93 protein-coding genes, 1 tRNA gene and 1 pseudogene are annotated in these 95,577 nt (G+C 64.5%); 53 read left to right on the forward strand and 42 right to left on the reverse strand.

From position 1 onward, the window contains the following. A partial coding sequence (locus AC0L27_RS31900) for a hypothetical protein (protein ID WP_473321661.1) occupies positions 1–348 on the forward strand: 348 nt, incomplete at its 5' end. A gap of 155 nt (positions 349–503) precedes the next feature. Here AC0L27_RS31900 and AC0L27_RS31905 read toward each other — a convergent pair. Then, positions 504–977 (reverse strand): response regulator, encoded by a 474-nt coding sequence (locus AC0L27_RS31905; protein WP_473321663.1) that lies wholly within the window; start codon positions 975–977, stop codon positions 504–506. A gap of 574 nt (positions 978–1,551) precedes the next feature. On the opposite strand from AC0L27_RS31905, the gene AC0L27_RS31910 reads away from it, so the two are divergent. From AC0L27_RS31910 to AC0L27_RS31920, 3 genes are all read left to right on the forward strand, one after another. Beyond that, positions 1,552–2,250 carry a Crp/Fnr family transcriptional regulator gene (locus AC0L27_RS31910; protein ID WP_275174499.1) on the forward strand — a complete coding sequence of 233 codons (699 nt, stop codon included), beginning with the start codon at positions 1,552–1,554 and terminating at the stop codon, positions 2,248–2,250. A 157-nt stretch (positions 2,251–2,407) separates the two neighbouring features. Beyond that, the gene (locus tag AC0L27_RS31915) at positions 2,408–2,785 is read left to right on the forward strand and encodes an Hpt domain-containing protein (protein ID WP_354209629.1); all 378 of its coding nucleotides are present in this window, start codon (positions 2,408–2,410) and stop codon (positions 2,783–2,785) included. 161 nt (positions 2,786–2,946) lie between these two features. After that, positions 2,947–3,195, forward strand: coding sequence for a hypothetical protein (locus tag AC0L27_RS31920; protein WP_354209630.1), 249 nt, complete (start codon positions 2,947–2,949; stop codon positions 3,193–3,195). A 79-nt stretch (positions 3,196–3,274) separates the two neighbouring features. Here the strand turns inward: AC0L27_RS31920 and AC0L27_RS31925 are convergent, their stop codons facing one another. Next, positions 3,275–3,898: a LuxR C-terminal-related transcriptional regulator gene (locus AC0L27_RS31925; protein ID WP_354209631.1), complete on the reverse strand. Its 624-nt coding sequence runs from the start codon at positions 3,896–3,898 to the stop codon at positions 3,275–3,277. Between the two features lie 340 nt (positions 3,899–4,238). Here AC0L27_RS31925 and AC0L27_RS31930 point away from each other — a divergent pair, with 340 nt between their 5' ends. Together AC0L27_RS31930 and AC0L27_RS31935 are read left to right on the forward strand one after the other, a co-directional pair. Further along, entirely contained in the window at positions 4,239–5,402 is a 1,164-nt protein-coding gene (locus tag AC0L27_RS31930) for a hypothetical protein (RefSeq protein WP_354209632.1), read from the forward strand. A gap of 544 nt (positions 5,403–5,946) precedes the next feature. Next, positions 5,947–7,155: an EAL domain-containing response regulator gene (locus AC0L27_RS31935; RefSeq protein WP_354254722.1), complete on the forward strand. Its 1,209-nt coding sequence runs from the start codon at positions 5,947–5,949 to the stop codon at positions 7,153–7,155. A 20-nt stretch (positions 7,156–7,175) separates the two neighbouring features. On the opposite strand, the gene AC0L27_RS31940 is transcribed toward AC0L27_RS31935, so the two are convergent. Then, positions 7,176–8,030 carry an NAD(P)H-dependent oxidoreductase gene (locus AC0L27_RS31940; RefSeq protein ID WP_354209634.1) on the reverse strand — a complete coding sequence of 285 codons (855 nt, stop codon included), beginning with the start codon at positions 8,028–8,030 and terminating at the stop codon, positions 7,176–7,178. 93 nt (positions 8,031–8,123) lie between these two features. Here AC0L27_RS31940 and AC0L27_RS31945 point away from each other — a divergent pair, with 93 nt between their 5' ends. Then, entirely contained in the window at positions 8,124–9,059 is a 936-nt protein-coding gene (locus AC0L27_RS31945) for a LysR family transcriptional regulator (RefSeq protein ID WP_473321676.1), read from the forward strand. Positions 9,060–9,077: 18 nt separating this feature from the next. Here AC0L27_RS31945 and AC0L27_RS31950 read toward each other — a convergent pair whose 3' ends face one another. The 3 genes from AC0L27_RS31950 to AC0L27_RS31960 form a co-directional block, all read right to left on the reverse strand. Then, a complete protein-coding gene (locus AC0L27_RS31950; protein WP_354209636.1) occupies positions 9,078–9,938 on the reverse strand; it encodes a DMT family transporter in 861 nt (286 codons plus the stop codon). A gap of 254 nt (positions 9,939–10,192) precedes the next feature. Next, positions 10,193–11,173 carry a Bug family tripartite tricarboxylate transporter substrate binding protein gene (locus AC0L27_RS31955; protein WP_354209637.1) on the reverse strand — a complete coding sequence of 327 codons (981 nt, stop codon included), beginning with the start codon at positions 11,171–11,173 and terminating at the stop codon, positions 10,193–10,195. A gap of 108 nt (positions 11,174–11,281) precedes the next feature. Continuing rightward, positions 11,282–12,922 (reverse strand): FAD-dependent oxidoreductase, encoded by a 1,641-nt coding sequence (locus tag AC0L27_RS31960; RefSeq protein ID WP_354209638.1) that lies wholly within the window; start codon positions 12,920–12,922, stop codon positions 11,282–11,284. A 113-nt stretch (positions 12,923–13,035) separates the two neighbouring features. On the opposite strand from AC0L27_RS31960, the gene AC0L27_RS31965 reads away from it, so the two are divergent. Beyond that, a complete protein-coding gene (locus AC0L27_RS31965) occupies positions 13,036–13,947 on the forward strand; it encodes a LysR family transcriptional regulator (RefSeq protein ID WP_275174487.1) in 912 nt (303 codons plus the stop codon). A gap of 44 nt (positions 13,948–13,991) precedes the next feature. On the opposite strand, the gene AC0L27_RS31970 is transcribed toward AC0L27_RS31965, so the two are convergent. Together AC0L27_RS31970 and AC0L27_RS31975 are read right to left on the reverse strand one after the other, a co-directional pair. Further along, positions 13,992–14,081, reverse strand: a tRNA-Ser gene (locus AC0L27_RS31970). Positions 14,082–14,607: 526 nt separating this feature from the next. Then, positions 14,608–15,735 carry an ROK family protein gene (locus AC0L27_RS31975; protein WP_275174160.1) on the reverse strand — a complete coding sequence of 376 codons (1,128 nt, stop codon included), beginning with the start codon at positions 15,733–15,735 and terminating at the stop codon, positions 14,608–14,610. A 332-nt stretch (positions 15,736–16,067) separates the two neighbouring features. Here AC0L27_RS31975 and rplU point away from each other — a divergent pair, with 332 nt between their 5' ends. The 3 genes from rplU to AC0L27_RS31990 all read left to right on the forward strand — a co-directional run bounded on the left by rplU (position 16,068) and on the right by AC0L27_RS31990 (position 17,575). Then, positions 16,068–16,460, forward strand: coding sequence for a 50S ribosomal protein L21 (gene rplU, locus AC0L27_RS31980; protein WP_027566432.1), 393 nt, complete (start codon positions 16,068–16,070; stop codon positions 16,458–16,460). A gap of 97 nt (positions 16,461–16,557) precedes the next feature. After that, positions 16,558–16,827 carry a 50S ribosomal protein L27 gene (rpmA, locus tag AC0L27_RS31985; RefSeq protein ID WP_007598923.1) on the forward strand — a complete coding sequence of 90 codons (270 nt, stop codon included), beginning with the start codon at positions 16,558–16,560 and terminating at the stop codon, positions 16,825–16,827. Between the two features lie 154 nt (positions 16,828–16,981). After that, a complete protein-coding gene (locus tag AC0L27_RS31990; RefSeq protein WP_354209639.1) occupies positions 16,982–17,575 on the forward strand; it encodes a GNAT family N-acetyltransferase in 594 nt (197 codons plus the stop codon). A 150-nt stretch (positions 17,576–17,725) separates the two neighbouring features. Here AC0L27_RS31990 and AC0L27_RS31995 read toward each other — a convergent pair whose 3' ends face one another. Next, a complete protein-coding gene (locus tag AC0L27_RS31995; RefSeq protein WP_354209640.1) occupies positions 17,726–18,640 on the reverse strand; it encodes a DMT family transporter in 915 nt (304 codons plus the stop codon). A gap of 273 nt (positions 18,641–18,913) precedes the next feature. On the opposite strand from AC0L27_RS31995, the gene AC0L27_RS32000 reads away from it, so the two are divergent. The 3 genes from AC0L27_RS32000 (at position 18,914) to AC0L27_RS32010 (ending at position 22,404) form a co-directional block, all read left to right on the forward strand. After that, positions 18,914–19,393: a MaoC family dehydratase gene (locus AC0L27_RS32000; RefSeq protein WP_354209641.1), complete on the forward strand. Its 480-nt coding sequence runs from the start codon at positions 18,914–18,916 to the stop codon at positions 19,391–19,393. Between the two features lie 101 nt (positions 19,394–19,494). After that, entirely contained in the window at positions 19,495–20,535 is a 1,041-nt protein-coding gene (gene obgE, locus AC0L27_RS32005) for a GTPase ObgE (protein ID WP_027515026.1), read from the forward strand. Positions 20,536–20,769: 234 nt separating this feature from the next. Beyond that, positions 20,770–22,404 carry an alkaline phosphatase family protein gene (locus tag AC0L27_RS32010; RefSeq protein WP_354209642.1) on the forward strand — a complete coding sequence of 545 codons (1,635 nt, stop codon included), beginning with the start codon at positions 20,770–20,772 and terminating at the stop codon, positions 22,402–22,404. Between the two features lie 247 nt (positions 22,405–22,651). On the opposite strand, the gene AC0L27_RS32015 is transcribed toward AC0L27_RS32010, so the two are convergent. Then, a complete protein-coding gene (locus tag AC0L27_RS32015; RefSeq protein WP_354209643.1) occupies positions 22,652–23,617 on the reverse strand; it encodes a Bug family tripartite tricarboxylate transporter substrate binding protein in 966 nt (321 codons plus the stop codon). A 166-nt stretch (positions 23,618–23,783) separates the two neighbouring features. Here AC0L27_RS32015 and proB point away from each other — a divergent pair, with 166 nt between their 5' ends. The 10 genes from proB (at position 23,784) to AC0L27_RS32065 (ending at position 33,556) form a co-directional block, all read left to right on the forward strand. Further along, positions 23,784–24,905, forward strand: a complete 1,122-nt coding sequence (gene proB, locus AC0L27_RS32020) for a glutamate 5-kinase (RefSeq protein ID WP_354209644.1) — start codon at positions 23,784–23,786, stop codon at positions 24,903–24,905. 266 nt (positions 24,906–25,171) lie between these two features. Then, positions 25,172–26,467: a glutamate-5-semialdehyde dehydrogenase gene (locus AC0L27_RS32025; RefSeq protein ID WP_354254719.1), complete on the forward strand. Its 1,296-nt coding sequence runs from the start codon at positions 25,172–25,174 to the stop codon at positions 26,465–26,467. A gap of 20 nt (positions 26,468–26,487) precedes the next feature. Beyond that, a complete protein-coding gene (locus tag AC0L27_RS32030; protein ID WP_354209646.1) occupies positions 26,488–27,132 on the forward strand; it encodes a nicotinate-nucleotide adenylyltransferase in 645 nt (214 codons plus the stop codon). A gap of 238 nt (positions 27,133–27,370) precedes the next feature. Beyond that, a complete protein-coding gene (gene rsfS, locus AC0L27_RS32035; RefSeq protein WP_007604366.1) occupies positions 27,371–27,727 on the forward strand; it encodes a ribosome silencing factor in 357 nt (118 codons plus the stop codon). A 94-nt stretch (positions 27,728–27,821) separates the two neighbouring features. Further along, entirely contained in the window at positions 27,822–28,304 is a 483-nt protein-coding gene (rlmH, locus tag AC0L27_RS32040; RefSeq protein WP_473321703.1) for a 23S rRNA (pseudouridine(1915)-N(3))-methyltransferase RlmH, read from the forward strand. A 33-nt stretch (positions 28,305–28,337) separates the two neighbouring features. After that, the gene (locus AC0L27_RS32045) at positions 28,338–29,684 is read left to right on the forward strand and encodes a murein hydrolase activator EnvC family protein (protein ID WP_354209648.1); all 1,347 of its coding nucleotides are present in this window, start codon (positions 28,338–28,340) and stop codon (positions 29,682–29,684) included. After that, the gene (locus tag AC0L27_RS32050; RefSeq protein ID WP_018459850.1) at positions 29,681–31,036 is read left to right on the forward strand and encodes a S41 family peptidase; all 1,356 of its coding nucleotides are present in this window, start codon (positions 29,681–29,683) and stop codon (positions 31,034–31,036) included. The genes AC0L27_RS32045 and AC0L27_RS32050 overlap by 4 nt, the downstream gene beginning before the upstream one ends. 144 nt (positions 31,037–31,180) lie before the next feature. Continuing rightward, entirely contained in the window at positions 31,181–32,413 is a 1,233-nt protein-coding gene (locus AC0L27_RS32055; protein ID WP_354209649.1) for a divergent polysaccharide deacetylase family protein, read from the forward strand. A 75-nt stretch (positions 32,414–32,488) separates the two neighbouring features. Continuing rightward, complete coding sequence (locus AC0L27_RS32060; protein WP_007604352.1) at positions 32,489–32,992, forward strand: RNA pyrophosphohydrolase; 504 nt, start codon at positions 32,489–32,491, stop codon at positions 32,990–32,992. A gap of 63 nt (positions 32,993–33,055) precedes the next feature. Next, entirely contained in the window at positions 33,056–33,556 is a 501-nt protein-coding gene (locus AC0L27_RS32065) for an RNA pyrophosphohydrolase (protein ID WP_275174176.1), read from the forward strand. Between the two features lie 189 nt (positions 33,557–33,745). On the opposite strand, the gene AC0L27_RS32070 is transcribed toward AC0L27_RS32065, so the two are convergent. The 5 genes from AC0L27_RS32070 to AC0L27_RS32090 all read right to left on the reverse strand — a co-directional run bounded on the left by AC0L27_RS32070 (position 33,746) and on the right by AC0L27_RS32090 (position 38,852). Further along, positions 33,746–34,153, reverse strand: coding sequence for a F0F1 ATP synthase subunit epsilon (locus AC0L27_RS32070; RefSeq protein ID WP_354209650.1), 408 nt, complete (start codon positions 34,151–34,153; stop codon positions 33,746–33,748). A gap of 86 nt (positions 34,154–34,239) precedes the next feature. Then, the gene (gene atpD, locus AC0L27_RS32075; RefSeq protein ID WP_275174178.1) at positions 34,240–35,682 is read right to left on the reverse strand and encodes a F0F1 ATP synthase subunit beta; all 1,443 of its coding nucleotides are present in this window, start codon (positions 35,680–35,682) and stop codon (positions 34,240–34,242) included. Positions 35,683–35,734: 52 nt separating this feature from the next. After that, positions 35,735–36,610 carry a F0F1 ATP synthase subunit gamma gene (locus AC0L27_RS32080; protein ID WP_473321705.1) on the reverse strand — a complete coding sequence of 292 codons (876 nt, stop codon included), beginning with the start codon at positions 36,608–36,610 and terminating at the stop codon, positions 35,735–35,737. 152 nt (positions 36,611–36,762) lie between these two features. Continuing rightward, entirely contained in the window at positions 36,763–38,292 is a 1,530-nt protein-coding gene (gene atpA, locus AC0L27_RS32085; protein ID WP_106945574.1) for a F0F1 ATP synthase subunit alpha, read from the reverse strand. Continuing rightward, on the reverse strand, positions 38,292–38,852 hold the full coding sequence (locus tag AC0L27_RS32090; RefSeq protein ID WP_007604340.1) for a F0F1 ATP synthase subunit delta: 561 nt from the start codon (positions 38,850–38,852) through the stop codon (positions 38,292–38,294). Before AC0L27_RS32090 ends, atpA begins: the two co-directional genes overlap by 1 nt. 646 nt (positions 38,853–39,498) lie before the next feature. On the opposite strand from AC0L27_RS32090, the gene AC0L27_RS32095 reads away from it, so the two are divergent. Continuing rightward, positions 39,499–40,008: a septal ring lytic transglycosylase RlpA family protein gene (locus tag AC0L27_RS32095; RefSeq protein WP_275174182.1), complete on the forward strand. Its 510-nt coding sequence runs from the start codon at positions 39,499–39,501 to the stop codon at positions 40,006–40,008. 161 nt (positions 40,009–40,169) lie between these two features. On the opposite strand, the gene AC0L27_RS32100 is transcribed toward AC0L27_RS32095, so the two are convergent. After that, positions 40,170–42,380: a primosomal protein N' gene (locus tag AC0L27_RS32100; RefSeq protein WP_473321707.1), complete on the reverse strand. Its 2,211-nt coding sequence runs from the start codon at positions 42,378–42,380 to the stop codon at positions 40,170–40,172. A gap of 111 nt (positions 42,381–42,491) precedes the next feature. Between AC0L27_RS32100 and AC0L27_RS32105 the strand changes: the two genes are divergently transcribed. Together AC0L27_RS32105 and AC0L27_RS32110 are read left to right on the forward strand one after the other, a co-directional pair. After that, positions 42,492–43,457: a tyrosine recombinase XerC gene (locus tag AC0L27_RS32105; protein ID WP_354209652.1), complete on the forward strand. Its 966-nt coding sequence runs from the start codon at positions 42,492–42,494 to the stop codon at positions 43,455–43,457. 100 nt (positions 43,458–43,557) lie between these two features. Next, positions 43,558–44,148, forward strand: a complete 591-nt coding sequence (locus AC0L27_RS32110) for a DUF4337 domain-containing protein (protein ID WP_354209653.1) — start codon at positions 43,558–43,560, stop codon at positions 44,146–44,148. A 160-nt stretch (positions 44,149–44,308) separates the two neighbouring features. Here the strand turns inward: AC0L27_RS32110 and AC0L27_RS32115 are convergent, their stop codons facing one another. The 10 genes from AC0L27_RS32115 to zapE all read right to left on the reverse strand — a co-directional run bounded on the left by AC0L27_RS32115 (position 44,309) and on the right by zapE (position 56,911). Beyond that, complete coding sequence (locus tag AC0L27_RS32115) at positions 44,309–44,839, reverse strand: hypothetical protein (protein WP_275174187.1); 531 nt, start codon at positions 44,837–44,839, stop codon at positions 44,309–44,311. A gap of 33 nt (positions 44,840–44,872) precedes the next feature. Further along, entirely contained in the window at positions 44,873–46,270 is a 1,398-nt protein-coding gene (gene lpdA / locus AC0L27_RS32120; protein ID WP_354209654.1) for a dihydrolipoyl dehydrogenase, read from the reverse strand. A 56-nt stretch (positions 46,271–46,326) separates the two neighbouring features. Next, the gene (locus tag AC0L27_RS32125; protein ID WP_473321716.1) at positions 46,327–47,088 is read right to left on the reverse strand and encodes an SDR family oxidoreductase; all 762 of its coding nucleotides are present in this window, start codon (positions 47,086–47,088) and stop codon (positions 46,327–46,329) included. 52 nt (positions 47,089–47,140) lie between these two features. Beyond that, on the reverse strand, positions 47,141–48,385 hold the full coding sequence (odhB, locus tag AC0L27_RS32130; RefSeq protein WP_354209655.1) for a 2-oxoglutarate dehydrogenase complex dihydrolipoyllysine-residue succinyltransferase: 1,245 nt from the start codon (positions 48,383–48,385) through the stop codon (positions 47,141–47,143). A gap of 184 nt (positions 48,386–48,569) precedes the next feature. Further along, positions 48,570–51,539 carry a 2-oxoglutarate dehydrogenase E1 component gene (locus AC0L27_RS32135; protein WP_473321720.1) on the reverse strand — a complete coding sequence of 990 codons (2,970 nt, stop codon included), beginning with the start codon at positions 51,537–51,539 and terminating at the stop codon, positions 48,570–48,572. Between the two features lie 137 nt (positions 51,540–51,676). After that, a complete protein-coding gene (gene sucD, locus AC0L27_RS32140; RefSeq protein ID WP_275174194.1) occupies positions 51,677–52,561 on the reverse strand; it encodes a succinate--CoA ligase subunit alpha in 885 nt (294 codons plus the stop codon). A gap of 34 nt (positions 52,562–52,595) precedes the next feature. Then, positions 52,596–53,075: a DUF1579 family protein gene (locus tag AC0L27_RS32145; protein WP_275174195.1), complete on the reverse strand. Its 480-nt coding sequence runs from the start codon at positions 53,073–53,075 to the stop codon at positions 52,596–52,598. 4 nt (positions 53,076–53,079) lie between these two features. Continuing rightward, complete coding sequence (gene sucC / locus AC0L27_RS32150) at positions 53,080–54,276, reverse strand: ADP-forming succinate--CoA ligase subunit beta (RefSeq protein ID WP_027566399.1); 1,197 nt, start codon at positions 54,274–54,276, stop codon at positions 53,080–53,082. Between the two features lie 219 nt (positions 54,277–54,495). Continuing rightward, positions 54,496–55,464, reverse strand: a complete 969-nt coding sequence (gene mdh / locus AC0L27_RS32155) for a malate dehydrogenase (RefSeq protein WP_354209657.1) — start codon at positions 55,462–55,464, stop codon at positions 54,496–54,498. 262 nt (positions 55,465–55,726) lie between these two features. Continuing rightward, positions 55,727–56,911, reverse strand: coding sequence for a cell division protein ZapE (gene zapE / locus AC0L27_RS32160; protein WP_354064670.1), 1,185 nt, complete (start codon positions 56,909–56,911; stop codon positions 55,727–55,729). 139 nt (positions 56,912–57,050) lie between these two features. Between zapE and AC0L27_RS32165 the strand changes: the two genes are divergently transcribed. After that, entirely contained in the window at positions 57,051–57,305 is a 255-nt protein-coding gene (locus tag AC0L27_RS32165) for a type II toxin-antitoxin system VapB family antitoxin (RefSeq protein WP_354209658.1), read from the forward strand. 53 nt (positions 57,306–57,358) lie between these two features. Here AC0L27_RS32165 and thpR read toward each other — a convergent pair whose 3' ends face one another. Together thpR and AC0L27_RS32175 are read right to left on the reverse strand one after the other, a co-directional pair. Continuing rightward, positions 57,359–57,895, reverse strand: a complete 537-nt coding sequence (thpR, locus tag AC0L27_RS32170) for an RNA 2',3'-cyclic phosphodiesterase (RefSeq protein ID WP_007598862.1) — start codon at positions 57,893–57,895, stop codon at positions 57,359–57,361. Positions 57,896–58,068: 173 nt separating this feature from the next. Beyond that, a complete protein-coding gene (locus tag AC0L27_RS32175; protein WP_473321752.1) occupies positions 58,069–58,716 on the reverse strand; it encodes an arylesterase in 648 nt (215 codons plus the stop codon). Between the two features lie 55 nt (positions 58,717–58,771). Between AC0L27_RS32175 and AC0L27_RS32180 the strand changes: the two genes are divergently transcribed. From AC0L27_RS32180 to AC0L27_RS32195, 4 genes are all read left to right on the forward strand, one after another. Continuing rightward, positions 58,772–59,494, forward strand: coding sequence for an ABC transporter ATP-binding protein (locus AC0L27_RS32180; RefSeq protein ID WP_354064674.1), 723 nt, complete (start codon positions 58,772–58,774; stop codon positions 59,492–59,494). Next, positions 59,491–62,061 (forward strand): ABC transporter permease, encoded by a 2,571-nt coding sequence (locus tag AC0L27_RS32185; protein ID WP_354209659.1) that lies wholly within the window; start codon positions 59,491–59,493, stop codon positions 62,059–62,061. The genes AC0L27_RS32180 and AC0L27_RS32185 overlap by 4 nt, the downstream gene beginning before the upstream one ends. 270 nt (positions 62,062–62,331) lie before the next feature. After that, entirely contained in the window at positions 62,332–63,123 is a 792-nt protein-coding gene (locus AC0L27_RS32190) for a Bax inhibitor-1/YccA family protein (protein ID WP_007604312.1), read from the forward strand. 224 nt (positions 63,124–63,347) lie between these two features. Then, the gene (locus AC0L27_RS32195) at positions 63,348–63,878 is read left to right on the forward strand and encodes a GNAT family N-acetyltransferase (RefSeq protein ID WP_354209660.1); all 531 of its coding nucleotides are present in this window, start codon (positions 63,348–63,350) and stop codon (positions 63,876–63,878) included. Between the two features lie 116 nt (positions 63,879–63,994). Here the strand turns inward: AC0L27_RS32195 and AC0L27_RS32200 are convergent, their stop codons facing one another. From AC0L27_RS32200 to acnA, 3 genes are all read right to left on the reverse strand, one after another. Further along, a complete protein-coding gene (locus AC0L27_RS32200) occupies positions 63,995–64,363 on the reverse strand; it encodes a DUF2794 domain-containing protein (RefSeq protein ID WP_007598853.1) in 369 nt (122 codons plus the stop codon). 531 nt (positions 64,364–64,894) lie between these two features. Then, positions 64,895–65,671, reverse strand: a complete 777-nt coding sequence (locus AC0L27_RS32205) for a DUF1223 domain-containing protein (RefSeq protein WP_354209661.1) — start codon at positions 65,669–65,671, stop codon at positions 64,895–64,897. A 233-nt stretch (positions 65,672–65,904) separates the two neighbouring features. Continuing rightward, a complete protein-coding gene (acnA, locus tag AC0L27_RS32210; RefSeq protein ID WP_354209662.1) occupies positions 65,905–68,625 on the reverse strand; it encodes an aconitate hydratase AcnA in 2,721 nt (906 codons plus the stop codon). Positions 68,626–68,867: 242 nt separating this feature from the next. Here acnA and ccmA point away from each other — a divergent pair, with 242 nt between their 5' ends. The 5 genes from ccmA to AC0L27_RS32235 all read left to right on the forward strand — a co-directional run bounded on the left by ccmA (position 68,868) and on the right by AC0L27_RS32235 (position 72,014). Continuing rightward, on the forward strand, positions 68,868–69,470 hold the full coding sequence (gene ccmA / locus AC0L27_RS32215; protein ID WP_354209663.1) for a heme ABC exporter ATP-binding protein CcmA: 603 nt from the start codon (positions 68,868–68,870) through the stop codon (positions 69,468–69,470). A gap of 232 nt (positions 69,471–69,702) precedes the next feature. Beyond that, positions 69,703–70,371: a heme exporter protein CcmB gene (ccmB, locus tag AC0L27_RS32220; RefSeq protein WP_106945554.1), complete on the forward strand. Its 669-nt coding sequence runs from the start codon at positions 69,703–69,705 to the stop codon at positions 70,369–70,371. Between the two features lie 91 nt (positions 70,372–70,462). After that, positions 70,463–71,251 (forward strand): heme ABC transporter permease, encoded by a 789-nt coding sequence (locus tag AC0L27_RS32225; RefSeq protein ID WP_354209664.1) that lies wholly within the window; start codon positions 70,463–70,465, stop codon positions 71,249–71,251. Further along, positions 71,248–71,433, forward strand: coding sequence for a heme exporter protein CcmD (gene ccmD, locus AC0L27_RS32230; RefSeq protein ID WP_354209665.1), 186 nt, complete (start codon positions 71,248–71,250; stop codon positions 71,431–71,433). The genes AC0L27_RS32225 and ccmD overlap by 4 nt, the downstream gene beginning before the upstream one ends. Beyond that, positions 71,430–72,014, forward strand: a complete 585-nt coding sequence (locus AC0L27_RS32235) for a DsbE family thiol:disulfide interchange protein (protein WP_354209666.1) — start codon at positions 71,430–71,432, stop codon at positions 72,012–72,014. The genes ccmD and AC0L27_RS32235 overlap by 4 nt, the downstream gene beginning before the upstream one ends. 104 nt (positions 72,015–72,118) lie before the next feature. On the opposite strand, the gene AC0L27_RS32240 is transcribed toward AC0L27_RS32235, so the two are convergent. Continuing rightward, positions 72,119–72,721: a septation protein A gene (locus AC0L27_RS32240; protein ID WP_007598838.1), complete on the reverse strand. Its 603-nt coding sequence runs from the start codon at positions 72,719–72,721 to the stop codon at positions 72,119–72,121. Between the two features lie 3 nt (positions 72,722–72,724). After that, a complete protein-coding gene (gene ftsY / locus AC0L27_RS32245) occupies positions 72,725–73,672 on the reverse strand; it encodes a signal recognition particle-docking protein FtsY (RefSeq protein ID WP_247284929.1) in 948 nt (315 codons plus the stop codon). Positions 73,673–73,732: 60 nt separating this feature from the next. Here ftsY and AC0L27_RS32250 point away from each other — a divergent pair, with 60 nt between their 5' ends. Continuing rightward, positions 73,733–74,434: an RluA family pseudouridine synthase gene (locus tag AC0L27_RS32250; RefSeq protein ID WP_275174219.1), complete on the forward strand. Its 702-nt coding sequence runs from the start codon at positions 73,733–73,735 to the stop codon at positions 74,432–74,434. Positions 74,435–74,653: 219 nt separating this feature from the next. Next, entirely contained in the window at positions 74,654–75,763 is a 1,110-nt protein-coding gene (locus tag AC0L27_RS32255) for a DUF2336 domain-containing protein (RefSeq protein ID WP_354209667.1), read from the forward strand. Between the two features lie 134 nt (positions 75,764–75,897). On the opposite strand, the gene mtaB is transcribed toward AC0L27_RS32255, so the two are convergent. Then, positions 75,898–77,151, reverse strand: a complete 1,254-nt coding sequence (gene mtaB, locus AC0L27_RS32260) for a tRNA (N(6)-L-threonylcarbamoyladenosine(37)-C(2))-methylthiotransferase MtaB (RefSeq protein ID WP_473321734.1) — start codon at positions 77,149–77,151, stop codon at positions 75,898–75,900. Continuing rightward, positions 77,151–78,026, reverse strand: a complete 876-nt coding sequence (gene dapF / locus AC0L27_RS32265) for a diaminopimelate epimerase (RefSeq protein ID WP_354209669.1) — start codon at positions 78,024–78,026, stop codon at positions 77,151–77,153. Before dapF ends, mtaB begins: the two co-directional genes overlap by 1 nt. Positions 78,027–78,247: 221 nt before the next feature. Between dapF and AC0L27_RS32270 the strand changes: the two genes are divergently transcribed. Together AC0L27_RS32270 and AC0L27_RS32275 are read left to right on the forward strand one after the other, a co-directional pair. Further along, a complete protein-coding gene (locus AC0L27_RS32270) occupies positions 78,248–79,039 on the forward strand; it encodes a GyrI-like domain-containing protein (RefSeq protein WP_354209670.1) in 792 nt (263 codons plus the stop codon). Between the two features lie 5 nt (positions 79,040–79,044). Beyond that, a complete protein-coding gene (locus AC0L27_RS32275) occupies positions 79,045–79,761 on the forward strand; it encodes an SIMPL domain-containing protein (protein ID WP_354209671.1) in 717 nt (238 codons plus the stop codon). A 193-nt stretch (positions 79,762–79,954) separates the two neighbouring features. On the opposite strand, the gene AC0L27_RS32280 is transcribed toward AC0L27_RS32275, so the two are convergent. Further along, positions 79,955–81,019 carry an MBL fold metallo-hydrolase gene (locus AC0L27_RS32280; RefSeq protein WP_354209672.1) on the reverse strand — a complete coding sequence of 355 codons (1,065 nt, stop codon included), beginning with the start codon at positions 81,017–81,019 and terminating at the stop codon, positions 79,955–79,957. 444 nt (positions 81,020–81,463) lie between these two features. Here AC0L27_RS32280 and ffh point away from each other — a divergent pair, with 444 nt between their 5' ends. From ffh to AC0L27_RS32315, 7 genes are all read left to right on the forward strand, one after another. After that, complete coding sequence (ffh, locus tag AC0L27_RS32285) at positions 81,464–83,011, forward strand: signal recognition particle protein (RefSeq protein WP_027514978.1); 1,548 nt, start codon at positions 81,464–81,466, stop codon at positions 83,009–83,011. A gap of 86 nt (positions 83,012–83,097) precedes the next feature. Further along, positions 83,098–83,430 (forward strand): 30S ribosomal protein S16, encoded by a 333-nt coding sequence (gene rpsP / locus AC0L27_RS32290; protein WP_007598827.1) that lies wholly within the window; start codon positions 83,098–83,100, stop codon positions 83,428–83,430. 9 nt (positions 83,431–83,439) lie between these two features. Continuing rightward, positions 83,440–84,018 (forward strand): ribosome maturation factor RimM, encoded by a 579-nt coding sequence (gene rimM / locus AC0L27_RS32295; protein WP_354209673.1) that lies wholly within the window; start codon positions 83,440–83,442, stop codon positions 84,016–84,018. Between the two features lie 117 nt (positions 84,019–84,135). Then, positions 84,136–84,891: a tRNA (guanosine(37)-N1)-methyltransferase TrmD gene (gene trmD, locus AC0L27_RS32300; RefSeq protein WP_354209674.1), complete on the forward strand. Its 756-nt coding sequence runs from the start codon at positions 84,136–84,138 to the stop codon at positions 84,889–84,891. Positions 84,892–85,001: 110 nt separating this feature from the next. After that, a complete protein-coding gene (rplS, locus tag AC0L27_RS32305; RefSeq protein WP_354209675.1) occupies positions 85,002–85,388 on the forward strand; it encodes a 50S ribosomal protein L19 in 387 nt (128 codons plus the stop codon). Positions 85,389–85,713: 325 nt separating this feature from the next. Further along, the gene (gene leuC / locus AC0L27_RS32310; RefSeq protein WP_275174624.1) at positions 85,714–87,120 is read left to right on the forward strand and encodes a 3-isopropylmalate dehydratase large subunit; all 1,407 of its coding nucleotides are present in this window, start codon (positions 85,714–85,716) and stop codon (positions 87,118–87,120) included. 95 nt (positions 87,121–87,215) lie between these two features. Continuing rightward, positions 87,216–87,425, forward strand: coding sequence for a hypothetical protein (locus AC0L27_RS32315; protein ID WP_275174623.1), 210 nt, complete (start codon positions 87,216–87,218; stop codon positions 87,423–87,425). 123 nt (positions 87,426–87,548) lie between these two features. Here AC0L27_RS32315 and AC0L27_RS32320 read toward each other — a convergent pair whose 3' ends face one another. From AC0L27_RS32320 to AC0L27_RS32330, 3 genes are all read right to left on the reverse strand, one after another. Then, positions 87,549–88,100 (reverse strand): hypothetical protein, encoded by a 552-nt coding sequence (locus AC0L27_RS32320; RefSeq protein ID WP_354209676.1) that lies wholly within the window; start codon positions 88,098–88,100, stop codon positions 87,549–87,551. A gap of 152 nt (positions 88,101–88,252) precedes the next feature. After that, positions 88,253–88,513, reverse strand: coding sequence for a hypothetical protein (locus AC0L27_RS32325; protein ID WP_354209677.1), 261 nt, complete (start codon positions 88,511–88,513; stop codon positions 88,253–88,255). Positions 88,514–88,555: 42 nt separating this feature from the next. Then, positions 88,556–88,837 carry a hypothetical protein gene (locus tag AC0L27_RS32330; RefSeq protein ID WP_354065026.1) on the reverse strand — a complete coding sequence of 94 codons (282 nt, stop codon included), beginning with the start codon at positions 88,835–88,837 and terminating at the stop codon, positions 88,556–88,558. Positions 88,838–88,992: 155 nt separating this feature from the next. On the opposite strand from AC0L27_RS32330, the gene AC0L27_RS32335 reads away from it, so the two are divergent. The 4 genes from AC0L27_RS32335 to AC0L27_RS32350 all read left to right on the forward strand — a co-directional run bounded on the left by AC0L27_RS32335 (position 88,993) and on the right by AC0L27_RS32350 (position 91,668). Beyond that, the gene (locus tag AC0L27_RS32335) at positions 88,993–89,394 is read left to right on the forward strand and encodes a metallopeptidase family protein (protein ID WP_275174620.1); all 402 of its coding nucleotides are present in this window, start codon (positions 88,993–88,995) and stop codon (positions 89,392–89,394) included. An 89-nt stretch (positions 89,395–89,483) separates the two neighbouring features. Next, positions 89,484–90,089: a 3-isopropylmalate dehydratase small subunit gene (gene leuD, locus AC0L27_RS32340; RefSeq protein WP_018459795.1), complete on the forward strand. Its 606-nt coding sequence runs from the start codon at positions 89,484–89,486 to the stop codon at positions 90,087–90,089. Positions 90,090–90,169: 80 nt separating this feature from the next. Continuing rightward, positions 90,170–90,955 (forward strand): glycosyltransferase family 32 protein, encoded by a 786-nt coding sequence (locus AC0L27_RS32345; RefSeq protein WP_354209678.1) that lies wholly within the window; start codon positions 90,170–90,172, stop codon positions 90,953–90,955. Between the two features lie 293 nt (positions 90,956–91,248). Continuing rightward, complete coding sequence (locus AC0L27_RS32350) at positions 91,249–91,668, forward strand: hypothetical protein (RefSeq protein ID WP_354209679.1); 420 nt, start codon at positions 91,249–91,251, stop codon at positions 91,666–91,668. A 7-nt stretch (positions 91,669–91,675) separates the two neighbouring features. On the opposite strand, the gene AC0L27_RS32355 is transcribed toward AC0L27_RS32350, so the two are convergent. Both AC0L27_RS32355 and AC0L27_RS32360 read right to left on the reverse strand, forming a co-directional pair. Further along, a complete protein-coding gene (locus tag AC0L27_RS32355) occupies positions 91,676–92,449 on the reverse strand; it encodes an N-acyl homoserine lactonase family protein (protein WP_354209680.1) in 774 nt (257 codons plus the stop codon). A gap of 11 nt (positions 92,450–92,460) precedes the next feature. Continuing rightward, the gene (locus tag AC0L27_RS32360; protein WP_354209681.1) at positions 92,461–93,354 is read right to left on the reverse strand and encodes an AraC family transcriptional regulator; all 894 of its coding nucleotides are present in this window, start codon (positions 93,352–93,354) and stop codon (positions 92,461–92,463) included. 191 nt (positions 93,355–93,545) lie between these two features. Between AC0L27_RS32360 and AC0L27_RS32365 the strand changes: the two are divergent. Further along, positions 93,546–94,302: pseudogene (locus AC0L27_RS32365) on the forward strand (SDR family NAD(P)-dependent oxidoreductase). A gap of 180 nt (positions 94,303–94,482) precedes the next feature. Here AC0L27_RS32365 and AC0L27_RS32370 read toward each other — a convergent pair. Then, positions 94,483–95,577 (reverse strand): methyl-accepting chemotaxis protein (locus AC0L27_RS32370; RefSeq protein WP_473321750.1); only part of this gene is annotated, 1,095 nt, incomplete at its 5' end.

Genomic DNA, 95,577 nt, shown 5'->3' on the forward strand with positions numbered 1-95,577 from the left:
CTTCACCAGCTGATTGTCCACGGTGTCCAGGCTCTCGCTGGTTTCCGTCAAAAACTCCCGCAACAGATCATCCATGAGCTACGCCTTACTGACCTGGATCTGAACCTCGACGCCCGAGCCGCGCTTGGCATGAACGGAAGTCCCCGCCTTGGATCGTTAGACATCCCCTTTCACGGTCCCGTTAATTTCATCCTCCGTGCTAATACGGATATTGAAGACAAGTTTGCCGTTCGACCGCATGCGACAGCGTTTTTCGGCAAAACCAGCACCACGCCGCAACGGCGAGACGCGTTAGGTGAACGTGCCGATAACAGCGAGACCAGGCGCGCGGGAAAGCCCTGCTTGTAAAGGACGATATGCGCGGTCTTCGCGGAATTGTATGGAGCCGCCTGCAATCCTGAGCGGTCTCGCCACTTTCGCTTGATGCTTTGCCGAGAGATACGCAAGACCCGCATTCGCGGTAAACGAACGGTTACCCGCGTCCACTGCGGCCGGTGCCGGCGCTAACCCAGGCGCGCGGCCGAGGCAAGGTCGCGGTGGGAACTGTGCTCCGCGAGGCAATCGTTGATCGCGGCGAGCAGCGCGTGCGGCGTGAACGGCTTGCGCAGACAGCGCGCCGCACCGAGCCCCAGCGCCATCCGGAGGAAATCGGGGGCTGGCGAATTCAGATTTGCGAACGCGTAGCCGGACATCGCGATCAGCGGAACGGCCGGGGCCCGCTCGTGAAAGATCCGGACCGATTCGAACCCGCGCATGTGCGGCATGAAGATATCGATGATCATCAGGTCGAACTGTTGATGTTCGAGCGCGCGAAGTCCGGCTTCCCCTCCTTCGGCGATCGTCACCCGAAAATTGTTGCGCTGGAGATAGATCTCGATGGCCATGCAGACCATCGGGTCGTCGTCGACGACGAGAATATGGCGCAGAACTTGTGTCCCAGCTTGAGCTTCCCGAATCGGCGATTCACCGTGGCGCACGCCATGCTCCTTTGCTCGAGAAATGGACTATTGAGAACGTCCTTGGCGGAGCGGGGAAGGCGACGGACGCGGCGCGGATGCGGTGCTTCCGGTCATGAAGGCCCCCTTGCCATTTTTACCTGCACAAGCTCGCAGGGCTGGCGCGCCGGCTCATGAGCGAATCAGCGTGCCATTCTCATTTCCGCCGCAAATGGCCGAGCTTGTCTGCTCCCCAACGGGTATACGCAGAGCGACACAACCGTTATAATTAGGTTTGTTGCCGCACAACCGGATGACGAAGCGGACGCGGCGCGGATCGCTTCGAAACCCATCGGATCAACCATGGCCGCGACCGCCCTCCGAGCCGATGCCAGTCGACCGATCTGGATCTGCTGGGACAACAGCTCGGTACCCTGGAAATGGTCAGTGAATCTGTCTTGGCGAGGCGACGTGCAACGGCGCTAACGGCGATCGGACAACTTGTCTCAATTGCCAATATATCCCGAGGGGAACATGATGGAACTTACCCGGACGGCAAGCAGTTTCGGGTGCTGCGGCCCGCTAGTCCGGGAGACGGGAGGCGACTTTGGAAACGATGGTGCGTTCCTCCAACGGTTTCCTGTCCGCGCTGTCGGCAGACGATTATGAGTTGATCCGGCCGCACCTGCGTACGTGCGATCTGCCGCATGACGCGGTGCTGGTCGAGACCGGCGAAACGCTCAAGCGCGCCTACTTTCCCCATCGCGGCGTCATCTCGCTGGTGGTGGAGCTCGCCAGGGGCGAGCACGTGCAAGTCGCCATGATCGGCCGCGACAGCCTGCTCGGAACGCTCTCGACCATGGGTGATGCCTGCGCGCTGAACACGGCCATCGTGCTGGTTCCCGGCTCCGCCTCGATGATGGACCTTGACCGACTGCGCATCGCGGCCGACCAGAGCGGCACCCTGCGGACGCTGCTCACGCGTCACGGACTGGCGGTCTACGCGCAGGTGCAGCAGACCGCGGGCTGCAACGCCGCTCATCCGGTGGAGTCGCGGCTGTCGCGCTGCCTGCTGCACACCCATGACCTCTCCGGCGACTACCGGCTGTTGCTGACCCAGGAGGCTATGGCGCAGATGATCGGCGCTCGGCGGAACAGCGTGTCGCTGGTCGCCAATACCTTGCAGCAGGCGAATTTCATCAACTACAGCCGCGGACACATCCAGATCCTCAACCTGGACGGCCTGCGCCAGACGGCGTGCGAATGCTATGCCACCGTGAAGGCCCAGTATGACCGGCTGCTCGGCCCGCGCTGACTGGTGCTGCGGCGTGGTAAACCGGCCGCTAATTCCGGCCCGCAAACACGGAATGTCCTGCTACCGGAACTGAAATCCAGATGCCGTAGACACGGACGTGCCGCCCGCGCCTGTATGGGCCGGCGGCAAACGATCCGTGATCAAGGCAGGCCAAACCATGTTCGAAGTCACCGTCGCGCCTGCGCAGACAGCGCTTGATGCCGAGCCCGCGCGCGAGCCGGGCGCGTACCAGGCGCTGGTGCGGGAGATCGGCGAGGACGGTGCTTGCGAAGTGCGCGACGTGTTCTGGAGCGAGACCTGCGCACGCCTGCAATCGTTCCGCACGCTCTCGCTCGCGCAGCACCGCGGCAGGATCGCGCGCGAAGCGCATTCGCTGAAGAGCGCGGCCGGGACGTTCGGCTATGTCCGGCTCGCGGTGCTGGCGCTGCGGCTGGAGATGACCGCGGCGAGACTCGGCGACGCCGGCTTTCGCGACCTCCTGGACTTGATGGACGCGGCCTATGCCGCCGCGCGCGCACAGGAACCGGCGGTCTAGATTCCTATTTGACGCGTTTTCTTCACGCGAACCGGTATCCACTTCAGGCGAAAATGCTCTAGCCACTCACGCGTGCATCCCCGCCGTACTTCTACGGCTTGGGATTTTCACAGATGGCTAATCATAGGCAGCGATAGTCGCCGGAAACCAGGAGGGTTTCCATGTTCACCTACGAGACCGCGGACCAGAAAGAAGTTCGCCGCTTCCGCATCGCACAGTTCAACGGCCGGATGGCGACGGTGGCCGCTGGCGAGGAGACGGTGACGGGCTTCGTGCGTTCGGTGCTGGAGCAGGAATCGAGCATGCCGCCCCGCTGGACCATCACGATCATTCCCAACGCGCCGAAGGAAGAGCTCAAGCCGCTGCGGCCCGCGTCGCGCGCGCGTCCCTTCGCCGAAGATTATTTCTGAGCGCGATCGGAGCCCGGGTCTTTCTCGAGAGATCTCTCACGCTTGGCCCTCGCCGCCGGCGGGCGGCCCGACACAGCCCTCAGTCGATCGAATGCAGCAGCGCCGCACGGACGAGGTCCGCAGTGTTGCGCGCACCGAGCTTCCGCATTGCCTCGGCGCGATGGCTCTCGAAGGTGCGCGGGCTGATCTGCATCCGAAGCGCCCCCTGCTTGTTCGAATAACCCTCGCTGATCAGCCTCAGCACCTCGCGCTCGCGCTTGGTCAGCCGCTTCTGGCCTGACAGGCCGAGCACTTCGGCGCTCGGCACGCGCTGCGGCTGTGGCGCACGCGCGAGCTTCAATTCGGCGTCCTCGACCCTGGACGCGATCGGCAGGCCACCCGTGTGAGAACCGGCAAGCTGTTTGACGAGGCCACAAACCCGCTCGGTCTGCACCAGCGCATTCTCCACGACCCGCTGCAAATAGGCACGGTCGCCCGTCACCGGCGCGAGCTGATCGCTGTGATGCTTGATCTCGCCCATGTAGAGCAGGAGCGCCGTGAGGGGACCGTTGAGCTCGCGGGCGATGGCGGCGGCCATTTCGTCGGCCGCCCTGGCGCGGGCGGCGTTCAAGCGGACGACATCGAGCTCTTCAATTGGAGCGGCGTTGCTTTCGTACCATTCCGACGGCCGCGAATCAGTGGCCGTATCATTCTGTGACCCCATGTCACTCGTTTAGCGGAACCCAACGGGGTCTGTGGTTAACTTTTTGCTCCGTAAGACTACGGTGAATTTGGCAGCTTTGTGCTGAAACTCCGGCACAGGCACACTTTGTGCTAGAGGGCCAACCTCCCTCAGCATTCTTAGGTTGCTGAACCTGCTCAAATGGTAGGCGGGTCAGCCGAAGCCTTCTTAACGACCCGATCCGCGCCGATGACCCGCCGCCCCGGATTTTACCGATATATTAACGGCGGCTTGCTTCTCTATGTCGCAATTGAGAGCGCGCAAATGCCTCCATGCATGCGGCCGGTAGGCCTGCTGGAATCGTTGCGGAAGATTGCGTGCCATGAACGAGATCGACCAGCTATCGGACTTCTTGCAGAAGCTGACGCCGCTGTCGCGCAGCTGCCTGCTCAGCGAGCTCGAACGGCTGGAGCTGTGCGGCATCGACATGCCGGGCTCATCCGAGCTCCAATCGCGGCTGCGGGCCGAATTTCGCAAGGACGGATCGAGCCAGGCGCGCGCCACCAGTCCCTCCCGCAATTTCTTTGCGCCGCTCGAGCTGCTTCTGATCGACGGCGCGCCCGAGCATGCCAATATGGGGCGGATCTCGCGCAACACCCTCACCCCGATCTGGGAGTGGATCTGCCGCGACCTGCTGCCGACCATGGCGCGGGACTACATCAAGGCGATCAACGACCAGGTCGCCGCCAACAACCAGAAGGAAGTGCTGAAGATCGCATCGAGCTTCCAGACCAAGGTCGTCAAGGTTCTCGAGAGCACCCTCGCATCAGCGGAGAGCACCGAGTTCGCGCGCGGCAAGCTCGCGCAATACACGGCATCGCGCACCGCCTTCGACGACGTGAAGAAGATGCAACATGTGCTGCGCGCCGGCGCCGCGCTGCCGAAGTTCAATGAAAAGCTGCCCGAGAAGATCGCGAAATTCGACGACGGCCAGGTTGATCAGATCACCGCACGATTGGACGCCTTCAAGAAGGCTCATCCCGAGGCGCTGCCGTTTGCCCTGACGCTGGTGGCGAGGCGGCTGAAGACGTTCTGGCAATTGGTGCGCCTTGCCACCAAGGCCGCCGCGAGCAAGAGCGCCGCCGATGTCGCCGCCACGCCCTATGCCTGCGTCGTTCACATGGTGCTCGACCAGCTCGACGACAGGCGCCTCGCCTTGCGCATCGCGCTCCGGCACAACCGGGTGCTGATTGCGCGCGACCTGCTCACCGAGATCTACGACACCGAATATGCGCTCAAGGTGCGGATCGACGGCATCGAGCAGTGTGAGTGGGGCATTCGGCTGCAGCAATTGATGGACGCGATCGCGGCGCTGGTGTCCGCCGAGGTGAGCCGCTTCCCCTCCAATGTCGGCCACATTCTCGGCTCGCGCCGGCTGCGCAGCCACGATACGCTCGGCGGAAAGCTGTCCTATCTGGCCTGGAAGGGACGCGATGTGATCGAGGACGGCGCCGCCGCGTTGCGCAAGCTGATCGGCCAAACCTGATCCCGCGCTAATGCGCGCGCGGCAGGCACAGGAAGCGATCGAGAAATCGCCCTGACAGCACGAACCTGAACCACCAATACATTATTCGCCGCGACGTCATTGCTGCGATCCTCGACAGCCCACCACCGGCTGCCCGAAGCAATAGCGCAAGTGCAGCAATTCGCTTGTGATGTGCTTCACACGGGCGCCAGCGCCTGCCGACGCATTGTCGCAGAACCGTCACGAGCGAGCCGGGAAAATGCGCGCACCGCGCGCAATTGAGGCGCTCCATTATTCAATTGGGCAAGGTGCGCGCAGCTTGGTCCAATAGCAGGACAGTGCGCGTGCTTGCAGCCGCACTGCACGTTACGAAATCTCCAGTGATTGCCGCAACCCTGCGCCCGATGCGCGAACAGACGTAAAAACATCTCGAACGAGATCGGGACAATTTTAGACATGATGGGTGCTTTAACGTTACCCAGATAATTCGACAATCGACTGAAGCCTTCCATATTTGAAACTGCTCACGTCGCTAACACACCGGCACGGAACGGGAGTGCTTGCGATGAACGACGAAATTGTAGAACTCGCCGAACGAAGGCCGAAGACCTTCGGACGGCGAAAGGTGAAGCCGCGCGCATGCGTCGCCGACGGCAAGCGCCATCTGCGCGCGTTTCTCGCGGAGGTGCTGGAGGATCTCGGCTTCGTCACCACCGAATGCGCCAGCGCCGAGGAGCTGCAGAGCGTGCTGACGAGCGAATTGCCCGACCTGATCCTGCTCGGCATCGCCGCCGACGGCATCGAGCCCGGCAAATTTCTCGAGACGCTGGTGCGCGAGGCTTTCGACGGCAGGGTTCTGACTGTCGGCGCCCGCGAGTCGATTATCGTCAGGGCCGTGCAGCAGGTCGGCGAGGAATACGGCCTCAAGATGCTGCCGCCGCTGACCACGCCCTTTGCCGCGGAGACGTTGCGCGAGCGCGTCGCGATGCTGTTGCCCGAGGAGCCGGCGCCGAGCCCGGCCGTGCATGTCGGCGAGGCCCTGCACGCCGGCTGGCTCGAGCTGTGGTATCAGCCCAAGATCGATGCGCGCACGCTGATCCGCAATAGCGCCGAGGCGCTGGTGCGGATGCGGCATCCGACCTGGGGCCTGGTGCCGCCGGCCTATTTCATCCCCGAAGAGGACGACCCGAATCTGCGCGACCTCTCCGAATTCGTGATCGAGCGCGCCATGCAGGACTGGCACTATCTGCTGGAGCAGCAGAGCCCGGTCGATCTCGCGATCAATTTGCCGTCGTCCTATCTGAAGGAGCCTCAGGCCGTGCGCGATCTCTGCCGCCGCATGCCGACGCATCCGGCATTCGGCGGGCTGACGATCGAGATCGACAGCGAGGAGGCGATCCGCGACCTCGATCTCCTCGTCGAGGTCGCCCGCGAACTGCGTCTGCACAATGTCGGCCTGTCGATCGACAATCTCGGCGCCAACTGGCCGTCGCTGATGGACCTCGGAAAAATTCCCTTCATCAAGCTGAAGGCCGACCGGCACTTCGTCACCGGCAGCGGCACCGATCGCCTCAAGCGCACCGTGTGCCGCCACATCGTCGAGCTTTCGCATGGCTATGGCGTGCGCGCCGTCGCCGAGGGCGTCGAGAGCCGCGCCGACCTGGTCGCTGCCAACGAGCTCGGCTTCGACCTCGTGCAGGGTTTTCTGTTCGGCAAGCCGATGCCGCTGAAAAAGTTTGCGCGGAGCACGCTGACGCGAACGGTGATGGGGTGATGTCATGCGCGGGCGGCGGATTACGCCGTTGCCGCGCAATCCTCCGTCGCCGAGCGCATGGAGCTCACCTCGCCATTGGGGCTGCGTGCCTCGGCCTGCTCGACGTGAAGCGCGAAGCCGGTCGCGCCGGAATGCTCGAGTCCCGCGCGGAGCTGCATGCTCGGAATCAGGTAATCGCCGCCATTCTGGCGCCGATAAGGAATCGGCGATGTCGTCGCAAGCGTTCGCATCCTCTCGCGCAAACGTTCGGCCGTCGCCTGGAAACCGGCTTCGTCCAGCTTGTCGGCCTTGTAGACAACGAACGGCGGAAGCACGTCGTATCCCGGATAATAGAGGATGCCGTGATTGATCGGGAACAGCAGGTCGTCGATCGGCCCGTTGATCCCGCGCGCCGAATAATGCTCCTGCCAGCCGCCGGCGCTCACGATCAGCATCGCGCGTTTGCCCGCTAGCCTGCCTTCGCCGTAACGGTCGCCCCACCGCTTGTCGCTGTGCTCGCCGACGCCATAGGCGAAACCGTAGGCGAACACGCGGTCGACCCAGCCCTTGAGAATGGCGGGCATGCTGAACCACCACAGCGGAAATTGCAGGATCAGGACGTCCGCCCACAGCAGCTTCTCGATCTCGGCCTTGACGTCCGCGGTGAGTGTGCCCGATTCGAACGCCTGCTTGGAGGCGGCGGCCGGCGCCAGCCGCGCGTCCCGCGGCAGCAGCGGAAAGTCGGCGCGACCGATTTCGGATGTCCAGCCCTGGGCGTAAAGGTCTGACACCCGCACCTCGTGTCCCTCAGCCTCGAGTTCTCTGACGGCGACATCGCGGAGCGAGCCATTGAGGGAGCGCGGCTCGGGATGAGCGAAGACGATCAACACTTTCATGATCAGCTCCTTGGTTGATGATTTCGAGCCACCAGGTAGCGTGCACCGCTGCAATTCGGTAGTTGTCGCCAATGGATAGGATCATGCCGAAATATGGATAGATCGGACGTTACGCTCGAACGCATGCGCAGCTTCGTGCGGGTCGCCGAGCGCGGCAGCCTGTCCGCGGTCGCGCGCGAGCTTGTTCTCGGCCAGTCGACAGTGACGCGGCATCTTCGGGAACTGGAGCAGGCCGTCGGCGTGCCGCTGCTCACGCGGACCACGCGCAGCGTGACGATGACGGAGGAGGGACGCCGCTACTATGCCGACTGCGTGCAGATCCTGCGCCTGGTCGAACTGGCGGTCGACGAGGCGCGCAGCACGCGCGGCGCGCCGGCCGGAACGGTGCGCGTCTCCTGCACCGCGGCCTTCGGTGTGCTCCATGTCAGTCGTTTCGTGTTCGCGTTCCAGGACCGCTATCCTGACGTGACGGTTGATCTCAGCCTGACCGACGAACGGATCGACCTTGTGCGGGAAGGTGTCGATATCGCCCTGCGTCTGGGGCCGCTCCCCGACAGTTCGATGAAGCTCAGGCTGCTTGGTCAGTCGCGGCGGGTGCTCGTGGCCGCACCCGACTATCTGGCTTCGCACGGAAGGCCCACGCGCCCGCAGGATCTCGCCAGCCACGAGGGTGTCAGGATGTCGAACATCGCCGGCAGCGACGTGCTCGTGCTGCACGGGCGGCGCGGCGGCCGCCATGTGGTCCCGTTCGCAGGGCGGCTGCGGGTGGATCACGGGCTTGCCGCACGCGAGGCGCTCGCGGCCGGTCGTGGCATTGCGCCGGCCCATCTTTGGCTCGTCGACGACCTGCTTGCCTCAGGCCAACTTGAGCACGTGCTTCAAGACTACGCGCCGCCTTCCGTTCCGCTCAACATGCTGATTGTCCCGGAGCGGTCCGGCATCGCGCGGGTACGGCTGCTGATCGATTTTCTCGCCGAGAGGATCGCGCGGCTGCCGGGGATCGAAAAGCCGCAACCGGGCAAGAACTAAGGTCACATCAATTCGGCCTCAGGCAAACCGCCGCGCGAAGAAGACGCAGGCGACCACCAGCGCGGTCGCGACGATCATGCTCCAGGCGACGGGTTCGTGCAGAAGCAGGCCGGCAAGGGCGAGGCCGAAGAACGGCTGGAGCTGCTGCAACTGGCCGACGCGGGCGATGCCGCCGATCGCAAGCCCGCGGTACCAGAAGATGAAGCCGACGAACATGCTGAAGACCGAGACGTAGGCGAGCCCGATCCAGGCGGGCACACTGATGCCGCTCCATGTCGAGGGCCAGGTGAGAATCGCGACCGGCAGCATCAGCGGCAGCGACAGCAGCAGCGCCCAGGAGATGACCTGCCAGCCGCCGAGCCGGCGCGACAGCGCGGCGCCTTCGGCATAGCCGAGCCCGCACAGCACGATCGCCGCGACCATCAGGAGATCGCCGGTGAGCGATGCGGTGCCGTCGTTGGACAGCGCAAAGCCCGCGACGGTGGCGCTGCCCAAAATCGCGAACAGCCAGAACATCGGCTGCGGCCGCTCGCCGCCGCGCAGCACGCCGAAGATCGCGGTCGACAGCGGCAGCAGCCCGATGAAGACGATCGAATGCGCCGAGGTGATGTGCTGGAGCGCGAGCGCCGTCAGCAAGGGAAAACCGACCACGACGCCGATGGCGACGATGGCGAGCGAGACGAGATCTCCGCGCGCCGGCCGCGCCTGACGGAGCAGGCCGAGCACGGCCACGCCGATCAGCGCCGCAATGACCGCGCGCACCGAGGTCAGGAACAGCGCGGAGAACCCGCCGACCGCCACGCGCGTCGCCGGCAGCGAGCCGCTGAAGATGATGACGCCAAGAAGCCCGTTGCCCCAGCCGCTGCCGGAAGATTGCATGGTGGTCTCGCCCTTGTCGGTGGTGATCCCAACTGGAGCGGCCAGCCGGGGTGGCGTGACGATTACCTGTAAGCTTTCCAACGCCCAACAACAAAAAGCGCGAAAACAACCCCATGCACAGTAGCCGGGGGCTGCAAGATCAATGACTTACGTGGGGGCGAAATCGCCTGACTAGACCGCGATCGTGATGCGGCGGGCGCTGAGGGCGAGCCGGGGATGACCGTCGACGAGCAACGGGGCTACGCAGACGATACTTAATTCGCCTTGATGCCCGCTTCACTGATCAGCTTGCCCCATTTCGAGCTTTCGCTTTGGATGAAGTGGCTGAACTGCTCGGGCGAGGTCGGTGCAGGCTCTGCGCCAAGCGTCCGGATCTTCTCGACCACCGACGGGTCCTTCAGGGCTTTTCCGAAGGCTTCGTTCAACCGGCCGACGATATCGGCTGGCGTGCCGGCCGGAGCAACCAGCCCGAACCAGCCAACGGATTCGAAACCCGCAATCCCGCTCTCGGCTAGTGTCGGCACATCGGGCAAGGACGACAGACGCTGCGCAGACGACACACCGATGGCGTTGAGCTTGCCTTCGAGGATCAGTTGCCTCGATGCGGGGATATCCAGTACCGCGAAGGGGACATGGCCTGCGAGAACGTCGACCGTCGCCGGCGCGGTCCCGCGATAGGGGACCAGCTCCATGGCGATCGCGGTCTTCTGCGTGAACAGTGCTGCGGTCAAGTGCATGGCTGTCGAATTGCCGCCATGTCCGATCGACAACGCGCCCGGCTTGGCCTTGGCGAGCGCGATCGTTTCCGCGACCGTATGCGCCGGCACGTTCGCTGACGCAACCAGCACGAAGGGAATTTCCGCGAGCAGGGTGATCGGCGCAAGATCCTTCGGATCGAACGGCATCGACGAATTGAGATGCGGATTCACCGTCAGGCTGCCTGCCGGCGCGACGCCGAGCGTATAGCCATCAGGCTTGGCCTGCGCGACCGCGGCCATGCCGATGTTGCCTCCAGCACCCGCGCGGTTCTCGATCACGAGACCCTGTTTGAGCTCGGCAATGACCAGCGGTTCGAGCGCGCGGATGACGGTATCGGCGCTGCCGCCGGGCGGAAAGGTCACGATGATCTTGATCAATTGCTCGGGATAGGCCGCTCGGCCCGCCTCCAGCGGCAACACGGCGAAACTCGCGGCCGTCAGCACGGCCATAATGCGGCGGCTTACAACGTGAAACACGTTTCCCTCCCCGGTGCGTTCTTGTTTGTGAACCACGCCTTTGTGAACTACGACTTTGTAAACCACGTCCTGACGGACTCGCCGCGAGACCGTCCGCTTCAAATCGCGTTACGCCGAAGCGCCAGTAATGCGCGTCAGCAAGCCTTGTGGGTCCGCCGGCGCGGCCTGCCCGCGCCAGGCGATGTGCTGATCGGGCCGCGCCAGCACCAGCTTCTCGGCATACGCGCCGTTCGCTTCGTCCGGCGCGATGTCGAGCAGCGCGAGCGGAATGCCGCGCTGCTCTGCGGCAGACTTCAATGGCGCCACATCGATCGCCGGATCGAACCGCAGCAAAGTGTAGCCGGCGCCGAAGGCATCGTAGAGCGATCGCCCGTCCCGCAGAAACAGGTGCGGCGCGCGAGCGCCCGGCACGGTGGAGGGCGTGAAGCTGCCCATCGCGTAGGCCGGCGGCGTCTCGCCGTCATAGGCGATGATCGGCGAGGCATCGTAATAGTAGCCGAAGTTCAATCCGGCACAGCAATATTGCTGAACGTTGAGATCGTAGGCCGCCCTGGCCAGCGCTGCGCGCGCCGCGTGGCCGCGCGGCGTGTCGTGCTCGATCTCCGCGGAGACTCCGCCACGCTGCGCCATCATCTTCATCGCATGGTCCATGGCAAAGCGCGACACCTGTTCGGTGATGGGCTGACGCTCCGCCTCGTAGGCATCGAGGATCGAAGCCGGCGCCCACCCGTTCAGATGCGCCGCCACCTGCCAGCACAGGTCGATGGCGTCCGCAATGCCCGCATTCATGCCGTAGCCCGCATACGGCATCCACAGATGCGCGGCGTCGCCGCAGATGAAGACCCTGCGGTCGCGGAAGCGATCGGCGACAAGCCGGCGGCCGACCCAGTCCTCCCTGCTGAGGACGCGGTATTCGAAACGCTCGTCGACGCCGAGAATGGCGCGGATCGCCCAGTCCCGATCGACCGAATCAAATTCGGGCTCATCTGGCTTCAGGTGATTGTGGATCAGCCAGCGGTCACGACCGTCGATCGCCACCGTCGTGCCTGAGCGTCGCGGGTTGAGCGAGAGCACCATCCAGGCCGGCTTGTGCGCGCCCATCAGCTCCTTGAGCTGCGGCGCTTCGATGAAGGTCGATTGCACGCGCTGGATCACCGGCGTGCCGGACAGGTTGGCACCGATCGATTTGCGAACCAGGGAACGGCTGCCATCACAACCGATCACAAAGGAAGCCTCGATGCGGAGCGAGCTTCCGCTGTCGAGGTCGCGCGCCAGTGCAACCACATGGTCGTCATTCTGCTCGATGTCCGTGATTTCCGTGCGCGCCAGAATGGTGATGCGCGATTGAGCGGCGGCATGGCTGAACAGGATCGGCTCGAGATAGACTTGGTTGATCCGGTGGGGCGGCTCCGGCGTCGGCCACCAGGTATCGGGGCCACCAGTGGCGCTGTAGCGGCGTGCGCGCGAGGGAATGTCGATGCGGCACAGCTCGATGCCGGTCGCCGTGGTCCGGTAGGAGCAGTCGTTCGGGAAATCTGCGGGCAGGCCTGCGTCGCGCAGCTTTGCGGCGACGCCGAGCCGGCGGAAGATCTCCATCGAACGCGCCGAGACGTGATTGCATTTGACGCTGGGCGGATCGCCGGCATGGCGGATCTCCGCGACCACGACGTCGATCCCACGGGAAGCCAGATCCATCGCCGCGGTCAATCCGACGGGCCCGGCGCCCACCACCAGCACCTGTGTCCTCATGTTCGTTTCCGATCCCTTGGCGATCGTGGCTTCACCGTCCACGACATGCATTTTATTGCATGCTCGCTTATGTGATAAGCCGGAAAGAACTCATCAATTCATGAGCTTTACCTATGAACGTCACCTTGCGGCAATTGCAGGCCTTCACCGGCGTGTACCGCACGCGCAGCATCACGCGGGCCGCGCGCGAGCTGGGGATCACGCAATCGGCGGCGAGCCTGTTGATCCAGCAGCTCGAAGCGCAGCTTGGCGTCAAACTGTTCGATCGCTCCACTCGTTCGGTGCAGCCGACGCTGGCCGCTGACGAGGCAGTTCATGCCGCCGAACGCATGCTGGGCGATGCGCTGGGCCTGTCGCGGCGCATGCGCGACCTGGCGCAGGCGCGCGCCGGCCGGGTCGCGTTTCTCGCCTCAGCCGGTACCGCATCGGCGCTGCTGCCCTCGGTGCTCGCAAAATTCCGGGCAGGCTATCCCGATATCGAAATCGACATGCGCGATGTCGCCGCCGACGATCTCGTTCCGCGTCTGATCGCGACGGATGCGGAGTTCGCGATCGGCAGCGTCGAGGGAGAATTCGCGGAGCTGACGGTCGAGACGCTGACCCGCGGCCGCCTGAGCGCCATCGGCCGGCGCACCGCCGACTTCGCGGCACGCCGCTCGCTGACATGGGACGAGTTGGCTCAGATGCCCACGATCGCGATGCGGGGCGAGACGCGGATTCGCATGCAGATCGATCAGGCGCTGGGCACCCAGGGCAAGCACCTCAACCCAACCTATGAAGTGACGCTGATCAACACCGCACTCGCCATGACGGCGCAGGGTCTCGGCCTCGCGATCCTTCCTGCGACGATGCTGCCGGCGGATCAATTTCCGACTCTGATCGCAAAGCCGCTGATACGTCCTGCCATCACCCGCCCGGTGTCGCTGCTGCAGCGCCAGGGGCGGACGTTGTCGCCAGCCGCGCAGGCGTTTGTGGCGACGGCGCGGACGGCGCTGGCGGAGCGAGAGCCGGCAAGATCAGACTGATCTGCCGAGCTTTCTGGAAGCCGTTTTATTGTGGCGGATGATATTGGCGGAGAGGGAGGGATTCGAACCCCCGATAGGCTTGCACCTATGCCGCATTTCGAGTGCGGTGCATTCGACCACTCTGCCACCTCTCCTGAAGGCGCCAAGTAAGGAGCAGGGCCCCTGTGGTTCGGGCGTTAATAGGCGAGGATGGCGGGCCAGACAAGGCTGGGAGGACGAAAATCGGGCCGGTTTTGCGGCTGGGCCCCATGATGTCGCGGTGGTGATGGGGACGACCGCGGATTTCGGCGGCGGTTTGCGCGGAATTTGGTCTGGACCGTTCGCTAATGACCCGGCGCGAGGTCGAGCCGGTAGCATCGAGGCTCGAATCACTGGTGCCTGAAAAGGCGGGGTGGGACCGCCAGACGCGGTAAACACTGGCGGTCCCGTGCCGCTCATTGAAATACTGGCTGGGAAGGGCGGCTTCGCCGGCCAGGTGAGGCGACGGTTCCGACCGTAGCGTGCGGCCCGTGCACCGCAACGCAATCCGGTCCTTAACCTAACCAGTCAAGGTTACTCTGGAGCCGTTTACGTTCCGATGGGATCGGAACGGGGCTCCAGATTCCTGTTTTTGACGCGTTTTCTTCACGCGAACCGGTGTCCACTTCGCTCGAAAACGCTTCAGTCGGACTTGGCTTTTTTCTTCCCGTTGCCCGTGGAATCGCCGTCTTTGTCCTTGCCGTTGTCCTTGCGGCGGTTGGTGAAGCGGGCATTGCCCAGCCCGGTGCCGATGGTGAGCACGCCCCAGCGATCGACGTCCTGCATGAACGGCACCTCTGAGAGGCCCTGAACCACGCCGTCATTGTGCATCAGGATCGCGGTGTCGTGCTCGCCGATCTGCGGAATGCCCTCGAGCAGGCTCGCCGGCAGGTTGAACTTGCTGCTCTCCCAATTGCCCGGCAGGTTCTGCGCGCCTTTCTCGATGGAGCCGTCCGCGTTGATCACGCCGGGACAGGCGATGCCGATGAACGGCGCCAGCTTGAAGCCTTCCTTCTCGGCCTCGGTGATCAGCCCCTTCAGCATCTTGGTGAGCCGCTTCACCGCGCCTTCGCGCGTCGGCTCGTCGTCGGCATGACGCCACAGCTCGGACTTCACGACCTTGGCTTTCGACAGGTCTTTTGCCTTCTTCCAGCTGGTCTCCACCAGGCCGCAGCGGATGTTGGTGCCGCCGATATCGACGGCGAGGATGCTGTCATGGGCTTCGAAGATCCATGACGGCGCCAGATGCAGCGCGCCGATCAGGCCGGCCTCATCGGGGTGATGGCGGATCGGCACCATGTCCATCTTGAAACCCTCGGCCATGAGGATGATCTCGGTGCGCGCGATCGCGAGCTCGCCGAGCCGGGAATCGCGAAAGCCGCCGCCGACCACGATGCGCTCGGTCTTGGCCCAGGCCTTGGACTTGAGGAAACGCCGCGTGACATAAGCGAGCTCCTGGGCGAAGTCCTCGATGGCGCTATGCACCACCGCCCAGGCCTCGGTGTCGTCGCCGACCAGGATGGCATCCAGCGTCTTCTTGCTGATCTCATCCGACGGCTCCTTGCCGAACGGGTCCTCGCCGGACTTGCGCAGCGGCTTGCGCCAGCGCTCGAGAATCTCCCGGAACGCGCCCTTGCTGGCGCGGTCGCCGATGAAGCCGTCCTCGTCCTTCATCTCGATGTTGAAGCTGTCGATATCCACCGACGGCAACCGCTCCGCGCCGTGATGGGCGATGCCCGTCGTCGTCTTGACCAGCTCGTCTGTTGCCATGGTAAGCCCCTTGCCCGTGTGACCTAATTCGCGGGGACAACGGCGGCGGAACCCGTTGGTTGCGGTGCCGTCGGAAATTCGCTGCGGGGCCGGATCGGGCCCAAATGCTTCAAATCGGGCCGTTTTCGCCGGCTTTTCCTTGACTCTGCGCGGTCAGCGGCTATAAATCCCGCAACCGGCGCGGGGCGTTTCTCGCGCCGCTTGTTTTTGCGTGGGTTTTCAAAGGGATAACTCCCGCCCGCACAAAGCTCGCATAAACCCATAACGACTGACAAAAAGCCGGCCCCGACACCATGTCGCGAGGCCGGGAATGAACACGAAGGAAAACAACGATGTTCGCAGTCATCAAAACCGGCGGCCGGCAGTACCGCGTCGTTCCGGATGATGTCCTGGAAGTAGGCAAGATCGAAGGCGAAGTCGGCTCGATCGTGCAGCTCAATGAAGTTCTCCTGGTCGGCGGCGACACGCCGATCCTGGGTCTGCCCACGGTCGCAGGCGCGTCCGTTGCGGTCGAGGTGCTCGACCACAAGCGCGGTCCCAAGGTCATCGCTTTCAAGAAGCGCCGCCGCAAGAACTCGCGCCGCAAGCGCGGCTATCGCGACGAGATCACCGTGCTGCGCATCTCGGAGATCCTGACGGACGGCGCCAAACCCACCAAGGGGCCGCGTCCGAAGCGGGAGAAGGTCGTCAAGCCAGAGACCACGACCGAAGAGGCCGCCGCATAATTTGATCACGCATCATCACGAATTGATGCGTGAGAAATTGTGAAATGATTCCGTCAAGGAATTGATCTAGAAATACTCAGGATTTCGGAGACGAGCCATGGCTCACAAAAAAGCAGGCGGTTCATCGCGTAACGGTCGCGATTCCAAGGGCAAGCGCCTCGGGATCAAGGCGTTCGGCGGGGAAGTTGTGATTCCCGGCAACATCATTGCGCGTCAGCGCGGCACCACCTGGCATCCCGGCCTTAATGTCGGCATGGGCACGGACCACACCTTGTTCGCCAAGGTCGAAGGCCGCGTAACGTTCCAGGCCAAAGCCAACGGCCGCACCTTCATCTCGGTGCTCCCGCTCGCAGAGGCGGCTGAATAGACGGTGGATCAAATTTGGAGTCCGCCGGGTCCCAGACCGAACCGGCGGAGTCCTTGAGATCATAGAGATCGAAGGCTCCAGGGGAGGCGGGAAACCGGCCTCCCCTTTCGTTTGCGTGCTCACTTTTCACTTAGTGACTTCGACGGAGCCGGACATGTTGCAGGATTTCTCGAGCGTGACCTTGCGGGAGGCGAGACCCAGCGTCGTCGCCACCGAGCGGCTGACCTTGCGGCGGCCGACCCTCGCCGACGTCAGGACCATCGCCCTCCTCGCCAACGACCGCCGCGTCGCCGAAAACACAAGGCGCCTCCCGCATCCCTATTCGCAGGACGACGCCGTCGCCTTCATCCGCGCCACCGCCGCGCCCGGCAGCGAGACGGTGTTCCTGATCGAGCATGACAGCGGGCCCGTCGGCATGGTCGGCATCGACTGCTCCACGCCCGACAATGCCGAGCTCGGCTATTGGCTCGGCGTCGAGCATTGGGGCCGGGGCTTTGCCACCGAGGCCGCGCGCGGCGCGATCGACTTCTTCTTCGAGGAGTTCGAGGACGATCATCTCTATGCAGGTGCGCGCGTCACCAACCCGGCGTCGCGCAACGTGCTGGAGAAGTGCGGCTTCCAGTGGAGCGGCGTCCAGCTGCATCGCTTCATGGCGCTGGGCTCGTCCACGCCCGTCGACTGCTTCCGCCTGTCACGCGGCGTGTGGGCATCGCTGAAGAGCTGGAGCAGTGCGCGAAGGGTGAGGTAGCCAGCCTAGCCATACGATGTCGTCCCGGCGAAGGCCGGGACCCATGACCACGACCGTTGGTAGCGCGAAGGCTCCCACTCCGAGTCTTCGCCAAACTGCACCCTGTGGGTATGGGTCCCGGCCTCCGCCGGGACGACACCGTAGTTGTGGTTACGCCGGCGGATTCACATCCACGTCCCCACGCCCGAGATCGCGTTCACGCAAGTAAATATAGAACCCGGCGCCGATGATGATGGCGGCGCCGACTATGGTGGCGATTTCGGGCACGTCGCCGAACACGACGAAGCCGAAGATCACCGCCCAGACGATCATCGAATATTGATAGGGCACGACGACGCTGGCCGGCGCGAGCTTGAGCGAGCGGTTGACGCAGAACAGCGCCGTGACCGAGACGCATCCCGCCAGCGCGAAGATCACGAGGCTACCTGATGTCGGCGGCACCCAGTTGAACGCCGACAGCACCGCACCCAGCAGGAACGTGCCGACGAATTGCGACGACGCCATCACGATATCGGGCGTCTTGCGCAGGCTGCGCGTGATCAGCATCAGCGTTGCGAAGGACAGGCTGCCGCCAAGCGCGATCAGCGCCGGCAGGCTCACCGTCTGTGCCGACGGCCGCAGCGCGATCAGCACGCCGCAGAAGCCGATCAGGATCGCCGTCCAGCGCCGCCAGCCGACCTTCTCGCCGAGAAAGATCGCCGACATCGCGGTGACGAAAATGGGCCCGGCGAGATAGTAGGTGATGACGTCGGCGAGCGGCAAATAGACCGTCGCAAGGAAGAAGGCCGCCACTTCCAGCGTCGACAGCACCACCCGAAACAGCTGGAGGCCCGGCCGCTCCAGATGCAGGAACTGGTGACGCTGCCGCCAGACCAGCGGCGACAGCAGCAGCAGCGCCGCGCAGGCGCGCAGGAACAGCAGCTGCCCCACCGAATAAGTCCCGACCAGGAACTTGCCCATGGCATCGCCGAACGAGAACATGAAGATCGACAGCACCATGAGCCCAATGCCGGCAAGGCGCGCCGAGCGTTCGTCATAGGCCGAGAGATTCTTGAAGAGGGGCATTGCTGTCGTTCGTGGAAACGCGTCATTGCGAGGAGCTCTTGCGACGAAGCAATCCAGACTGTTTCCACGGAGACAGTCTGGATCGCTTCGCTTCGCTCGCAATGACGAGCGGAGAGAGCGTCGGGATGGCGACCGGAGTCGCTTGCGGTCGTTTTAATGACGTGAGCGCCCGCGACAAGCCCACGCCAGCCGAATTGAACGGATTGCCGCACTCTTCGCGTCGCGGTAGCGATAGGCGTCACCCGAACCAAAGAGCCAGGAAAGAGCCTCGCCATGACCGACTTCGACCCGGCCCGGCATCGCATGATCCCCGCGCAACGCTGGTTTGAGGATTTCGCGGTCGGCGAGCGTTTCGTGCTGCCGAGCCGCACGCAGACGACGGCCGTGTTCGCGGCGTTCCAGACCGCGAGCGGCGATACCCATCCGGTGCATTACGATGTGGAGTATTGCCGCAGCCGCGGCATGCCGCATCTGCTCGCCCACGGTTTCCAGACGCTGATCCACACCGCGCCCGGCGCGGGCCTGTTTCCCTTCATGGTCGAGGACTCGCTGGTCGGCTTCCTCGAGCAATCCAGCCGGTTCCTCAAGCCGGTGTTCGCCGACGATACAATCTATCCCGCGCTCGAGGTCACCGAGCTGGTGCCGGGACGCTCGACCGGCGCGGTGACGCTCAAAAGCACCGTGTTCAACCAGCGCAAGGAGCTGGTGCTGGAGGGCACGCAGAAATTCCTGATCCGGCGCCGGCCCAACTAACGTTGTGCCGGGGTTAAGCACGCCCCAAAATCGCGGAAATTCAGCCGATTTGCGGGTCTATCCGGGTTGCCGCGCGGGACCGGCTGGCCTACCTATGGCCCATGAAATTCCTTGACGAAGCAAAGGTCTATATCCGCTCCGGCGACGGCGGAAACGGCTGCGTGGCGTTCCGCCGCGAAAAATTCATTGAATTCGGCGGCCCCTCCGGCGGCAATGGCGGCCGCGGCGGCAATGTCATCATCGAGGTCGCAGACGGCCTGAACACGCTGATCGACTATCGCTACCAGCAGCACTTCAAGGCCCAGAAGGGCGAGAACGGCTCGGGCTCGGACCGCCACGGCGCCAATGGCAAGTCGATCGTGCTGAAGGTCCCCCTGGGCACGCAGATCTTCGATGAAGATCGCGAGACCATGATCCACGACTTCACCACGGTCGGCGAAAAGTTCGTGCTGGCCGAAGGTGGCAATGGCGGCTTCGGCAACGCCCATTTCAAGACCTCGACCAACCGCGCCCCGCGCAATGCCAATCCCGGCCAGCCCGGCGAGGAGCGCTGGATCTGGCTGCGGCTGAAGCTGATCGCGGATGCCGGCCTCGTCGGCCTGCCCAATGCCGGCAAGTCGACCTTTCTCGCCAAGGTCAGCGCGGCCAAGCCGAAGATCGCCGACTATCCCTTCACCACGCTGCATCCGCAGCTCGGCGTCGTGAATGCCGACGGCCGCGAATTCGTGCTGGCCGACATCCCCGGCCTGATCGAAGGCGCGCATGAAGGCGTCGGTCTCGGCGACCGCTTCCTTGCCCATGTCGAGCGCTGCCGCGTGCTGCTGCATCTCATCGATGCGACCTGCGAGCACGCCGGCAAGGCCTACAAGACGGTGCGAACCGAGCTGGACGCCTATGCCGGACAGCTCACCGACAAGATCGAGATCGTCGCGCTGAACAAGATCGACGCGGTCGAGCCGGACGAGTTGAAGAAGCAGAAGGAGCGGCTGAAGCGCGCCGCCAAGAAGACGCCGCTGCTGCTCTCCGCCGCCACCGGCGACGGCGTGCAGGAAGCGTTGCGCGCATTGGCGGATGTGATCGGCGAGAGCCCGGTCTCCGCCAAGGCAAAGAGCGCGGCGGAAGCGGAGCCTTGGTCGGTTTGATCTCTCGCCGTCGTCCCGGCGAATGCCGGGACCCATAGCCACAGGCAGAGTTTTGGCGAAGACTCGTGGCTCGGTACTCCCGCCGACCACGATTGATAAATCACGCGGTATGGGTCCCGGCCTTCGCCGGGACGACGTTGGAATGTGAAGTTGCGAGAAGGCGCATCACCCCCTTCTTGTCTTCGCGCCTTCGATAGCGCAGCATCGGCAATCAAGATACGGCAGGGATGATTCATGGCGCGCGCGAAGAACGTTCTCTGGATCATGTGCGACCAGCTTCGCTATGACTATCTCGGCTGCACCGGCCATCCCACGCTGAAGACGCCGAACATCGACGCCATGGCGAAGCGCGGCGTGCTGTTCAGCAAGGCCTATGTGCAGTCGCCGATCTGCGGCCCGTCGCGGATGTCGTTCTACACCGGGCGCTACATGCGCTCGCACGGCTCGCACTGGAACGGCTGGCCGTTGCGGGTCGGCGAGCCCACCCTCGGCGATCACCTCAAGAACCTCGGCGTGCGCAACGTGCTGGTCGGCAAGACCCACATGGCGCCCGATCTCGAAGGCATGAAGGCGCTCGGCATCCCGCCGGAATCGATGATCGGCGTGCACGTCGCCGAATGCGGGTTTGAGCCCTATGAGCGCGACGACGGCCTGCATCCCACGGGGCGACCGCGTCCGAAATACGACGAATATCTGCGCCAGCAGGGTTTTGATGCGCCCAATCCCTGGGAGCATTGGGCCAATTCCGGCGCGGCCGAGGACGGCTCGCTCCAGAACGGCTGGCTGCTCGTGCACGCCGACAAGGCCGCGCGCGTGCCGGATGAGCATTCCGAGACGCCCTACATGACGCGCCGCGCGATGGACTTCATCGGCGAGGCCGAGACCGACGGCAGGCCATGGTGCCTGCATCTGTCCTACATCAAGCCGCACTGGCCCTATATCGCGCCCGAACCTTACGCCAGCATGTATTCGGCATCGGACATGATCCCGGTGATCCGCTCCGAGCGCGAGCGCCAGAATCCGCATCCGGTGTTCGGCGCCTATATGGACATGCGCTACTCCCGCAACATGGCGCGCGACGATGCCCGCGAGAAGGTGATCCCGACCTATATGAGTCTGATCACCCAGATCGACGACCAGATGGGCGTGCTGATGAAATTTCTCGAGGAGCGCGATCTGCTGGACACCACCATGATCGTGTTCACCTCCGATCACGGCGATTATCTCGGCGATCACTGGATGGGCGAGAAGGACCTGTTCCACGAGCAGTCGGCGAAGATTCCGTTGATTGTCATTGATCCCTCGAAGGAGGCGGATGCGACGCGCGGCACGTGCAACGATGCGCTGGTCGAAGCCATCGATCTCGCGCCGACCTTCGTCGACTATTTCGGCGGCAAGGTGCCGGGCCACATCCTCGAAGGGCGCTCGTTGCTGCCGCTGCTGCGCGGCGAGAGCCCGCCGGATTGGCGCAAGGTGGCGTTCTCCGAATACGACTATGTCATGCAGGACGTGCGGCTGAAGCTGAACCAGCCGATCGAGCGCTGCCGCCTGTTCATGGTGTTCGACGGCCGCTGGAAATACATCCACGCCTCCGGCTTCCGTCCGATGCTGTATGACCTCGAAACCGATCCGGAAGAGTTTCTGGATCGCGGCGACGATCCTGAGTGCGCCGGCATCATCGCGCGATTGCAGGCGGAATTGTTCGACTGGGCGCTGCATCCCAACGACCACATCACGACACCGCGCGAGAAGATCGCCGCCTACGCCGACAACCAGCTCCAGGTGAAGGGCGGCATCCTGATCGGCATCTGGGATGAAGCAGAGCTGGCGTCGATCAAGGACGGCATCGCGCAGCGCGCGAAGCTGTGAGGTGCGGGCAGCGTCTCAGTTTCGAGCTTGTGGCAACAACTCACAGATCTGAGCCAACAAGGCGCGAAGATCACTCCGCTCGAACGCTAATCGGGTTTGAAATGCGTTTTCATGAATGTGAACGCCGTTACAGACCTCATTCAGCGCATTGTTCAGCATGTACAATTCATCACGAGTCACTCGGAGATCAGCTTCTTCTTCATTGATTCTCAAACAGATCATCGTCCCAAGACCTCCCTTGCGAAGCTCAATTCTCGATCTTGTATCCCGTCGCCTTCACGATCGGCTGCCAGAACGCGGCGTTGGCGGCGAGCTCCTTCGTCAAGCCATCCGCACTGCTGCCCACCGGAATGAGCCCGATCGCGGTGAGTTTTTCCTTCACCTCGGGCTTGGCGAGCGCGGCGCTTGCGGCCGCGCCGAGCTTGCTCGCGAATTCCGGCGAGCTGCCGGCGGGAAGCCACATGCCGTACCAGGCGTCCGCGACGAGATCGATGCCGCTCTCCTTCAGCGTCGAGACTTCCGGAGCGAACGGCGAACGTTCGGCGCTCGCGACCGCGATGATCTTCACGCCCTTGGCGCGATGCTGCGGCAGCGCATCGGCCAACGTGACGATGCCGAACGAGATGTGACCGCCGATGATGTCGTTGAGGATGGGCGCGCTGCCCCGATAGGGCACGCGCGTCATGGGAATGCCGAGGTCTTTCTCGAGCTTGGAGCCCATGAAATGCGGGATGGTGCCGTTGCTCGGCACACCGAACGACGCCTTGTCCGGATGCGCTTTCAGCCAGGCAACAAATCCCTTGAAATCCGCGGCGTCGATCGCCGGACTGATGACGACGGCGAACTCAAACCGCGCCAGCAGCGACACCGGCACGAAATCCTTTGCGGTATCGAAGCTCGGGGTCGTCTCCACCATCGGCAGCAGGTACATCGTCGGCCCGGTCGTCACCAGCACCATGCTGCCGTCGGGGCTGCCCCCCTTCACCGCCTTGATGCCGATCAGACCGTCACCACCGGTGCGGTTCTCGACCACGATGGTCCGCTGCAGCGCCGGCGCCATCTCCTGCGCGATCAGCCGGCACAACGTGTCGCCGCCCGCTCCGGCCGCGAACGGGAAGATCATTTTTGTCAGCCCGACCTGAGCTTGCGCCGCGCCCGCTTGCGCCAACAACGGCAACCCGAGGCATCCGGCGATGAAGTTGCGGCGATCCATTGGTTTCCTCGTTGAGTCTATTATGGTTGGCGACAGTTAGAGCCAGACGAGCGTTCCGGACAAGCGCCGTTTACCGGGCCTGCCGCCTTGCGCCGGCCATCGTCCTGCTGCAAAAGCAGGCCTTACCGGCGCCGCTCTCCAGCACATACACACACCACATACACAGATGGCCAGCCCCGAACTCAGTCAATTCCGCCGCATCGTCGTCAAGGTCGGCTCCGCGCTGCTGGTCGATTCCGACAAGGGCGAGGTGCGCGCGTCCTGGCTTGCCGCGCTCGCCGACGACATGGCTAAGCTGCATCGCGAGGGGCGGGACGTTCTCGTCGTCTCTTCCGGCTCGATCGCGCTCGGCCGCAGCCGCCTGAAATTGCCGCGCGGCCCGCTGAAGCTGGAGGAGAGCCAGGCGGCCGCCGCCGTCGGTCAGATCGCGCTGGCGCGGATCTGGTCGGAGGTCCTTGGCGCCCACGGCATCGGCGCCGGCCAGATCCTGGTGACGCTGCAGGACACCGAGGAGCGCCGCCGCTATCTCAACGCGCGCTCCACCATCGGCAAGCTGCTGGAGTGGCGCGCGATCCCCGTGATCAACGAGAACGACACGGTCGCGACCAACGAGATCCGCTACGGCGACAATGACCGCCTCGCCGCGCGCGTCGCCACCATGGCGAGCGCCGACCTGCTGGTGCTGCTGTCCGACATCGACGGGCTTTACGATGCCCCGCCGAAGAACAACCCGAACGCCAAGCTCATTCTGGTCGTCGACAGCATCTCCTCGGAGATCGAGGCCGTCGCAGGCGACGCCGAGTCCGAGCTGTCGCGCGGCGGCATGCGCACCAAGGTCGAAGCCGCAAAAATCGCGACCACCGGCGGCACGCATATGCTGATCGCCTCCGGCAAGATCGAGCATCCCCTTCAGGCGATCGCCGATGGCGGCCGCTGCACCTGGTTCCTGACGCCCGCCAATCCCATTACGTCGCGAAAGCGCTGGATCGCGGGCTCGCTGGAGCCGAAAGGCACCCTGACGATCGACGCCGGCGCCGTCGCGGCGCTGCGCGCCGGCGCCAGCCTGTTGCCGGCCGGCGTGACCAAGGTCGAGGGCCAGTTCGCCCGCGGCGATGCCGTGATCGTGCGCGGCCCCGACAGCAGCGAGGTCGGCCGCGGCCTGATCGCCTACGACGCCGACGATGCCGAGCGGATCAAGGGCCACTCCTCCCCGGACGTCATGGCCATCCTCGGCATCAGCGGGCGGGCGGAGATGATCCACCGGGATGATCTGGTGGTGGGCGGGTAGCGCTCGGCAGGCGCCCAAACCGTCATGCCCGGGCTTGTCCCGCCTGCGCGGCCGAAGCCGCTTCGGCGAGGCGAAGGCCCGGGCATCCACGTTGTTTGGACCGCGTGGCAATCCGTGGATGGCCGGGACAAGCCCGGCCATGACGCCGTAGATGGGTCATTGGTCCAGCCGAACCAGCAAGTGAACCCCTGCCATACCCTCCCGACCCTTCGCAAAAGCGGGATTTCCGTGCTAGGACACCGCCTTAGCAGAAGGTTGAAACTCCCATGGCCGCCCCCCTCAAAGCCGTCGACGGCAATGCCGATCTTCAGGCGCTGATGACCGATCTCGGTACCCGTGCCCGCGCTGCCGCGCGCGTGCTGGCGCTGGCGCCGCCGGAGCAGAAGAACCGGGCGCTCGAGGCCATGGAGCGGGCGATCCGCAACAATGCAGCCGCGATCCTTGCCGCCAATGCCGAGGACGTCGCCGAGGCCCGCGCCTCCGGCAATGCCACCTCCTCCTTCATCGATCGCCTGACGCTGACGCCGGCGCGGGTCGAGGGCATGGCCGAGGGCATCGGCATCGTGCGCGGCATTGCCGATCCGGTCGGCATCGTCACCGAGAGTTGGCAACGGCCGAACGGCATGACCATCGAGCGCGTGCGCGTGCCGCTCGGCGTCGTCGGCGTGATCTTCGAGAGCCGGCCGAATGTTGCGGCGGACGCCGGCGTGCTGTGCCTGAAGTCGGGCAATGCCGTGATCCTGCGCGGCGGCTCCGACAGTTTCCGCTCCTGCCGCGCGATCCATGACTGCCTGGTGCAGGGCCTGCGCGAAGCGGGTCTCCCCGAGGCCGCGATCACGCTGGTGCCGACGCGCGACCGCGCGGCGGTGGGCATGATGCTGTCGGGATTGAACGGCGCCGTCGACGTGATCGTGCCGCGCGGAGGCAAGAGCCTCGTTGCGCGCGTCGAGCAGGAAGCGCGCGTGCCGGTGTTCGCGCATCTCGAAGGCGTCAACCACGTCTACGTCGACGGCAGCGCCGACCTCGCCATGGCAAAGTCGATCGTGCTCAACGCCAAGATGCGCCGCACCGGCGTCTGCGGCGCCGCCGAGACGCTGCTGGTCGATCGGGCCGCTGCCGGTAAAAACCTGAAGCCGCTGATCGAGATGCTGATCGAGGCCGGCTGCGAAGTGCGCGGCGACGACGCCGTGCAAAAGACCGATCCGCGCGTCAGACCTGCCAGCGCGGACGATTGGGACACCGAATATCTCGATGCGGTCATCGCGGCGAAGGTGGTGGACGGCGTCGACGGCGCGATCGCGCATATCCAGAATCACGGCTCGCACCATACCGATGCGATCGTGAGCGCCGATGAGAGCGCTGCGAAGAAATTCCTGAGCGAGGTCGATTCCGCGATCGTGCTGCACAACGCCTCGACGCAGTTCGCCGACGGCGGCGAGTTCGGCTTCGGCGCCGAGATCGGTATCGCCACCGGCAGATTCCATGCCCGCGGCCCGGTTGGCGCCGAGCAGCTGACGAGCTTCAAATATCGCGTTCACGGCACCGGGCAGACGCGGCCGTAGACGACGCAGGGCGCGGGGCATTGAGCAACAATTTCGTCGCGCCACGTTTCTTCGCGCAGGCCATACCGACCCATACCTCGGGCATGCGCATCGGCCTGCTCGGTGGCTCGTTCAATCCGCCGCACCAGGCCCATCGCGCGATCAGCCAGTTCGCGCTGAAACGCCTCCAGCTCGATCGGGTGTGGTGGTTGGTGACGCCAGGCAATCCGCTGAAGGAGAACGGCGCGCTGCACGAACTCGGCGAGCGCATGCAGGCGGCGCGCAACGTGGCCGACGATCCCAGGATCGAGGTGAGCTGTCTCGAATCCGTCATTCGCACGCGCTATACCATCGATACGATCAACACCTTGCGCCGCCGCCTCTCGGGCTTGCGCTTTGTCTGGATCATGGGCGCCGACAATCTCGCTCAATTCCATCGTTGGCAGCACTGGCGGCGCATCGCCGGTCAGGTGCCGATCGCGGTCATCGACCGCCCGCCACAGAGTTTTCGTGCCCTCGCCTCTCCCGCCGCCCAGGCGCTCAGACGCTACCGCTTGCCGGAGAATGAGGCGCCATTGCTTGCGGATCGGGCCGCGCCGGCCTGGGTGTTCCTGACCGGTATGAAGCTGAATCTCTCGTCGACCGGCTTACGGAACCCGGACGGAAGCTGGAAAGGTACGAAGTGAGTCAGATTGTGCGAACGCCATGCGGCCTTCGGGCTCTCTGGCATATTGAAACCCTTAACCCCACATGATGTAGTGTAACCAGTGGGCGCCGGATTCGGCGTTCGCGATACAGTGAAAGGAATGGTCCCTGACCACATCTGTATTGTCCAAGACAGCCTCACCCAAGACGGCTTCACCGAAGTCGGTTTTACCCAAGGTTGCCAAGCCTACGCGTAAAACATCGACCAAAGCTGCGGCCTTGAAGGCGCAACCCGACGCCGACAAGACGCTGAGCCTGATCCTCTCCCGCCTCGATGACATGAAGGCGGAAGAGACGGTCACCATCGACCTTCGCGGCAAATCGGCCTACTCCGACTACATGATCGTCACCACCGGCCGGGCCAACCGGCACGTTGGCGCGATCGCGGAGAACGTCGCCAAAGGCCTCAAGGAAAACGGCATCAAGAACATCCACGTCGAGGGCTTGCCCAATTGCGACTGGGTGCTGATTGATTCCGGCGATGTGATCGTGCACGTGTTCAGACCCGAGGTCCGCGAGTTCTACAGTCTCGAGAGATTGTACACGCAAGGCCCAGGGGCGGCGAAGGCGATCTGAGAGGCTGCTGGCCGATTTCGATCGGCTGACGCGCATGCTAGCGTCGTGCGCGCGCAGATCGCGCGCGGTCCAGAAAACGCGACCTGAACATATCATGCGCATAGCCGTCATTGCGGTGGGCCGGCTGAAGCAGGGCCCCGAACGGGAGCTTGCCGAGCGCTATTCCGAGCGGTTCGACGAGGCCGGCCGCAAGCTCGGATTCCGCGAGCTCGTCGTCCACGAATTGCCCGAAAGCCGCGCGCGCGATACGGCGACGCGGATGGCCGAAGAGGCCGCGGCGATCTCCGCGCATATCCCCGAAAAATCGGTGCTGGTGGCGCTGGACGAACGCGGCCAGAATCTGGATTCGACCGTATTCGCACGGCATCTCGGCCGCTGGCGCGACGAGGGTGCCGGTCATACTATCTTCATGATCGGAGGGGCGGACGGACTTTCGCCCGAATTGCGCCGTAAGGCCAAGCTCGCGATCGCGTTCGGCTCTGCGACCTGGCCGCATCAAATGGTCCGCGTCATGCTTCTGGAACAGCTTTATCGGGCCGCCACCATTCTGGCCGGCCACCCCTATCACCGCGCGTGATCCGCGCCACAACGAGCACCTTTGCCTAAAGCGATGCGAGCGCCAATTCTCAACCTGCTGCTGATCGCCGGCGTTTTGGGCTCAAGTATTTTGGGCGCAAGCCTCGCGCAAGCTCAGACGCCTGCACCGCAGACTGCGGCCGTCGCGCCCGATGCGATCAAGCAGCGCGAGCAGGAGCTCGAAGCCGCGCGCGCCAGCAAGAAGAGCGCGGAGGAGGCGCAGGCCAAGCTCAAGGCCGAGATCACCTCGCTCGGCCAGGACCGCACCCAGCTCAATCAACAGCTGATCGACACCGCTGCCAATGTGCGCAGCGTCGAGACCAAGATCGACGAGGCCGAAGCGCGGCTGCGATCGCTGAACGGCCGCGAGCAGGCGATGCGCAGCTCGCTCGATTTACGCCGCGCCGACATCGTCGAGGTGCTGGCGGCCTTGCAGCGCGCCGGAAGGCGGACGCCGCCGGCGCTTCTGGTACGGCCCGAGGATGCCCTGCAATCGCTGCGCACGGCGATGCTGCTCGGTGCCGTGGTGCCGGAATTGCGCGGCCGCGCCGAGAAGATCGCGGGCGAGCTCGGCGAGCTCGTGGCCTTGCGCAAGACCATCGCGACCGAGCGCGACCAGCTCGCCTCCGACCGCGACAAGGTGCGCAACGACCAGACTCGGCTCGCGGCTCTGGTCGACGAGCGGCAGCGCCAGCAGGCGTCGCGTGAAAAGGATCTCGACGCCGAGAACGCGCGCGCCGTCGCGCTCTCGCGACAGGTCGGCGATCTCCAGGGGCTGATCGCCAAGATGGAGCAGGATCTGCAAAGCGCCGCCAAGGCGGCCGAGAAGGCGGCTGAGGCCGCCAGGCAGGCCGAGGCCAAGGCGGCTGCAAACGCGGCCGCCAGCGCCAAGACCGGCCCCGGCGCTTTCAAGGATCGTTCCCGGACCACCCCTGCGATGGCCTTCGCCGCGGCCAAGGGCCTCCTGCCTCTTCCAGTTAACGGTAACAAGATCAGGGATTTCGGCGGTTCCGACGGGCTCGGCGGGGTCCAGAAGGGCATTTCGCTGGCGACCAGGCCCGGCTCCCAGGTCACGACGCCGTGTGATGGCTGGGTTGTCTATGCCGGCCCCTTCCGCAGCTATGGACAACTCTTGATCCTCAATGCCGGGGGCGGGTATCATGTGCTGATCGCCGGGATGGAGCGCATTTCGGTCAACATCGGTCAGTTTGTGCTCACGGGGGAGCCTGTCGCGACCATGGGGTCGACTTCTCAAGTCGCCTCCATTCTCGCCACGAACGCGAGTCAACCTGTGCTCTATGTCGAGTTCCGCAAAGACGGCACTCCAATCGATCCAGGCCCATGGTGGGCCGCAAATGAAGGCGAGAAGGTTCGCGGATGATGCGCAAGACTTCAGTTATCCTCCTCAGCGCGGCCACCGGTGCGGCGCTGACGCTGTTCGTGACGCAACCGCGCGCAGTCTTCATGGGCTCCAGCGCGCGAGCCGCCACCGCCGACACCTATCGCCAGCTCAATCTGTTCGGCGACGTCTTCGAGCGCGTGCGCTCGGACTATGTCGAGAAGCCCGACGACACCAAGCTGATCGAATCCGCGATCAGCGGCATGCTCACCGGTCTCGATCCGCATTCGAGCTACATGGACGCCAAGAGCTTCCGCGACATGCAGGTGCAGACCCGCGGTGAGTTCGGCGGCCTCGGCATCGAAGTCACGATGGAAGACGGCCTGATCAAGGTGGTCTCGCCGATCGATGACACCCCGGCCTCGCGCGCCGGCGTCATGGCGAACGACATCATCACCAATCTCGACGACGAAGCTGTGCAGGGCCTGACCCTGAACCAGGCGGTCGAGAAGATGCGCGGTCCCGTCAACACCAAGATCAAGCTCAAGATCATCCGCAAGGGCCAGGACAATCCGATCGACGTCACGCTGGTGCGCGACAACATCCGCGTCCGCTCGGTGCGCGCTCGCGTCGAGGCAGACGACATCGCCTATATCCGCATCACGACCTTCAACGAGCAGACCACCGAAGGCCTGAAGCGCGAGGTCGCCAACCTCTCGAATCAGATCGGCGACAAGCTGAAGGGCTACGTCATCGACCTCCGCAACAACCCAGGCGGCCTGCTCGAGGAAGCGGTCACCGTCTCCGACTCTTTCCTGGAGAAGGGCGAGATCGTCTCGACCCGCGGCCGCAATGCCGAGGAGACCCAGCGCCGTACCGCACATACGGGCGACCTCACCAAGGGCAAGCCGGTCATCGTGCTGGTCAACGGCGGCTCGGCTTCGGCGTCGGAGATCGTCGCCGGCGCGCTGCAGGACCACAAGCGCGCGACCATCGTCGGCACGCGCTCGTTCGGCAAGGGCTCGGTGCAGACCATCATTCCGCTCGGCTCCGGCAACGGCGCGCTGCGTCTGACCACGGCGCGCTACTACACGCCGTCGGGCAAGTCGATCCAGGCCAAGGGCATCGTGCCCGACATCGAAGTGCTGCAGGACGTGCCCGACGAGCTGAAGTCGCGCACCGACACCAAGGGCGAAGCTTCGCTGCGCGGCCATCTCAAGAACGACGGCGACGAGAAGACCGGCTCGCAGTCCTACGTTCCGCCGGACGCCAAGGACGACAAGGCGCTCAAGCTCGCCGACGATCTGCTCCACGGCATCAAGAACAGCGCCTCCGCGGCGCCCACCCCGGGCGGTGACAAGGCCACGACCGACAAGCCCAAGGCGGCGAACTAACTCGGCGCATCGCGATCTGTCGAAAAGGGCGGCTCCTCGGGGCCGCCTTTTTTGCTTGGAACTCCTGATATCCCCGGCCTATCCCGGCCTGCCGCCGCTTGACCCCGGCGTGGTATCGTCCTCCCGAGTGATTCGGGATCGCGCATGACTGAAACGGCCGATGATCTGAGCGCCCCGCTCGGACGGGACAAGCCGCGCCGGAAACGCCGGCTGCGGCTGCCGTTCACGGCCATGCAGCTGCTGGCAGTCATGCTCGGCCTGTTCCTGGTCACCTTTGCCGGCTTCGCCATCTTCAACAAGGATCCGCTCGGCGGCGAGCCGATGACGCGGCTCGCGATCCGTGAGCCCAATCCCGCAGACAAGGCCGGCGACGACAAGCCGGCCGCGGTCGGCCACGGCCAGGACAGCAAACAGGAAAGCAAGCACGAGACCAGGGACGCACCGAAGCAGGCGGGCGAGCAGAAGACCGTCACCATGATCGACGGCTCCACCGGCACGCGCCACGACGTGGTGATCGGCGGCGATGCCGCCGGCAAGAGCGAGGCGGCCTCGGCCTCCGCACCGCCGCCCGTCATGGCCGGAATCGACCCAAAACTTCTTGAGAAATCGCGCTATGGCATGATCCCCGCGGTTTCCGGGGATCTGAAGCCGTTCAACGTCTATGCGGCGGATGCCGACCGCGCCAAAGCCGCCAAGATGCCGGTGGTCGCGATCCTGATCGGTGGCCTCGGCGTCGGCGCTGCCAAGACCACCGATGCCATCATGCGACTGCCGCCGGCGGTGACGCTGGCCTTTACGCCTTATGGCTCCGATCCAGGAAAACTCGCTGAGCGCGCCCGCGCTCAGCGCCACGAGATCTTTCTCCAGATCCCGATGGAGCCCTATGACTTCCCCGACAACGATCCGGGACCGCAGACGCTGCTGACCTCGCTAACTGCCGACCAGAACATGGACCGGCTGTACTGGCATCTGAGCCGGATGCAGGGCTATGCCGGCCTCACCAATTTCATGGGCGCCCGCTTCATCGCAACGGAGCCCGCGATGCAGCCGATCATCCGCGAGGCGGCCAAGCGCGGCCTCGGCTTCTTCGACGACGGCTCCTCGCCCCGCAGCATCGCGCCCCAGGCCGCCGGCAGCCAGGCGATGCCATTCGGCAAGGGCGATATCGCGATCGACGCGGTGCCGACCCCGGCCGAGATCGACCGCGCCCTGACCAAGCTCGAAGCGGCGGCGCGCGAGCGCGGCGTGGCCGTTGGCACCGCCTCGGCCCTCCCGGTCTCGATCGAGCGCATCGGCGCCTGGACCAAGACATTAGGCGACAGAGGTATCCTTTTGGTGCCATTGACAACCGCGATGCTGAAATCAAAATCCAGCTAAATCAACGGATTGGTACGGCACAGGCCCGCGGGGCCTGCTTCAGCCTTACCGACGGCATGCGAGAGGTCTGGCGGAATGGCGCGTTACGAGGATCTGCCCTACCGGACCTGCGTCGGCGTGATGTTGCTCAACAAGGACGGACTGGTGTTTATCGGCCGGCGTGCCGGCGGCATCGAGCATGTCGACGACACCCATGTCTGGCAGATGCCGCAGGGCGGCGTCGATCCCGGTGAGGACAATTGGGAGGCCGCCAAGCGCGAGCTCTATGAGGAGACCAGCGTGCGTTCCGTCGAGCGGCTCGGCGAGGTTCCGGACTGGCTCACTTACGACATTCCGCGCACGGTCGCCGGGCGCGCCTGGAAGGGCCGCTACCGCGGCCAGCGCCAGAAATGGTTCGCGGTCCGCTTCACCGGCAAGGACAGCGAGATCAATGTCGAAAAGCCCGGCGGCGGCCACAAGGCCGAGTTCGTGAGCTGGCGCTGGGAGCCGATGAAGAACCTGACCGGGCTGATCATCCCGTTCAAGCGCCCGGTCTACGAGCGCGTGGTGAAGGAATTTTCCGCGCTGGCGCAGGATTAGTTCAAGGCGCCATTCCAGGTTGATGCTAGAGCACAGCCTGGAATGACGACGAGAGATCGACGCGTGAGCACTGAAAAACCCTACCGTCCCAATGTCGGAATCGCGCTGTTCAATGCCGATGGCCGCGTGCTGATCGGGCACCGCTTCAAGGGCGACGGTCCCGAGATCATCCTGCCGGGCCTTGATTGGCAGATGCCGCAGGGCGGCGTCGATGAGGGCGAGGATTTGCGCGATGCCGCGCTGCGCGAGCTCTGGGAAGAGACCAGCGTCAAGAGCGCAATTTATCTCGGCGAGACCGACTGGCTGACTTACGAATTCCCGCCCTATGACGGGCCGCAGACGCATCGGCTGGCGAAATTCCGCGGCCAGCGCCAGAAGTGGTTCGCCCTACGCTTCACCGGCAAGGACGACGAGATCGATCCGCTGACGCCACGCAACGGGCAGCCCGCCGAGTTCGACGCCTGGCGCTGGGAGCGGCTCGATCGTGTCCCCGATGTCGTGGTGCCGTTCCGCCGCCACGTCTACAGCGCGGTGGCACAGCAGTTTGCGCCGTTCGCAAACTGAACGCAGAGGCCTTTCACCGCTTGGGACGGGCATGGGTGACCGCACAACCAGCCGCGGGCTCGCTCAGCCTCTCCCGCTTGCGGGAGAGATCTGCGTGGTGCAACAAAGTTTCAGCGCCCGCCACTTCCGTGACGAGCGCTGAACTTATTCAGGAATTTTCAGTCGAGCCCCGGCGCGGTGCACCGGGGCTTAGTGCATAGCCGTGCTGTTGAGCTCGTGCTGGATGCTCTTGAAGTGGTCGAGCCGCGCGATGGCTTGATCGAGCTCGCTGCCTTCGTGCTCCTTCAATCCCTCTTCCATCTCCGAGACGGTCGCGGCGAACTGGGCGCGGTCGAGCTCGGCCAGCGAGGTCGCGACGTCGGCGAGCACGGTCAGGCCCTTGTCGGAGACTTCGGCGATACCGCCGAGCACGATGATCTTCTCGTGCTTGCCGCCGCTGGTCACGGTGAGAATGCCGGGCCGGATCGCGGCCACGACCGGAGCGTGTCCCGCCAGCACGCCGAAGTCACCTTCGACGCCGGGGATATCGACCTGGTCGACCTCGCCCGAGAAGGCGAGCTTTTCTGGCGAGACGAGATCGAAGTGGAAGGTGGCCATGGGAAACCTGCGAATGGTGAGTAGCGAATTGCGAATGGAGCGGGAGCAGCGCGACTATTCGCTACTCCCCGCTCGCCCTTCGCAGCTTAGGCCGCCTCGGCCGCCAGCTTCTTGCCCTTCTCGATCGCCTCTTCGATGGTGCCGACCATGTAGAAGGCGGCTTCCGGCAGGTGGTCATACTTGCCTTCGCAGAGGCCGCGGAAGCCCTTGATGGTGTCCGCGAGGTCGACGAACTTGCCGGGCGAGCCGGTGAAGATTTCGGCGACGTGGAACGGCTGCGACAGGAAGCGCTCGATCTTGCGGGCGCGGGCCACCGTCAGCTTGTCCTCTTCCGAAAGCTCGTCCATGCCGAGAATGGCGATGATGTCCTGCAGCGACTTGTAGCGCTGCAGCACCTGCTGGACCTGACGCGCGGTGTCGTAATGCTCCTGGCCGACGACGAGCGGCGAGAGCATGCGCGAGGTCGAGTCGAGCGGGTCCACCGCCGGATAGATGCCCTTTTCCGAGATCGCGCGGTTCAACACCGTGGTGGCGTCCAAATGCGCGAACGAGGTCGCGGGCGCCGGGTCGGTCAAGTCGTCGGCCGGAACGTAAATGGCCTGCACCGAGGTGATCGAGCCCTTCTGCGTGGTGGTGATGCGCTCCTGCAGCGCGCCCATGTCGGTGGCGAGCGTCGGCTGGTAACCCACGGCGCTCGGGATACGACCGAGCAGCGCCGACACTTCAGAACCAGCCTGGGTGAAGCGGAAGATGTTGTCGACGAAGAACAGCACGTCCTGGCCCTGGTCACGGAAGTGCTCGGCGACGGTCAGACCGGTGAGGCCGACGCGGGCGCGGGCGCCGGGCGGCTCGTTCATCTGGCCGAACACCAGCGCGCACTTCGACTTGACGCTCGGATCGGGATTGTGCGGATCGGCGTTGACCTTGGACTCGATGAACTCGTGATAGAGGTCGTTGCCCTCGCGGGTACGCTCGCCGACGCCGGCGAACACGGAGTAACCACCGTGCGCCTTCGCGACGTTGTTGATCAGCTCCTGAATCAGCACGGTCTTGCCGACGCCGGCGCCGCCGAACAGGCCGATCTTGCCGCCCTTGGCGTAGGGCGCGAGCAAGTCGACGACCTTGATGCCGGTGACGAGAATTTCAGCTTCGGTCGACTGGTCGGTGTAGGTCGGCGCTTCCTGGTGGATGGCGCGCATGCCCTCCGACTGAATCGGGCCGGCTTCATCGATCGGCTCACCGATCACGTTCATGATGCGCCCGAGCGTGCCCGCGCCCACCGGCACCGAGATCGGCTGACCGGTGTCGGTCACTTCCTGGCCGCGGACCAGACCTTCGGTCACGTCCATCGCGATCGTGCGCACGGTGGACTCACCCAGATGCTGCGCAACTTCCAGCACGAGGCGGATGTTGCCGTTCTTGGTTTCCAACGAATTCAGAATGGCCGGCAGATGGCCTTCGAACTGAACGTCGACGACGGCGCCCATGACCTGGGTGACACGACCGACCTGGGTAGCTGCTGTAGCCATGAAGCTCTCCTTCGAAATTCTTTACTTGAACGACCGTCGTTTTGTTCGTGCGTCAGACCGCCTCGGCGCCGGAGATGATCTCGATCAGCTCCTTGGTGATCTGGGCTTGACGGGTTCGGTTGTAGATCTGGGTTTGCTTGCGGATCATTTCGCCCGCGTTGCGGGTGGCGTTGTCCATCGAGCTCATCTGCGCGCCATAGAACGAGGCGTTGTTTTCCAGCAGCGCGCGGAAGATCTGCACCGCGATGTTCCGCGGCAACAGGCCCGAGAGGAGTTCGTCTTCCTCCGGCTCGTAGTCGTAAGACGTCGACGGCGCGTTCGCCGCCTTTTCTTCCACGGTCAGCGGAATGATCCGCTGCGCGGTCGGGACTTGGGCAATCACCGACTTGAATTGCGCGTAGAACAGCGTGCAGACGTCGAATTCGCCGTTGTCGAAGCGGGCCAGAACCTTCTTGGCGATGTCCTCGGCGTTGAGAAAGCCGAGCTGACGAACGCCGCGCAGGTCGAGGTGCTCGACGATCTGCTTGTCGTACAGGCGGCGGAGCTGCTCGTAGCCCTTGCGGCCGACGCAGAAGAATTTGACTTCCTTGCCCTGCGCCATCAGCGCCTGGGCGCGCTCGCGCGCGAGGCGCACGATCGAGGAGTTGAACGCACCGGACAGGCCGCGCTCGCCGGTGCAGACCAGCAGCAGGTGAACCTGATCCTTGCCGGTGCCGCCCAGCAGCACCGGCGCGCCGGGCGAACCGGCGGCAGCGCTGGCGATGTTGGAGATCACCGCGCTCATCTTGTCGGCATAGGGCCGCGCCGCCTCGGCCGCTTGCTGGGCGCGGCGCAATCGGGACGCCGCGACCATCTGCATGGCCTTGGTGATCTTCTGCGTCGCCTTGGTGGAGGCGATGCGGACGCGCATGTCTTTAAGTGACGCCATTCTTCGTTCACCCCGGCGGTTCGACCCCTTGGATCAAGCCGCTAGCCTATCCCAGTCGTCATGCCCGGGCGTGTCCCGGGCATCCACGTTTTCGTTTCCATGCAGTGAGGCACGGAAGGCCGGGAGAAGAAGCCCGGCCTTTGCGCGTTCTCTTATGCGAAGCTCTTGGCGAAACCTTCGACCACCGACTTCAGCTTGGCGGCGCTGTCGTCGGAGAGATCGCGGCTGTCGCGGATCGCGTTGAGGATCTCGACATTCTTGCCGCGCAGCAGCGACAACAGACCGTCCTCGAACGCGCGCACCTTGTTGACCGGCAGCGGGTCGAGATAGCCGTTGGTGCCGGCCCAGATCACGCAGACCTGCTCTTCCATCTTCAGCGGCGCGAATTGCGGCTGCTTCAGGAGCTCGGTGAGACGCGAGCCGCGGTTGAGCAGGCGCTGGGTCGAGGCGTCGAGGTCGGAGCCGAACTGCGCGAACGCCGCCATTTCGCGGTACTGCGCGAGCTCGCCCTTGATCTTGCCGGCGACCTTCTTGGTGGCCTTGGTCTGCGCCGAGGAGCCGACGCGCGACACCGACAGACCGACGTTCACCGCGGGACGGATGCCCTGGAAGAACAGGTCGGTTTCGAGGAAGATCTGGCCGTCGGTGATCGAGATGACGTTGGTCGGAATGTAGGCCGACACGTCGTTGGCCTGGGTTTCGATGACCGGCAGCGCCGTCAGCGAGCCCGAGCCCTGGTCCTTGTTCAGCTTCGCCGCGCGCTCAAGCAGGCGGGAATGCAGATAGAACACGTCGCCCGGATAGGCTTCGCGGCCCGGCGGGCGGCGCAGCAGGAGCGACATCTGGCGGTAGGCGACGGCCTGCTTGGACAAATCGTCATAGATGATGACGGCGTGCATGCCGTTGTCGCGGAAGTACTCGCCCATGGTGCAGCCGGTGAACGGCGCGATGTACTGCATCGGCGCCGGATCGGACGCGGTGGCGGCGACGATGATCGAATATTCGAGCGCGCCCTGCTCTTCCAGCACCTTCACGAACTGGGCAACGGTCGAACGCTTCTGGCCGATCGCGACGTAGACGCAATACAGCTTGATATTCTCGTCCGGCTGCGCGTTGAGCGGCTTCTGGTTGAGGATGGTGTCGAGCGCGATCGCGGTCTTGCCGGTCTGACGGTCACCGATGATCAGCTCGCGCTGGCCGCGGCCGATCGGGATCAGGGCGTCGATCGCCTTGAGACCGGTCGCCATCGGCTCGTTCACCGATTTGCGCGGAATGATGCCGGGCGCCTTGACGTCGACGCGCATGCGCTTGTCGGCCTGGATCGGGCCCTTGCCGTCGATGGGATTGCCGAGCGCGTCGACGACGCGACCGAGCAGGCCCTTGCCGACCGGCGCGTCCACGATGGCGCGGGTGCGCTTGACGGTCTGACCTTCCTTGATCTCGCGGTCGGCGCCGAAAATCACGATACCGACGTTGTCGGTTTCGAGGTTCAGCGCCATGCCGCGGGTGCCGTTCTCGAACTCGACCATTTCACCGGCCTGGACGTTATCCAGACCGTAAACGCGGGCGATACCGTCGCCGACGGACAGCACCTGTCCGACTTCGGAGACTTCAGCTTCCTGGCCGAAATTCTTGATCTGGTCCTTGAGGATCGCGGAAATTTCCGCGGCGCGGATGTCCATCAGCCTGCCTCTTTCATCGCGTGCTTGATCGAATTGAGTTTGGTGCGAAGCGAACTATCGATCATCCGGCTGCCAAGCTTGACCACGAGGCCACCGATGATCGAGGGATCGACCTTCACGTTGAGCGCGACGTCCTTGCCGGTCACCGACTTCAGGGCAACCTTGAGGGCGTCGAGATTCTTGTCCGATAGCGCTTCCGCCACGGTGACGTCGGCCGTGGCCTCGCCCTTGAACCTGGCGACCAGGGCGCGATAGGCGCGAATGACGTCAGCCACCGCGAACAGGCGACGATTGGCGGTCAGCACTTTCAGGAAATTGGCCGAGATGCCGGCGATGCCCGCCTTGTCCAGCACGGCCGAGAGGGCCCTGGACTGGGCATCGGCCGCGAACACGGGGCTGCGGACGAGGCGCTTCAGATCGGCGCTTTCGTTCAGCATGCCCTCGAATTTCTCGAGATCGGCTTTGACCTCGTCGACCACTTTCTGGTCACGGGCCAGTTCAAACAAGGCCGTTGCATAACGGCCCGACACACCGGAAACGGACGTATCTTCTGCAGCCACAGACGCGCTCTTTTTGCTGTCAAACTCGCAAGGGAAAAACCGTCGCCACGAAGCGGCGCCTAGCGATCCAAGCCCTTGGAATTCAAGCGGGACTTCGATTTTCGACCCCGCACGGAAGTGCCGGGCTCGTTAAAATCGCGGCTTTGCTAACATAGCAGGCGCGCACGTGCAACATGACGCCAAATTAAAGGCAGGGCGTTCTGTCGCCAGTTCGTCGCACTGCACGGCGACGCGACGACGACCTGCCACGCCGCGGAATTGCCACAGCGCTTAAGCCAGCCCTTGAGCCGACGTCGGCCATTAGTTCCTGCCGTCAGCGCATAGCGGCCATGAACACGGATCGCTGAGGCGTGATTCCCGGCGCGCCGGTTTCACTCGCCGAATACTTACTCAATTCTAAACGCAGGAACGGATGACTTCGTTTTACAGTATTTGCAAGTAATCCAGAGGTTAATGAATCGTTAAAATGCAAGATTACGGAATATCGGCCGAACATCCCCGCCGGTAACAAGATATTACATGAAGACACAGAACGGATTTACTGCCCAATTCACGCCTCATTAGGAATCGAAACGCGGTCCCGCTCGCAAACTTACGGGGGCTCCACTTGCCACATATGTGGCAATACTAGCTTAGGGACCAATAGATGCTTTGTTTGAAGACGCTGGGCAGTGTGACCCGGCCGCGTACGGCGATCGCTTTTGTTGCCGCAACTTTCCTTATCGGTGGAACTGCCACCGAAGCTTCCGCCAAATCCCGGCATCACCATCGGTATTCCCACCATCATCACCGCCACCTGGCCCAGAACGATGCCAACACGACCTCTGATTGGCGTAACGCCAATGCGTCGATGACGCCGTCGCAGGGCACCGGACGTTCCTTCTCCGGCATGGCTTCCTTTTACGGAAACGAGTCCGGCAGCAGGACTGCCTCGGGCCAGCGCTTCAACCAGAACGCCATGACCGCGGCGCACCGTTCGCTGCCGTTCGGGACCAAGCTGCGCGTTACCCACGGTGGCTCGAGCGTCATCGTCACCATCAACGACCGTGGCCCGTTCATTCGCGGCCGTGTCCTCGACCTCTCCACGGGCGCTGCCCGGGCCATCGGCCTCACCGGCGCCGGCGTCGGCCGCGTCACCGCGGAAGTCGTCTCCTAAGACGCGCGACGCGCGAAACAAGCCCGCCGTCTTGGGGGACGGCGGGCTTTTTGTTTGCATTTTCGTAGCCCGGATGGAGCGCAGCGTAATCCGGGGGTCTTTGCGCGGATCGACATGTCCCGGATTGCGCTTCGCTTCATCCGGGCTACAGGCACAGGGCCTTATAAAAAGCTCTGCGGATCGACGTCGACTTCGAGCTTTTGATTGCCCTTCGGCTTCGGGCATACGGCAAGCCAGTTGCGCAGATAATCCGACAGGTCGAACCCGCGCGCCGATTTCACCAGGATGCGGAATCGGTAGCGGCCCTTGATGACCGCGAGCGGGGCTTCCGCCGGACCCAGCACCACCACGCGCTCGTCGCGCGGCGCGAGCGCGACGAGGTGGCGGCCAAAGCCTTCGGCGCTCGGCCGGTCGCCGGCGGAAATGATCAGGCTCGCGAGCCGCCCGAACGGCGGATAGAGCGTGCGTTCGCGCAAATCGATCTCGCTGTCGTAGAAGGCTTCGCGGTCGCAGGCGATCAGCGCCTTCATCACGGGATGATCGGGCTGGTGGGTCTGGAGATAGCCGACGCCACGGCCCTGCTCGCGCCCGGCGCGGCCGATCACCTGGTTGAGCAATTGCCAGGTGCGCTCGGAGGCGCGCGGATCGCCATTGGAGAGGCCGAGATCCGCATCGACCACGCCGACCAGATTAAGCCGCGGGAAATTGTGGCCCTTGGCGACGAGTTGAGTGCCGATGATGACGTCGACGCGGCCCTCCGCAATGTCATTCAGCTCGGAGCGCATCGTCTCGATCGAGGTGATGAGATCGCTCGACAGCACCATGGTGCGCGCTTCCGGGAACAGCGCCGCCGCTTCCTCCTGCAGCCGCTCGACACCGGGCCCGACCGCGACCAGCGATTCCTCCGCCGCGCAATGCGGACAGGTTTGCGGGCGCGGCATCGAGAAGCCGCAATGGTGACAGACGAGGCGCTGGCGGAAGCGGTGATCGACCAGCCAGGCATCGCAGATGGTGCAGGCGAAGCGATGGCCGCAGGCGCGGCACAGCGTCAACGGCGCATAGCCGCGGCGATTGAGGAACAATAGCGCCTGCTCGCGCCGCTCGATCGCGGTCCTGATCTCGGAGGCCAGCCGCGGCGAGATGAAGCGGCCGCGCGCCGGCGGCTCGCGGCGCATGTCGATGGCCTCGATATGCGGCATGTGCTGGCCGCCGAAGCGCGACGGCAGCGCGATGCGCTGATAGCGGTTCTTGCGCGCATTGACCTCGGATTCGACCGAGGGCGTCGCCGACGCCAGCACGATCGGGACCTTTGCGATATGGGCGCGCACCACCGCCATGTCGCGGGCGTGATAATGCACGCCCTCGTCCTGCTTGTAGGCCTGGTCGTGCTCTTCATCGACAACGATGAGGCCGAGATTGGCGTAGGGCAGAAACAGCGCCGAGCGCGCGCCGACCACGACCGGCGCGCTGCCTTCGGAGATCGCCGCCCAATTGCGCGCGCGGGTACGCGGCGTCAGCTCGGAATGCCATTCCAGAGGACGCACGCCGAACCGCTGCGCGAAGCGATCGAGAAACTGGCCGGTGAGCGCGATCTCCGGCATCAGGATCAGCGACTGTTTTCCGCGGCGGATCGCCTCGGCCACGGCTTCGAAGTAAACCTCGGTCTTGCCCGAGCCGGTGACACCGTCGAGCAGCGCGACGTGAAAGCTGCCGTTGGCGGCGAGCGCGCGCATCGCATCGACCCCGGCGCGCTGGAGCGGCGAAAAATCGGGCCGGCTGAAATCCGGATCGGGGGCCGGCGGCGGCGGAGGCGGCGGCATCGGCTCGACCGTGAGCGTGCCTTCGTCGACGAGACCGTCGATCACGCCGGCCGAGACGCCGGCCTCCTTGGCCGCCTCGGATTTGCCGTGCAGCAGCCGGTCCGACAGCAGCTCGATCAGGCGCTGCCGCGCCGGCGTCAGCCGCCGCGGGGGATCGCCGACCAGGCGCACGCCGGCGCGCACCCGCTCGGGGCCGAGGTTCTCACCCATCCGCAGGCACATGCGCAGCACCATGCCGCGCGGGCTCAGCGTGTAATTGGCGATCCAGTCCACGACCGCACGCAGCTCGGGCTTCAACGGCGGGATGTCGAGCTTTTCGCTGACCTCCTTGAGGCGGTTGTGCAGGCGCGGATCCGGATTGGCGTTTTCGGCCCAGACCACGGCGAGCACCTCGCGCGGGCCGAGCGGCACGCCGATAATATCGCCCGCCTTCAGCTCCATCCCGCGCGGCACCTTGTAGGAATAGGTCTGGTCGAGCGCGACCGGCACCAGCACGTCGACCATGCGGGTCGCGTTGGCGGAGACGGCGTTGCTGCGCGACGTGTGATCCATGGAGGGGGAATCGGAACCTGGGGCTTCAAGGCTAGCGCCCGGAGGCGGCCTTAGCGAACGATAAACGAGTGTGATGCGATATACTGAGTGGAATCACCACGTCCAGAGCGCATGAGCAAAGCGGCCGCCCCACAAATCGAGCTCGCCAGCGCCGATCCTGATATCGCGCAGGAGATGACGCGCTGGCTGTCGCATCTCGGCGCGGAGCGGCGGTTGTCGCCGAAGACGCTGGAAGCCTATGCCCGCGATTTGCGGCAGTGCCTGGATTTTCTCTGCGGACATTGGGGCGAGCGGGTGACGCTCAAGCGTTTCGCCGCGCTGGAGGCCACCGATGTCAGGGCCTTCATGGCGATGCGCCGCGCCGACGATATTGCCGGCCGCTCGCTGATGCGCGCGCTCGCGGGCCTGCGTTCGTTCGGCCGCTTCCTCGAGCGCGAAGGCAAGGGCAAGGTCGGCGCGCTCTCGGCGATCCGCGCGCCGAAAGTCGCAAAGAGCCTGCCAAAGCCGCTGCCGATGGCTTCCGCCAAACGTCTTGCGGACGCCGACGAGCGCGCCGGCGAGGACCGCGAGACCTGGATTTTGGCGCGTGACGCCGCGGTGATGGCTCTCCTCTACGGCTCGGGCCTGCGCATCTCCGAAGCGCTGGGGCTGACGCGCCGCGAGGTGCCGCGTCCCGGAGAAGGCGACGTGCTGATCGTCACAGGCAAAGGCAACAAGACCCGCATGGTGCCGGTGCTGCAGAACGTACTCGCGCTCGTGCAGGAGTACGTCGCGATGTGCCCGTATCCGCTGCCAGCCGAGGGCCCGATCTTCGTCGGCGCGCGCGGCGGGCCGTTGAGCCCGCGTATCATCCAGCTCGCGATGGAGCGGCTGCGCGGCGCGCTCGGCCTGCCCGACAGCGCCACGCCGCACGCGCTCCGGCATTCCTTCGCCACGCATCTGTTGTCACGCGGCGGCGATTTGCGCGCGATCCAGGAATTGCTCGGCCATGCCTCGCTCTCGACCACGCAGATCTATACCGGCATTGATGCCGAGCGTCTGCTGGAAGTCTATGCCAGCGCGCATCCGCGGCGGTGATGCTGACATGAAGCTGTCATAGCAAGCCTCCAGGCGCGCATGCCTCTTGCGCGGCGCCCGCGGTTCGGTCAATCGTGGCGAACCGAGCCAGGAGGGACTTATGAGCGCACATGAAAGCATGGAGCATGCCGAGCACGCCGAACACGCGTCCGGCTCGAACAAGAAGATCGCGCTCCTGATCGCTGTCCTGGCGCTTTTCCTGGCGATCTCCGAGACGCTCGGCAAGGGCGCCCAGACCGAATCGATCAGCAAGAACGTCGAGGCTTCCAACCTCTGGGCCTTCTTCCAGGCCAAGAGCATCCGCCGCACCATGGTGCAGAGCATGGCGGACCAGGGCAAGCTCATCCTCGGCGCGGCGAGCGACGAGGGCAACAAGGTGGCGGTGCAGAAGCAGATCGAGGACTGGCAGAAGACCGCGCAGCGCTACCGCTCCGAGCCGGAGACCGGCGAAGGCACCGAGCAGCTGGCCGAAAAGGCCAAGCACGCCGAGCATGAGCGCGACGAGGCCACTGCGAAATATCATCACTTCGAACTGGCGTCCGCCGCCTTCCAGATCGGCATCGTTCTGGCCTCAGCCACCATCATCACCGGCATGATCGCGCTCGCCTATGTCGCTGGCCTGCTGACGATCGGCGGGCTCGTCATGACCGGGCTCGGCCTGTGGTTGCCGCATCTGCTGCATTTGCATTAGCGAAAACGAGACGCGTGGTTTGACGCCGCACAAGCAGTGTCATGCCCCGGCTTGACCGGGGGCATCCAGTACGCCGCGGCTTCTCCGTATCCATTGCCGTCTCTGGAATACTGGATCGCCCGGTCAAGCCGGGCGATGACAGCGAGTGTGCGGTGAGGCTTCAGCGCGCTTCGTGCACGCTCTTGCGAAAACGCTGGATCAGGCGGAGTGTGCGGGAGGACCAGCCTTCGCCGTTGCCGGCGATCAGCTCGCGGATGCGCCGCTTGATTGGATCGACCAACTCGGCGGCCTTAGCACGCAGCTTCAGCACCAGAGCATAAAGCCGCTCGAACCAGGCCATCTCCATCAGCTTGTCGCGCGTCACGTCGAAGACGAAGGCGGTGACGCCGACGCCGAGCAGCTTTGCGAACACGATGGTGAAGACCGCGCTGGTCCAGTATTCGTGCGTGAGCAGCCACAGGCCGACCAGCTTGAGCGGAAACAGCGGAACGATCGGCACCGCGAACACGATCAGGGTCATCGCCGGCGACAGCGCATCGACGCGGTCCGACAGCCATTGCTTGAACCGGGCGAGCGGGACGATTGCGACAACCCGCGCGACGATCGGTTCGAGATGGTCCCACAGCCAGGCTTCGATCAGGAAGATGATCGCAAGCAGGACCCAGAGCGGTTGAAGCAGGCGGCGTAGCATGTGTTTCCCGCCCGATTCGGCGCTGGGCGCGACCTACATATGGATGGCCCGCTTGCCGACTGCAAGCGCGGCTTCCTTGATGGCCTCCGAGCGCGTCGGGTGGGCGTGGCAGGTGCGCGCGAGATCCTCCGCACTGCCGCCGAATTCCATGAGAACGCACGCCTCATGGATCATTTCGCCGGCTTCACGACCGATAATGTGCACGCCGAGCACGCGATCGGTCTTCGCATCTGCGAGAATCTTCACAAAGCCGTCAGTGGTCTGATTGACCTTGGAGCGGCCGTTGGCGGTAAAGGGAAACTTTCCGACCGTATAAGCCACACCGGCCTGCTTCAGCTCTTCCTCGGTCTTGCCGACGGAGGATACTTCCGGCGTGGTATACACGACGCCTGGGATAACATCGTAGTTCACGTGGCCGGCCTGCCCTGCGATGATCTCGGCAACCGCGACGCCCTCGTCCTCGGCCTTGTGCGCGAGCATCGGGCCCGCGACGACGTCGCCGATGGCATAGACGCCCTTCACGCTGGTGGCGAAGTGCGGATCGATCTGCACGCGGCCGCGATTGTCGAGCGCAACGCCGGCTTCCTTCAGGCCCAGCCCATCCGTGTACGGCACACGGCCGATACAGACGAGAACGACGTCGGCTTCCAGCGTCTCGGCAGCGCCGCCGGCGGCGGGCTCGACCGTCGCCTTCAGCGTCTTGCCGGAGGTGTCCACGCCCGTGACCTTGGCACCCAGCTTGAAGGCAAAGCCCTGCTTCTCCAGGATGCGCTGGAATTGCTTGGCAATCTCGCCGTCCATGCCGGGCAGGATGCGGTCGAGGAATTCGACGACGACCACTTCGGCACCGAGACGGTGCCAGACCGAGCCGAGCTCGAGGCCGATCACGCCGGCGCCGACGATCAGCAGCTTGCCGGGCACCTTGTCCAGCGACAACGCGCCGGTCGACGACACGATGCGGGTCTCGTCGATCTCGATGCCCTTGAGCCGCGCGATGTCCGAGCCGGTGGCGATCACGATGCTCTTCGTTTCGATGACTTGCGACTTGCCGTCGGCGGAGACTTCGACCTTGCCGGTGCCGAGAATCTTGCCGGCGCCCTTGAGCACGTCGATCTTGTTCTTCTTCATCAGGAATTCGACGCCCTTGACGTTGCCGTCGATGCCCTGCTGCTTGAAATTCATCATCGCAGGCAGATCGAGCTTCGGCGCGGAGACGCTGACGCCCATCTTGGCGAAGGAATGCCCGGCTTCCTCGAACATTTCGGAAGCGTGCAGCAACGCCTTCGACGGCATGCAGCCGACATTGAGGCAGGTGCCGCCGAGCGTGGCGTTCTTTTCGACCACGGCGACTTTCATGCCGAGCTGCGCTGCACGCACCGCGCAGACATAACCGCCCGGTCCGGTGCCGATGACGACGAGATCGTATGCCATGAGAGAAAGTCCCGTAAGTTTAGCGTTGAGTGATGTGTCAGCGTCCGCGCGGCGCGTCAGCGTCCGCCGGACACATCGAGAATGGCTGAGGTAACGTAGGAGGCATCGTCCGACATCAGCCAGACGATGGCATTGGCGACTTCATCGGCAGTACCGACGCGCTTCATCGGCACCATATGGGCCAGACGGTGGTGCCGATCGGGCTCGCCGCCGGAGGCGTGGATTTCGGTATCGATCAGGCCGGGGCGGATGCCCGCGACGCGAATGCCTTCGCCGGCAACCTCATAGCCGAGGCCGATGGTGAACGAATCGATCGCGCCCTTGGACGCGGCATAGTCGACATAGGTGTTCGGCGCCCCGAGCTTGGCGGCAACCGACGACAGATTGACGATGACGCCGCCCTGGCCGCCGTGCCTGGTCGACATCCGCTTCACCGCTTCGCGCGCGCAGAGGATGGAGCCGGTGACGTTGACCGCCATCACGCGCTGGATGCGCTCGGCCGACATCTCATCGACGCGCACGCCGCTGGTCCCGACAATACCGCCATTGTTGACGAGTGCGCCGAGCGTGCCGAACGCGTCCGCGGCCTTGAACAGCGCCAGGATGTCGCTTTCCTCGGCGACGTCGCATTTCACCGCGATGGCCTTGCCGTTGCTGGCCGCGATCTCGGCGACCACCTCGTCGGCGGCCTTGTTGTTGCTGGCATAGCCGACCACGACACGGAAGCCGCGCGCGGCCGCAGCAATCGCAGTCGCGCGGCCAATGCCGCGGCTGCCGCCGGTGATGACAACGACTTTATCCGTCACGCGCGCCTCCATGGTTCGACACGCGCCGTCGCGCAAGGCGACGGCGCTCGCAGAGCATCAGCGATCAGAGATCGAGCACCAGGCGCGCCGGATCTTCCAGGCTCTCCTTGACGCGAACAAGGAAGGTCACGGCTTCCTTGCCGTCGATGACGCGGTGATCGTAGGACAGCGCCAGATACATCATCGGGCGGACCTCGATCTTGCCGCCGACGACCATCGGCCGCTCCTGGATCTTGTGCATGCCGAGGATGCCGGACTGCGGCGCGTTCAGGATCGGGGTCGACATCAGCGAGCCGTAGATGCCGCCATTGGTGATGGTGAAGGTGCCGCCCTGCATCTCGTCGATCTTGAGCTGGCCGTCACGGGCGCGGCGGCCGAAATCGGCGATGCCCTTCTCGATGTCCGCGATCGACTTGTTGTCGCAGTCGCGCACCACGGGCACGACGAGGCCCTTGTCGGTGCCGACGGCGACGCCGATGTGATAGTAGTTCTTGTAGATCAGGTCGGTGCCGTCGATCTCCGCGTTGACGGCCGGGATGTCCTTCAGCCCCTGCACGACGGCCTTGGTGAAGAAGCCCATGAAGCCGAGCTTGCTGCCGTGCTTCTTCTCGAACGCATCCTTGTAGTGGGCGCGCAACGCCATGACGTTGGTCATGTCGACCTCGTTGAAGGTCGTGAGCATCGCGGCGGTGTTCTGCACGTCCTTGAGGCGGCGCGCGATGGTCTGGCGCAGCCGGGTCATCTTGACGCGCTCTTCGCGGGCAGCGTCATCGGCCGGCGACGGCGCGCGGACCTGGACCGCTGCGGCCGGCTGGTTGACCGGGGTCGGCGCCGAAGCCGCACGTTCGATCGCAGCGAGCATGTCGCCCTTGGTGACGCGGCCGTCCTTGCCGGAGCCGGGAACCGTCGAGGCGTCAATGCCGGTCTCGGCCGAGAGCTTGCGCACGGAGGGAGCGAGCGGCGCATCGGCCGGCGGCGCCTTCGCCGCGGCGGGAGCAGCCGCAGCGGCGGCAGCAGGAGCGGCAGCCGCGGGCTTTGCGGGCGCAGCGGGCGCCGGCTTGGCAGCGCCGGCGGCACCTTCAGTAATCTGGCCAAGCAGCGCGCCGACCGCGACGGTGGCACCATCGGCGGCGATGATCTCGCTCAGCGTGCCGGCGGAGGGCGCCGGGACTTCGATGGTGACCTTGTCGGTCTCAAGCTCCACCAAGGGCTCGTCGACGGCGACGGGATCGCCGGCCTTCTTGAACCAGCGGCCGATGGTGGCCTCGGTGACGGATTCGCCGAGGGTCGGCACACGAATTTCAGTCATGGTCTTTTCCTTAAGGAGATCGCCAATGCGGTCATGAATTTCACAGGTGTCATGCCCCGCGAAGGCGGGGCATCCAGTACTCCGCGGCGTTCGTGGTCATCACGGCCGTCACGGCGTACTGGATCGCCCGCCCCAGTGCGCAATTGCGCACAAGGCGGGCGATGACAGCGTCCTAAAAAACGTCTCAGCTCAATGCTTCGTCCAGGAACGCCTTCAACTGCGCCTGATGCTTCGACATCAGACCCGTGGCGGTCGCGGCGGAGGCGGCGCGACCGACATAACGCGGACGCCGGCTCACACCGTTCACCTGGTTCAGCACCCATTCCAGATAGGGCTCGATGAAGTGCCAGGCACCCATGTTGCGCGGCTCTTCCTGGCACCACACCACTTCGGCCTTCTTGAAGCGCGACAGCTCGGCCACCAGCGCCTTGAGCGGCACCGGATAGAGCTGCTCGACGCGCATCAGGTAGATGTCGTCCATCCCGCGCTTCTCGCGCTCCTCGTAGAGGTCGTAATAGACCTTGCCCGAGCAGAGCACGATGCGGCGGATCTTCTCGTCGGGAACGAGCTTGATCGCTTCGCTCGGCAGCATCTGGGCGTCATCATAGAGGATGCGGTGGAAGGTGGTTCCCTTCGCGAGCTCCTCGAGACGCGACACCGCCCGCTTGTGACGCAGCAGCGACTTCGGCGTCATCACGATCAGCGGCTTGCGGATCTCGCGATGGAGCTGGCGGCGCAACACGTGGAAATAGTTCGCCGGCGTGGTCGGATAGACCACCTGCATGTTGTCTTCCGCGCACATCTGGAGATAACGCTCCAGACGCGCCGAGGAATGTTCCGGTCCCTGGCCTTCATAGCCGTGCGGCAGAAGGCAGACGAGGCCGGACATGCGCAGCCATTTGCGCTCACCCGAGGAGATGAACTGGTCAAACACGACCTGCGCGCCGTTGGCGAAGTCGCCGAACTGCGCTTCCCACAGGGTCAACGTGTTCGGCTCGGCGAGCGAATAGCCGTATTCGAAGCCGAGCACGGCTTCTTCAGACAGCAGCGAGTTGATGACCTCGTAATGGCCCTGCTCGTGACCGAGATGGTTGAACGGCGTGTAGCGGCTCTCGTCTTCCTGGTCGATCAGGACCGAGTGGCGCTGCGAGAAGGTGCCGCGCTCCGAATCCTGTCCGGACAGGCGGACATGGTGGTTCTCGTTGAGCAGCGTGCAGAACGCCAGCGCCTCGCCGGTCGCCCAGTCGATGCCCGTGCCGCCGTCGATCGCCTTGGCGCGGTTTTCGAGGAAGCGCTGGATGGTGCGGTGGACGCGGAAACCATCCGGCACCTTGGTGATCTTGCGGCCGATGTCCTTCAGGGCGGCGATGTCGACGCCGGTAACGCCACGCCGCGCATCTTCTTCCTGATCGGCGATCTTGAAGCCGGCCCATTTGCCGTCGAGCCAGTCGGCCTTGTTGGGCTTGTAGCCGGAGCCGGCCTCGAGCTCGGCATCGAGCCGCGCGCGCCAGTCCGCCTTGGCCTTCTCGACCTCGCCCTCGGTCAGCACGCCTTCGCTGATGAGGCGGCGGGCGTAGAGCTCGAGCGTCGATGGATGGGCCGCGATCTTCTTGTACATCACCGGCTGGGTGAAAGCCGGCTCGTCGCCCTCGTTATGGCCATGCCTGCGGTAGCAGAACATGTCGATGACGACGGGCTTGTGGAATTTCTGCCGGAACTCGGTCGCGACCTTGGCCGCGAACACGACGGCTTCCGGATCGTCGCCGTTGACGTGGAAGATCGGCGCGTCGATCATCTTCGCCACGTCGGACGGGTAAGGCGACGAACGGGAATAACGCGGATAGGTGGTGAAGCCGATCTGGTTGTTGACGATGAAGTGGACGGAGCCGCCGGTGCGGTAGCCCTTCAGGTCCGACAGGCCGAAACATTCGGCCACCACGCCCTGGCCGGCAAATGCTGCGTCGCCATGCATCAGCAGCGGCATCACCGAGATGCGCATATCCGGCGGATCGCCGTGCTGGTCCTGCTTGGCGCGGACTTTTCCGAGCACCACGGGATCGACGATCTCGAGATGCGAGGGGTTGGCGGTCAGCGACAGATGGATGCGGTTGCCGTCGAACTCGCGATCCGAGGACGCGCCGAGGTGATATTTGACGTCGCCCGAGCCTTCGACCGCATCAGGATTGGCCGAACCGCCCTTGAACTCGTGGAACAGCGCGCGATGCGGCTTGCCCATCACCTGGGTCAGTACGTTGAGGCGGCCGCGATGCGGCATGCCCAGCACGACCTCCTTCACGCCGAGATTGCCGCCGCGCTTGATGATCTGCTCGAGCGCGGGGATCAGCGATTCAGCACCGTCCAGGCCGAAGCGCTTGGTGCCGGTGAACTTGGTGTCGCAGAATTTCTCGAAGCCTTCGGCTTCGACCAGCTTCATCAGGATGGCGCGGCGGCCTTCGCGGGTGAACGAGATTTCCTTGTCAGGCCCCTCGATGCGCTCCTGGATCCACGCCTTCTGGGCCGCGTTGGTGATGTGCATGAACTCGACGCCGAGCGTCTGGCAGTAGGTACGCTCGCAGATCGCGGTGATTTCGCGCAAGCTGGCGTATTCGAGACCGAGCACATGGTCGAGGAAGATCTTGCGGTCGAAATCGGCTTCACTGAAGCCGTAGGTCCGCGGGTCGAGCTCTTCGCGATTGCGCTGGGCTTCGATGCCGAGCGGATCGAGTTTGGCGTGGAAGTGCCCGCGCATGCGGTAGGACCGGATCAGCATCAGCGCGCGGACCGAGTCGCGGGTGGCCTGGAGCAGGTCTGCGGAGGAGAGGCCGCCGGCCTTGTCCCCGCCCTTGGCCTGCGCCATGGCGGCAATCTTGGCTCCGACCGTCTTCTCGACTTCGGCCCAATTGCCGTCGAGCGCGGAGGTCAGATCGTCCTGCGGGGTCAGCGGCCAGTTGGCGCGCTCCCAGGACGGGCCCTGGGCGTTCTTGCTGATGTCCCCCGGCTGGTCGTTGAGGCTCTTGAAGAAGTCCTGCCACTCGGCATCAATCGAGGACGGGTCCTTCTCGTAGCGGGCGTAGATTTCGTCGATGTAGGTGGCGTTGGTGCCCTGCAAAAAGGAGGAGAGGGCAAAGGCTGCGTTCGCGTCTTGGCGAGACATACTTGAGTTCCTGGCGATTTCGGTTCGCGCATAACAAACGGCGCTGGCGCTGGGCTCCCCGGCAGAGGACCAGCGCGACAGGCACCATTTACCCTATTTGCTGCGAAACTTCGCCCGGAAAATTACGAAGGTGTGAATCAGGCCTTCAATTTTTCGGCAAGCGTGTGGCCAAGGCGAGCGGGAGACGGAGATACTGTAATTCCTGCCGATTTCATCGCGTCGGTCTTGGAACCGGCGTCACCCTTGCCGCCCGAAATGATCGCACCGGCATGGCCCATGCGGCGGCCGGGAGGGGCCGTGACACCGGCGATGAACCCGACCATCGGCTTCTTGCGGCCGCGCTTGGCTTCGTCCTTGAGGAACTGGGCGGCGTCCTCCTCGGCGGAACCGCCGATCTCGCCGATCATGATGATCGACTCGGTCTGGGGGTCGCCGAGCAGCATTTCCAGCACGTCGATGAACTCGGTTCCCTTGACCGGATCGCCGCCGATGCCGACCGCGGTGGTCTGGCCGAGGCCTTCCTGGGTGGTCTGGAACACGGCTTCGTAGGTCAGGGTGCCGGAGCGGGAAACGATGCCGACGCTGCCGGTCTTGAAGATGTTGGCCGGCATGATGCCGATCTTGCACTCGCCCGCAGTCATGACACCCGGGCAGTTCGGCCCGATCAGGCGCGACTTGGAGCCGGCCAGCGAGCGCTTCACCCGGACCATGTCGATGACCGGGATACCTTCGGTGATGCAGACGATCAGCGGGATCTCGGCGTCGATGGCTTCGCAGATCGCATCGGCCGCGCCCGGCGGCGGCACGTAGATCACCGACGCATCCGCGCCGGTCTTCTCACGCGCCTCGCGCACGGTGTCGAACACCGGCAGGCCCAGATGCGTCGCGCCGCCTTTGCCGGGCGAAGTGCCGCCGACCATCTTGGTGCCATAGGCAATCGCGGCCTCCGAATGGAAGGTGCCGTTCTTGCCGGTAAAGCCCTGGCAGATGACCTTGGTGTTCTTGTCGATCAGGATGGACATGAGGTCTGCTTTCGCGAAACTAACGAGTGAGAGGTCAGTGGATGCGGCGGTAGACGCCGGTGAGCACGTCGGCCCAGCCTTCCGCGTCCGGCGAGAACTGGATCTTCAACGAATAGGAATCGTCGTCGATGATTTCATAGACGTGGCGCGCATTGCCGCGGAGCGAGCCGCGCACCAGCGTCAGGGTCTTGCCGACCCACCCGCCGGAGGCGGGCGAGGGCGGCGTGTAGCCGAGCGAGTCGTACCAGAACAATTTGTAGGTCCGGTCTTCGCGGTCGAAGGTGAAGATGCCGTGGGTGGCGAAGCTCTGCTTGCCGTCGCGGGTCTGGACCGAGTCCTGGATCAGATAGAAGCCATTGAGATCCATGTGGGCCACGACGCGAGAAGTCGCCGTTCCCCCGTCCGTCCAGCGCGACGGAAAGACCACCTCTTCGCCATTCCATTCACCGGCGAACGCGGCAAGACGCGCGTGCTCCGGCAGCGGAGATGATGCAGCGAGATGGTCCTGGGTCATGGCCTCAGCCTCCCTTGACGGCCTTCACAATCTTCTGCGCGGCGTCGTCGAGATTGTCGGCCGGCACCACGTTCAGGCCGGATTCACGGATGATCTTCTTGCCCAGCTCGACATTGGTGCCTTCGAGGCGAACCACCAGCGGCACGCTGAGGCCGACTTCACGAACCGCAGCCGTCACGCCCTCGGCGATCACGTCGCACTTCATGATGCCGCCGAAGATGTTGACCAGGATGCCCTTCACGTTGGGATCCGCGGTGATGATCTTGAAGGCGGCCGCCACCTTTTCCTTGCTGGCGCTGCCGCCGACGTCGAGGAAGTTCGCCGGCGCCATGCCGTAGAGCTTGATGATGTCCATCGTCGCCATCGCGAGGCCGGCGCCGTTGACCATGCAGCCGATATTGCCGTCGAGGGTGACGTAGTTGAGGTCGTATTTCGAGGCCTCGATTTCCTTGGCGTCTTCCTCGGTCTCGTCGCGCAGCGCGAGCACCTCGGGGTGACGGAACAGGGCGTTGTCGTCGAACGACACCTTGGCGTCGAGGACGCGGAGCTGGCCCTGCTTGGTCACGACCAGCGGGTTGATCTCCAGCATCGACATGTCCTTGGCGACGAACGCCGCATAGAGCTGCGCGGTGAGCTTCTCGGCCTGCTTGGCGAGATCGCCGGAGAGTTTCAGCGCGTTGGCGACGGTGCGGCCGTGATGGCCCATGATGCCGGTTGCGGGATCGATCGAGAAGGTCACGATCTTCTCAGGCGTGTTGTGCGCGACGTCCTCGATGTTGACGCCGCCCTCGGTCGACACCACGAAGGAGACGCGGGAGGTCTCGCGGTCGACCAGGATCGAGAGGTAGAATTCCTTGTCGATGTCGGAGCCGTCCTCGATGTAAAGGCGGTTGACCTGCTTGCCGGCGGGTCCGGTCTGGATGGTGACGAGCGTTGCGCCGAGCATCTGCTTGGCGAATTCGGAAACTTCCGCGGCCGACTTGGCGATGCGGACGCCGCCCTTGTCGCCGGCGGATGCTTCCTTGAACTTGCCCTTGCCGCGGCCGCCGGCGTGGATCTGGCTCTTCACGACCCAGACCGGGCCCGGGAGAGCCTTTGCCGCCGCGTCCGCATCGGCCGCCTTCAGGACCGGAACGCCCTTCGAGATCGCGACACCGAACTCGTTCAGCAGCGCTTTGGCCTGATATTCATGGATATTCATTTAGTCGCTCCCTGAACCCGCGGGCGGTGACCTCGTAGGCCCACCTCAGTCTTGTGGCTGGCATACCATATACCACAGGAACTGCAACCCGGATTCTCTGACATCGATCTCTGGACTGCCGATCCGGAACCCGCCAGCCCTCAACAAGAGTTGCAGCGGGGGCCCGGAAGTGAAACCGCCGAAGACCGGGTTTTCGATCTTCGGCGGGGATTGTTGGGTTTAGCGGCCCAGAAGGTCGGGTGCGATCTTCTTGCAGGCGTCAACCAGACCCTGCACCGCGCCGACTGACTTGTCGAAGGCTTCGCGGTCCTTGCCGACGAGCTCGATCTCGACGACGCGCTCGACGCCCTTGGAGCCGATCACGACGGGCACGCCGACATACATGTCCTTCACGCCGTATTCGCCGTTCAGGTAGGCGGCCGAGGCCAGCACGCGCTTCTTGTCACGCAGATAGCTCTCGGCCATCGCGATCGCGGAAGCCGCCGGCGCGTAGAAGGCCGAGCCGGTCTTGAGCAGATTGACGATCTCGGCGCCGCCGTTGCGGGTGCGGTCGACGATCTCGTCGAGGCGCGCCTGCGAGGTCCAGCCCATCTTGACGAGATCGGGCAGCGGAATGCCGGCGACGGTGGAGTATTTTACCAGCGGCACCATCGTGTCGCCATGGCCGCCCAGCACGAAGGCGGTGACGTCTTCGACCGAAACGTTGAACTCGTCGGCCAGGAAGTAGCGGAAGCGCGACGAATCCAGCACGCCGGCCATGCCGACGACCTTCTTGTGCGGCAGGCCGCTAGCCTTCTGCAGCGCCCAGACCATCGCGTCGAGCGGGTTGGTGATGCAGATGACGAAAGCGTCGGGGGCGTACTTCTTGATGCCGGCGCCGACCTGCTCCATGACCTTGAGGTTGATGGAGAGGAGGTCGTCGCGGCTCATGCCGGGCTTGCGGGGCACGCCGGCGGTGACGATGCAGACCTTTGCATTGTCCAGCGCCTCGTAGGAGTTCGCGCCGATATAGTGCGCGTCAAAGCCATCGACCGGCGAGGACTGTGCGATGTCGAGCGCCTTGCCCTGCGGCACGCCCTCGGCGATGTCGAACATCACCACGTCGCCCAGCTCTTTCAGGCCGATGAGATGAGCCAGCGTTCCGCCGATCTGACCGGAGCCAATCAAAGCAATCTTGTCGCGCGCCATGTGAACCTGTCCTTTAGACACGTAAGGAGGGGAAAACTGAGACGGGTGGTTATCCCTTTCGCCTCCCCCGTTCAAGTCGGTGGATGCCCAATTGTCGGGCTCGCCGCGAAAGCAGCCAGAATACCCCCCGAACCGTCAGCCTATCCCAACGGTCATTCCGGGGCGCGACGAAGTCGCGAGCCCGGAATCCATAACGACGATCGGGAGTATGGATTCCGGGCTCGTCGCTTGGCGACGCCCCGGAATGACGGCCGCATAGGACTTAAGTCTCCACCAGCCCCTTGGTCGAGCCGCTGGCGGTGGAATCCTTGCGGCCGTGGGGCAGCGCCAGATAGGATTCCGAGCTCATTTCGATCAGGCGCGACGCGGTGCGCTTGAACTCGTTGGCCTCGTTGCCCTCGTTGGCAAGATAGAGCGAGATCGGGTTGGCATCGGCCGAGGCCATCAGCTTCACGGCATTGTCATAGAGCGTGTCGATCAGCGTGATGAAACGCTTGGCGGCGTTGCGCTGAGAGATGTCCATCACTGGAATGTGGTCGACCAGGATGGTGTGATAATCGTGCGCCAGCCTGAGATAGTCGGATGCCCCGAGCGGCTTCTCGCAGAGATCGGCGAACGCGAAGCGCGCCACGCCGTGGGCCGAGCACGGCACGTGCAGGATGCGGCCCTTGATCGAAATATCGCGCGACTTGCATTTGGCGCTGCCTGACATCTTCGACCAGGCGCGGTCGAGCGCGGTGTCCGCCTCGGTGTCTGCCGGTGTCAGCCACATCGGCACGCCCTGAAGCTTTTCCAGCCGGAAGTCGGTGCGCGCGTCGAGCCGCAGCACGTCCATGTGGTCGGTGATCTGCCTGATGAAGGGCAGGAACAGCGAACGATTCAGACCGCCCTTGTAGAGGTCGTCAGGCGCGACGTTGGAGGTCGCCACCACCACGGTGCCGAGCTCCAGCAGCTTTGCGAACAGGCGGCCGAGGATCATCGCGTCCGCGATGTCGGTGACGTGGAATTCGTCGAAACAGAGCAGCCAACTCTCCTCGAAGATCGCATGCGCGGTCAGCGCGATGACGTCGCCGTCGGCGATCTCGCCGCGCGCGATGCCCTGGCGATAATCGTAGATGCGCTCGTGCACATCGGCCATGAATTCGTGGAAATGCGCGCGCCGCTTGTGCTCGACGGTCGAGTGCTGGAAGAACAGATCCATCAGCATGGTCTTGCCGCGGCCGACCTCGCCATGGACGTAGAGCCCGTGCGGCGCCTCGTCCTTGTCGCTGCTGAACAGGCGGCTGAGCAGGCCCTGCTTGCGCGCCGGCTTGTAATCGGCGAGCCGCTGGTCGAGCGCCGCATAGGCGTCGGCGATTTCAGCCTGGGCAGCGTCGGGCTCGATCGCGCCGGACGCGATCTGGGCCTGATAGGCCTCGCGGAATGAGGAACTGGGGGTCGAGAGCATGCTCTTTACCGCCAGAGATGAGCGGAAATTGCAACTCCGTATTGGCGCAAGGGGCGTATGCGCTTACCCTCATACATGTGGGTGTGGGCGGATGATTGAGATATCAGTAAAGTAAAGCGGCTACTTTGTGGCTCCTGACATGGCTCTTAATATCGAAGACCCCGAGACCGAGCATCTCGCATGCAGGCTGGCGCAACTCACCGGCGAGACCGTTGTGGTCGCGACGAAGCGAGCTAGCGAGGAGCGGCTTAGCCGTATCGACAATCAGCACCGCAAGACTGCTCTATTGGACGATATGGCTGCGATCCGCCAACGCTGGAGCGTACTGCCGGTGATAGCCGACCAGACGGCAGACGAAATCGTTGCCTATGACAAACACGGATTGCCACTCTGAGCGCGATAGACGCTACCGGTCGACGCGCCAGGGCCTCGGCTTGTTAGCCAAGCTCACTCACACAGCTCGTACGCGTCCTCGACCACATACGGTCCGCCGCCGGTGGAGGCGCGGGACGAGAACAGCACGAAACGTTCGGCCGTGAACGCCTTGCTGGGAAAATAGCCGCGCAGCGAGAGATAATCGGCGACGTCACGGTCGGTGGCGTCGTGGAGCCGGGCCAGCGTGACATGCGGGATGAACTTGCGACCCTCAGGATCGAGGCCGATCCGCTGCATCAGGCGCTCGAGCTCGGCTTGCAATTCCATCAGCGGCTTGCTCGGCACGATGGTGGCGACCACCGCGCGCGGCTTGCGTCCGCCGAAACTCTGCAAGCCCTGCACCTTCACCTCGAACGGCTTGCGGTCAACGCGAAACAGCATCGAGGCGATTTCGTTGGCGGACATGCCGTCGATATTGCCGATGAAGCGCAGTGTGACGTGGTAATTTTCGGGATCGATCCAGCGGGCGCCGGGAAGGCCGCCCCGCAAATTGGAAAGCGACTGGCCAATCTCGGCCGGAATTTCCAGACCAGTGAACAAACGCGGCATCGTTTCGCACTCCCGATGCTTGGGCATGATCCAGGGAAAGATCATATCCAAATTTTAGAGCCGGCGACGAATCACCGGTACCTCAATTCCTATCGCAGTTGTGTGACTCTGCGAAGCATCGCGCGCCTTACTCCGGTAAAACCCTGGGAATTACGGTTAGCGTTGCCTGCTTTTCAACGCCGTTGCTCAGCTATGGTGCCAAGGAATGCCTCAACCGTGGGCAAGATATTCCTGACGATGATGTCGACGCCGGGCGCGGTCGGATGAATGCCGTCGGCCTGGTTGAGCTTGGCATCGGCCGCGACACCGTCGAGAAAAAACGGATAGAGCGGCACGCCGTATTTTTTCGCCAAATCCGGATAAATCGAATTGAAGCGCGCGGCATAGTCCGCGCCGTAGTTCGGCGGCGCCAGCATGCCGCACAGCATCACCGCGATCTTGCGCGCCTTGAGACGCTGGACGATCTCGGTGAGCGCAGCGCGCGTCAAATCGGGATCGATGCCGCGCAGCGCATCGTTGGCGCCGAGCTCGATGATCACACCGTCGGTTCCGTCAGGGACCGACCAGTCGAGCCGGTCACGGCCCCCCGAGGAGGTGTCGCCGGACACCCCGGCATTGCTCATGCCGACCTCTATCCCTTTGTCTTGTAAAGATTTTTGAAGTTTTGCGGGGAACGCCTCCTGGGCCGGGAGGCCGAGGCCGGCACTCAGGGAATCGCCGAGAACCACCAGCCTGATCGGCTTCGCCGCTTCGGCCCATGCCGGAGCCCACGCCGGATTTGCCACCGTCATCAAACCGAGCATCAACACGGCTATGTGCATGAACAATCCGTAACGCCTCTCGACCGCGCGTGCGGAGTTGCCATATGACCGGACCATGGACACTCGCATCTCTTCCTCTTCGCTCGCCGACAGTTCGGCGGACACCATCGCCATCTCCAACGTCAATCTGTCATTGGGTACGGGCGCGGCACGCGTTCACATTCTCAAGGATATCAGCTTGCGCGTCGGCCGGAGCGAAACGATCGGCCTGATCGGCCCGTCAGGCTCGGGCAAATCCACGCTGCTGATGGTGATGGCGGGGCTGGAGCGTCCTGATAGCGGAGAGGTGGTGGTCAGCGGCACGCCTTTCAATGCCCTCGACGAGGACGCGCTGGCCCGCTTCCGCGGCCGCCAGGTCGGCATCGTCTTCCAGTCCTTCCATTTGATCCCGACCATGACCGCGCTGGAGAACGTCGCGGTGCCGCTCGAGCTTGCAGGCAATCCCGACGCCGCCAGGCGCGCGGCGGAGGAGCTGCAATCGGTCGGCCTTGGCGACCGTCTGCACCATTATCCGACGCAGCTCTCCGGCGGCGAGCAGCAGCGCGTCGCGCTGGCCCGCGCGCTGGCACCCGATCCCGCGATCCTCGTTGCCGACGAGCCGACCGGCAATCTCGACGAAGCCACCGGACAACAGATCGTCGACCTGCTGTTCAGCAAGCATGCCGAGCGCGGCATGACGCTGGTGCTGGTCACGCACGATTCCTCGCTCGCGCATCGCTGCGATCGCGTGATCCGCCTGCGCTCCGGGCGCATCGACACGCAGTCGGCGCCGGCATGAGCATTGCTGCCGAACCGTTCGCGAAGCCCAACGGCGTCGCGCTGTCGCTGCGCTACGCGCTGCGCGAATTGCGCGGCGGCCTGCGCGGCTTCTACGTCTTCATTGCCTGCATCGCGCTCGGCGTGATGGCCATCGCCGGTGTCGGCTCGGTGTCGGCGAGCCTGAGCGACGGCCTCGCCCGCGAGGGCCGTACGCTGCTCGGCGGCGACGTATCGTTCGTCTTGTTTCAGCGCGAGGCGAAGCCGGAGGAAGTCGCCTTCCTGCGTTCGCGCGGCACCGTCTCGAGCGCCGCCACTCTGCGCGGAATGGCGCGCTCGGCCGAGGGCAAGCTGGCGCTGGTCGAGATGAAGGCGGTCGACGGCACCTATCCGATGCTGGGCCAGTTGACGCTGGCGCCACCGCTGCCGATGTCCGACCTGCTCGCGGAGCGCGACGGCGCGTTCGGCGCAGCCGCCGATCCGACGCTGCTGACGCGGCTATCGCTCAAGACCGGCGATCGCGTCACCGTCGGGGCTGCGACGTTCCAGATCCGCAGCGCCGTCGAAGCCGAGCCCGACAAGCTCGCCGGCGGCATCGGCTTCGGCCCGCGCTTCCTGATCAGCGAAGCGGGCCTGCGCGCCACCGGGCTGGTCCAGCCCGGCAGCCTGGTGCGCTGGGTCTACCGGGTGAAGCTGCCGGAGATCGCCAATAGCGAGCGCGCCACCGACGCCTTCATTGCGGATTCGCGCAACGCCGCGCCGCAGGCCGGCTGGGAGGTCCGCAGCCGCTCCAATGCCTCGCCGCAGCTCGAGCGCAACATCAACCGCTTCACGCAGTTCCTGACGCTGGTCGGCCTCGCCGCGCTGCTGGTCGGCGGTGTCGGCGTCGCCAATGCCGTCAAGGCCCATATCGACCACAAGCTCGAGGTGATCGCGGCCTTCAAGGCGGTCGGCGCCACCGGGCGCGACGTGTTCGGCATCTATCTCGCCCAGGTTCTCCTGCTCGCCGCGATTGGGTCGCTGATCGGGCTCGCGCTCGGCGCCGCCATGCCCTTCGCGATCGTCGGCCTGTTCGGCAAGCTGCTGCCGCTGCCGGTGGTGCCGGCGGTGCATGCCGACGAGCTTGCGCTGTCGTTCGTCTACGGGCTGCTCACCGCGCTTGCCTTCGGCCTGTGGCCGCTCGGGCGGGTACACGACGTGCCGGTGGCCGCGCTGTTCCGCGACACCATCAGCTCCGAATGGCACCGGCCACGCTGGAGCTATCTCGTCTTCATGGCCGTCGTGATCGCGCTGCTCATCGCGGTCGTGATCGGGCTCTCCTTCGACAAGCGCATCGCCGCGGTGTTCGTGGCCTCCTCCGTGGTCGTGTTCGCGCTGCTGCGCGGCATTGCCGCCCTGCTGATGACGATCGCACGGCGACTGCCGCGCACGCGGTGGCCGATGCTGCGACTTGCGATTGCCAACATTCACCGGCCGGGCGCGCTGACGCCCTCGGTCGTGCTCTCGCTCGGGCTCGGACTCGCCGTGCTCGTCACCATCACCCAGATCGACGGCAATCTGCGCCGGCAGTTCCTGGCGGCGCTGCCCGAGCACGCGCCATCGTTCTTCTTCATCGACATTCCGAGCACGCAGGCCGAGCAGTTCGACTCCTATCTGCGCCAGCTCGCCCCTGGCGCGAAGGTCGATGACGTGCCGATGCTGCGCGGGCGGATCGTCGGAGCCCGTGGCGTCCGCGCCGAGGAGCTCAAGCCCAGCACCGATTCCGAGTGGGTGCTGCAGAGCGACCGTGGCCTGACCTATACCGCCGATCTGCCGAAGGGCTCCAAGGTGGTCGAGGGCGCGTGGTGGAGCGCCGATTATTCCGGCCCGCCGCTGGTTTCGATGGAGAAGAAGATCGCGGACGGACTCGGCCTCAAGCTCGGCGACGAGGTCGTGGTCAATATCCTCGGCCGCGACATCCCCGCCAAGATCAGCAATCTGCGCACCATCGACTGGCAGGGCCTCGGCATCAATTTCGTCCTGGTGTTCTCGCCGAACGCCTTCAAGGGCGCCCCGCACACCCACATCGCGACGCTGACGGAAGCCGGAGGCGATGCGGCCGGCGACGGCAAGATCATCAAGGAGGTCGCTGACGCCTATCCGATGGTGACGAGCGTGCGCGTGCGCGAGGTGATGGAGACGGTCGGCTCGGTCGTGACCAACCTTGCGCTGGCGATCCGCGGCGCCAGCGCGGTGACCCTGATCTCGGCGATCCTGGTGTTGGGCGGCGCGCTCGCCGCCGGCCATCGGCACAGGGTCTACGATGCGGTGATCCTCAAGACCCTGGGCGCGACCCGACTGCGGCTGCTCGGCGCCTATGCGCTCGAATACCTCCTGATCGGGCTCGCCACCGCGGTGTTCGGCGTTTTCGCCGGCAGCGTCGCGGCCTGGATGATCGTGACCCGGCTGATGACCCTCACTTTCGTCTGGCAGGGCGGCAGCGCAGCCGGCGTGGTCGCGGCTGCTTTGGTCGTCACGGTCGGGCTCGGGCTCGCCGGCACGCTCCTGGCGTTGAACAAAAAGCCCGCCACGGTGTTGCGGAATTTGTGACAAATGGTAGCGGGCGGCTGCGCGGGAGCGAAATCGCACGATTCCAGCGATTAACCACGTCTGCTCGCCAGGATTGCGGGCGAGGGCGACATTCAGCCGCGCGTGGAAGGTTGCAGCGGATGTGTTAGTTTCCCACATATCGAGTGGGTTCGGAGTCCCGATTGTTAGCCAAAATTTAGTCGGCAGACGTCGGTATCCGAGATAGAATTTGACGAACCGGCGGCATGGCGACCCTCATGCCGGACCGGACCAACCAACGGGAATTCGACCATGTCGGACCTAGACCGCAATTACGCTTCTCCTTTCGGCAGGGCCGCCGGGCGTGTTGACGCCGCGACGGTCGATGCCGGCCTGCGCGCTTACATGCTGCGCATCTACAACTACATGAGCATCGGCCTGGCCATCACCGGCCTTGCCGCGCTCGGCGTCTACATGGCCGCCGTGACTGACGTTCCGACCCCGGAAGCCGTCCGCGTCGGCAAGCTGTTCCTGACGCCGTTCGGCTACGCGATGTTCGTCAGCCCCCTGAAGTGGCTGTTCATGCTCGCGCCGCTCGCCATGGTGTTCGTGATCTCGGCAGGCATCAATCGGCTCGCTCCCTCGACCGCCCAGATCCTGTTCTGGGTGTTCGCGGCGCTGATGGGCATCTCGCTGTCCTCGATCTTCCTGGTGTTCACACACACCTCGATCGTGCGGGTGTTCTTCATCACCGCGGCGACCTTCGGCGCGCTCAGCCTCTACGGCTACACCACCAAGCGTGACATGAGCGGAATGGGTTCGTTCCTGTTCATGGGCCTGATCGGCATCGTCATCGCCAGCCTGGTGAACCTGTTCCTGGCGAGCTCGGTGCTGCAGTTCGTGGTGTCGGTGGTCGGCGTGCTGGTGTTCGCGGGCCTCACCGCCTGGGATACCCAGCGGCTGAAGAACGACTACATCTACGGCTACGCCTCGGCCGGCGGTGACATCGCAGAGCGTGCGGCCATCACCGGCGCGCTGTCGCTGTACCTGAACTTCATCAACCTGTTCACGCTGCTCCTGCAGCTCCTCGGCCAGCGCGACTAAGCGCCAGCCCAGAGCGAACGACACCAGCCCCGGCCGAGAGGCCGGGGTTTTTGTTTGGCCGTGATGTTCCCTCAACCACCGTCATTGCGAGGAGCTCTTGCGACGAAGCAATCCAGCGTCCCTCCACGGACGCATTTCTGGATTGCTTCGCTTCGCTCGCAATGACGACGTGGGAAGGCCGTTCGCCTCTTCCAGCCGTCCCGGGAAGGCTCTAATCTTGGCCCATGTCCGCACCCGATATCAGGCCTACTCTTGAGGCCGACCTTCCCGCCATCACCGCCATCTACCAGCAGGCTGTCCGCGAGGGCACCGCGACGTTCGAGCTGGAGCCGCCCGACCTCGCCGAGATGACGCGCCGCTACCGCACGCTGATCGACGGCGGCTATCCCTATTTCGTCGCCATCCTCGACGGGCGCGTCGCCGGATACGCCTATGCCGGCGCCTACCGGCCGCGGCCGGCCTACCGCTTCACGGTCGAGAACTCGATCTATCTCGATCCAGCATTCCACCGCCGCGGCATCGGGGCGCTCCTGCTGGAGCGGCTGATCGTCGAATGCGAGGCGCGCGGCTTCCGCCAGATGATCGCCGTGATCGGCGATTCCGCCAATGCGGGTTCGGTCGGCGTGCACACCAGGGCCGGCTTCAAGATGATCGGCACGCATCCCAGCGTCGGGCTGAAATTCGGCCGCTGGCTCGACACGGTGATGATGCAGCGGGATCTTGGTGAGGGCGCCAAGAGCGTGCCGGAGAAGTAATCGTCGCCGTCATTCCGGGGCGATGCGCAGCATCGAACCCGGAATCCAGAAGTTGTCAGCGGCTCGAGATTCCGGGTTCGCGACTTCGTCGCGCCCCGGAATGACGACCAAGGTCGTCACACCACCGCCAGCTTGCGATCGATCACCAGGAGCACGCGCTCGAGCTCGTGGCCACGGCGCAGGATCAGACCCGTCGCCGAGATCACGCTGTACATGCCCTGCTTGCGCGCGAGGCGCGGATCCTTCTCGATACGATAGATCGGCACTTCCGAGGCGCGGCGAAAGACCGAGAACACGGCGCGATCCCTGAGGAAGTCGATGGCGTAGTCGCGCCACTCGCCGTCCGCGACCATCCGGCCGTAGAGATTGAGAATACGGTGCAGCTCGAGCCGGTTGAACGTCACGCGGCTCAGCTGCGCATTTGAAGCGGCGGGGCGCGCCGCCGCGCGCTGTTCGCTCGGATCGGCATCCTCCGACAGACTCATAGGCCGCCTCCTGTCGCATCAGCATGACCGCGTCCGCGAAGACCGTCCCCGGAACCGCGGATCATGGCAGTTGCATGATCGCGCCAACTGTTCCCCACTGCAAGGCCCCTCGAATCAGAAGCAATCCGCCCACACGCAGCGGTGGAACTCTCTCGCGGCAAACCGTCACGGGATCGTTAGCAGGAATCATAGTGTCGCCGCTTTTCCGCCAAGCGACTGCCGCCCTGCATTGCGAAAAGAAGGATGTGCGTTGACCCGGTCCTTTCGGTTCCGGATTCCTCAGCCCCCAGCCCCCCGGGGCCGTCAGGATCGGGTCTGTTCGCATACAAGGAGGGCCAACGCGAGTTGGTCCTTTTTTGTTGGGTCGGGATGTTTCTCACTCGCTGTCATTCCGGGGCGCGCCTCTTGGCGCGAGCCCGGAATCCATTTCTCAGCTCGGATGGTGGATCGATGGATTCCGGGTTCGCGCTTCGCGCGCCCCGGAATGACGAGAGACAAGTTGTCTTGAGATGATCTTGAGCGCGCTGCGAATCAGTGCAGCGACGTGTACGCCGCGCCCAGCATCGGCCCCGGCTTTTCCCGGCTGCCGTCCTGGACATAGACCACGGCACCGTCGACGCCGTCGCGCGTGAGGTTCTCGATCGGGACCGTCCAGCTTTCCGGACGGCCGGTCCAGTCGCCGACCTTGAGCAGGTTGCGCACCACGTTGTGATAGATGACCTGCTGTCCGCGATTTTCGCCGCGGCTGATCGCGATCGGCACAGACTTCGCAATCGAGCAGATCCAGACCTCGCCGTGGGACGCCGTGGGCTCCTTGCTCGCGGCCACCGAGACGTTGATCTGCTTGCCCGCGAGCGACATCGTCACCGGCACGCTCATCACGCCCGTGCCCTTGTCGTTCCTGCCGATGGCGCTTTCGATGCCGGTGCGGTCGCTTCCGACGACATGCGTGGAGCCGTTGACCACGACCTGCGGCGTGTAGACTTCGCGGTCGCCGCGCATGCGCGAATAGGCACGCTGCCGTGCAGAGAAGCGCGAATCGGCCAATGTGTCCTTCCAGCCGAGATAGTCCCAATAATCGATCGGCATGCTCAGCGCGATGATCGAGGGATCGCGGGAGAGATCGCCGATGATCTTGTCGGCCGGCGGGCAGGAGGAGCAGCCCTGCGAGGTAAACAATTCGACAACGGCGCGGGGATCAGCCTCGGCAGGACGAATGACGGCGACGATCGCACAGAGACCAAGAGCTCCCGACCAGAGGGCGCCGGACCAGCGTGAAACCAGATGAGAAGCCGTCATTGTTGTCATGTCGAACGCCGCACACCATTGCTCGTGAGAGGGAAATCTTACCGCCGGATGGTCACCGTAGTCTTACGGGCCTCGCACATTCGTCCGCCAAAACACCGTCCAAAGCGTGAGCTTCTCCGCAGGGCGGGGCCCATCTGAAGCCTACCGCGAACGCACGAAGGCGGCCTGTGATAGGCCGCCTTCGTGTAACCTACTACTCACTTCGCAGTGAGCCACCGTTCACAAATCCGCGCTTACGCCGCGAGCTTGCGCAGCACGTAGTGCAGGATGCCGCCGTTGCGGTAATATTCGAGCTCGTCCAGCGTATCGATGCGGCAGAGCAGCGAAACCCGCTGCAGCGAACCGTCGCCGGAGACGATCTCCGCGGTCAGCTTCTGGCGCGGCTTGAGGTCGCCGACGAGGCCGCGCAGCGTGACCTTCTCGTCGCCCTTCAAACCGAGCGACGACCAGGAGGTGCCGTCCTCGAAGGTCAGCGGCAGCACGCCCATGCCAACCAGGTTGGAGCGGTGGATGCGCTCGAAGCTCTGGCAGATCACGGCGCGCACGCCGAGCAGACGCGTGCCCTTCGCGGCCCAGTCGCGCGAGGAGCCGTTGCCGTATTCGGCGCCGGCGAACACCACCAGCGGCACCTGCTCCTGCTGGTACTTCATCGCGGCGTCGTAGATCGACATCTGCTCGCCGTCGGGCCAGTGCTTGGTGAGGCCGCCTTCCGGAATATTGCCGTCGGCGCCCTTCAACATGAAGTTCTTGATGCGGATATTGGCGAAGGTGCCGCGCATCATGACTTCATGGTTGCCGCGCCGCGTGCCGTACTGGTTGAAGTCGGCCGGACGCACCTGGTGCTCGCTGAGATATTTGCCCGCGGGCGAGGTGAGCTTGATCGAACCGGCCGGCGAGATGTGGTCGGTCGTGATCTTGTCGCCGAACATGGCGAGAATACGTGCCTCGACGATGTCGGTGACCGGCTCCGGCTCCTTCTTCATGCCTTCGAAATAGGGCGGGTTCTGCACATAGGTCGAGCTCATGTTCCAGCGATAGGTCTCGCTCTCGACCGTCTTGATCTTGCGCCAGTTGGTGTCGCCCTTGAACACGTCGGCATATTTCTTCTTGAAGATCGCCGCGGTCACGAACTTCTTCATGAAGGCGTTGATCTCCTTGGTCGTCGGCCAGATGTCCTTCAGATAGACCGGCTTGCCGTCCTTGCCTTCACCGAGCGGTTCGACCGCGAGATTCTTGGTGACGCTGCCTGCGAGCGCGTGGGCGACCACGAGCGGCGGCGAGGCCAGATAGTTCGCCTGCACGTCCGGCGAGACGCGGCCTTCGAAGTTGCGGTTACCGGAGAGCACGGCAGCCGCGACGATGCCGTTGTCGTTGATCGACTTCGAGATCTCCTCGGGCAGCGGACCGGAATTACCGATGCAGGTGGTGCAGCCGAAGCCGACCAGGTTGAAGCCGACCTTGTCGAGATCGGCCTGCAGGCCGGAATCGGCGAGATAGGCCGCCACCACCTGGCTGCCCGGAGCGAGCGAGGTCTTCACCCACGGCTTTGCCTTGAGGCCCTTCGCCGCGGCGTTGCGCGCCAGCAGACCGGCACCGATCAGCACGCTCGGGTTCGAGGTGTTGGTGCAGGAGGTGATCGCGGCGATGACGACGTCGCCATGGCCGATGTCGAAGTTCTTGCCGTCCACGGCAAAGCGCTTCGCCGGCTCCTCGGCCTTCTTGTATTCGGTGGCGAGGGCGAGCGAGAAGCCTTCGGCCACGGACGGCAGCGCAATGCGGCCTTCGGGGCGCTTCGGGCCGGCCATCGACGGCACGACGTCACCGAGGTCGAGCGTCAGCGTCTCCGTGAACACCGGATCGGGCGACTTGGCGGTACGGAACAGCCCTTGCGCCTTCGCATAGGCCTGCACCAGCGCGACGCGCGCCGAGGCGCGGCCGGAGGTCTTGAGATAATCGAGCGCGGCGGCGTCGACCGGGAAGAAGCCGCAGGTCGCGCCGTATTCGGGCGCCATGTTGGCGATGGTCGCCTTGTCGGCGACCGAGAGATGGTCGAGCCCGGGGCCGAAGAACTCGACGAACTTGCCGACCACGCCGAGCTTGCGCAGCATCTGCGTCACCGTCAGCACGAGGTCGGTCGCGGTGACGCCTTCCTTCATCGCGCCCTTCAGCTTGAAGCCGACGACGTTGGGCAGCAGCATCGACAGCGGCTGGCCGAGCATGCAGGCTTCCGCCTCGATGCCGCCGACGCCCCAGCCGAGCACGGCGAGACCGTTGACCATGGTGGTGTGGGAATCGGTGCCGACCAGCGAGTCGGGATAGGCGACCTCGAAGGTGCCGGTCTTCTTGCCGACCGTCATCTTCTCCTTCTTGGTCCAGACCGTCTGGGAGAGATATTCGAGATTGACCTGGTGGCAGATGCCGGTGCCCGGCGGCACGACGGAGAAGTTCGAGAACGCCTTCTGGCCCCATTTCAGGAACTCGTAGCGCTCCTGGTTCTGCTTGTATTCCTCGGTGACGTTCTTGCCGAAGGCCTTGTTGTCACCGAAGAAGTTCACGATCACGGAGTGGTCGATGACGAGATCGACCGGCACCAGCGGATTGATCTTCTCGGCATCGCCGCCGAGCTTCTGCATCGCATTGCGCATCGCGGCGAGATCGACCACGGCGGGCACGCCGGTGAAGTCCTGCATCAGCACGCGCGCCGGGCGGAAGGCGATCTCATGCTCCAGCGACTTCTTGCGCAGCCACTTCGACACCGCGACGATGTCTTGCTTCTTGACCGAGCGGCCGTCCTCGTTGCGGAGCAGGTTCTCGAGCAAAACCTTCATCGAATAGGGGAGTTTCGAAATTCCCTTCAGACCATTCTTCTCGGCCGTGGGCAGGCTGTAATAGACATAGGTCTTGGCGCCGACCTTGAGGGTCTTTTTGCATTTGAAGCTGTCGAGCGAGGTCATGTAGGAAATCCCAATTGTCAGTTATACCCGGCAGGGTATTTTAACACCGTCAGCGTAGGCAGGCTGAGTCGCTTGCGGGGGCAGGTTGAGTTGCTGCATCAAGTAGTTCCGGGCTTATAGAAGCTTTCTAACCGCGCCGCCACAGCCACAATCGCGCCGCGGCAATCCGCGAGCCAAAAATTCCCATGCGCTACCCCAAGATTTCCTGAGGCCTGGCTTTGAGCGGATCGATACGAGGCAAGATGCAGCTTTCCGGACGCGGGGTCATTTGCGTGCGGGGCGGGCGCGAGGTGTTTTCCGGGCTCGATTTCGAGGCCGGCTCCGGCGAAGCCGTGGCAGTCGTCGGCCGCAACGGATCGGGCAAGACGTCGCTGCTGCGGCTGATCGCGGGCCTGCTCATTCCGGCGGGCGGCACGATCGCGCTGGACGGAGGCGACGCCGAGCTGACTTTGCCAGAGCAATGCCACTATCTCGGCCATCGCGACGCCCTGAAGCCGGCCCTGAGCGTGGCGGAGAATCTGACATTCTGGGCCGATTTTCTCGGCGGCGAGCGTTTTGAGGCCGGCGAGAGCCTCGCCACCGTCGGGCTCGACCATGCCGCCGATTTGCCAGCGGCCTTCCTGTCCGCCGGCCAGCGCCGCCGGCTCTCGCTGGCCCGGCTATTGACCGTGCGCCGCCCGGTCTGGCTGTTGGACGAGCCGACCAACGCGCTGGATGTCGCCGGACAGGACATGTTTTCCGGATTGATGCGCGAGCACTTGGCGCGCGGCGGCCTGATCGTCGCTGCCACCCACGCCCCGCTCGGGATCGATTCGCGGGAGCTGCGGATCGGGGGGATGGCGTGATTCCGATGGACCATCAGTTTTCCAAGCGGCCGGGTGCCGCTCTCGCACCCGGGACGCAGTCGTCGCCGCGGGCTCCCTCGCCTCTCCCGCTTGCGGGAGAGGTCGGCGCGCAGCGCCGGGTGAGGGTTCTCTCCTCTGGGGGAATCTTCGTTATCGAGACACCCTCTCCCCAACCCTCCCCCGCAAGCGGGGGAGGGAGCGCACCGTGCCTGAGGCACAATGGGAGCCCCCCATGACCGCCCTGTCCGCCCTCATTCGCCGGGACATCCGGATCGCGCTCCGCGTCGGCGGCGGGGCGTTGATTGGCGTGCTGTTCTTCCTGACCGTGGTGGTGCTGATGCCGTTTGCGGTGGGGCCGGATCTGGCGCTGCTGTCGCGGCTCGGGCCGGCGATCCTGTGGCTGGGGGCGCTGCTGGCGAGCCTGCTGACCCTGGACCGGCTGTTCATGGCCGACCACGAGGACGGCTCGCTCGACCTGATCACAATGAGCCGGACCCCGCTGGAACTCGCCTGCGCGGCGAAAGCGCTGGCGCATTGGCTGGCGGCGGGCCTGCCGCTGATCGTCGCAACCCCAGTGCTCGGCCTCCTGCTCAACCTCGACATGGTCGCAACCGGCGCCGTGGCGCTGACGCTGCTCGCCGGCACCCCGGCGCTGACGTTTACCGGGATGATCGGTGCGGCGCTGGCGGTGACGCTGCATCGTGGCGGCCTGTTGATGGCGGTCCTGGTGCTGCCGCTGTCGATCCCGGTGCTGATTTTCGGCGTCGCGGCCTCGCAGGCGGCGATCGTCGGACCCATGACCTTCGGCGCGCCGTTCTCGATCCTCTGCGCGCTGTCGCTGGTCAGCCTCGTGATCGGCCCCTTCGCGGCTGCGGCGAGCCTGAAGCATGGACTGGACTGAGATGGACTGGATTGACCTTGACCCCGATCAATTTTCGCTGCGGACTTTCGTGCTGATTGCGTGAGCGCTTACCTGTGATTATCAGGATACCATGACGCTGATCGACCTCGCCAATCCCACACGGTTCCTCGCGCTGACGGCGCGGCTGTTGCCATGGCTTGCGGCCGCGACAATCATCCTGCTCGCGATCGGGCTCTATCAGTCCGCCACCGCGCCCGACGACTATCAGCAGGGCGCGACGGTGAAGATCATGTTCATCCACGTACCCAATGCATGGCTGTCGATGTTCGTGTGGGGCGTGATGAGCATCGCCTCGCTGGGCACGCTGGTGTGGCGGCATCCGCTCGCCGACGTCGCCGCCAAAGCCGCAGCGCCGATCGGCGCCGCGTTCACCTTCCTTGCGCTGCTGACGGGCTCGCTGTGGGGCCGGCCGATGTGGGGCACCTATTGGGAATGGGACGCACGGCTGACCTCGGTGCTGATCCTGTTCCTGATGTATCTCGGCCTGATGGCGCTGTGGCGCGCGGTCGACGAGCCCTCGCGCGCGGCGCGCGCCGCCGCCGTGCTGACCCTGGTCGGCGCGATCAACCTGCCCATCATCAAGTTCTCGGTCGATTGGTGGAACACGCTGCACCAGCCGGCCTCGGTGATGCGGATGGGCGGCTCGTCGCTCGACAGATCGTTCCTGATTCCGCTGCTGGTGATGGCGGTCGGATTCACCCTGCTGTTCGTCACGCTGCATATCGCGGCGATGCGCAACGAAATTTTGCGCCGGCGCGTGCGATCTCTGCAGATGATGCAGGCGAGCCGTGTGGCGTTTTCAGAAGCCGGTATCAGTTCGCGTGAAGACAGCACGTCAAAAGAAGTTGGGGCTGCATGATCATGTCGCTCGGCCCCTACGCGTCTTTCATCGTGACATCCTATGCCGCGGCCGCGCTCGTGGTCGTGATCCTGATCGGCTGGATCGTGCTCGATTATCGCAGCCAGACACAGCGCCTGCGCGAGCTCGAGCGCAGCGGCGTGACCCGCCGCTCCGGCCGTAGCGCGACGGACACACCATGAGCGATCAATCGACCTCAGCTCCGCCGCAGCGCCGCACCTTCCTGATGGTGCTGCCGCTGATCGCCTTCATCGGCCTGGCGCTGCTGTTCTGGTTCCGGCTCGGCAGCGGCGATCCCTCGCGAATTCCTTCCGCGCTGATCGGACGCCCCGCGCCGCAAACCATGCTGCCGCCGCTCGAGGGATTGCAGGCCGACAACGCGCAGATCCCCGGCCTCGATCCCGCTGCGTTCAAGGGCAAGGTCAGCCTCGTCAATGTCTGGGCGTCCTGGTGCGTGCCATGCCACGACGAGGCGCCGCTCCTGACCGAATTGGCAAAAGACAAGCGCTTCCAGCTCGTCGGCATCAACTACAAGGATGCCGCCGACAATGCGCGGCGCTTCCTGGGGCGCTACGGCAACCCGTTCGGCCGCGTCGGCGTCGATGCCAACGGCCGCGCCTCGATCGAATGGGGCGTCTATGGCGTGCCGGAGACTTTCGTCGTTGGCCGCGAAGGCACCATCGTCTACAAGCTGGTGGGACCGATCACGCCGGACAATTTGCGGACGGTGTTGTTGCCGCAGATGGAGAAGGCGTTGAAATAGCCACCGTCATTGCGAGGAGCCCTTGCGACGAAGCAATCCAGCATCCCTCCGCGGAGACATTCTGGATTGCTTCGCTTCGCTCGCAATGACGAGTTGAGAGAGCGTTACCCCTTCCGCACGTCGCCCGCCTCGGCCTCGCTCGCTTCCAGCGACGCCGGCTCGAGGTGATAACGCTTGGTCAGCGGCATCTGGGCGATGGCGAAGATCATGGTGATCGGCGTGACGCCGAACACCTTGAAGTTGACCCAGAAGTCCGTGCTCTGGGTGCGCCAGACGATCTCGTTCAACACCGCCATGCCGGCGAAGAACAGCGCCCAGCGCAGCGTCAGGATGCGCCAGCCCTGCGGCGTCAGATTGAACATCTGGTCGAACATGACCGCGATGAAGGAGCGGCCGAACAACAGGCCGCCGCCGAGGATCGCGGCGAACAAAGCGTAGATGATGGTCGGCTTGAGCTTGATGAAGGTCTCGTCGTGCAGCACCAAGGTCAGCGTGCCGAACACCAGCACGATGACGCCTGTCACGATCGCCATGATCGGAATGTGGCGCGTCACCACATAGGAGGCGATCATCGCCGCGACGATCGCGACCATGAAGGCGCCGGTCGCGGCGAACAGGTTGAACTTGGCATTGACGAAGAAGAACACGAGCAGCGGCCCGAGCTCGGTCGCAAGCTTGAACAGCGGGTGCGGCTGGGTCTTGTCCATTCTTCAGCTTTCGATTCCGGCGATGGCGCGGGCGAAATCACGCGCAGTGAACGGCGCGAGATCGTCGACGCCTTCGCCGACGCCGATGAAATGCACCGGCAATTTGAATTTTTCGGCAAGCGCCACCAGGATGCCGCCGCGTGCAGTGCCGTCGAGCTTCGTCATCACGAGACCGGTGACCCCGGCGGTGCGATGGAACGCCTCGACCTGCGACAGCGCGTTCTGGCCGACGGTGGCGTCCAGCACGAGCAGCACCGCATGCGGCGCTGTCGCGTCCACCTTGCGGATCACGCGCACGACCTTTTCGAGCTCGTTCATCAGCTCGGCCTTGTTCTGAAGCCGCCCGGCGGTGTCGATCAGGAGCACGTCGATGGCCTGCTCCTTCGCCGCCGTCAGCGCGTTGAAGGCGAGGCTCGCTGAATCCGAGCCCTGCGCGCCTGATATGACGGGGGTCCTGGTGCGCTCGCCCCAGACCTTGAGCTGCTCGATCGCTGCGGCGCGAAACGTGTCGCCGGCCGCCAGCATCACCTTGCGGCCTTCGGACGCGAATTTTTGCGAGAGTTTCCCGATGGTGGTGGTCTTGCCGGAGCCGTTGACGCCGACCACGAGGATGACGAACGGCTTCTTGCCGGCGTCGATCTCGAGCGGCTTCGCCACCGCCGCCAGCACCTTCTCGACCTCGGTCGCGACGACGTCCTTGACCTCGTCCGCCGAGATCGCCTTGTCGTAGCGCCCGGTGCCGACGGCGTCCGCGATCCGCACCGCGACCGAGGTGCCGAGGTCGGCGCGCAGCAGCACGTCCTCGATGTCGTCGAGCATGGCGCGGTCGAGCTTGCGCTTGGTGACGAGGTCGGCAACCGCGGTCCCGAGCGAGGACGAGGTGCGCTTCAGCCCGTCGGACAGGCGGCGCCACCAGCTCAGCTTGGGGGTCTCGGGGGTGGTATCGTTCATGATGGCGGTGTGTTAGCCGTTCCGGCTCCCAAACGAAAGTCTTGACCGAAAGTCCTGCAATTGCTCGATGTTCCCGAATTGACCGCCGACGAAATCCTGGCGCGCGTGCTCCATCGCGACGGATTGATGCTGGTCATCGACAAGCCGGCCGGGCTGCCGGTGCATCGCGGACCCAAGGGCGGCGCCAATCTGGAAACCTCCTTCGACGCGCTCCGTTTCGGCCTGCCGCGGCCGCCGGTGCTGGCCCACCGGCTGGACAAGGACACCTCCGGTTGCCTCGTGCTCGGCCGCCATCGCAAGGCGACGGCCTCGCTCGGCCTGCTGTTCAAGCATGGCAAGATCGGCAAGACCTACTGGACCATCGTCGAGGGCGGCCCCACCGAGGACGAAGGCACCATCGACATGCCGCTCGGGCGGCTGAACGCCGAGCGCGGCTGGTGGCAGAAGCCCGATCCCGAGGGCCAGAAGGCCATCACCAACTGGAAGGTGATGGGCCGGGGCCATGGCCTGACCTGGCTCGCCATGGAACCGGTGACCGGGCGGACCCATCAATTGCGGGTGCATTCGTCCGCGACCGGCTGGCCGATCTTTGGCGATAACATTTACGGCAACGGCCCGCGCTTCGGCGAGCCGAAGCTGCACCTGCATTCCCGCGAGATCGTGGTGCCGATCTCCCGCAACAAGGAGCCGGTCCGCGTGGTGGCGCCGGCGCCGCCCCACATGCACGAGCGGCTCCGCGCCTGCGGGTGGAATGGAGAATAATCCTGTCAGTCCCTCATGGTGAGGAGGCCGCGTAGCGGCCGTCTCGAACCATGCAGGGCCGCATCTCGCTTGCGGCCATTCTTCGAGACGCCCGCTTTGCGGGCTCCTCAGGATGAGGGTCATCGCTCGATGGTTTACGAAACGTTCAGTGCTCGTCGCTAATGATAATTGTTGCTTAGAACAAGCTTCCGTCAATCTGCTCAGGACGAGCTGCGCGTCATGTCCACGGCCGAATTATCGATCATCGACGAGGTCGAGTCCGCGCTTCGGACAGGCTCCGCGGAAAAGGGCCTGGCAACCGCCCGCCGCGTCACCGACCTGTTCCTGTCCTCCGCCGGCAGTTTCGACGACGAGCAGATCGCACTGTTCGACGACGTGCTCGATCGCCTGATCGGCACCATCGAGCTCCGGGCCATCGCCGACCTGGGGGCGCGCGTAGCGCTCGCCGAGATCAGCGCGCAGCTCGCGCCGATCGCGCAGGCGCCGCCCTCGGTCATCCGCCGCCTCGCCAACAATGACGAGATCCGCATCGCCGGTCCCGTGCTGCAGGAATCCGCGCGCCTCGACGACGGCGCGCTGGTGCAGATCGCCTCGAGCAAGGGCGAGCCGCATCTGCTCGCGGTCGCAGGACGCTGGTGGCTGAAGGAGATCGTCACCGATGCATTGCTGGCGCGACGTTATCCCAGCGTCAGCCGGCGGCTCGCCGCCAATCCCGGCGCGCGCGTGTCCGGAAACGGATTTGCCGTCATCGTGGGACAGGCCGAGGCCGACCCCGAGCTCGCGGTCAGCGTCGGCGTCCGCGTCGATCTGCCGTCAGACCTGCGCCGTCAATTGCTGCGCTCGGCGAGCGATGCCGTGCGGACCCGCCTGTTGTCGCGCGCGCCGCCGCATCTGTTCGAGGAGATCCAGACCGCGATCGCCGCCGTCACCGTCGGTGTGGAGCGCGAGATGTCGGGCGTCCGCGATTTCGAAGGTGCCAAGCGCGCCGTCGCAGGCCTCAAGGCGACCGGCCAGCTCAGCGAGGCGACGTTGCTCGGCTTCGCCACGCAGCGGCGCTATGAAGAAGCGGTTGCCGCATTGGCCGCCTTGTCGGGATCGACCGTCGAAGTGATCCGCCCGCTGATGCAAAGCCTGCGCGAGGACGGCCTGCTGGTGCCGTGCAAGGCGGCGCAGCTCAGCTGGGAGACCACCGCCGCCGTGCTTCAGAGCCGCTTTGCGACCGGCGCGATGAAGCCGGCCGATATCGCAAGGGCTCAAAGCCATTACGCGCGCATGACCCCGGAGAATGCGCGGCGGACGCTGCGGTTCTGGCAGGTGCGGGCGTTGTAGGCGCTTGCTGCGCACCACACGCACCGGCGTCATCACCCGCGAAAGCGGGTGATCCAGTATTCCAGAGACGTTAGTGGGACACGGAGAAGCCGCGGCGTACTGGGTCGCCCGGTCAAGCCGGGCGACGACACTGGTTATGTGGTGAGACGCTCGCCATCATTGCCGACGATCCTGACCGGCACCACACTCCCCATACGCTCGCCCGCAATCGCCACCGGCAGATAATGCTCCGTCCGCCCCTGCTCCTCGCTCTCGATCAGCACCTCACGCGTGGCGCCGATGTCGGCTTGCAGCCGCCGCAGAAGCGCAGCCTCACCGGCCGCACGTAGCCGTTTCGCCCGCTCCTTGATCGCAACGCCCGCGACCTGCGGCATCCGCGCGGCCGGCGTGCCGGGGCGTGGCGAATAGGGGAAGACGTGGAGGAACGTCAGGCCGCATTCCCCGATCAGATCGAGCGAACGCGAGAACATCTCCTCGGTCTCGGTCGGAAAGCCCGCAATGATGTCGGCCCCCAGCGCGATATCCGGGCGCAGGCGACGGACCTGGTCGCAGAACGCGATTGCGTCGCCACGCGTATGCCGCCGCTTCATGCGCTTCAAGATCATGTCGTCGCCGGACTGCAGCGACAGGTGCAGATGCGGCATCAACCGCGAATCCTCGGCGATGGCATCCAAGAGATCGCTGTCTGCCTCGATCGAATCGATCGATGAGATGCGCAGGCGCTTCAACTCCGGCACATGCCGCAAGATCTGCTTCGTCAGCATGCCAAGCTTGGGCGCGCCCGGCAGGTCCGAGCCGTAACTGGTGAGGTCGACGCCGGTCAGCACGATCTCGGCATGGCCGCGCTCGACCAATTCCCGCACCTGATCGACCACCGCGCCCATCGGTACCGAGCGCGAATTGCCGCGCCCGAACGGAATGATGCAAAAGGTGCAGCGATGGTCGCAGCCGTTCTGCACCTGCACGAACACCCGCGGCAGGCCGCTCGCAAAGCCGGCGATGAGATGCGGCGCCATCTCCTTCACCGCCATGATGTCGCTGACGGCGATTTTTTCGCTGGCACCGAGATCGAACGCCGCACGCGCCTCGCGCCATGCGGACGACCGCATCTTGTCGTCATTGCCGACGACGCGATCGACTTCGGCCATGTCGCCAAACATGCCGCTTTGCGTCTGCGCCGCGCAACCGGTGACGACGATGCGCGCTCCCGGCCGCTCGCGCTTCAATTTGCGGATCGACTGGCGCGCCTGCGCCACCGCTTCGTTGGTGACGGCGCAGCTGTTGATGACGATGGTATCTGAAAGGCCCGCGCCCTCGGCCTCGCGGCGGATCACCTCGGCCTCGAAGGCATTGAGGCGGCAGCCGAAGGTGACGACGTCGACGGTCATTAGCCGACCGGCGCGAACAGCGCCGGATCGAAACTGCCTTCATATTCGAAGGTTGCCGTGCCCGTCATCAGCACGTGATCGTCGCGCTCGCGCCATTCGATCCCGAGCTTGCCGCCAGGCAGCGTGATCTCGACATTGCGCTCGGCGCGCTTCAGCCGCGCGGCCGCAACCGCCGTGGCACATGCGGCCGAGCCGCAGGCCCTGGTCAGGCCGGCGCCGCGCTCCCAAGTGCGGATCGTGATGTGCTGGGGATCGACGATATGGGCGAGCGTGATGTTGGCGCGCTCCGGGAAGATCGGGTGATTTTCCAGCAGCGGACCGAAACGCTCGAGGTCGTAGGCATTGACGTCGTCGACCCAGAAGATCGCATGCGGATTGCCCATGCTGACCACCGAGGGCGAATGCAGGATCGGATTGTCGATCGGGCCGATCTGCAATTCGATGTAGCGGGTGTCGCGGAATTCCTGGTCGAGCGGAATGTCTTGCCAGGCGAATTTTGGCGCGCCCATGTCCACCGTATAAAGATCCGGCGCCGGACCCTGCCAGGCATTGAGCAGGCCCGCGGCCGTCTCGAACGTCGCATTGGTCTGGCCGGTCTTCTCGAAGATGCGGCGCACGACGCAGCGCATGCCGTTGCCGCAGGCGCCTGCCTCGGAGCCGTCACTGTTGTAGATGCTGATGAACGCTTCGGTGCCGTCGAAGCGCGGCTTCTGCAGCACCATGAGCTGGTCGTAGGGCACGCCGCCTCGCGCCGATGCCACCGCACGGGCATCGTCCGGGGTGACCTTTGAGGTGGAATCGCGCATGTCGACAACGACGATTTCGTTGCCGATGCCGTTCATCTTGGCAAATGCGTGGTTGGCCAGCGCGCTCATGAAAATTCCCGAATTTCGCCTGCCTTATATGGCGATCCTTGGCCCTCTTGGCCAGTGATTTGCCGACAAGAGCCAGGACGCTGCCATGACGCATCTGTCATGGGACGAATTCGGCGCTCGCGTGTTAGAACGGCGAAATTCGCGCGATCCGGGACATGCGGCCGGGGTTGAGGCTTCGGGGACGTAAGGCCTTGGCGGATAAGCTATTGGGGAGAATAAAAATGTTCAGGTTTCGTCGTCTCGCTTTGGCCGCGCTGATCCCGGCAGCGGCCTTGTCGTTTACTCTGTCCGCCACGCTGGCCCAAACGCCGAGCCCGGCGCCGGCCGCATCGGCGAGCCCCTCGCCGGCCCCGTCTGCTTCGCCCGCCCCCGCGGCAAGTGCCTCACCCGCACCCGTGGCTACGCCCTCGCCGGCGGCAAGCGCCTCACCAAGCCCCGCAACGTCCCCTGCCACGTCCCCTGCAACCTCGCCATCGCCCGCTGCCAGTGCCTCACCCAGCCCCGCCGCCCCGCCGCCCGCTGCGGCCGCGACGCCGGCTCCCGTGCAGAGCGCCGATCCCTTCGGCCAGGAGACCACGCTCGAGCCCAAGAAGGTCGTGATGGTCAAGGGCACTGCCAATTGGGACTCGGCCTTCGACACGCTGATCGACGCCTTCAAGGCGCTGAACACGCTTCTGGACAAGCAGGGCATCAAGCCCGCCGGCAATGCGATGATCGTCTACACCTCGACCGACGATACCGGCTTCACCTTCCTTGCCGAGATCCCGGTCGAGCAGGACCCGAAGAACCTGCCCAAGGACATGAGCGTCGGTAAATCGCCCGAGGGCAAGGCGCTGAAATTCGTCCATCGCGGCTCCTACGACAACATGGACAACACCTACGAGGCGATCACCAATCACCTCGACGACAAGAAGCTGGAAGCCAAGGACACCTTCATCGAGGAATACCTCACCGATCCTCTGAAGACGGCCGAGGACAAGCTCGTGATCAATGTTTTCGTGCCGCTGAAGTGAGACCCATGAACAAGCCTGCCATCCTTTTGACCTCCCTCGTTACGTCCTTTGCCGCCGCGCTGCTGGCAACGCCTGCGCTCGCCGACGATTTTCCGTCGGCGATTTCGGTGAGCGGCGAAGCCACGGTCTCCGCCGCGCCTGATCTCGCGCAGATCGACGCCGGCGTCGCCAACGACGCCAAGTCTGCGAAGGAAGCTTCCGACGCCAACAACGCCGCCATGGGCAAGGTGCTGCTGGCGCTGAAGGGCGCAGGCATTGACGAGAAGGATTACCAGACCTCGCGGCTGTCGCTGCAGCCGCAATACGGCCAGAACAAATCCACCGGCGCCTCGCCGGTGGTCGGCTTCCGCGCCTCTAACCGCGTCACCGTAAAGATCCGCGACGTGACCAAGGTCGCTGCCATCATCGACACGCTGGTCGGCGCCGGCGCCAACGACATCGGCAACATCTCCTTCGAGGTGACGCAGGCCTCGAAACTGCTCGACGATGCCCGCGAGAAGGCTGTCGCAGACGCCCGCCGCAAAGCGGAGATCTACGCCAAGGCCACCGGCGTCACGCTCGGCGCGCCGCTCAGCGTGTCCGAAGGCGGCGCCCCGATGCCGCTGTTCAAGGGACGCATGGCCGCAGCTCCCATGGCCGCACCGCAGGCCGCGGTCGCGCCGGGCGAAGAGACGCTGGCAGTGACGGTGAATCTGAGCTGGGCGATCAAGGCGGGGCCCTAGGCCGTACGAGGCACACTGCCGGCCACCACAACGGTGTCGTCCCGGCGCAGGCCGGGACCCATAACCACAGGGAGTGGTTGTGACGCGACACAGGTAACTCAGAATCTTCGCCAAACTTCTCCCTGCGGCTATGGGTCCCGGATCTGCGCTCCGCTTGTCCGGGACGACAGCGGAGATAAATCGCACGGAGGCGTCAGATCTCCACCACCTGCCCCGGCTTCATTGCCACGAACCGCTCCTGCGGAACCTTCGCGGCATCGAGCGCCTCGACCAGCGCCTTCGCCGGCGCATCGATCGCTTCATCGGTCAGCTGAAACGTGCCGTGGTGATGCCCGAGCGCTTCCTGCGCGCCGCAATCCGCCAGCGCCTTCACCGCATCTTCCGGGTTCATGTGCTGATCGCGCATGAACCAGCGCGGCTCGTAGGCGCCGATCGGGAGGATCGCCAGACGCAACGGCCCATGCTTCTCGGCGACGCGGCGGAAATGCCCGCCATCGCCATAGCCGGAATCGCAGACGACGTAGATTTTCCCCGCAGGCGTCTCCAGCACGAAACTCGCCCATAGCGCCTTGTTGCGATCGAACATCCCGCGCGCCGACCAGTGCCGGGTCGGCACCAGCGTCACGGCGATGCCGCCGCCGAGCTCGACGCGATCGTGCCAGTCGAACGCGTCCACCTTGATCGTCGCATCGGTACTGCGCATCGTGACGTCATTGCCGAGCGGGGTCACCACACGCGGGGCAAAATTCTTGGCGAGCCGCGACAACGTCGCCGTGTCGAGATGATCGTAATGGCCGTGCGAGACCAGCACGATATCGATCTTCGGCAAATGATCGAAGGCAATGCCGGGATCGTTGTGCCGCTTCGGCCCGGCAAAGCTGACGGGTGAGACCCGCGTCGACCAGACGGGATCGACGAGGATGTTGAGGCCGCCGGTCTGGATCAGCCAGCTGGCGTGGCCGACGAAGGACAGCCGCACCTTGTCGCCATCAACGCGGTCCGGCGGGGTGTCGGCATGAGGGCTCGGCGCCCAGTCCGGCCAGGTCGCGCGCTGCCGCTTGCCGCCGAATTGCCAGCGCAGGACCTCACGAAGCGATTTCGGCGGCGCGCCGTCCGGATCGAAGAAGTTCAGGCCGTCGAAATGGTCGGAGACCGGGCCGTCATAGGTTTTCATGCGGGACATCCAAAGGGAGGGTACGCCGACCAATGCGCTGGCACCGACGAGCAGTCCGAAAAGGCGGCGGCGGGTGATCGGCACGGATCTGGCTTCAGGGATGGTCGAAGGGGCAGGACATCAGCGCTATATGGGCGGGGCCTGCGGAAAAGGAACCCGCCGCCGGAAAGTTCATCTTTTCAAGGCTTTGCCTTCCAAAGCGGCCCCGGCCACCCTAACTTTCCTTGACTTTCGGGCGGGAGCGGCGTTTAACCCGGCCACTTTCTCGGAAAGGCTTTCTTTTCGACCCGCCCACTGGCCCCGGAGGCCAGAGGCCAACGCCCGACAGCGCTGTGCGCCCTCGGGCGTAAAGGTGTTTGGAAGATCGCTTCGCGAAGGTGTCATCCCGCGAAGGCGGGGGATCCAGTATTCCAGAGGCAGCTCGGCTTGAGCCGACGCGCCGCGGCGTACTGGATGCCCCCGGTCAAGCCGGCGCATGACGACGGTGAATACGGCAACCCTGCGTAGGCAGGACAAGGGACAACGGCATTGTTCGACAATCTGTCGGAACGGCTTGGCGGCATTCTCGATCGTCTGACGGGGCGCGGTGCGCTGACCGAAAAGGACGTCGACGCCGCGATGCGCGAGGTGCGCCGCGCGCTGCTGGAAGCCGACGTCGCGCTCGAAGTAGTGCGCAGCTTCACCGAGCGGGTCCGCGAGCAGGCGATCGGCGCTACCGTCGTCAAGTCGGTGACGCCAGGCCAGATGGTGGTCAAGATCGTCCATGACGAGCTGATCAACACGCTCGGCGCCGAAAGCCAGACCATCGATATCAATTCCGTGCCGCCGGTGCCGATCATGATGGTCGGCCTGCAAGGCTCCGGCAAAACCACCACCACCGCCAAGCTCGCCCGTCGCATGGTCCAGCGCGACAAGCGCAAGGTGCTGATGGCCTCGCTGGACATCTACCGTCCCGCGGCGATGGAGCAGCTGGCCGTCCTGGGCCGCGATCTCGACATTCCGACGCTGCCGATCGTCGCAGGCCAGCAGCCGGCGCAGATCGCGAAGCGCGCGCTGGAGGCCGGCAAGCTCGGCGGCTACGACGTCGTGCTGCTCGACACCGCCGGCCGCACCACGCTCGACGAAGAGATGATGGCCGAAGCAGCGGCGATCAAAGCCGCCGCCAATCCGCATGAAGTGCTGCTGGTGGCAGACAGCCTCACCGGCCAGGACGCCGTCAATCTCGCCCGCGCCTTCGACGAGCGCGTCGGCCTCACCGGCATCGTGCTGACCCGCGTCGACGGCGACGGCCGCGGCGGCGCCGCGCTGTCGATGCGTGCAGTGACAGGCAAGCCGATCAAGCTGCTCGGCACCGGTGAAAAGACCGATGCGCTGGAGGATTTCCATCCCGACCGTATCGCCGGCCGCATCCTCGGCATGGGCGATGTGGTGTCGCTGGTCGAACGCGCTGCCGCCAACATCGATGCCGAAAAGGCCGCACGCACCGCCGAGCGGATGCGCAAGGGTCAGTTCGACCTCAACGACATGCGCGAGCAGCTGTCGCAGATGGCCAATATGGGCGGCATCAGCGGCCTGATGGGCATGATGCCCGGCATCGCCAAGATGAAGAACCAGATCGCGGCCGCCGGCATCGATGACAAGATCTTGAAGCGCCAGGTCGCGGTGATCGATTCCATGACGCGCGACGAGCGCCGTCATCCCGATCTGCTCAAGGCCAGCCGCAAGAAGCGCATCGCCGCAGGTTCCGGCCAGAGCGTCGAGCAGGTCAACAAGCTGCTGAAGATGCACCGGAACATGGCCGATATGATGAAGGCCATGGGCTCCGGCAAGCGCGGTCCGCTCGCCGGCATTGCGCAGGCGATGGGCTTTGGCGGCGGCATGAAGCCGCCTTCGCCGGAAGAGATGAAGGCGCTGCAGGAGAAGATGCAGGGCGGCGGCGGACAAGGTCTGCCCAGCCTGCCGAAGGATTTGCCGCCCGGGCTGCGCCAGGGTCTGCCGAATGTTCCGGGCCTGACCGGGCTGAGCGGCAAGCCGATGCTGCCGGGTCTCGGCGGTTTTCCGGGCAAGAAGAAATGAGGAATTCGTCGCGGGAGATCGCAACGGTCTCGCGCAACGCGGAATACCAATCAACCGAACAAAACGTACTTTGAAGGAGAACTTAGATGTCCGTCGTTATCCGTCTCGCCCGTGCAGGCACCAAGAAGCGCCCCGTCTATCACGTCGTCGTCGCCGATTCGCGCTTTCCCCGCGATGGCCGCTTCATCGAGCGTCTCGGTTATTTCAACCCGCTGCTGCCGAAGGATAACGAGACCCGTCTGAAGCTCGACATGGACAAGGTGAAGGCCTGGCTCGCCAAGGGCGCGCAGCCGTCCGACCGCGTGTCCCGCTTCCTCGACGCAGCCGGCGTCAAGAAGCGCGAAGTGCGCAACAATCCGGAGAAGGCCGTGCCGCGCAAGGAGCGCAAGGCGCAGGCCGAAGCCGCCGCGAAGGGTTAAGGCCAGATCATGCCGGCGCTGGTCTGCGTCGCGCGGATCGGCGCCGCGCATGGCGTGCGCGGCGCGGTCAAGCTGTGGACCTTCACGGAAGATCCATTTGCCGTGCGGACTTACGGTCTGCTCTCGTCCAAGGACGGCAAGCGCCAGTTCGAGGTCGCAACGGCGCGCGCGGCCAAGGATCATCTGGTTGCGACGTTCAAGGGCGTCACGACCCGCGATGAGGCCGAGCGCCTCAACGGCATCGAGCTCTACGTCGCGCGCGAAAAGCTGCCCGCGACGGACGAGGGCGAATATTACCACACCGATCTGATCGGGCTCGCCGCCGTCACCACGGCGGGCGATGCGCTCGGCCGCGTGCTCGCGATCCACAATTTCGGCGCCGGCGACATCATCGAGATCGCGCCGCCCAAGGGCACCACGATGCTGCTGCCGTTCACGGACGCGGTGGTGCCGGAGGTCGACATCGCCGGCGGCCGCGTCGTGATCGCGCTGCCGCAGGAGATCGAGGCAGAAGACACGGAGGAGGATTCCTCCCCGAGTCGTCCCGGCCTAGTGCGCAACTTGCGCACGGAGGGCCGGGACCCATAACCACAGGCCAGAATTTTTAGCTAAGCTGATCGCTCCAGCCGTCGCAAAACGAAATGCGGTGGTTATGGGTCCCGGATCTGCGCTCCGCTTGTCTGGGACGACAATAACTGAGATCCGATGACCAATCCCTCACCCTGGCGCGCGACCGTGCTGACGCTGTTTCCGGAGATGTTTCCGGGGCCGCTGGGCGTGAGCCTGGCCGGCCGGGCGCTGGCTGGCCGGCTCTGGGAGCTGGAGGCGCGGGACATCCGGGCCTCGGCCAAGGACCGCCACCGCAGCGTCGATGACACCCCGGCCGGCGGCGGCCCGGGCATGGTGCTTCGGGCCGATGTTCTGGCGGCCGCCATCGATGCCGCCGAAAGCGAGCAGAACCGGCCAAAATTGCTGATGAGCCCGAGGGGGCGGCCATTGACCCAGGCCCGCGTCCTGGAACTGGCCAAGGGCCCGGGTCCCCTGATCGTCTGCGGACGGTTCGAGGGGGTGGACCAGCGCGTGATCGACGGGCGGGGCCTGGAGGAGGTCTCGATCGGGGATTACGTGCTCTCCGGCGGGGAAATCGCGGCCCTGGCCCTGATCGACGCCTGTGTTCGGCTGCTGCCGGGCGTGATGGGCAAGGAGGCCTCGGGAACCGAAGAGAGCTTCTCCGACGGCCTGCTCGAATACCCCCAATACACCCGGCCGCAGCTGTTCGAGGGGGTTCCGATCCCGGAGATTCTGACCTCCGGTGACCATGCCAAGGTCGCCAGCTGGCGGCGGGCGGAATCCGAGGCCCTGACGGCGGCCCGGCGACCGGATATGTGGGCCCAAATTCCGAGCAAAGTCCCGAATCGGGCCGGACGCCAAAAAACGCCAAAAAACAAGACAGACGGGTGACAAACGCTCCGGCTTGCCTTATAGCAGCGGCCACATCCGCAATGGCTGGATAAACGAATTTCGCGCAGCCCCCGTTTTCCAAGGCTGGGCGCGCCGATGGAGATTTACCCATGAACCTGATCCAACAGCTCGAAAAAGAGCAATTCGACAAGCTCTCCGCCACCAAGGAGATTCCGGAGTTCGGTCCCGGCGACACCGTGATCGTCAACGTGAAGGTCGTCGAAGGCGACCGCACCCGCGTGCAGGCCTATGAAGGCGTTTGCATCGGCCGTTCCGGCGGCGGTCTCAACGAGAGCTTCACGGTACGCAAGATTTCGTACGGCGAAGGCGTGGAGCGCGTGTTCCCGGTGATGTCGCCGATGATCGACTCGATCAAGGTGGTGCGCCGCGGCAAGGTGCGTCGCGCCAAGCTCTATTATCTCCGCAACCTTCGCGGCAAGTCGGCCCGCATCGTCGAGAAGAAGCAGGACCGCCCGGCTGCTGCCGTCAACGAGTAAGCTCCGCTTACAGGCGAGTTACCGAGAGCGCGGGGCCAAACCCCGCGCTTTTTTGTTGCGCCAGCCGTGCGCGTCAAAGCCCTCGCGATTCCAATTCGGCCTGCTATATATTCTTGGAATGTTTCCAGATTTGACCAGCCCCTCGCCCGTCAAGCGCGTCGTCATCGACGATCGCTCGCGGCTGCCCGGCCGGTTCTTCGGACGCTTCGCGACCTCGGCAACGTCAGAGCTTACGCGCGCAGCCTAAAAGCTGCGCTGACGATTTTGTTGCCCCGCGCGCCAGCCGCGCAACCCGCTCTACACAACATTCCTGGAGCTGATGCTCATGTCCAAGCCGACCACATTGTACGACAAGATCTGGAACGACCATCTGGTGCACGAAGCCGAGGACGGCACCTGCCTGCTCTATATCGATCGCCATCTGGTGCATGAGGTCACTTCACCGCAGGCGTTCGAAGGCCTGCGCGCCACCGGGCGCAAGGTCCACGCTCCGGAGAAGACGCTGGCCGTCGTCGATCACAACGTGCCGACCACGGACCGCACCAAGCCGAACCCCGACCCTGAAAGCATCGAGCAGATCAAGGCACTGGCCGACAACGCCAAGGAATTCGGCATCGAATATTATGACGAGTTCGACAAGCGTCAGGGCGTCGTCCACGTCATCGGACCCGAGCAGGGATTTACGCTGCCCGGCACCACCATTGTCTGCGGTGACAGCCACACCTCGACGCATGGTGCGTTCGGCGCGCTCGCGCACGGCATCGGCACCTCGGAGGTCGAGCACGTGCTGGCGACGCAGACGCTGATCCAGAAGAAGGCAAAGAACATGCGCGTCACCGTCGACGGCAAATTGCCGGACGGCGTGACGGGCAAGGACATCATCCTCGCGATCATCGGCGAGATCGGCACCGCGGGCGGCACCGGCTACGTGCTCGAATACGCCGGCGACGCGATCCGCGCGCTCAGCATGGAAGGCCGCATGACGGTCTGCAACATGTCGATCGAAGGCGGCGCGCGCGCCGGCCTGGTCGCGCCGGATCAGAAGGCGTTCGACTTTCTGCGCGATCGTCCGAAGGCGCCGAAGGGCGCGGATTGGGACGCGGCGATGCGTTACTGGGAGAAGTTGCGCTCCGACGAAGGCGCGCATTTCGACCACGAGCTGCGGCTCGATGCAGCGAAGCTGCCGCCGATCGTGACCTGGGGCACTTCGCCTGAGGACGTCATCTCGGTCACCGGCAGCGTGCCGGATCCCGACAAGATCGCGGACGAGGCCAAGCGCCTGTCGAAGCACCGCGCGCTGAAATATATGGGCCTGACCGCGGGGACGAAGATCACCGACATCAAGCTCGACCGCATCTTCATCGGCTCCTGCACCAACGGCCGTATCGAGGACTTACGCGCCGCCGCCAAGATCGCGGAAGGCAAGCAGGTCGCAGGCGGCGTCAACGCCATGGTCGTGCCGGGCTCCGGCCTCGTGAAGGAGCAGGCCGAGGCTGAAGGTCTGGACAAGATTTTCATCAAGGCCGGCTTCGAATGGCGCGAGCCCGGTTGCTCGATGTGCCTCGCGATGAACCCGGACAAGCTGGCTCCGGAGGAGCGCTGCGCCTCGACCTCGAACCGCAATTTCGAGGGCCGCCAGGGCTTCAAGGGGCGGACCCATCTGGTGTCGCCGGCGATGGCCGCAGCCGCGGCGATCGCGGGTCACTTCGTCGATATCAGGGAGTGGCGGTAAGCTGCTCGCTGCAATTTGAGCGATCGCGGCAAACCGCCGTTAATCGGCAGCGCCGACACTGCGTCCTCGCGAGGGTTTCGCGAGGACACGAGCTCATGGCCGGCAAACCTGAATATGTCGATCTGATCAGCGCGGCGACGCCCCAGCATCGGCGGCGCGCGGCACCGCTGCGGATGATCGCCAGGCCCGAGGTCGAGGAGGCCTCGAAGCTCAGCCGCTGGCCGCCGGCGATGTTCAAGCAGTGGAAGCTGGAGAACCTCACGCGCTGGACGTCGGCGACGTGGAAACTGAAGGATTGGCTCTAGCCACATCCTCCGTCATGGCCGGGCTTGTCCCGGGCATCCACGAACTTTCTGCACAAGCCCGGAGAACGTGGATGGCCGGGACAAGCCCGGCCATGACGCGTGCGGAGCTAGCAGCAACTCACATTACCAATAGCGATACGGATGGTGCCAGCGATGCCAGCGGCAGACGCGGCGCGGGCCGTAATAGGTCCAGATGACCCGGCAGCGGCGCGGATGGCTGTAATAGGGATAGTAGCCGCCATAGTAGCGCCGGTGGAAATGGCGATGGCCGTAATAGGCGGGGCGATAGATGCCGTAGCGATGGAATCCGCCTCCGCCATAGTGGCGAACTCCGCCGTAGCGATAGCCGCCGCCATGAAAGGCGGGCGCGGCGCGGAAGCCACCCGCGTGGAAACCACCGCTGCGGAAGCCACCGATATGCCCTCCGCCGCCGTGGAAGCCGCCTCCACCATGGAAGCCGCCGCCATGACCGCCGCCGCCGTGTCCGCCGCCGCCACCGTGGCGAACCGGGATCATGTCGTCGCTTGCGGCCTTTGCCGCCGGCAACGCCGTCGGATTGATCGGGGTCATCGCTTCAGCAGGACGCGTGGTCCCGGCCGACAGCATCAGCGTCGCGGCGGCCGCAATCCCGAGCAAGCGCATCGGGCTTGCCCTGAGACCCAATATTCTCAGCATGGACTTCTCCCTGAATCTGGACAGCGGAGTTGCGACGCTCGTTTCCGGCGCGCGTCATCCCTGTTCATTGGCGGTCGCTCCCAAGATTAAATTAGGGACAGCGACGTGAATGCCTCATGAATGAACGACGGGTCCGGTGTCGTGTCGCGATGTCACCACCACGGCCCGAAGCCCAGCACGAACGGTGCGGGCACGCCGTAAGCATAAGGGCGGTAGTAGACAGGCCGCGCGTAGTAATGCGGATCAGGACGCGGAGCGTATCGCACGACGTCGGACCGCACATGTCGGCGCCCGTCGAACACCGCGCGCCCGGCCGACGCATCGGGCAGCTTCGTCACCCTGTGCGCTGCGGACGCGTGAGGCAGGCCTGCGGCAAGCCCGACGGCAACCGCCAACGCGAACCATCTCGTCATGACGACCTCCGCCTCAGGCGCGCGACGGGCACGGCGTTCGTATCAGCCCCGGCGCCAGTAGCAGCTCATATGCGGCACGATCACCGTGCCGCTGGGGCGATATTCCTGCACATAGGTGGCGTTGCACTCGCGGACCGCATCGGGACCCGGGTTGTAGCGCGGATAGACGCCATCCGGAGTGTAATAGGGCGTGACGCGCAGGCGCGCCGGGGGCCGCTTGCGCGGCGCCGGGAGATCGTCTCGCGAGGCTGCCTGGGCCAGCCTGATCCCGGGAGCCGCGGTCTGGGCCTCCGCGCCAACGCAAAACTGCGAAAACAACCCCATGCACAGTAGCGTCAGCGCTGTTTTCGCTCGCATTTTTCCGCCCATTTGAACGTCCACTTCGAGGCCCTACGCTCCCCGTTTTGACGGCGCCCGTCAACCTCGCCGCGCTTATAAAGCCGGATGCATCGCCGCGAAACCCACGCTATGAGAAGCCCATGTGGACGGAATTGAAAGCGCCCTCGCTGGCCGAGATGGAAGCGATGGCGCACGAAGTGTTCGAACGCCTGCCGGCGGGGTTTCGTAGGCTGTGCGAGGGCGTGATCATCCGCGTCGACGACTTCCCCACCGAGGAGGTCCTGGACGAGATGGCATGCGAGAGCGAGTTCGACCTGCTCGGCCTGTTCCAGGGCGTCGGCCTGCCGCAGCAGAGTTTCGGCGACGTGGCGCGGCTGCCCAACATGGTCTGGCTCTACCGCCGGCCGATCCTGGATTACTGGGCCGAGCACGACGAAAGCCTCGGCCATATCGTCCGCCACGTCCTGATCCACGAGATCGGCCATCATTTCGGCCTGTCGGACGACGATATGGCCGCGATCGAGGCTCAAGAGCCCGGTTAGACAGACGAGATCTGCCGAATTCGGCCTAGGATTCGGGCCCCGATCGCGATAAATACCGGTTCCCTAGACCACCCCGGGAAAGCGCAACCATGGACAAGTTCACCACGCTGGAAGGCGTCGCGGCGCCGCTGAAGATCATCAATGTCGACACCGACATGATCATTCCGAAGCAGTACCTCAAGACCATCAAGCGCACCGGCCTTGGCAAGGGGCTCTTCTCCGAGCAGCGCTACAAAGACGACGGCAGCGAGAATCCCGATTTCGTCCTCAACCAACCCGCCTATCGCAATGCGAAGGTGCTGGTTGCCGGCGACAATTTCGGCTGCGGCTCGAGCCGCGAGCACGCGCCCTGGGCACTGCTCGACTTCGGCATCCGCTGCGTGATCTCGACCTCGTTCGGCGATATCTTCTACAACAACTGCTTCAAGAACGGCATTCTGCCGATCCGCGTGGCCCAGGAAGACCTCGACAAGCTGTTCGACGACGCCGAGCGCGGCGCCAACGCGACGCTGACGATCGACCTGCCGAACCAGGAGATCCGCGGCCCCGACGGCGGCAAGGTCAAGTTCGAGATCGACCCGTTCCGCAAGCACTGCCTGATCAACGGCCTCGACGACATCGGCCTGACGATGGAGAAGAAGGCCTCGATCGACACCTATGAGGACAAGCTCAAGCGCGAACGCGCCTGGGCCTGATCTCAAGTTTTGTTCGAGCCCCGGTGCTGACAGCGCCGGGGCTTTTTCTTTGCCAGCGTTGTCCTCTATAGCTTGCGCCCATGTTGCCCGACATCGTCACCTTCTGGCACGGCCCAATGGACGCCCTGCGCCAGACCTGTCTGCGCTCGCAGCTGGCTGCCGGCCATAAGGTCACGGTCTACAGCTTCGACACCATTCCCGGCCTGCCCGCAGGCATCGCGAATGCGGATGCCGAGGCGATCCTGCCGCATGCGTTCTCCGAACGATTGCGACCGCCGCAGCCGGACGGCAGCTGGCGCGACTGGACCACGCTTCAGTTCAGCGACTTCTTCCGCATGAAGCTGATGGCGAAGGGCCTCGGCCTCTGGCTCGACGCCGACGTGCTGCTGCTCAGGCCGGTCGAGATCGATCCGGCAAAGCCCTACTTCGCGTGGGAGCGGCCACGCCAGCTCGGCAACTCCGTGATTTACCTTCCGCCCGAACACGGCATCGTTGCCGCCTTCGAAGAGCTGATGGAGCAGGAGGAGCTGACGCCGAATTGGCTGTCGTTGCGCCATCGCGTCACGTTTGCGATGCGCCGCCTGCGCGGCGGCTCGAACCGCCTCTCCGACATCCGCGTCGCGATCTTCGGGCCGGCAGCACTCACCGCGCTCGCGCGTCGGACCGGCGAGCTGCAAAACGCACTGCCGAAGCAATCGTTCTACGCCGTGCATGCCGAGCCAAAGCTGTTCTTCGATCCCTCGAGCTATCTCGGCCTCGTCACCGACCGCGACATCATCGGCCTGCACATCTCGCCCAAGGGCCGCGGCGGCGAGAAGCCGATCCCGGGCAGCCTGTATGCGTGGGCGGCGGAGCGGTTTGGGTAACTCTCCCCTGTGCCCTGGGGAAACCGCGTAGAAACTTCGTAAAAGGTCGTCATGCCCGGGCTTGTCCCGGGCATCCACGTTCTTCGCGCTACCCGGTAAGGCGTGGATGGCCGGGTCAAGCCCGGCCATGACGATGTGGAAGGATTTGCGCCTGACAGGCGATCACGTTGCACCCGTCGCCGACACGCTGCAGCGCGTCCGGGACACTGGATTTCAATTTGATCCAGCGCAACGCGCACCTGCACCATTGTGCCTAGTCTTGCTCCAATTCCGCCGTTCGAATGGAGCTTCGCATGAGCACCGCAACCAGGCCTTATCCCATTGTCCAGGACCTCATCGAGTCCTTTGCAAGCTGGCTGAAGCATCGCCGCGAGCTGAACGAGATCCGGCAGCTCGACCGGGCCGATTTCGACCGGATCGCGCAAGACTTGCGGATCGCGCCTGACGATCTGGAGGAGCTGGTCCGTCACGGCAAGCACTCCGCCGACGAGCTGCCGAAGATGCTCGAGCAGCTCGGCATCAGCGCCGAAGGGCTCGGCCGCGCGCATCCGCTGCTGCTGCGCGACATGGAGCGGGTGTGCGCACTTTGCAGCCACAAGGCCCAGTGCGATCGCGAGCTGGCCGACGGCACCGCCGTGGAGAACTACCACGGCTTCTGCGCCAATGCCTCGACGCTGGAATCGCTCGATCGTGCCGCGATCGTGCCGCGGTGACGCGCGCTTACACGATCCAGTCTGGCGCGTGAGGCAGCTCGTCGCTCTCAGCCGTATCGTGATTGATCCAGATCTCGGCATTCTCGGAGCGAAGCAGCTCGACCACTTTGGCCACGGACGCGACCGTTGCCTGCGGGTCGGCATTGAAGGACGGCACGCGCATGTGCCGGAGGTTCTCGCGATTGTGCGCGACGTCGCCGCTCAGCAGCACAGCGCCGCGCCGCGGTAGCCTCACCATCAGCGAGCAATGCCCGAGGGTATGGCCCGGCGTGAAGATCATGCGCACAGCGCCGTCGCCGAATACGTCGTGGTCACCATCGACGATCTCGTAAGGCCGCTGCTTCAACGCTTTGTAATGCTGTAGCGAATAGCCGAATTCTTCAGGGTCCGGTCCGAACATGGCCTCGAATTCAGCCCGCTGGGCGATCCATCTTGCATTCTCGAACAGATCGACATTTCCGATATGATCGAAATGCGCGTGGGAAAGCAGGATCGTGCTGATATCGCGGGGCCTCACCCCGATTTCGTCCAATTGATCCGCGATGGGACGACGCACGATGCCGCGTATGCCATGGGCGATGATGCGTCCTTCCGGATGCTTCGATAGCTCATCCTCGATTCCCGTATCCCAGATCAGCCATTCGCCACGATGACTGACGAGATAGGCATTGCAGCTCAACGTCATGGGGACGCCGACATTGACGCCCGGAGAATAGATCGAACCGTCCGAGACCTGCGCAATGCCGCCGTCGAGGATGTAGAGTCTGTCAACCGTCGCCATTGGGGAACTCATCAAGCCGCCGATTCAATCCGCCGCTTCGCCTCGCGCATGTCGCGCCCAGGCGGCATGCCGAACAGCCGGGAATATTCTCGCGTGAACTGCGTGATGCTTTCGTAGCCGACCTGATGAGCCGCGGTCGCTATCTGCGCACCGTCAGCCAGCATCGCGCGGCGGGCTTCGATCAGGCGAAGCTGTTTCTGAAACTGTAGCGGAGTCAGCGAAGTGACGCTCCGGAAGTGCGCGTGAAATGCCGATGGGCTCATCGCCGCGGCCTTGGCCAATCGATCGACGCGCAACGGCTTGGCATAGCCGGCACGAATGAGCGCAACCGCGCGGCCGATCCGCTGTGCATGGCTATCGGCAATTCCGAGCGCCCTGATGGCTCCACCGTGGCGGCCGGCCAACAGCCAATAATGAAGCTCTCGCATCAGCTGGCCGCGCAAGATCGGCAAAGCCGAGGGACGGTCGATCAGGCGCAACAGCCGGAGCGCTGCGTCCGCGAGTTCCTGCTCTGTCGGCTCGACCCGCAGCGGCCGGGACGGAATGAACGGGAGCGAACCCATCTCGACCACCAGCCCCTCGATGATTGTGGGGTCGAGCTCGACGACGAGCGAAAGATAAGGCGCGGTCGCCGTCGCGCGCGTGATCTGGCTGACCGTCGGCACATCACTCGCAATCAACAAGGAATCGCCTGCACCGAAGTCGAAGGACGTCCGGCCGGTCGCCACACGTTTGGCGCCTTGCAAGACCAGTGCGACCAGAGGCCTGGAGATTGCGTACAGGAGCGCACTCGGCGCGGTCTCGCGGATGATCGAGACGCCGGCGAAGGGCCTGGAGGCGATGCCCTTGTCGTCGGCGTGAGCCGCGGAATAACGACTGGCGATCTGGAGCAGCGTTTCGGTCACGCGCCAATTTTAGGCCGAGCCCGGCGCCCAAGCAATCGGCACCGGCCGTTCAGGCAGAAAATCAGGAGTTTTGGGCAAGTCCGCCGTCGCCGGATCCCGGAGTGTTGGGCAAGACACTCCGAGGATCCGGCAACACCGGAGGGTCGATCGCAGGCAAACGGAGATCACCGCAACGCTTCGAGGAATTTCCGATGCCCACCATTTCTCTCGTCACCGGCGCCAGCCGCGGCCTTGGCCGCAACACCGCCATCGCCGTCGCACGTCACGGCGGCGATGTGATCGTGACCTATCGCAGCGGGGCCGCCGCAGCACGCGACGTCGTCGCAGAAATCGAAGCGCTCGGCCGCAAGGGCCGTCGCGCTGGAGCTTGACGTCACTGCCGTGTCGAGCTTTCCCGCGTTCGTCACAAAAGTTCGATCCGCGTTGGCGGAGCATTGGCGCGCCGAGAGATTCGATCACCTCGTCAACAATGCTGGCCAGGGCGAGATGGCTGCAATCGCAGAGACGACGGAGCAACAATTCGACGCCCTGTTCGCCACGCACGTCAAAGGACCATTCTTCCTGACGCAGGCCTTGCTACCCTTGCTCGCCGACCAGGGCCGGATCATCAACTTCTCCAGCGGGCTGACGCGCGTCTCGTTTCCGGGATTTTCCGCCTACGCGGCTGCGAAGGGCGCCATCGAGGTTCTGACCGTCTACATGGCCAAGGAATTTGGTGGACGCGGCATCACGGCCAACGTCGTTGCGCCGGGCGCGATCGAAACCGATTTTCTCGGCGGCGCGGTTCGGGACATGCCGGATTTGAACAACCAATTTGCGCAGATGACCGCACTGGGCCGCGTCGGTTTGCCCGACGATATCGGACCGATGGTCGCGAGCCTGCTCGGTCCCGACAATCGTTGGGTCACGGCGCAGCGGATCGAGGTGTCCGGCGGCCAGACGATCTGAGCGAGGCGCGATTGGGCTAAGAAGCGGGCGCGTCCCCGGCGCCGCTGCCGCCCGCAACATCGCCTTTTGATTCCCGCACGGCTACTGCGCCAATGCGTCGACATTGGACTCGCTCGATCGTGCCGACCATGCCGGCCTTGCAAATCCCGTAGCAGACCGTCAACGCGGTCTGCGCGAAGATCATGCACCAGCGGCCATCGCGGCGGCTTCCGCTGCGGCGCGCTGCATGCTGGTCGACATCTCGTTGGTCACCGTGCTTTGCTCTTCGATTGCCGCGGCCGTCGACGTCACATATTCGCTGACGTTGTTGATAGCCGTTTTGATCGAAGCCAAGGCGGTGACGACGTCGCCGGAGATGCCGTTGAGGCTGCCGATCTCGGCACCGATCTTGTCGGTCGCCTGCTTGGCCTGGTTAGCGAGGCTCTTGACCTCCGAGGCGACCACCGCGAAGCCGCGACCGGCTTCGCCGGCGCGGGCAGATTCGATGGTGGCGTTAAGTGCCAGGAGGTTGATCTGCCCGGTGATGTTGTTGATGAGCTCGACGATCCCGCTCATCGCCAGCGCCGCTTCAGTGAGGCGCTGGGCCTGGGCGTCGGCGGCGGCGACCTGATCGACCGCGCTCATCGCCGTCTCGCGCGATTTGGTCATGGCCTCGGAGATCTCCCGCACCGAGGCGTTCAGCTCCTCGGAACCCGCGGCGACCGATTCCATCATGCCGCGAACGCGCTCGTTGCCCATGCGGACCAGCACCTGCTTCGTGACATCGGTCGCATATTTCACGACCTTGAACGGCTTGCCGTTGAGATTCATGATCGGGTTGTAGGAAGCCTGGATGTAGACCTCTTTGCCGCCCTTGCCGATGCGCTTGTATTCGGCCGCCTGGTACTGACCGCGGTTGAGCGCCGCCCAGAACTCGCGATAGCCATTGCCATCGCGCTCCGACGACTCGACAAACATGCCGTGATGCTTGCCCTTGATCTCGGCCAACGAGTACCCGAGCGCGCTCAGGAAGTTGGCATTCGCGGTGATGACCGAGCCGTCCATGTTAAACTCGATCACCGCCTGCGCCTTCTCGATCGCCGCGATCTGACCGGCGAGATCGGCGGTCTTCAGCTTCTCGGCCGTGACTTCGGTGGCGAATTTGGCGACGCCGAAGGGTTTGCCGTTCTCATCGAGGAGCGGATTGTAGGAGGCGAGGATCCAGACCTCACGACCGCCCTTGCCGATGCGCTTGAACTCGCCGGCCTGGTATTCGCCACGGTTGAGCGCGGCCCA

The organism is Bradyrhizobium sp. Ken51 (genome assembly GCF_055807435.1).

Bases quoted from the DNA above. Each gene is read 5' to 3' on its own strand.
- AC0L27_RS31910 (WP_275174499.1), top strand. From the start codon at position 1,552: ATGGTGCGTTCCTCCAACGGTTTCCTGTCCGCGCTGTCGGCAGACGAT.
- AC0L27_RS31915 (WP_354209629.1), top strand. From the start codon at position 2,408: ATGTTCGAAGTCACCGTCGCGCCTGCGCAGACAGCGCTTGATGCCGAG.
- AC0L27_RS31920 (WP_354209630.1), top strand. From the start codon at position 2,947: ATGTTCACCTACGAGACCGCGGACCAGAAAGAAGTTCGCCGCTTCCGC.
- AC0L27_RS31925 (WP_354209631.1), bottom strand. From the start codon at position 3,898: ATGGGGTCACAGAATGATACGGCCACTGATTCGCGGCCGTCGGAATGG.
- AC0L27_RS31930 (WP_354209632.1), top strand. From the start codon at position 4,239: ATGAACGAGATCGACCAGCTATCGGACTTCTTGCAGAAGCTGACGCCG.
- AC0L27_RS31935 (WP_354254722.1), top strand. From the start codon at position 5,947: ATGAACGACGAAATTGTAGAACTCGCCGAACGAAGGCCGAAGACCTTC.
- AC0L27_RS31940 (WP_354209634.1), bottom strand. From the start codon at position 8,030: ATGAAAGTGTTGATCGTCTTCGCTCATCCCGAGCCGCGCTCCCTCAAT.
- AC0L27_RS31945 (WP_473321676.1), top strand. From the start codon at position 8,124: ATGGATAGATCGGACGTTACGCTCGAACGCATGCGCAGCTTCGTGCGG.
- AC0L27_RS31950 (WP_354209636.1), bottom strand. From the start codon at position 9,938: ATGCAATCTTCCGGCAGCGGCTGGGGCAACGGGCTTCTTGGCGTCATC.
- AC0L27_RS31960 (WP_354209638.1), bottom strand. From the start codon at position 12,922: ATGAGGACACAGGTGCTGGTGGTGGGCGCCGGGCCCGTCGGATTGACC.
- AC0L27_RS31965 (WP_275174487.1), top strand. From the start codon at position 13,036: ATGAACGTCACCTTGCGGCAATTGCAGGCCTTCACCGGCGTGTACCGC.
- AC0L27_RS31975 (WP_275174160.1), bottom strand. From the start codon at position 15,735: ATGGCAACAGACGAGCTGGTCAAGACGACGACGGGCATCGCCCATCAC.
- rplU (WP_027566432.1), top strand. From the start codon at position 16,068: ATGTTCGCAGTCATCAAAACCGGCGGCCGGCAGTACCGCGTCGTTCCG.
- rpmA (WP_007598923.1), top strand. From the start codon at position 16,558: ATGGCTCACAAAAAAGCAGGCGGTTCATCGCGTAACGGTCGCGATTCC.
- AC0L27_RS31990 (WP_354209639.1), top strand. From the start codon at position 16,982: ATGTTGCAGGATTTCTCGAGCGTGACCTTGCGGGAGGCGAGACCCAGC.
- AC0L27_RS31995 (WP_354209640.1), bottom strand. From the start codon at position 18,640: ATGCCCCTCTTCAAGAATCTCTCGGCCTATGACGAACGCTCGGCGCGC.
- AC0L27_RS32000 (WP_354209641.1), top strand. From the start codon at position 18,914: ATGACCGACTTCGACCCGGCCCGGCATCGCATGATCCCCGCGCAACGC.
- obgE (WP_027515026.1), top strand. From the start codon at position 19,495: ATGAAATTCCTTGACGAAGCAAAGGTCTATATCCGCTCCGGCGACGGC.
- AC0L27_RS32010 (WP_354209642.1), top strand. From the start codon at position 20,770: ATGGCGCGCGCGAAGAACGTTCTCTGGATCATGTGCGACCAGCTTCGC.
- AC0L27_RS32015 (WP_354209643.1), bottom strand. From the start codon at position 23,617: ATGGATCGCCGCAACTTCATCGCCGGATGCCTCGGGTTGCCGTTGTTG.
- proB (WP_354209644.1), top strand. From the start codon at position 23,784: ATGGCCAGCCCCGAACTCAGTCAATTCCGCCGCATCGTCGTCAAGGTC.
- AC0L27_RS32025 (WP_354254719.1), top strand. From the start codon at position 25,172: ATGGCCGCCCCCCTCAAAGCCGTCGACGGCAATGCCGATCTTCAGGCG.
- rlmH (WP_473321703.1), top strand. From the start codon at position 27,822: ATGCGCATAGCCGTCATTGCGGTGGGCCGGCTGAAGCAGGGCCCCGAA.
- AC0L27_RS32045 (WP_354209648.1), top strand. From the start codon at position 28,338: ATGCGAGCGCCAATTCTCAACCTGCTGCTGATCGCCGGCGTTTTGGGC.
- AC0L27_RS32050 (WP_018459850.1), top strand. From the start codon at position 29,681: ATGATGCGCAAGACTTCAGTTATCCTCCTCAGCGCGGCCACCGGTGCG.
- AC0L27_RS32055 (WP_354209649.1), top strand. From the start codon at position 31,181: ATGACTGAAACGGCCGATGATCTGAGCGCCCCGCTCGGACGGGACAAG.
- AC0L27_RS32060 (WP_007604352.1), top strand. From the start codon at position 32,489: ATGGCGCGTTACGAGGATCTGCCCTACCGGACCTGCGTCGGCGTGATG.
- AC0L27_RS32070 (WP_354209650.1), bottom strand. From the start codon at position 34,153: ATGGCCACCTTCCACTTCGATCTCGTCTCGCCAGAAAAGCTCGCCTTC.
- atpD (WP_275174178.1), bottom strand. From the start codon at position 35,682: ATGGCTACAGCAGCTACCCAGGTCGGTCGTGTCACCCAGGTCATGGGC.
- AC0L27_RS32080 (WP_473321705.1), bottom strand. From the start codon at position 36,610: ATGGCGTCACTTAAAGACATGCGCGTCCGCATCGCCTCCACCAAGGCG.
- atpA (WP_106945574.1), bottom strand. From the start codon at position 38,292: ATGGACATCCGCGCCGCGGAAATTTCCGCGATCCTCAAGGACCAGATC.
- AC0L27_RS32095 (WP_275174182.1), top strand. From the start codon at position 39,499: ATGCTTTGTTTGAAGACGCTGGGCAGTGTGACCCGGCCGCGTACGGCG.
- AC0L27_RS32100 (WP_473321707.1), bottom strand. From the start codon at position 42,380: ATGGATCACACGTCGCGCAGCAACGCCGTCTCCGCCAACGCGACCCGC.
- AC0L27_RS32105 (WP_354209652.1), top strand. From the start codon at position 42,492: ATGAGCAAAGCGGCCGCCCCACAAATCGAGCTCGCCAGCGCCGATCCT.
- AC0L27_RS32110 (WP_354209653.1), top strand. From the start codon at position 43,558: ATGAGCGCACATGAAAGCATGGAGCATGCCGAGCACGCCGAACACGCG.
- AC0L27_RS32115 (WP_275174187.1), bottom strand. From the start codon at position 44,839: ATGCTACGCCGCCTGCTTCAACCGCTCTGGGTCCTGCTTGCGATCATC.
- lpdA (WP_354209654.1), bottom strand. From the start codon at position 46,270: ATGGCATACGATCTCGTCGTCATCGGCACCGGACCGGGCGGTTATGTC.
- AC0L27_RS32125 (WP_473321716.1), bottom strand. From the start codon at position 47,088: ATGGAGGCGCGCGTGACGGATAAAGTCGTTGTCATCACCGGCGGCAGC.
- odhB (WP_354209655.1), bottom strand. From the start codon at position 48,385: ATGACTGAAATTCGTGTGCCGACCCTCGGCGAATCCGTCACCGAGGCC.
- AC0L27_RS32135 (WP_473321720.1), bottom strand. From the start codon at position 51,539: ATGTCTCGCCAAGACGCGAACGCAGCCTTTGCCCTCTCCTCCTTTTTG.
- sucD (WP_275174194.1), bottom strand. From the start codon at position 52,561: ATGTCCATCCTGATCGACAAGAACACCAAGGTCATCTGCCAGGGCTTT.
- AC0L27_RS32145 (WP_275174195.1), bottom strand. From the start codon at position 53,075: ATGACCCAGGACCATCTCGCTGCATCATCTCCGCTGCCGGAGCACGCG.
- sucC (WP_027566399.1), bottom strand. From the start codon at position 54,276: ATGAATATCCATGAATATCAGGCCAAAGCGCTGCTGAACGAGTTCGGT.
- mdh (WP_354209657.1), bottom strand. From the start codon at position 55,464: ATGGCGCGCGACAAGATTGCTTTGATTGGCTCCGGTCAGATCGGCGGA.
- zapE (WP_354064670.1), bottom strand. From the start codon at position 56,911: ATGCTCTCGACCCCCAGTTCCTCATTCCGCGAGGCCTATCAGGCCCAG.
- AC0L27_RS32165 (WP_354209658.1), top strand. From the start codon at position 57,051: ATGGCTCTTAATATCGAAGACCCCGAGACCGAGCATCTCGCATGCAGG.
- thpR (WP_007598862.1), bottom strand. From the start codon at position 57,895: ATGCCGCGTTTGTTCACTGGTCTGGAAATTCCGGCCGAGATTGGCCAG.
- AC0L27_RS32175 (WP_473321752.1), bottom strand. From the start codon at position 58,716: ATGCACATAGCCGTGTTGATGCTCGGTTTGATGACGGTGGCAAATCCG.
- AC0L27_RS32180 (WP_354064674.1), top strand. From the start codon at position 58,772: ATGGACACTCGCATCTCTTCCTCTTCGCTCGCCGACAGTTCGGCGGAC.
- AC0L27_RS32185 (WP_354209659.1), top strand. From the start codon at position 59,491: ATGAGCATTGCTGCCGAACCGTTCGCGAAGCCCAACGGCGTCGCGCTG.
- AC0L27_RS32190 (WP_007604312.1), top strand. From the start codon at position 62,332: ATGTCGGACCTAGACCGCAATTACGCTTCTCCTTTCGGCAGGGCCGCC.
- AC0L27_RS32195 (WP_354209660.1), top strand. From the start codon at position 63,348: ATGTCCGCACCCGATATCAGGCCTACTCTTGAGGCCGACCTTCCCGCC.
- AC0L27_RS32200 (WP_007598853.1), bottom strand. From the start codon at position 64,363: ATGAGTCTGTCGGAGGATGCCGATCCGAGCGAACAGCGCGCGGCGGCG.
- AC0L27_RS32205 (WP_354209661.1), bottom strand. From the start codon at position 65,671: ATGACAACAATGACGGCTTCTCATCTGGTTTCACGCTGGTCCGGCGCC.
- acnA (WP_354209662.1), bottom strand. From the start codon at position 68,625: ATGACCTCGCTCGACAGCTTCAAATGCAAAAAGACCCTCAAGGTCGGC.
- ccmA (WP_354209663.1), top strand. From the start codon at position 68,868: ATGCAGCTTTCCGGACGCGGGGTCATTTGCGTGCGGGGCGGGCGCGAG.
- ccmB (WP_106945554.1), top strand. From the start codon at position 69,703: ATGACCGCCCTGTCCGCCCTCATTCGCCGGGACATCCGGATCGCGCTC.
- AC0L27_RS32225 (WP_354209664.1), top strand. From the start codon at position 70,463: ATGACGCTGATCGACCTCGCCAATCCCACACGGTTCCTCGCGCTGACG.
- ccmD (WP_354209665.1), top strand. From the start codon at position 71,248: ATGATCATGTCGCTCGGCCCCTACGCGTCTTTCATCGTGACATCCTAT.
- AC0L27_RS32235 (WP_354209666.1), top strand. From the start codon at position 71,430: ATGAGCGATCAATCGACCTCAGCTCCGCCGCAGCGCCGCACCTTCCTG.
- AC0L27_RS32240 (WP_007598838.1), bottom strand. From the start codon at position 72,721: ATGGACAAGACCCAGCCGCACCCGCTGTTCAAGCTTGCGACCGAGCTC.
- ftsY (WP_247284929.1), bottom strand. From the start codon at position 73,672: ATGAACGATACCACCCCCGAGACCCCCAAGCTGAGCTGGTGGCGCCGC.
- AC0L27_RS32255 (WP_354209667.1), top strand. From the start codon at position 74,654: ATGTCCACGGCCGAATTATCGATCATCGACGAGGTCGAGTCCGCGCTT.
- mtaB (WP_473321734.1), bottom strand. From the start codon at position 77,151: ATGACCGTCGACGTCGTCACCTTCGGCTGCCGCCTCAATGCCTTCGAG.
- dapF (WP_354209669.1), bottom strand. From the start codon at position 78,026: ATGAGCGCGCTGGCCAACCACGCATTTGCCAAGATGAACGGCATCGGC.
- AC0L27_RS32270 (WP_354209670.1), top strand. From the start codon at position 78,248: ATGTTCAGGTTTCGTCGTCTCGCTTTGGCCGCGCTGATCCCGGCAGCG.
- AC0L27_RS32275 (WP_354209671.1), top strand. From the start codon at position 79,045: ATGAACAAGCCTGCCATCCTTTTGACCTCCCTCGTTACGTCCTTTGCC.
- rpsP (WP_007598827.1), top strand. From the start codon at position 83,098: ATGTCCGTCGTTATCCGTCTCGCCCGTGCAGGCACCAAGAAGCGCCCC.
- rimM (WP_354209673.1), top strand. From the start codon at position 83,440: ATGCCGGCGCTGGTCTGCGTCGCGCGGATCGGCGCCGCGCATGGCGTG.
- trmD (WP_354209674.1), top strand. From the start codon at position 84,136: ATGACCAATCCCTCACCCTGGCGCGCGACCGTGCTGACGCTGTTTCCG.
- rplS (WP_354209675.1), top strand. From the start codon at position 85,002: ATGAACCTGATCCAACAGCTCGAAAAAGAGCAATTCGACAAGCTCTCC.
- leuC (WP_275174624.1), top strand. From the start codon at position 85,714: ATGTCCAAGCCGACCACATTGTACGACAAGATCTGGAACGACCATCTG.
- AC0L27_RS32315 (WP_275174623.1), top strand. From the start codon at position 87,216: ATGGCCGGCAAACCTGAATATGTCGATCTGATCAGCGCGGCGACGCCC.
- AC0L27_RS32320 (WP_354209676.1), bottom strand. From the start codon at position 88,100: ATGCTGAGAATATTGGGTCTCAGGGCAAGCCCGATGCGCTTGCTCGGG.
- AC0L27_RS32325 (WP_354209677.1), bottom strand. From the start codon at position 88,513: ATGACGAGATGGTTCGCGTTGGCGGTTGCCGTCGGGCTTGCCGCAGGC.
- AC0L27_RS32330 (WP_354065026.1), bottom strand. From the start codon at position 88,837: ATGGGGTTGTTTTCGCAGTTTTGCGTTGGCGCGGAGGCCCAGACCGCG.
- AC0L27_RS32335 (WP_275174620.1), top strand. From the start codon at position 88,993: ATGTGGACGGAATTGAAAGCGCCCTCGCTGGCCGAGATGGAAGCGATG.
- leuD (WP_018459795.1), top strand. From the start codon at position 89,484: ATGGACAAGTTCACCACGCTGGAAGGCGTCGCGGCGCCGCTGAAGATC.
- AC0L27_RS32345 (WP_354209678.1), top strand. From the start codon at position 90,170: ATGTTGCCCGACATCGTCACCTTCTGGCACGGCCCAATGGACGCCCTG.
- AC0L27_RS32350 (WP_354209679.1), top strand. From the start codon at position 91,249: ATGAGCACCGCAACCAGGCCTTATCCCATTGTCCAGGACCTCATCGAG.
- AC0L27_RS32355 (WP_354209680.1), bottom strand. From the start codon at position 92,449: ATGGCGACGGTTGACAGACTCTACATCCTCGACGGCGGCATTGCGCAG.